This is a genomic window from Fructilactobacillus hinvesii (assembly GCF_024029435.1).
Classification (GTDB): domain Bacteria; phylum Bacillota; class Bacilli; order Lactobacillales; family Lactobacillaceae; genus Fructilactobacillus; species Fructilactobacillus hinvesii.
In genome coordinates, this window is record NZ_CP097118.1 from 343,936 (window position 1) to 459,278 (window position 115,343).

Below are 115,343 nucleotides of genomic sequence, written 5' to 3' on the forward strand. Positions count from 1 at the left end.
TTGATCTTGTTCTGCGCGGGAGACGTTAAACTGATCAGCGACCGTTTCAGCGGTGGTACCCATGGGTTGGTGGCTGTCAGCGTCGTTTAAACCATCACTTTCGATGCTGTCTTCTAGTTCGAAGCTGCCAAACGGATGACCACCGCGGACCTGTCGGTTTAGGTAGGGAGCGTTGGACATGCTTTCCGTTCCTCCAACGATGACAACGTCACAGTCACCGGTTTGAATGGCGGTTTGTCCCATTCGAACGGCTTTCATTCCAGAACCACAAACTTGATTAATGGTACAGGCCGTACTGCTGGCCGGAATGCCACTGTTAAGCTCAATTTGGCGGGCAACGTTTTGACCACCACCGGCTTGAATGACGTTTCCAAAGATGACTTGGTCAACTTGACTGGCAGTTAGTCCACTATCTTCTAACACGGCCTTAGTCACAATTGTCCCCAGTTCGACTGAAGTTAGTTGGCTGAGCTGACCGTTGATTTTACCAATCGGGGTTCGTTTGGCACTAATTACTGCAATTTTTTTCACGATCTCACTCCTTGGTGAATTAATTTGATTGTCTATTATATCGAGAGCACTTTTGATAGTATAATTGATGAGACGAAAGGATGGTAGTTATATGGATAAAATGCAACGATTTCAAGCAGTTGGTCAAGAGATTGATCATTGGTTAGAACAGATTAATCAGGAACCTGACGTGGCACAATTGAGTGACGCTAAACGAGAAGATTTAGCCACCATCATTGATAGCTTCGTAGAGATTGCGGTGGTTGGAATGGGAAAGGAACCTAGCCAATGGGACGATCAGCTGGTGGGGGATGTGATGTTTTCACGGTTTGTTGTCTTATTGGAAGAAGACGAGCAGACGCAGGCTCTCTATGACTTAATCCCGTTTGCTCTCAAAAAACTATTTGGATACCTAGGTAGTCAAAATCAGCTCCCCAATGCCAACCATTTGATTGACTGGGTAAACATTAACGCCAAGGGCTTAAAATCACTGTATAATCCCAAGTTTGATCAATTCTATCGAGATTTAATTACCGCAATGCGTCGCGAGGGCATTAACATGCAGGATCACCAGGCTGTGGATGAGTTTACGAAGCTGTATCTAAAACAGCATCCGGATGCAGGAATTGAACTGTATGTGGATCAAGATAACTAAATTGACCTTTTTGCACCAAAGGGGTTGACGCAGAGGACTGAACTTGATATATTAAATATCGCTGACGGCGAGTCAGTCATTTCATAACTAATTAATCAGATTTAGTCCTTGACTTAATCATTGAAAAGATGTTATGATAATTAAGTTGTCAAATTGATGGACAACCGAGTAGTTCTTTGAAAACTGAACAAGATTTTGATTACAAAAAGTGTAAGGAATTTTTAAACTAGCGTTTAAAAATTAAACATTTGCGAAGTCAATTCGCTTAATTAACAAATAAAGTAGAGCTAGTAAAGTTCTCATTTAAAATGAGAGTTTGATCCTGGCTCAGGACGAACGTTGGCGGCGTGCCTAATACATGCAAGTCGAACGAGGTCTCCTAAATGATATGACGTGCTTGCACTGAGTTGACTTTAGATCGGACCGAGTGGCGAACTGGTGAGTAACACGTGGGTAACCTGCCCAGAAGTAGGGGATAACACCTGGAAACAGATGCTAATACCGTATAACAACTAAAACCGCCTGGTTTTAGTTTGAAAGCTGGCCTTGGTGCTAGTGCTTTTGGATGGACCCGCGGCGTATTAGCTAGTTGGTGAGATAATAGCTCACCAAGGCGATGATACGTAGCAGACCTGAGAGGGTAATCTGCCACAATGGGACTGAGACACGGCCCATACTCCTACGGGAGGCAGCAGTAGGGAATCTTCCACAATGGACGCAAGTCTGATGGAGCAACGCCGCGTGAGTGAAGAAGGGTTTCGGCTCGTAAAACTCTGTTGTTAGAGAAGAACGACTGTGAGAGGAACTGCTCACGGCGTGACGGTATCTAACCAGAAAGTCACGGCTAACTACGTGCCAGCAGCCGCGGTAATACGTAGGTGGCAAACGTTGTCCGGATTTATTGGGCGTAAAGCGAGCGCAGGCGGTTTTTTAAGTCTGATGTGAAAGCCTTCGGCTTAACCGAAGAAGTGCATCGGAAACTGGGAAACTTGAGTGCAGGAGAGGACAGTGGAACTTCATGTGTAGCGGTGAAATGCGTAGATATATGAAGGAACACCAGTGGCGAAGGCGGCTGTCTAGTCTGCATCTGACGCTGAGGCTCGAAAGCATGGGTAGCAAACAGGATTAGATACCCTGGTAGTCCATGCCGTAAACGATGAATGCTAGGTGTTGAGAGGTTTCCGCCTCCCAGTGCCGAAGCTAACGCGTTAAGCATTCCGCCTGGGGAGTACGACCGCAAGGTTGAAACTCAAAGGAATTGACGGGGACCCGCACAAGCGGTGGAGCATGTGGTTTAATTCGATGCTACGCGAAGAACCTTACCAGGTCTTGACATCTTCTGTTAGCCTAAGAGATTAGGTGTCCCCTTCGGGGGCAGAATGACAGGTGGTGCATGGTTGTCGTCAGCTCGTGTCGTGAGATGTTGGGTTAAGTCCCGCAACGAGCGCAACCCTTGTCTTTAGTTGCCAGCATTCAGTTGGGCACTCTAGAGAGACTGCCGGTGATAAACCGGAGGAAGGTGGGGATGACGTCAAATCATCATGCCCCTTATGACCTGGGCTACACACGTGCTACAATGGACGGTACAACGAGTTGCGAAACCGCGAGGTCAAGCTAATCTCTTAAAGCCGTTCTCAGTTCGGATTGCAGGCTGCAACTCGCCTGCATGAAGTTGGAATCGCTAGTAATCGTGGATCAGCATGCCACGGTGAATACGTTCCCGGGTCTTGTACACACCGCCCGTCACACCATGAGAGTTTGTAACACCCAAAGTCGGTTGGATAACCTTTTGGAGTCCGCCGCCTAAGGTGGGACAGATGATTAGGGTGAAGTCGTAACAAGGTAGCCGTAGGAGAACCTGCGGCTGGATCACCTCCTTTCTAAGGAATAATACGGAACCTTACACCGATCAAAGTCTTGTTTAGTTTTGAGAGGATTACTCTCAAACTTGGTTCTTTGAAAACTAGATAATATTATTTTCTGTAAGAATTATATTGATTGATATAATTTTAACCGAGAAAACCATTGTGTAATTTGAGTTTTTTAATGTGTTTAATCGCTAAACTCAATAATTTATAATCCGTAGGATTATAGGTTAAGTTAGAAAGGGCGCATGGTGAATGCCTTGGTACTAGGAGCCGATGAAGGACGGAACTAACACCGATATGCTTCGGGGAGCTGTAAGTAAGCTGTGATCCGGAGATTTCCGAATGAGGAAACTCGATTAGTGTGATGACTAATCACTGCGTAGTGAATTCATAGCTACGTAGAGGTAAACGTGGGGAACTGAAACATCTAAGTACCCACAGGAAGATAAAGAAATTTCGATTCCCAAAGTAGCGGCGAGCGAACTGGGAATAGCCCAAACCGAACCTTCGTGGTTCGGGGTTGTAGGACTGAACATTTGAGTTACAAAAGAATTCGATAGCTGAAGCAGTTGGGAAGCTGCACCAAAGAGAGTGATAGTCTCGTAAGCGAAATTGAATTCCCTCAGTTCAGGATCCTGAGTACGGCGCCACACGTGAAACGGCGTCGGAATCCGGGAGGACCATCTTCCAAGGCTAAATACTCCCTAGTGACCGATAGTGAACCAGTACCGTGAGGGAAAGGTGAAAAGCACCCCGGAAGGGGAGTGAAATAGTTCCTGCAACCATGTGCCTACAAGCAGTCAGAGCCCGTTAAGGGGTGATGGCGTGCCTCTTGTAGAATGAACCGGCGAGTTACAGTTGCATGCAAGGTTAAGCCGAAAAAGCGGAGCCGTAGCGAAAGCGAGTCTTAAGAGGGCGAATTAGTATGTTGCCGTAGACCCGAAACCAGGTGATCTATCCATGTCCAGGATGAAAGTGCGGTAATACGCACCGGAGGTCCGAACCCGTGTACGTTGAAAAGTGCTGGGATGAGGTGTGGATAGCGGTGAAATTCCAAACGAACTTGGAGATAGCTGGTTCTCTCCGAAATAGCTTTAGGGCTAGCCTCTGAATTAGAATCATGGAGGTAGAGCCACTGTTTGAGCAAGGGGTCCGTCTTGGATTACTGAGTTCAGATAAACTCCGAATACCATTGATTTATGTCCGGGAGTCAGACGATGAGTGATAAGATCCATCGTCGAAAGGGGAACAGCCCAGACCGCCAGTTAAGGTCCCTAAATATATGCTAAGTGGAAAAGGAAGTGGAGTTGCTTAGACAACTAGGATGTTGGCTCAGAAGCAGCCACCATTTAAAGAGTGCGTAATAGCTCACTAGTCGAGTGATTCTGCGCCGAAAATTTACCGGGGCTAAGCATATTACCGAGACTGCGGACGCAACTACGTTGCGTGATAGGAGAGCGTTCTAAGGGCAATGAAGGCAGACCGCAAGGACTGTTGGAGCGCTTAGAAGTGAGAATGCCGGTATGAGTAGCGAAAGGCCAGTGAGAATCTGGTCCACCGAATGACTAAGGTTTCCTGGGGAAGGCTCGTCCACCCAGGGTTAGTCGGGACCTAAGCCGAGGCTGAGAAGCGTAGGCGATGGATAACAGGTTGAGATTCCTGTACTAGTTAATTATGTTTGAACGATGGAGGGACGCAGAAGGCTAAGTTGAGCATCCAGTTGGAAAGGGATGTTTAAAGCGTAAGTCAGGTCAGGAGTGAAATGCTTCTGACCGGGTTGACAAGCGCTGATGAGGATCGAAATTATAGTAGAGAAGCAACTGATGTCACGCTGCCGAGAAAAGCTTCTAGTTAGTAATTAACTACCCGTACCGCAAACCGACACAGGTAGTCGAGGAGAGGATCCTCAGGTGAGCGAGAGAACTCTCGTTAAGGAACTCGGCAAAATGACCCCGTAACTTCGGAAGAAGGGGTGCTGACCGTCAGGTCAGCCGCAGTGAAGAGACTCAAACGACTGTTTATCAAAAACACAGGTTTATGCAAAATCGTAAGATGAAGTATATGGGCTGACGCCTGCCCGGTGCTGGAAGGTTAAGTGGAAAGGTTAGCTTCGGCGACGCCTCGAAATGAAGCCCCAGTAAACGGCGGCCGTAACTATAACGGTCCTAAGGTAGCGAAATTCCTTGTCGGGTAAGTTCCGACCCGCACGAAAGGCGTAACGATTTGAGTACTGTCTCAACGAGAGACTCGGTGAAATTAAGATACCTGTGAAGAAGCAGGTTACCCGCGACAGGACGGAAAGACCCCATGGAGCTTTACTGTAGCTTGATATTGGGTGTTTACATAGCTTGTACAGGATAGGTAGGAGCCATTGAAACCGGGACGCTAGTCTCGGTGAAGGCACCCGTGGGATACTACCCTTGCTATGTGAACACTCTAACCCTGAGCACTAATCGTGCTCGGAGACAGTGTCTGGTTGGCAGTTTGACTGGGGCGGTCGCCTCCTAAATAGTAACGGAGGCGCTCAAAGGTTTGCTTAGAATGGTTGGAAATCATTCTGTAAGTGTAAAGGCAGAAGCAAGCTTGACTGTGAGACTGACTAGTCGAGCAGGGACGAAAGTCGGACTTAGTGATCCGGTGGTACCGTATGGAAGGGCCATCGCTCAACGGATAAAAGCTACCCTGGGGATAACAGGCTTATCTCCCCCAAGAGTTCACATCGACGGGGAGGTTTGGCACCTCGATGTCGGCTCATCGCATCCTGGGGCTGTAGTTGGTCCCAAGGGTTGGGCTGTTCGCCCATTAAAGCGGTACGCGAGCTGGGTTCAGAACGTCGTGAGACAGTTCGGTCCCTATCCGTCGCGGGCGCAGGAAATTTGAGAGGAGCTGTCCCTAGTACGAGAGGACCGGGATGGACATACCGCTGGTGTATCAGTTGCGCCGCCAGGCGCACTGCTGAGTAGCTATGTATGGATGAGATAAACGCTGAAAGCATCTAAGTGTGAAACTCGCCTCAAGATGAGATTTCCCATTCCTTTATGGAAGTAAGACTCCTGAAAGATGATCAGGTCGATAGGTTAGAAGTGGAAGCGTAGCGATACGTGAAGCGGACTAATACTAATCAGTCGAGGACTTAACCAAGTAAAGTGCAGTGGTAAAATCGGAAGAAAATAATATTAGCTAGTTTTGAGGGAACGAAGTTCACTCAGAGTGTGGTGGCGATAGCCTAAAGGATACACCTGTTCCCATGCCGAACACAGTAGTTAAGCTTTAGCACGCCAAAAGTAGTTGGGGGATCGCCCCCTGCGAGGATAGGACGTTGCCACGCAAACCGAAAGGCACTTTCGAAGCAATTCGAAGGTGCCTTTTTTTATCCTAATTAATTTAGCAAAACTATTATAAGAGCAATTTATTGACTAATAGTAAGTTGCTGTGGTTAAATTACAATGATTATAAATTTTTCTTAACTTTCTAAAAAAGGAGTCATTAATATGAAAAAAACATGGAAATGGATCATTGGAATTGCCGTCGTGGTAATTATCGGTGGTTTAGGTTTGTACCAATTTGGTGGTCACGGTAACCAGTCTAAGACCGTTACAATTGGATCTTATGGTCCTGATACTCAGGTCTGGGAGTACATTGCTAAGCTGCCAGAAACTAAAAAAGCCGGAATCAATTTACAGGTTAAGGATTTTTCCGATGGAGTAAGTTTAAACAAGGCTACGATTCAGGGCCAAGTAGACGTAAATGCTTTCCAAATGGAAAGTTATTTGCAGTACTTTAACCAGCACAGTAACAAAGGTAAGTTAGCTGTTTTAGGAACAACTTATCTAGAGCCAATGGGAATTTACTCACACCAGTACAAGTCAGTCAAAGAGATTCCAGATGGAGCTACGATTGCAATTTCTAATAATCCTGCTAACACATCAAGAAGTTTGAAATTGCTACAAAGTGCAGGTTTAATCACGCTTAAGGGTGAACCGAAAGCCGGTCTCTACAGTCTGCAAAACGTGGGTGAGAACCAAAAGGACCTGAAGTTCCAAGAAGTTGATGATCATACTGGTCCTCGGCTCTTACAGGATAAGAACGTTGCTGCTGTTTTGATTGGGAACACAATGGCTCTTCAAAGTCACCTGAACGTGAAAAAGGATGCTATTTATCACGAGCACCTTAATGAAGCTACGAAGGGTAACATTAATGTCATTGCCACCGCTGAAAAGAATAAGAACAACCCCGAATACAAGAAACTAGTTAAGCTTTACCACAGTAAAGCAGCTCAGCGTTACATTAACAAGAAATTTGCGGGGACCAAAATTGATGTTGACAAACCAGTCAGTTATTTTAAGTAGGGGGCGCTAGCTTGAAAGTTGGAATTGCCGCAAACGTGAATCGGCTTAAAACCGAAAATTTTAACCTAGATTACGCTAACTATACGGCGCGGGTTTTCATCGATGTTTTGCAAAAGCACGGAGTAATGCCAGTGATTATTCCAATGACAGATCTAGAGATGGTGCCTGGCTATGTTGATTTAATCGATGGGCTCATTATTCCTGGGGGCCAAGACGTTGACCCGCAATTGTTTGGGGAAACTTCGCAGCAAAAGGAAAGTGTGCACTATCTTCCTCATGACCACTTTGAAATGGCTCTGGTGCGGGAAATGCTGAAACAGCACAAACCATTGCTGGGAATTTGTCGGGGATTACAGGTTATTAATGTGACATTAGGGGGCAGTTTGCATCAGGATGTGAATACTGATTTTCCTACTTCTGCCATTGAACACGTTGAGTTTCAAAAACCACAGGCAGAAATTCATGAACTAGAAGTTGAACCAGGAAGTGCACTGGCACACGCCATGGGCACTCATCCGCAGGTTAACTCCATTCATCACCAAGCGTTAAAAGACGTAGCTGCTCCGCTGCACGTTACCGCTAAGGCTCGCGATGGTGTGATTGAAGGAGCTGAAACCAATGATGCTTCCGTTGTTGGGGTGCAATGGCATCCCGAATTAATGTGGGAGCAAGATCAACGTGATGAACAACTATTTTTGGATTTCTTCTCCCGGATTCAAGCGCAATTAAAGTAAACAAACGCAAAAAGTGGTCCTGCTTTTAACAGGAGCACTTTTTTGTCTAATTAGCTACTAATTTCCAGCATGATTTTAATTTAAGTTCCTTCTAGCACTTGTGATTGTTATAATAAAGTAAATAACGAGACGACCCAGAGAAAGGAATCATTTTTAATGGACAACAAAAAGTTAATTCCATATGAATTTAACCAAATGGACAGCACGACTAAAACCAGCTCGGAATTAATTGCCGAGGGACAACGGTTAGGATTGGATAAGGATTATGGCGACGTCGCTAATTACAAACCTCACAAGCGAAACGTTAAAAAGATTATGGATGTCCGTAATTCATTGCTGTACAAGAAACTGTTAAAGGTGAAGCGGAAACGGATGTCTGAATCGTCTTTTGCGTTTTTTCGAGGAACTGTGGACATCATGAACTATGATCTGGATCGGAGTCCAAACAGTGGTATTAAAACCCTAATTGGGGGTGATGCCCACTTGGGGAACTTTGGTTACTATGGTTCTGCCGAGGGTCAATTGTTGTTTGATATGAATGATTTTGACGAATCTCACGTTGGTTTTTGGGACTATGACGTCAAACGACTGTTAATTAGTGCAATCTTAGTTGCTAAACAACAAGGATTTAACATCAAAAAAGACGTTAATCCTTTCTTACACAAGGTGATGCGGACGTATTTACGTTCGTTAATTCACCTGAATCAGTTGCCGGCCATGGAACGATTCATTACGCCGAATACGCTGCCTAACATTGCGTCGGCTTTTGATGCCATTCATGACGACCGGGATAAGTTTGACAAGTCATTTGCCAAAATCATCAGCAAAACGGTCGAAAAGGCCGTCCGGAGTAATTCTGATTACGCGGTGCAAAAATACACGGAAGTAGTTGAAGGCAAACGTCACTTTATTGAGGACGTGCCCGTAACCAAACACGTTGGTAATAAAACTTACCAACGGCTGGTGAAGGGATACTATGATTACCGGCACCATGCCAGAAGCGACGTGCATCAGTTCCTCTCTGGTTTCCACATCGTAGACATTGTGCGTCACAGTGTGGGAGTTGGTAGCGTGGGAACCCTGTGTTACCTAATCTTGTTAGAAGATGGGGACGGCAACTACCTCGTGTTACAAATTAAACAAGCTTTACCAATCTACCAGAATGATGAAATTTACTTTAACAAACGGCATTCTTCTGGAGAAGAAATTGTTAAATGTCAACGAATTTTGCAGAGCTCTTCTGACCGCTTCTTGGGCTATTTTGATACCAAGAAATACAGTTTTTACGTTCGACAGTTCAAGGATATGAAGGGTTCCGTTAAATTGAATAAATTGGACTGGCCTGCTTACTGTGACTACGTATCCGTCTGCATGAACTTGTTAGCCCGGGCTCACAGTCGCTCTTTGACTTTTCCAATGGTGATTGGCTACTTACAAAGTCAGACCTGGATGGACCGAGCATTCGTGCACTTTGCCAACCAATACGTCAAACAAGTAGAGCTAGACTACCAAACTTTTATTAAGGGAGGGAAACATGGCAACTGAGTTTAACTACAAGGGAAAATGTTATAACCGTGATTTAAGCTGGTTACTGTTTAACCGTCGGGTGATTGAACTCGCAAACGAGACCACCACCCCATTTTTGGATCGCTTTCAATTTTTGGCGATTGCTGCTAACAATCTTGACGAATTTTATAGCGTCCGTGTTCCGAGCTTGCAAAGTCAGATGGAACTGACCAAGGATGGCATTGAGAAAAAATCAGGGCTGCATTATTCTAAGATTTTGAAACAGCTGCATAAACGAAACGAAAAAAACTTTCAGATTCAATACAGCCACTTCACGGGTTTGAGTAAGCAGTTACCCCAAGAAGGATTAGGCAAGCTCACTACGTACAAGCAGTTGGATGAACACCAGCGGGAAAAGGCTGATCAGGTGTTTGACCAACGCATTCTGCCGTTTTTGAGTTTTACTAGCTATGAAAGTAACTACAACTTAGATTATCTAAAAAACAAGCGGATGGCACTTGCTGTAAGGATGAAAACGAAGGGCAAGCATCTGATTCGGATTATTCCCGTTCCACTTGAAATTCGGCGCACGATTCGACTTAAATTTGAAGAGGGAATCATCTACCTCCGGGTGGAAGATTTAATTCGGAATAACTTGCACAATCTGTTCGATGACGGGAAGGTCGAAGACATTTTGACCTTTCGGATTATTCGGGATCTAGATGCATCTTTAGATGTGGACAAGGATGACAATAATCAGGACACTGTCAAAAATCTTCGTCACTATCTCGCCGACCGTGAGCGGGGTCGAATTACGATGTTTGCAATTGAGGATCTTCCGGATGTGCAGGCCAAGTTTATTGATGAATTTAGGAAAAAATTCAAAATTGATGAACAGGCCGTTTACCGCGTTCCGGGACCACTGGATTTAACTTTCTTATTTGCATTGTTAAAATCCTGGAAGAAAACCAAACCCCAACTGGTTTACCCAGGATTTCAGGCCCGAAAATGGCCAACCAACCGGTCCATGCTGCAGTATTTACAGGATCACGATTTATTGCTGCAGTATCCAGATGACTCGTTTGACCAGTTCTTAACTTTCCTTCGAGAAGCAATTGATAATCCGAACACGGTGGCCATTAAGCAAACCATTTATCGGGTTGCCGACAATTCAAAAGTAATTGAACTGCTTAAGGAAGCTGCCCAAAAGGGAATTGAAGTAACCGTGATGATTGAACTACGGGCCCGGTTTGATGAAGCCAATAACCTGAAGGTAACTGGGGAACTAGAAGACGCTGGTTGCAACATCATCTTTGGGAAGAAATACATGAAGGTGCACAGTAAGACCTGTTTGGTGTTGACCAAAGACGGAGTTAATCCCGAAGGATACGTCCAGATCGGAACCGGGAACTACAACGAGTCAACGGCGAAGGGGTTTGTGGATTTGAGTCTTTTCTCTAGTCGAAAGGACTACGTAAGTGATTTGGCCTCGTTCTTTAATTACCTGGAACAGCCAGGAGCTAATCCACCTAAGTACAAGGTGCTAGCCGCTTCCCCACACCGGATTGAGGATATGGTAATTCAAAACATTCAGAAGGTGAAAGAATACTACCTAAAGACGGGACAGGGTCATGTGTTCTTGAAGGTTAACTCACTGACAGATGTGGACGTGATCGCCGCGATTTATGATGCCGCTAGCGTTGGGGTGCCGTTCCGGATTATCGTGCGGGGGGCCTGCTGCTTGAAGTTAGGCGTTTGTGGTCCAAAGGAAAATATTGTGGTTTCAAGTGTGGTTGGTCAATTTTTGGAACACAGCCGGATTTATGCTTTTTACGATGAAGAGACGGCGCTGTGGATTTCATCAGCCGATTTGATGACGCGGAACATGGACAACCGGGTAGAATTAGCAGCTCCCGTACTTGACTCAGATATGCGTCGCGGCTTGGAACACATTATTGACGTTTATGCTCAAGATGACGTGGATGGGTTCTTTATGAACGTAGAAGGCAAATACTTTAAGTATGAAAGTCCTAAGGGGCATTCGGCCCAACAAACTTTTCTCCATGAACTGGCTAATCAACATGAAACAGACGGTCAGTTCCAACGTGCTTGGTCACGGATGTTAAACTGGTGGCATAAGCATAAATGAATTAGAAATTAATTGAAAAAAGATCCGCAGCTACCACCAATAGTTGCGGATCTTTTTTATTTAAAGATGTTTGGTTTTAAGTTTTGAATGGTGCGATTGTTGAGCACCCAGTATAAAATAATGGTCTGGATTGGAAATGAGATTAGATTTTTACCCAACCGAACTCCAAAGAAATACGAGAACGGAGTATGAGCAATGATTGACACCCACCACGAGTTAAGCATTAAATTAATAAAGATCGTGATGATGGCCACCGTGATGATTACTCTAATCCAACCAATTTTTGGCTGTTGGAAAAAGGCCACGCTGTAAATTAAACTGACGAGCATAGCTGATAATGCAAACCCTGGGAAATAGGGTTGTCCGCTAAAGAGGGTCGAGATGAAGTCGACAATTACAGCTACTCCAACCGACCAAAACGGACCATACCATTTGGCAATTAGGGCAATTACAATAAAAGTAAAGGAAAATTGAACGCTACTACTACCAATTACGAAGCGACCAACAACAATTTCAATCGCCATTAGAATGGCAAGGTAGGTCATTCCCTTTAAACTCAGAGGCCGAAGCCCCCACTTACGTAAAAAATTCACTTTGACATCTCCTAACTGGAGCTGCCACCAAATGGTGAGGTTAGTGGCGAATGCGGAAATAACATCGCAAGCAATTGCTTTTCGTCCGGCGTTCACATTCCGTTCCGCTGGCACTTAACGCGTTAAATCCTACTCCAAAAAAATTTAGTTGTACCCCAATGGTACTTTTTTAATATACCATACTTTAGTTAGTGAGACCGTCACAAGTTAAGGATAATTAAATTGACCTTTTTGCACCAAAGGGGGTTGACGCTGAGGACTGAACTTGATATATTAAATATTGCTGACGGCGAGTCAGTTACTTCATAACTAATTAATCAGATTTAGTCCTTGACTTAACCATTGAAAAGATGTTATGATAATTAAGTTGTCAAATTGATGGACAACCGAGTAGTTCTTTGAAAACTGAACAAGATTTTGATTACAAAAAGTGTAAGGAATTTTTAAACTAGCGTTTAAAAATTAAACATTTGCGAAGTCAATTCGCTTAATTAACAAATAAAGTAGAGCTAGTAAAGTTCTCATTTAAAATGAGAGTTTGATCCTGGCTCAGGACGAACGTTGGCGGCGTGCCTAATACATGCAAGTCGAACGAGGTCTCCTAAATGATATGACGTGCTTGCACTGAGTTGACTTTAGATCGGACCGAGTGGCGAACTGGTGAGTAACACGTGGGTAACCTGCCCAGAAGTAGGGGATAACACCTGGAAACAGATGCTAATACCGTATAACAACTAAAACCGCCTGGTTTTAGTTTGAAAGCTGGCCTTGGTGCTAGTGCTTTTGGATGGACCCGCGGCGTATTAGCTAGTTGGTGAGATAATAGCTCACCAAGGCGATGATACGTAGCAGACCTGAGAGGGTAATCTGCCACAATGGGACTGAGACACGGCCCATACTCCTACGGGAGGCAGCAGTAGGGAATCTTCCACAATGGACGCAAGTCTGATGGAGCAACGCCGCGTGAGTGAAGAAGGGTTTCGGCTCGTAAAACTCTGTTGTTAGAGAAGAACGACTGTGAGAGGAACTGCTCACGGCGTGACGGTATCTAACCAGAAAGTCACGGCTAACTACGTGCCAGCAGCCGCGGTAATACGTAGGTGGCAAACGTTGTCCGGATTTATTGGGCGTAAAGCGAGCGCAGGCGGTTTTTTAAGTCTGATGTGAAAGCCTTCGGCTTAACCGAAGAAGTGCATCGGAAACTGGGAAACTTGAGTGCAGGAGAGGACAGTGGAACTTCATGTGTAGCGGTGAAATGCGTAGATATATGAAGGAACACCAGTGGCGAAGGCGGCTGTCTAGTCTGCATCTGACGCTGAGGCTCGAAAGCATGGGTAGCAAACAGGATTAGATACCCTGGTAGTCCATGCCGTAAACGATGAATGCTAGGTGTTGAGAGGTTTCCGCCTCCCAGTGCCGAAGCTAACGCATTAAGCATTCCGCCTGGGGAGTACGACCGCAAGGTTGAAACTCAAAGGAATTGACGGGGACCCGCACAAGCGGTGGAGCATGTGGTTTAATTCGATGCTACGCGAAGAACCTTACCAGGTCTTGACATCTTCTGTTAGCCTAAGAGATTAGGTGTCCCCTTCGGGGGCAGAATGACAGGTGGTGCATGGTTGTCGTCAGCTCGTGTCGTGAGATGTTGGGTTAAGTCCCGCAACGAGCGCAACCCTTGTCTTTAGTTGCCAGCATTCAGTTGGGCACTCTAGAGAGACTGCCGGTGATAAACCGGAGGAAGGTGGGGATGACGTCAAATCATCATGCCCCTTATGACCTGGGCTACACACGTGCTACAATGGACGGTACAACGAGTTGCGAAACCGCGAGGTCAAGCTAATCTCTTAAAGCCGTTCTCAGTTCGGATTGCAGGCTGCAACTCGCCTGCATGAAGTTGGAATCGCTAGTAATCGTGGATCAGCATGCCACGGTGAATACGTTCCCGGGTCTTGTACACACCGCCCGTCACACCATGAGAGTTTGTAACACCCAAAGTCGGTTGGATAACCTTTTGGAGTCCGCCGCCTAAGGTGGGACAGATGATTAGGGTGAAGTCGTAACAAGGTAGCCGTAGGAGAACCTGCGGCTGGATCACCTCCTTTCTAAGGAATAATACGGAACCTTACACCGATCAAAGTCTTGTTTAGTTTTGAGAGGATTACTCTCAAACTTGGTTCTTTGAAAACTAGATAATATTATTTTCTGTAAGAATTATATTGATTGATATAATTTTAACCGAGAAAACCATTGTGTAATTTGAGTTTTTTAATGTGTTTAATCGCTAAACTCAATAATTTATAATCCGTAGGATTATAGGTTAAGTTAGAAAGGGCGCATGGTGAATGCCTTGGTACTAGGAGCCGATGAAGGACGGAACTAACACCGATATGCTTCGGGGAGCTGTAAGTAAGCTGTGATCCGGAGATTTCCGAATGAGGAAACTCGATTAGTGTGATGACTAATCACTGCGTAGTGAATTCATAGCTACGTAGAGGTAAACGTGGGGAACTGAAACATCTAAGTACCCACAGGAAGATAAAGAAATTTCGATTCCCAAAGTAGCGGCGAGCGAACTGGGAATAGCCCAAACCGAACCTTCGTGGTTCGGGGTTGTAGGACTGAACATTTGAGTTACAAAAGAATTCGATAGCTGAAGCAGTTGGGAAGCTGCACCAAAGAGAGTGATAGTCTCGTAAGCGAAATTGAATTCCCTCAGTTCAGGATCCTGAGTACGGCGCCACACGTGAAACGGCGTCGGAATCCGGGAGGACCATCTCCCAAGGCTAAATACTCCCTAGTGACCGATAGTGAACCAGTACCGTGAGGGAAAGGTGAAAAGCACCCCGGAAGGGGAGTGAAATAGTTCCTGCAATCATGTGCCTACAAGCAGTCAGAGCCCGTTAAGGGGTGATGGCGTGCCTCTTGTAGAATGAACCGGCGAGTTACAGTTGCATGCAAGGTTAAGCCGAAAAAGCGGAGCCGTAGCGAAAGCGAGTCTTAAGAGGGCGAATTAGTATGTTGCCGTAGACCCGAAACCAGGTGATCTATCCATGTCCAGGATGAAAGTGCGGTAATACGCACCGGAGGTCCGAACCCGTGTACGTTGAAAAGTGCTGGGATGAGGTGTGGATAGCGGTGAAATTCCAAACGAACTTGGAGATAGCTGGTTCTCTCCGAAATAGCTTTAGGGCTAGCCTCGGAATTAGAATCATGGAGGTAGAGCCACTGTTTGAGCAAGGGGTCCGTCTTGGATTACTGAGTTCAGATAAACTCCGAATACCATTGATTTATGTCCGGGAGTCAGACGATGAGTGATAAGATCCATCGTCGAAAGGGGAACAGCCCAGACCGCCAGTTAAGGTCCCTAAATATATGCTAAGTGGAAAAGGAAGTGGAGTTGCTTAGACAACTAGGATGTTGGCTCAGAAGCAGCCACCATTTAAAGAGTGCGTAATAGCTCACTAGTCGAGTGATTCTGCGCCGAAAATTTACCGGGGCTAAGCATATTACCGAGACTGCGGACGCAACTACGTTGCGTGATAGGAGAGCGTTCTAAGGGCGATGAAGGCAGACCGCAAGGACTGTTGGAGCGCTTAGAAGTGAGAATGCCGGTATGAGTAGCGAAAGGCCAGTGAGAATCTGGTCCACCGAATGACTAAGGTTTCCTGGGGAAGGCTCGTCCACCCAGGGTTAGTCGGGACCTAAGCCGAGGCTGAGAAGCGTAGGCGATGGATAACAGGTTGAGATTCCTGTACTAGTTAATTATGTTTGAACGATGGAGGGACGCAGAAGGCTAAGTTGAGCATCCGGTTGGAAAGGGATGTTTAAAGCGTAAGTCAGGTCAGGAGTGAAATGCTTCTGATCGGGTTGACAAGCGCTGATGAGGATCGAAATTATAGTAGAGAATCAACTGATGTCACGCTGCCGAGAAAAGCTTCTAGTTAGTAATTAACTACCCGTACCGCAAACCGACACAGGTAGTCGAGGAGAGAATCCTCAGGTGAGCGAGAGAACTCTCGTTAAGGAACTCGGCAAAATGACCCCGTAACTTCGGAAGAAGGGGTGCTGACCGTCAGGTCAGCCGCAGTGAAGAGACTCAAACGACTGTTTATCAAAAACACAGGTTTATGCAAAATCGTAAGATGAAGTATATGGGCTGACGCCTGCCCGGTGCTGGAAGGTTAAGTGGAAAGGTTAGCTTCGGCGACGCCTCGAAATGAAGCCCCAGTAAACGGCGGCCGTAACTATAACGGTCCTAAGGTAGCGAAATTCCTTGTCGGGTAAGTTCCGACCCGCACGAAAGGCGTAACGATTTGAGTACTGTCTCAACGAGAGACTCGGTGAAATTAAGATACCTGTGAAGAAGCAGGTTACCCGCGACAGGACGGAAAGACCCCATGGAGCTTTACTGTAGCTTGATATTGGGTGTTTACATAGCTTGTACAGGATAGGTAGGAGCCATTGAAACCGGGACGCTAGTCTCGGTGGAGGCACCCGTGGGATACTACCCTTGCTATGTGAACACTCTAACCCTGAGCACTAATCGTGCTCGGAGACAGTGTCTGGTTGGCAGTTTGACTGGGGCGGTCGCCTCCTAAATAGTAACGGAGGCGCTCAAAGGTTTGCTTAGAATGGTTGGAAATCATTCTGTAAGTGTAAAGGCAGAAGCAAGCTTGACTGTGAGACTGACTAGTCGAGCAGGGACGAAAGTCGGACTTAGTGATCCGGTGGTACCGTATGGAAGGGCCATCGCTCAACGGATAAAAGCTACCCTGGGGATAACAGGCTTATCTCCCCCAAGAGTTCACATCGACGGGGAGGTTTGGCACCTCGATGTCGGCTCATCGCATCCTGGGGCTGTAGTTGGTCCCAAGGGTTGGGCTGTTCGCCCATTAAAGCGGTACGCGAGCTGGGTTCAGAACGTCGTGAGACAGTTCGGTCCCTATCCGTCGCGGGCGCAGGAAATTTGAGAGGAGCTGTCCCTAGTACGAGAGGACCGGGATGGACATACCGCTGGTGTATCAGTTGCGCCGCCAGGCGCACTGCTGAGTAGCTATGTATGGATGAGATAAACGCTGAAAGCATCTAAGTGTGAAACTCGCCTCAAGATGAGATTTCCCATTCCTTTATGGAAGTAAGACTCCTGAAAGATGATCAGGTCGATAGGTTAGAAGTGGAAGCGTAGCGATACGTGAAGCGGACTAATACTAATCAGTCGAGGACTTAACCAAGTAAAGAGCAGTGGTAAAATCGGAAGAAAATAATATTAGCTAGTTTTGAGGGAACGAAGTTCACTCAGAGTGTGGTGGCGATAGCCTAAAGGATACACCTGTTCCCATGCCGAACACAGTAGTTAAGCTTTAGTACGCCAAAAGTAGTTGGGGGATCGCCCCCTGCGAGGATAGGACGTTGCCACGCAAACCGAAAGGCACTTTCGAAGCAATTCGAAGGTGCCTTTTTTGTTGCTTTCATTTTGGCTTGCTAAAAATACTTACTCAAATTATCAGTATAATAAAAAGGAGGAAAATTTTTAAGTTGATTCTAATTAATTGTTGTAAATCAAATTTACATTAACTGCCAAACCAGTATAATTATGGAAAACATTTGCCCCAATCGTTTAATCCCCAGCTTTTTAAATTATAGAGGAGCCAAGCTGATGATCTTTCACAGACATCCTAATTTATTTAAGTTGGTCGTCGGCCAAGCCTTATTATTGGAAGCGTTTAGTGTTTATACAACGGTGCTCATGTACTTGTTGGTTCAACAATATCGCGACCACACCTGCCCTAGCTGTTTTTGGGGTTCTAGCCGCCTTTCCATCGGCATTGATGGTATTCTTAGCCCCGTGGTTAGCGCACTTGCATAATAATAAACAACTGTTAATTAGTTTGCAAATGATTGCTACACTCATCCTTGTGCTGGGCGGAACTTTATTATTGAGTCGGGCCAAGCTAGTTTTAATCGGTTTGCTTTACTTGGTCCTCAGTAGTGTCAATGTAATTTCGGCATCCGTGGAAGTAGGCTTTATTCAGGTGGTTTTTCAAGAAAATGAGGCAGCGATTGAGCAGTCAGTTGACTTTCAGTACTTTGTAAGTACGGGGCTTACCATTGAAATTAGCGTACTTAGTTCAGCGATTTTGTTACTACCCGGGAGAAGCACGGGACTTCTTATTGTTAGTTGGTTCAGTGCCCCATTGGGAATTATTTTTTATTGGTTGATTAGCTATGATGCAACAATGCAACCAACTGATTCTGAAATAAATCAGGGACCCACCACTGAACAATCTTACTTAAGACAGATGAGAAGCGCACTGTACCAATTCACTCACACCATGCCCGCCTTTTTAATTATTCTTTTTGAAGCAATTTTAGGGGGCATGACCGGTCTATTACTCGAATTACTTCCGTTGACGATGAAAGAAATTGGATTAGCGGTGGCACTCTTTTCAACCGTGGGCGCCATTCAAAGAGTGGGAGATTTAATTGGTGGCGCAGTGGCTCCCTTGGTAAAATGGCCGGCGCCAACCTTCTTTGTCGTTGACTATATCATCTCAGGGGGATGTTTCATTGATTTTACTTTACCCATTCCCAACGTGGCCCGGCTTATTTTACTATTGGTAGCTGGAATTGGGATGGGAATGTCTGGCAATGTGTTTGAAAAGTTAATGTATCGTTCTTATAACGTGGGTGACATTTCGGCCATGCACGCTTTAGCAACTTCTACCTTTGTCTTCTTTTCCGTAACCAGCTATATAGCAGCGTGGATTAAGGTTTCCACCCTGATTTTATGGTAGGCCGTAAAAGGGGGATTGACCATCGTCTTTGGGCTCATTATCGTGGGCTTAATCATTAAAGAAAAGCATTAAAAAAGACCGTAATTCGTATGAATTGCGGTCTTTTGGCTTAAACAAAGGGAATGGAGTGACCAGTTTGCAATTGGTTAACGGCATCCCAGTTAATACTAACCCCGATTCCGGCACCAGTTGGTACTGGCAGTAAGCCGGTATCGACGGTTAACGGTTCATTGATTAATTCTTGTTCAAAGTAGTGATTGCTATCGGCAATGTCAGCCGGAAAAATTGGTTCTGGTAGTTGGGCTGCAAGTGCTAAGTCAACCGCACGACCGAGACCACTGCCAAGCATCCCTCCAATCCAAGGAAGGTAAGGAGTATTAGTAATGTACTGGATTGCCTGCATCGTTGGCGTGATCCCACCTAGTTTACTAGGTTTCAAAGTGAACGCTGCCGCGCTTTGCGCCCGGACCGCACTTTGGATGTCTTGCAGTGAGTTTAAACTCTCGTCCAGACTGATCTTTAGATGGGGGAGTTGGGCCTGCGCGGTGGCTAATTCTGTCCAACTGGGTTTATGAAACGGTTCTTCAATCAAACTTAAACCCGCTACATCTAACTGACGTAGAGTGGAAATGGTTTGATTATTAACTGGCCAGGCCCTATTGGCATCCAACGAGATTAGTTGGTCGGGAAAAGCAATCTTTAACTTTTGCATGAGGCGGAGTGCCACGTCGAGCTTGTTCGTTTTAATTTTTAACCGCCGGTAACCAGCCGCAAGTTCTTGGTCAGCTAAACGAATCGTACGTTGATCCCGGGATTGAATTCCTAAGGCAACGCTGACCGGCACAAAATTAGTGGTTGGACCACCGAGTAATTGGGCAAGGGGCTGATGTTCCAATTTGCCGTAAGCGTCCCACAAGGCCATTTCAACTCCAGCCCGCGCAAAGGCAGTAAAGCGGGTCAGTTGCCGTTGTAAATCAGCAGGAGTTTGCCAGCTGCGCTTAACGAGGGCGGGGAGACCTTGCTTTAGTTCCCCTAAGGCATCCTCCTGGTTTTGGGACGCGTAAGCACGGTCAGCCAGGGCCTGGACCTCTCCGTAACCGGTGATTCCGTTTGTCATCTTCATTTCAATCAGTAACAGGGGACGACTAGTTGTTTCTCCGTGATTAGTCACAAAGGGTTCTTTGAGACGGAGGGTCACGGGAATAATGGTAATTTGGTTAATTTTCATGGAGCTCCTCCTCAGCTAAGTGATTTAGTGTAGCCAGGTATAACAGGGGGCGTTCAAAATGAACGTTATGCCCCGTTTGCTGAAAAAGATGGTGGTGCGCCACCGGGATTTGGGGATGCATTTTTGCACCAATCGTTGTAAATTTATGATCTAGTTCACCCGTAATGATAGTAGTTTTGGGTTGTAATTGCGAAAGATTAGGCCAGTGATTGGGCATCGTTCCGGTGCCAAAATAACGAAGGGAGTTGGCCATGTTCTGCGGTTGATGGGCACAACGCATCGCGTGCATGTGTCGCTGTTGGTCTAACGTAACAGTGCGTTGGCTCTGAAATAACGGTAATTGTTCCCAGTGAGTGACAAATGGAGCCAACCCACTTGTCTCAATTTGGTGGGCCTTGCGTGCATCAGCCCGTTGGCGCGCTTGTCGTGCTGATTGCTGTGCTAACCCCGGGGTTCCACTTTCAAGCACCAGCTGATTAATCAAATGGGGAGCTGCTAACGCCAAACAAAGTGCCAATCGTGCTCCCATCGAGTATCCTACCAGGTTGACTGGCTGGAAATGCAAGTGGGTGATTACGCTTGCTAAGGCTTGCACCTGCTGGTCAGCTGTAAATCCTGCAACGGGAACTACCGGATCGTGGGGAGCAAAGCCATAGAGCGTGATGTACGCCTCAGTTCCACGGGGCTGAATTGCTTGAAAATCAGTTTGATTGCCTAAAAACCCGTGGAGAAAAAGCCAGTGGGGCTGACCACTGCCGGTAATATTAACGTGATAGTCGTAGTCCCTTACACGAATTAATTTTTTCATTAACTGAGGCCCTCCGGATATTCTTGGGCTAGTTCGGTACGATTCGTTTGCACCTCGATGATTCGAAGGCCCGTCCATGGAGTGGTTGTAAGGTGGTTTAATTCTGCAACCGTGGTGATTCGTTGATAGTGAGCTGCAAACAAGGTCGCTACGGCGGCAACGTTTAATTCCTGGGGTGTTCCAAAAAGGTGTTCAAAATGGGGGGCTTGCGCCTGGGGGAGGAGTGAAAAAATACCACCCCCATCGTTATTAACCACCACAACAGTTAACGAAACGTGGGTTTGGCGGGCTAACTGCAATCCATTAAGATCGTGAAAGAAGGCCAAATCGCCAATCACCAGCCAGGTGGGCACGTGATTCAATGCCATGCCGACAGCACTAGAAGTAGTTCCATCAATCCCATTGGCACCCCGATTTCCCGCAACTTGCACCGGATGATGGGGGACAAAGGCCTGATCGAAATTACGGACGGTTAAAGAATTAGCGAGAAACAGTTGTTGTACCTGAGGAGCTTGGGCCAAAAGTACGGGCAGGGTTTGAGCAGTCAGCGTAGTTGGGACAGGATGCTGCTGGTTAAAATGGTGTTGCCACCGTTGTTGGTAATTAGGCTGGCCGGAGACATTGGTGGCGGCTAACTGGGTTAAAAAATCCTGGGCAGACAGGTTATAGCTGACGTGGGCCCAGCGGCTGTGATCCTGACCGAGATAAGCGTCCCCCACTTGCATCACCGGGATGTGATGGTTTTTCAACCAGGGTAGGAGTTTCCCAGAGACGGGGGTGCCTCCAAAACGCAGGACGATGTCTGGTTCTAATTCCGGGGGAATGGTCAGTAACTGATGCGGGGTAAAGGTGGAAAGCTCACCACGGACGGAACTTAAGACGTCGGCTACGATGGGAGCCTGTAATTGGTTAGCCACGGTACGCAGTTGTGGCATTGGATATGCTTGGTTAGTGGGACCTAGAACCAGTAGGACTTTTCGATGGATCAGCCGGTTGATCAAAGCAGCTAACGACTCAGCAGCAAGGCGACTACTTATACGTCCAAACGTTTGGAGAGCAATTGAGGGCCAGCTGGTTCCTAAAGTTGGCAACAATGGTTTTCGCAACGGTAAATTAATCTGGACGGGACCACTGGGGGCCAGTTGACTCAAGTGAACCAACTGTTGCACTTGGTATTCGATGTATTCAGTCACGTCTGGATGAGGCTCCTGCACGTTAATTTCGAGAAACTGCTTGACGTTCGTCGTGTACATTCCACGTTGGGGAATGGTTTGTGGCGCCCCAATCTCCTGCAGTTCTTGGGGACGATCCGTGGTGATGACCACCAATGGAACGTGGAAGCTGTGGGCCTCGGCAATCGCTGGCGCATAGTTAGCAGTAGCAGTTCCCGAAGTGGCCACTAGTGCAACGGGTTGCTTAGTTTGCTTGGCAATTCCTAACGCAAAAAAGGCCGCAGACCGCTCGTCAACAGCAACGGTGAGGTCAACTTTTTGTTCTGCTAGGAGCAGGGCTAGCGGGGTGTTGCGGGATCCCGGTGACAGAACAAAATGGGTCACACCCTGATTTTGACAGGCCAGAATTAAGTGTTTGAGGTTAGTGGTCATGTTGTTACTCATCGATTTGCTCCTTGATAATCTTGTGCATGGTGGTGGTTTTGAGGTGAATTTCTTGGGCTTCGGCATTTAAATCTGAAGCAGCTAAGATGCCAGCTCCGGCAAAGAAGGTAACCGTGCTGTTCTGATTCCATAACGAGCGGATGCCGATGATGAATTCTCCGCTTCCATCGGGCAGAACGTATCCGACCGGGGCCGCAAAGAGACCGCGGGGACGTTGTTCAAAATTTCTAATCGTTGCTAACGCCCAGTCCAATGGCACTCCCCCTAATGCCGGGGTGGGATGCAGAGCCTGGACGAGCTGTCCAATGGTGGTTGCCTGGTTCAAGGTTCCGGTAATGGGAGTGTATAAATGTTGGAGTTGAGGCGTCGTTAGGATGGTAGGAGGTCGGGTAGAATCCAAATTAATTAACGAATTCAAACGTTGCTTAATTTCGGTGACCACCAGTTGGTGCTCGCGCTGGTTCTTTGAATCCGCTTGTAATTTTTGGGTGAGTTGCTTGTCTTCAGTCGGCGTGGAACCGCGCCGAATTGAACCCGCTACGGCTGCCGTTTCTAAGTGACTCTGGTTTAATTTCACCAGCCGTTCTGGAGTGGCCGATAAAAAGAGTTCGTTTTGGTGTTTGAGACAAAAGTGGTATGTATGGGGTTGTTGTGCGAATAAGGTTTTTAGTAATTGACTGACCGATAATGTTCCGTCCAGTTGCCACTGTTCTTGCATTCCCAAGACGACCTTTTGCTTGCTGGGATCGGTTTTTAGGGTCTCAAGCACGGGTTGCATGCGAGCCTGCCAATCTGTTTCAGTTTGCTGGGCGAGCAGCTGACGGGTTCCACTTTCCTGGTGAGAAACCGCATCTGGAGCGGGACGAGTGCCCCATTCGGTGCCCGTTTTGAGATCAATGACGTAGGCAGGCGCGAGCATCCAGCCGTTCATTAGTTGACTGTCCGGAGTGGGCTGTTGGTCAAAGGGAAAGCCACCGAACACCGGGACGGTTTGCTTTTCCTGCCAAGCCTGGAGTGTTGCTGCATTAAAGTGGCTGAGCGTACTAGTTTGTCCCAGTCCAACTAGTTCTACGTGGTGGTCTGGGTCAGAAAAATAGACTGCATCGTGATAATCATCAAACGCAGTTAAGAATGCGTCAATTTGTGAGTTCATCGGGGCTCCTTCCATTATTAGTCCAGAGAGTGAAACCATAATTTAAGCTTACCAAAAAGTGCTGTGAGAAACAGTAGCCGTGCTCTGGCGGGGGCACCAGAAATTTTTAAGAAAAAGTTAATTTAATGGTTGACTTTTAGGAAAACGTCACTTAAGATTAGAGACAATTAAATAAACGAAATTGAGGAACTGAGTATTTGCTGAAATTTCCCAGAGAGTCCCTGGTTGGTGCGAAGGGATGAAAGGCAGGCAAAGAAGATGGGTTCTGAATCAATCACTAGTGAGCAGCAATTGTTAGCTAGTGGCGGGGTTGCGACCGATATCTCGGCAAAGTTGTTCTAATTCAGACGCGTCAATTAGAGCAGTTTCTGAGGCAAGGCCGGGATAACTGGCTTTGTAAATTAAGGTGGTACCACGAAAGCATTCGTCCTTTGGTTAGGATGAGTGCTTTTTTTGTTTATTTAAACTAGATGGAAATTCAAAACTATGAGGTGAGCTAAGATGAAAAAATCAACAAAATGGATCATTGGAATCGTTGTAATTGTAGTCATTGGGGTGATTGGCTGGTTTAGTTTTGCCCCCCAGTCGTCCACGCAAAATGAAAAAGTGGTCAAGGTGGGATTGATGAGTGGTTCCAAAGCCGATGATGAAATTTGGAAATCCGTGGCTAAAACTGCTAAAGATAAATACAAGATTAAGTTGAAATTCGTGCACTTTACCGACTACACGCAACCTAATACGGCGTTAAGTCAACACGAAGTGGACATCAATTCCTTCCAACACTACGCCTTCTTGAATAACTGGAATACCCAGCACAAATCAAACATCGTTTCAATCGGAAACACGGTAATTACGCCCATTCGTCTTTACTCAACACAGTACAAAAACGTAAATGACATTCCGGACGGAGCAACGATTGCAATTCCAAACGATGCTACGAACGAAAGTCGGTCCTTATTAGTTCTGAAGGAAGCCGGGTTGATTAAGTTAGGTGGAGACACGAACAAGTTACTGACGGTTAAAGACATCAAGGATAATCCGAAGAATCTGAACATCAAGGAAGTGGATGCTTCCCAAACGGCTCGGACGTTGAACGATGCGGCGGCTGCAGTGGTTAACACGAACTACGCCCAAACGGCCCACTTAAGCCCAGACAAGACGATTTTTAAAGAACCATTGAACAAGCAATCCAAACCATGGATTAACTTAATCGCCGCTAATAAGGACCAAAAGAACAACAAAGATTACCAAAAGGTCGTAAAAGCCTTTCAATCGAAAGCAACGGAAAAGGTCATTGAAAAGAACTACAACGGTCTAGAAGTTCCTGCTTGGAATTTAAAATTTAAGTAAACGACCTGAGAGGGGAGAATGAAAATGCATTTTTCAGAGTCAGAGGCAGTTAAGCGCCTGCCCCAGCAGTTTTTTGATACGTTAGTACAAAAGGTGAATGCCAAGATTGCCACGGGTGCGGATGTGATTAATCTCGGGCAGGGGAATCCAGACCAACCCACTCCCGCAAACATTGTGCAAGCGATGCAGGCAGCGGTCGCTAAACCTGAAAATCACAAGTATTCTCCCTTTGCTGGACTTCCAGCCCTAAAGCAAGCGGTAGCTGATTATTACCAAACACACTATCAGGTGACGGTTGATCCAGAAACGGAAGTGTCCGTTCTCGGCGGTTCTAAAACAGGGCTGGTGGAACTCCCGTTGGCAGTCTTAAATCCGGGGGAGAAACTACTCCTGCCCAACCCTGGCTATCCAGACTATTTATCGGGAACTAGACTGGCGGATGTCGACGTGGAACTAGTTCCGTTGCGTGCTAGTAACCATTTTCTGCCGGATTATGATACGATTAGTACAAAAAGTAAGCAACAAGCGCGCCTGTTGTATTTAAATTATCCCAACAATCCAACGGGAGCGGTGGCCACGGCTGACTTTTTTGCCCAGACGGTGCAATTTGCCCGGGACAATCAAATTGGAATTGTCCACGACTTTGCTTACGGAGCGTTAGGTGATCACCAGCAACCGCTGAGTTTCTTGCAAACGCCGGGAGCTAAAGAGGTTGGAATTGAATTTTCCACGCTCTCTAAGACTTACAACATGGCCGGCTGGCGCATCGGCTTTGCAGTCGGGAATCCCGATTTAGTGGCCGCCATTAATGCCATTCAGGCGCACTTATTCGTGAGCGTTTTCCCAGCAATTCAAGAGGCAGCAATTGCGGCTTTAACGGGACCCCAGGATTCGGTAGCCGAATTAGCCCACCTATATGAAACCCGGCGGCATGCGTTTGAAACGGCGGCCGCGGAAATTGGGTGGCATGCTACTCCAGCTGGGGGTTCCTTTTACTCCTGGATGCCCGTTCCAAAGGGATACACCTCGGAATCGTTTACCGATTTACTGCTCGACAAAGTGGCCGTGGCGGTGGCCCCCGGAAAAGGGTTTGGCTCCGAGGGTGATCAGTACGTTCGGATTGGCTTATTAACTAGCCCGGAACGCTTAGTAGAAGCCTGCCACCGAATTGGGCAATTACAACTATTTAAACCGCACGCATAAGGAGGAATTTCCGATGACGGAAACCAGCGTTAAATTTGAAAATGTTTCAGTTGATTTCACGCAAGATAAACAAACAATTCACGCCGTTTCAAACGTGAGTTTTGACATTCCCGCCGGTCAAATCTTTGGGATTGCCGGATATTCTGGGGCCGGAAAATCAACCCTGGTTCGGACGATTAATTTGTTACAACAACCCACCAGTGGGAAGATTTCGGTCTTGGGGCACCATTTTTTTGCGAAGGACGATCACGGAGAAAGCATCATTGGTACCAGTGAACTGCGAAAGGAACGCCGGAAAATCGGAATGATTTTTCAACACTACAACCTGTTGAACCAAAAGACGGTGCTGGAAAACGTAGCCTTTGCGCTCAAACACAGTGGTCTCAAGGATAAAGAGGTGCAAACCAAAGCCAAACAACTGTTATCAGACGTGGGACTGGCTGATTATGCTAAACACTATCCAGAACAACTATCTGGGGGGCAACAACAACGGGTTGCCATTGCCCGGGCTCTTGCCAATGATCCCGAAATTCTAATCTCTGACGAAGCAACGTCGGCGTTGGACCCCGAAAACACCAACCAAATTTTGGATTTACTGCAAGAATTAAACCAAAAGCGGGGATTGACTGTGATCTTGATTACCCATGAAATGGACGCTATTAAACGGATTTGTGACCAAGTGGTGATCATGGACCAGGGAAAAGTGATTGAAAAGGGAAGCCTCATCGATGTCTTTGTGGAATCGACCAACCCGGTCGCCCGCAAGATCGTTGGAAACGACTTCGATGCTTTATCGATTCTGCAATCCATGAAGATCGATACGCAAAAGCGGAACTTGGTAAAATTGGTGTACTTCTCTCAGGAAATTTCACAACCAATCATCGTGGACCTGTATGCAAAGTACCAAGTGTCGGCTAGCATCGTGTACGCTGACATTGAAAAATTTAAGGGTCAACCGGTCGGCATCATGATCGTGGATCTGAACGGGACTGATGACAACGTTCAGGCCGCCCTTGAGTACCTGAAGAATTTAGACGTGCAAGTGACTGAATTGAGAGGTGTAACACAATGAAAGAATGGTTTATTACAAACTTCCCCAACGTAGTCCAACAAGGATGGACCGGAGAAACCGGTTGGTGGACGTCAATTGTCCAGACCCTGTACATGACGTTTTGGTCCGCCATTTTTGGTGGAATTGCCGGGTTAATCTTTGGAATCGCTCTGGTGCTCTTTGATTCAGATGGAATCATGCCCAATAAGATCATTTTTAACATCGTCGATAAGATTGTGTCATTGTTCCGGGCCATTCCGTTCATTATCTTGCTGGCCTTCATTGCGCCGGTGACCCAAAAGATCGTGGGAACCCAAATTGGGACCACGGCAGCCTTGGTACCATTGTCCGTGGGAGTCTTTCCCTTCTACGCCCGGCAGGTGCAAGTGGCCTTACAAAGTGTGAACCAAGGAACGATTGAATCCGCCCAGTCATTGGGTTCTAGTAACTGGGACATCATTTCTGGAGTTTACCTCAGCGAAGCCTTTCCCGAATTAATTCGGGTGTCCACGGTGACCCTGATTAGTCTGGTTGGTTTGACCGCCATGGCTGGTGCCATCGGAGCCGGTGGTTTAGGTAACATGGCCATTTCCTACGGGTACAACCGCTTTGCTAACGATACGACCCTGGTGGCTACGATTCTCGTGGTAATCATGGTGCTAATCATCCAAGTGGTCGGAGATGTCTGGGCCCGGTGGATTGACCATAGTTCTAAAGCATAATTAAATTAACTAAAATAACTTCATCAAAATCTGATGAAGTTATTTTTATTAAATTTTAAATTATCAATAAATTTAACGTATTTTATTTATGTGTAAGCTTTAAAGGTCGAATATTATTTTCAAGTTAATTTTTAAATGATATAATTTAACGACATGAAAGGGGTGTTGATTAAAAATGGCTAATTCATTTAGTGTTTCAGATCATATTATTACCCAAGCAGAAAAAATTGGTAAACCAGTTTCTAATTTAAAGTTACAAAAAATTATGTATTTTTTAAATGTTATTTATTTATTGAATTATAATAAATCATTAATTGATGATCATAAATTTGAAAAATGGGCATATGGACCGGTAATACATGATGTTTATTCTGATTATTCAATTAACGGTTCAAAAGAAATATTAGAACCTACTAAACATATAAAAAGTAGATCGTTTAATGATGGTAAATATAAAAATAAATATTATAGTGAAAATGAATTAAAGTTAGGACTAGATGATTCTCAATTTATTGATAATAATTTAGAAAAATTTGTATCATTAAATCCATTCTTTCTAGTTGAAAAATCACATGAAGAACCGCAATGGAAAGATAAAACTAAACCATATTATGATGATAAAAAAACAATATTATTTTATAAAGACCCTAAAAATAAATTTTGGGAGCATGATTAATTTAAATGAGCGATAATAATGCAGAATTAAATGAATCTTTTTGTAATTTGTTATTTAGTAATGAAGCTCTTAATGAGAAAGAGACTAAAACTTTTACTAATATATTAAAAACGATGAATGATGATAATATACATGTTCCTTATGAAATGATTACCCAAAGAGTTTTTGAATGTGATGAGAATCAACTTGATGTAGTAATAAAAACAGCAAATGAATCTCTTACCGTTGTAGAAAATGATGAAAATAAAAATATAATTGATTCTACAAGACGACATTTAGAGCTTTCTAAAATTCAAGATAGATTTATAAATGAAAAAACTAAAAAAGCTGATGAAAAACTTAATGAAATAAATGAAAATTCAGAAAAATTATCTGAAATTAAGAATAGTATATATAGTGATTTAATATCTGTTTTAGGTGTTTTTACTGCAATTTCTTTTGCAGCTTTTGGGGGTATAACCGCAGTAAGTAATATGTTTCATGGTTTAGATAATAATAAGTCACATGTTGGTTTTTTACTGATTTGTGCTAGCATTTCATTTTTACTTATTTACGGTGTTTCAGTTACACTTTTTGTTGGGATAAATAAACTTATAAAATCTGAAGAATCTGAGAAACCTTATAGATTCAGTGGTTTGTTTACATGTATGTTAATATTTATTCCCATTTTAATTTTAATTTTTGGATTGATTATTTTATATAAATTTTAATATCTATCATATGATACAATAATGGTTTTTAAAGTAGCTTCAACGCTTATCGTTGAAGCTACTTTTTGTTTTCTGATCCGTTGACAGGCTCTAAATAAATGCTATTATTTTCATATGAAAGGATGATGATATGAATTTGGGACTGTTAACGTTAACCTTTATCGCCGTTAATTTAGATTTTTGGGTGTTGCTACTCTTCTTTTTAAATAGGTTTTCCGTCTGGGCTGTGTTAAGTGGATATCTGACTGGGCTGATTCTGCTGCTCTGTTTGAGCTATGGAGTGGGACAAACCTTAGCCTACTGGTTACCGGAATGGGTGCTGGGCGGACTAGGTTTCTTACCGTTGTATCTGGCCGTCCGGGGAGATAACGATGATGACGAAACTCCCAAGCGCCAGGTGACTCCGGTCGTCACGGTCTTTCTAACTTATCTAACCGTCTGTGCGGGCTGTAACCTTGCGATTTTTGTGCCGGTATTACTGGGCCAATCTATTTCCGTTTTTCTAGTGACTGTAGCTTATCTAGTCGGGTTGACCGTTCTGGTGGTCTTAGGATTACAGCAACTTAGTCACTGGCAGGTCCTGCAACGGACTTTAGCCCGATGGGGAACACCCTTAATGCGGCTTTGCTACCTGGCGATTGGACTGTACGTTCTCTTTGATAGTGGTTTTATCAGGCATATAATGGGGTTACTAACCAGAATCTAACCGGGAGGTGCGAGACGATTAACGAACAAGATCTGACCGAAGCCAGCCAAATTTTTAGGTTATTGGGAAACGTGATCCGGCTGCGTATTTTACTATTATTGGCCAATCATCCGCTCGATGTTTCGACACTTGTGACCCAGCTGGAACTGCCCCAGTCAAACGTGTCTCACCAACTGGCACTGTTAAAACGCCATCAGCTGGTGAGTGCCAAACGAACGGGGAAACGGGTGCTTTACAGTCTAACGGATCCACACGTCCTTACGATGGTAGAAATGGCATACCAACACAGTGATCACGTGGTGAAACATCAAGGACATCCGTATTTACGGAATCAAAAAAACTTCTAACCAAGCGGTTAGAAGTTTTTTTTTTAACGGCGAAACGACTTCGGATTGTTGAAGTCGCCCACCTTGACCTTGGCAGTTCCAATTGCCAGGATGGCCAGTAAATTACCACTGATGAAGCCGAACAGAAAATTGAGCCAGCTCAGTGGTGCGGCATTTAACACCAACAACAGAATTGTTACGAAAATGATCACGGCCACGACCACGTTGGCCACTTTTCGAACTTTGGAAATGACGGGGATCGAGTTGGTTAATTGACTCATCTGGGGGTTAGTATCATTAATCACGTTGTTGGGCCCAGCCTTGAGAAAATTGAGCATCGTCTTCACGTCGTTAAAGGCGTAGTTGAAAACCGAAAGAAAACCAACGATTAGGCCCAGTAACAAGCCGAGCAAAAGGATGAAGAAGCTGGAAAAGGCGTTAAAGTAAATGGCCAGACCAAGCCCGAGCACAATCAAAATGATGGCCGGAGCAAGAAACATCCACTTGAGTCGTTGAATGCTCCGCCGAATCGTGGTCCACTTTTGCAGATAACTTTGTAATTTAAACATTAATTCTGGATTCATTTGATAACCTCACTTTGTAGTGTCATACCGGTAATTTACCACAAAAAGGAGTGAGAAACAAAAGGGAATGGTCGGATGTATCTTAAATTTGATTAAGTAAGTGCCTTAATGTATTTTCATCTATAAAACGGATTTTAATATTTTTAATAGGGTGTTGTCTTACACATATTTTTAAGCTCCATTTATTTAATATTTTCTCGTAAAAACTTTGCTGGATATAAATTCTTTCAATATCTTTTGCTTTTGTAATATAGTGTTTTCTAATGAAAAATCCATATCGTATATTTAATATTTTATTATTTGAATTTATGTTTGTGAAAATATAATTAATTAAAGTATTGCCAATATATATAATAGATATAAAGAGGAAAACATAGCTTATTCTTCTATTTATACTAAATAATATAATGAATATAATAAATGGAAATGTTGAATATAATAACAATATTTTTGATGCATCTACTTTATTTTTTTTCAATCCAAGATCTATATGTTTTAATCCCTTAAATTCTTTATTTATTATTGATATTCCTCTTTTTATCGGAATAAATGGAATAAGAGGATCTTTTGTAATATTTTCATTTTGAGATGAAGAAATAGTAAAGGCATCTACTTTCATAAGATTAAAAAGGTTCATTGCTATAGAAGAATATTCCAATAGTGTATAAACATTATCTTTATAGATAGAGGTAGTAGTTGTGTTAAAAAAACCAGAGGTAGTATAAAAATTTTCTTTATCAGAAAATAAATTAAAATTACCATAATTTATATATTGTCTAATAAATCCCAAAAAAATCAAAATAGTGATTATTGTTATAATTATAGATATTTTTATACACAAACTCACATCATTGCTTGTGAGCAATGAGTCACTAATATTACTTATATTAATATTGAAGCGGTCAGTTAGGTTATCTATAAAAATAACGACAAAAATTATTTGAAATGAGGAAATAGATGAGATGAATATGTTTTTTATTGTAGGACGATATACATAATATGGTTTATATTCTTTAGTATCATTAGCTGTATTTTTATTATTTGTAACTTTATATTTAAGTTTACTAGCTTCTAGTGTACTCAAAGAATTTAATCTTATTGTTCCATCATTAGATTCAAATCCTATGTTTAGACTTAAATTAGTTATTTTGAATATTCTGTCCCAAAGAGATGCATGTTCATTGATTTGTTTTATTTCTTTATACTTTATATCTATATAAGATATATTTATAATTCCTTTTCTTATTGTAATTGAGTTATCGTTTAATTTATAGCCAAAAATTATCCATTCTATAAAATGTTTTAATATTAAAAAAAATTGAATAATTATAAAAATGTAACTGAATATAATTGCCTTTGATGAAAAATGGGTAGTAAATAAAGTAGTTAATAGCAATAAAAAAGTTGCAAAACAGTCTTTAACAAAAAATAGCATAAATCCAATAATGGAGGTTCGTAAATATGAATCATTTTTCATTTATTACCTCCATCAATATATTACTTAATTTTTGAGCATCTTTATTTGATAATGTTGGAGATTCTATTTCGGCTGCAATAGTTATCATACTAATTATTTTTACGCCCATCATTGATTGAATTGGTCCTTTAAAATCCTTTAAAAAATAAATCTTAGAAGTAGGGATAATTGTTTTCTTTTTAACAAAAAATCCTTTTGTTATTATTATTTCCATATTGTCAATAATTAACTTGGTTGTAACTAAATTTAGTGGTGTAATAATTAATAAATGATAAACTAATAAAAATATTAGACAAAAAGAAATGATTTTCAATATTGAAATATATGTTGGTTTAGTTATGAAAAACATAAGACAATAATATATTAAGATAATAAATATAATTGATATTATATCTTGAAAAAAATTAACTGCTAGTACTTTTTTGGAAGGTTTAAATTCTAATTTCATAATTACATACCTAATATTAATAGTATCAATAATTCAGGAAAAAATACGTACTTATTAAGTTCTTGTTTTTTTCTTTTAGACTTATAATATTTATAACTAATTGTTCCAATAATAAATAATGAAATAAAGATAGTTAATATATGGGAAAATTTAGCAAAGATACATAATGCTTTAATTAAAAAAATAATTCCTAAAATTAGTGTAATGTTCTCATTATCATTAACTTTATTTTTCTTCATGTTTCTATAGCTTTTTTTATAGATTATTTTATATAGTATCGTTACAATAAATTTTATTAATAATAAACTACAAATTCCAGCAAACAAAGCCATAAATATATTTTCGTTTTTATTTTCTATAAGTTTGGTGCTTTTTGATATAACATTATCAAAAAGGTAATATGATGCAAAAGAAATAATATAAAATAAGCTTATAATAAATTGATTGATAATTTTTTTCATATTTTCTCCTATAGAATGTCAATTAAATTTTTTCTTGCTGCTGTATTGGCAGGAATAATTCCAAAAATAATCCCAATTGAAACAGAAACTCCCACAGAAATTAAGATTGCTTGAAGACTTGTGATGGGCTTAAATGGTGCAAATAATCCAATAATATAACAAAATCCTTCACCCAACATTATTCCTCCTAATCCTCCTGTAAGAGTTAACATTGAGCTTTCAAGTAAAAATTGAAATCTAATGTCATTTTTAGTGGCACCAAAGGCACGTCTAATTCCGATTTCTTGACTACGTTCGGATATAGTCATGTACATTGTATTCATAACACCGATACCAGCAATAAATAGAGAAATACTAGCAACGAAGATTATGAAATAGGTAATATAATCAATAATTTTACCAAGAAATTTCATACCAGCATTTTTGTTCACTATTTTAAAATCAGACGTTGACCGATTAATCGACTTAGTTTTTAAAGTTTTAACTACTCTTTTTAATGTTGAGTCTTTATTAAATCCTTCATTAATATATAAATTTATAGTATCTTGATTTGGATTGTTTCCGTAGTTTTTTATATATGTCTTTTGGGGAATTAGAACATCTGCTTCAGAATTTGAAGAAAAAACACCATCAATAGTATAGCCTTTTTGATTGATAAAAATAATTTTTTGACCATGGCTATATTTTTTGAGTTTTTTATTTAATTTATTTGAAATCAAAATATGATTTGATCCAATGTCGAATGAACTTCTGTTAATTTCAGAACCTTTTATAACTTCAAATCCTTCATTATTATTCCTAATCGTTGCATTTTGATCAGTATATTTATTTCCAATTTTAACCTTGATGGATACTGGCATATCACTATTAATTTTTTTGACTTTTCTTATTCCAGGTAAAGACTTAATTAAATTTAGATCTGAATTAGTAAAATAGCTTGAACCATTAATATCATTATTTCTATCTTGAACCAGAACTTGTCCGTCTGCATTCCCAGATGAACCAAAACTATTAGCTTTCTCTTTTAATCCATTACCTACTGACATTATTGTAATAACGGCACCTATTCCAATAATAATTCCTATAATAGTTAAAAAATTTCTACCTTTATTATTGAAGAGGGCCTTAAATGATGTTAAGGAAATGGATTTTATTTTTTTAATCCTCATATAATACTCCATCATTTACTTTAAAAAGTCGATTTCCAACGGTTGCCAACGTATTGTCATGTGTAACCATAATGATAGTTACTTTATCATTATTATTTAAATTTTTAAATAATTCTATTACGTCTTTAGTATTTTGTGAATCTAATGCGCCAGTTGGTTCATCAGCAATAATCATTGAAGGTTTGTTTATCAACGCTCTAGCAATAGCAACTCTTTGTTGTTGACCGCCAGATAGTTCATCGGGATAATTATTTTTTTTATCATTAATGCCTAATTTAGTTAGTAAAATATTTAATTCTTGCTCTTGATCTTTATCATCGTTCTTGATGGAATAAGTAGTTGGAATTTCAATGTTCTCTTTTACGGTTAAGTTTTTAATTAATTTAAAATTTTGAAAAATAAAACCGATATTTTGATTTCTTAATTCAGAGACTACATTGTCATTTTTTTGCTGATAATTTTTACCGTGAAACTTATATGTTCCATCATATTTTTGATCTAAAAATCCCAAAATATTTATTAAAGTACTTTTTCCTGATCCAGAGTGTCCCATTATTACTGCAAAATCTTCTTTATTAATCTTTAGTGAGATATTCTTTAATATCTGAATTTTTTGTTTGCCTGCTAAATAATATTTAGAAATACCTTTTAAACTAATAAGATTATCGTTCATTTTTAGGTAACTCCTTATAATTTAAAAGAATTTTATCTCCAACCTTCACATTACTTTCATTTTTAAGAACCCAATCGTTGTTCTGCTTTTCTATTTCATTTTTGACTTTACGATATTTTCCGTTTTTCTTGATATAAATGACATCTTTATTAACAGCAGTATCTGGGATTATGATTTTATCAACGGGAATTTTAATTTCAATTGAATTATCATAATTAAATTTACGTGCTGATTTAATTAATATTGAATAACTCTTTGTGTTAGAATCCGTTAGCAAAGAAATATAATCTATTTTTCCAGTAGCTTTTTTCCCGGTAGATTCTTCTAGTAAATTGACATCTTTATTTTGACAAATTGTTTGTAAATCATATTGACCGATGCTAGTGTTGATAAATTGCGATGATGAAATAAACCGGGCGTTTTTTTTATCCATTGGATCAAGTTGAATATATCCATTAAACGGAGCTAAATAATCATGAATATATAATTTTTGTGATAAATCATTTATTTGTTTATTTATTTCATTTATTTTAATTTGATCATCAACTGATTGATTTGAATTTAAATTATTTTTTTCAGATGTTAACTGTTTGATTTTTAAACTTGTATTATCATCAGTATTTTTATAGCTATAACTCCCAATTGGCTCTCCCTTACGAACAAATCGTCCATTATTTAATGTTCCGTATAATAAGTGTGTACTATTAGGAATGTTATTAGATATTTTAATTTCTTTTGCGGGTTTAACAACACCATTTAAAATGAGATCATCAGATTTTTCAATTTTAAAATCAGTATATTTAGTTTTTTTTGTAGAATTTTCAATTAGAGTTACTGATATAAAAAAGACAATGATAGATATTATTAACAGTGTTAAAGATATTATTTTTTTCATAGATACTCCTTTATAGATTAGTTATTAAAAGCTATGTTCATGTTATAATTACAAATAAGGGAGGGGATTATATGTGGTTCTTTTTAGTATTATTAATATTAGTAGTACAAGTTATTCTATCTAAACAATCAAAGTTATTTTTTATAGGATTTATAGTACCTGTATTATATTTACTATATTTAGTCTATATTTTAATAACAAAAGATATTAGTATATGGATTTGGTTAGTCATATTAATAATTGGAGAAGCCGTTTTATTAGAAATTCAATATACTGAATATAATAAGCATAAAAAATAGATTCAATAAATTTTTAATAAAAAAGATTGCCAATTTTAGCAATTGGCAATCTCCTTAAAACTCTTTACCACCAACCACGTTGATGACCAAAGTCATAAATAGACGAAGCTGTTACTCCACGTTCAATCCATCTCCAGATTGTTCCGGAATGTCTATAGATAACTGGTCCAATCCATTTAAGAAGCTTCAAAAAAGTAGCCATATAGAATACCCTCCTTTTCACAAATATTTTTCTGTTAAAATTTTTTATTCCCTTAAAATAAAAAATTTAACAGTAATACATAAAGAATTTAATAATTCAATTACAAAAGATTAACCCTTCTTAATTGAATTATTGTCAATAATGTAATATATATTCATGATTCTATCTAGCTAAGTTTAGTTAATAGCATTGCTTTTATGGGTTACAAATTGGTGACAAACTTTGTATTGTAGGCTTTTAACGTGTCTACAAATTTTACCATCCCTGAAGGAACTTTCTTATAGGACTTAGCTTTTTGTATAAGAATAAGAACATTATAGTCACCTCCAATTTAGTTATTTTTTAAAAGAAGGGTTATTATGAATTTATCAAAAAAGATAAAAAAAGCAAGAACAGATTTAAATTTAACTCAAAGTGAAGTTGCAAAAAAGTTAAATATATCTAGAAAAACATTATCTAGTTGGGAAAATGAAAGAAGTAATCCTGATCCAGATTCTTTAAAACAATTATCATCTATTTTAAAAATAGATATTAATGAGTTATTAAATATAGAAAAGCAAGATCATAAATCTCAAAAATCCAGTAAAAAATTTCACTTTGGACAAGTTTTATTTGGATTAAATGCCTTAACTTTATTAATTAATTGCTTAGTTTCATTATTTACTTCTAGTAATTATTTTGGATTGACTTTAATGGAGCTGATTTTAGTTATATTCACACTACATTATTTTAAAATTAAAAATATAAAATTAACCATTCCTTATGAAGGTTTATCAATACTAGTTACATTTATTGTATCTATAATAATTTCTTGGTATCATTTAGATTCATTAAACAATGGACTAAATGTTTTTAATATTACAGGAATGCTTACAAAATCAATTATTTTAACGATATGTTTTTATTTTATTCTGGTATATTTGTATAATGACTGAATTAAGTTGTAAACAAAGTGAATAATACTGTTAATATAACAAAAAGGTTCCAATCAATATTTTTATCGATTGGAACCTTTTTAACTATTATGATAATTAGGCAATTAATTACCGTAAATTCGTATCAATTGCTTCATATTCGTCGTCAGTCAGGTCAATTTGTAAAGCCTTGGCATTGCTTAAAACCTGTTCGGGGTGTTTAGCACCAGGAATTACGACTGAAACGTAAGGGTTCTTAATGTACCAAGCTAAAACCAGTTGAGCCACCGTGGCGTCGTGTTCCTTGGCCATTGGTTTCAAACTGTCGACCGCTTTGATAATTTGCGAGAACCGTGGTTCTTGGAAGTTCGGATCCTCGTGGCGGATGTCATCTTTTTCAAACTTCGTTTCTTCGCTGTACTTACCGGTTAACAGACCGGAAGCAAGTGGGAAGAAGGGCACAAATGAAATCTGGTTTTCTTGTAAGTAACCAAACCGTTCCTGTTCCGCATCGCGAGCAAACGGGTTATATTGTTCTTCATCCACGTCCACGTAACCATCGCGGTTGGCTTCGCGCAGTTGATCCATTGAGAGGTTGGAAACTCCAATGGCTTTAATCTTACCAGCTTCTTTGAGTTCTTGTAGAGCAGCTACTGCATCGTAAAGGGGCGTTTTGCCGTCCGGAAAGTGAATGTAGAAAATATCTAGGTAATCGGTTTGCAGCCGTTTCAAACTATCTTCCACGCACTGTTTCAAGTGTTCTGGAGAGTCGTCAACGACTACATCACCACTTTCCGTCACCTTTTGACCACCCTTCGTCGCAATTTGAATTTTGCTGCGGTCGTAGTCCTGGATGGCTTGCCCGATTAATTCTTCGGAACGACCCAGTCCGTAAGCAAAGGCCGTGTCGAGCAGTGAAATGCCGTTATCAAGGGCGGTTTTCACAATTTTAATTCCGGTTTCATCGTGGAGATGCGGGAAGAGGTTGTGACCTCCAACCGCGTTCGTTCCTAATCCCAAGGGGGTGGTAGTTACGTCTGATTTTCCAATTTTAACTGTTTGCATAAACTTACTCCTTTCGTAACAGTGCTTGAATGGCAGGTTGCCGTTGGAGGTATTGCAGGAGCACCACTGCTTGATTGTGTTCCTGGTCTTTGGCTCCATACAGTAAAATAACGTTCGTAGTCTGCAGTTGCTTAGCTACCTCCGTTACAAAGGCCGGCGTTTCCGGATTCTGCTCCAATTCCTGGAGATAACGAGTCTGAAACTCGGGAAACCGGTCCTTGATGTGGTTAAACCACTGGCGGAGTTCCGTCGTGGGCGCAATCGCTTTGGCCCAGTCGTCTAAAGCGGCGTTCACCTTGGAAATCCCCCGCGGCCAGTGTCGGTCCACCAGAATCCGATAGCCGTCGTGATCTACTGTTTTAGTGTAAATGCGTTCGATGGTTAGCTGCATGACTGCTTCCTCTCTACCGTTTTTTAGAGGTGGTGTTTTGTTTCTGATTCAATGGTTGGGAATAACGTGATGAAGTCATTCATCTTTTCTGGATCAATGTGGTATTCGATGAATGGCAGGACGCTGCCGATGGAGTTATCCGCTTCGGAACTAATTTCAGTCATTCCCACGAGGTAACCTTCCTTGTCAAAGACCGTGATTGTCTTACCGTGGTTGGCCCGCATTGCTAATCGGAACCAGTCTTCACTCAAGTCAACTTCTTTGACGTCGTATTGATCTGGGTGAGCTTGAGCTTCGTCTGGAGTTACTCCAACTTGGGCGATCCGTGGGGAGGAGAAGACGGCACTTGGAACGGCTGGGTAGTGGATAGCATCAGTTGTTTTACCAGTGAAGAGCTTCGTGAGGTAGAGTCCTTCGTAAATGGCAGTTGGAGTTAAACGACCGACTTCCTTATCAACCACGTCTCCAGAGGCGTAGATGTTGTTAACGGAAGTTTGTAAGTGATCGTTAACTGCAATTCCCTTATGTGGATCGTATTCAACGCCCACTTCGTCTAAACCAATGTTTTCAACGTTTGGTAAGCGACCCGTGGCATCTAAGATCCAGTCACTCGTAACGTTGCCTTGGTTGGTTTCTACTTGGAAACCGTCTGCTTGCTTCGTAACCGCACTTGGAGTGACGTTCTTCATGATCGTAACGCCCTTGGCTTCTAAGTCTGCCAACAGGTCAGCCACAAATGGTTGGTAGAATTGCTTCAAGGCGTGGTCGTGGTGCAGCATCAAGGTAACCTTAGTCCCAGCAGTGGCTGCGATGGTAGCAAACTCAATCGCAATGTAACCACCCCCGATAATCGTCAACCGGTCGGGTTGGTCAGCAAGGTTCAAGAAGTCGGTTCCGTTGTGCAAGTATTCTTTACCTGGAATATCTAACTGGTGGTAGTGGGCCCCAGTGGCAATCACAATTTTGTCGGCAGTGTAGTTCTTACCATCTACCGCAATCGTGTGTTCGTCAACGAGCGTTCCCTTGCCATGGATTAATTCGATTCCGAGGCTTTCAAGACCGGAACCAATGGCGTTCGGAAGGGCATCAATCACTTTGTGTTCGTGTTCGTAATTGGCCTTCCAGTCGATGGTCGTGGTTCCCGTTAACCCATTGCCTTGCATTTGATCCACCGTTTCTTTCACCTTGACCGGCATGTCGAGGGAAATCTTAGCGTTACAACCCCGGTTCGGGCAGGTTCCACCAATTTTGTCGGCTTCAATCATTCCGAGCTTAAAGCCAGCTTGAGCCAGTGGCATAGCACCGTTAAAGGCCCCGTGTCCACTTCCTAAGTATAATACATCAAATTGATATTTTTGTTCTGCCATTGTGATACTCCTTTTTTATCAGTAAACTGAACTTGTGATACTAACCTTAAAATAGCAAAAAAACCGTAGTATCGCAATTAAACCGCCTTTATAAAAGGTATTTAGAAATTAAATTGTTCTAAAGAGAGAAGGACGAAAAATGGAACGTTATCGCACCAAGTCAGCCGTCTTTGCCATCATTGAGCAACAAGGCCAACTCCTCCTCCAACAACGGTTTCAAACCGGGATTGGGGACGGACACTATGATTTAGCTGCAGGTGGTCACGTGGAAGCGCAGGAATCCATGAAGCAAGCGCTGGTTCGTGAACTGCACGAGGAGCTCGAGCTGACCGTCAATCCAGCGGACTTGGAATTTGCCACCTTAATGCACGTGAACTACGGGAATGACACAGTTTATTACTGTGGTTACTTCGTGGTGAAAAACTATCAAGGGACGCCTAAGATCGCAGAGCCAGATCAGGCTTCGCAGTTGAGCTGGTATACCATTGCTGCTTTACCAGACGAGTTACTGTGGGACCGGCGCCGCGCCTTAGCCAATTACCAACGCGGAATTAGCTACGATGAAGTGGGCTGGGACTAAATGTTTAAGAAAGCAAAAAGCCATTCGTGTTATGACACGGATGGCTTTTTGACTGAATTTAGGTAGTGGAAAGGCTACTTAGCCGTTAAAACTTCTGCACTGCGAGCCACCATGTCGGCGTAAATGCGGTGAACGTCCCGGTCGGTACCACGGAGTTCAAAGTCCGCCAGAAACGGGACGTGAAACATCCGCGAGTAACGTTTCGCCGTCAAGCAGTATTGAGCGTTGAAGTTTTTGTTACCACTGCCAAAGATCCCCAGACAGAGGCGAGCGTTGTTTTTGTAACCAATGTATTCGCCGAGGGTGTTGGTTAACAATTCTGTGACCCCACTGCCAATTCCGTCACCACCGTCTAGGTAAGTCGGAACGGTCACGAAGTAGGGTTTGGTTTCTACAGCAAAATCGGTTTGATCACTGATTTCGGTTCCCTCCACGAGGGGATTAGCGGGATCTTGCTCGTGTTGCTGGTGGGCGTAGGCCGTGAGATTATCCACAAAGTTACGGGTGTTTCCTTCGATTGAGATATACAAGATGCGCATTGGTTCCATGATAAGCCTCCATTAAGAATGTTTCCGTTTAAAAATGAGCCACGTAATCAGACTAATTCCGAGGACTAGGATACCACTAATTCCAGTGATGATGCTGCCGACGAACAGTCCTGGAGTGCGGTATTGTAGGGCAACGTGGTGTTTACCTGCCGGAATGATTCCGCCGACAAAGCCGTCGTTAACCTGTTTGGTCGGAACGGTTTTGCCATCGACTTTTAATTGCCAACCGGTAGAGTAGGGAATCGAAGTTGTGAGGACGGAAGCCCGTGGTTGGTCACTAATCCCGGTGACCTGGTTTTTGGCAATTTGGATGTGACGTAACCGTTGGTTTTGTAACTGGCGAATCTGCTGGGTATAGGCTTTTTTCATTGGGACAGCAATTAGACGGGCGCGCTTAAATTTAATTTGGCTTACGCCTTCATAGTTCAGGGTAACTTCCGAACGAGACTTGGAGGAATAACCCAAGTTTAAGAGGGCGTTGTGCTTGGGCACGTAGTTAGAAAGTTCGTCCGTGCCCAGTTGCGTTACGGCGTTACTCATGCCCTTGGTTTTAGCCACCAGCTTAAAGCTCCCGTTGTTATCGGTTTGCAGGTTTTGCCGCCATGCGGTTAACCGATCCATCCCGGTCAGAGGTTGGTTTTTCACGATGGCGAGGCGGTGTGCGATGTTTTGCTGTTCGGTTGCACTTGGAGCACTTGCCTTAATCCCGTCTAATTCTAAGTAGAGCTCTGCGTGTTTAGTTAGCTGAGGTTGTTTTAACTTCAGGGTCACGGGATGGTGTTTGCCCCAGACGTCCGTATTTAATTCATATAACCCAGTTCGATTTTGTTGCTGTAAGTCCAACTGACGATGCTGATTATCGGTCAGCACCTGATTGAGTTGTTGTTGGCTAGGATAACGCGTGTTAAAGGAGGGAGCTGTTTTTCCGAGCGAAGATGTTGCTAGCTGGTCCGGGGTAGTAATCCAGTCTTCCTTTTCCAGCTTCGTGGCATAGGTCACAGACCGTTGCTGTGATTGCGGTTGGACCTGCCGGATGCCCGGCGTTGCTCCAGGAACCACGGCTCCGGTTAATAAGGATTGTTCTTTATCAAGGGGGTTCAGCTGGTTCCAAGTTTTAGGAGTGATTACCTGAGTTTGACTGTACATCAATGGTAGCGCGTTTCTGTTCTCCGCTAAAATGGTTCCTTCTGCCTGATTGGGTGGGAGCAGGGGATTTTGATTGGGGAACAATAACGGCTGGTGGTCACGCTTTTCCAGTAACTTGAATCCCGCTGGGAGACTGTGGTGTTGTTTTTGAGAGCGGACAAAGAGGTACTTAACCCCCATCAAAGCGGAAAGAGTGGACCGGTAGTCGTTTTGGGCCACGGGATCGTTGGGGGTGAATTGATTGTTGTGGACGTCCCGTTCGAGCTTACCGACGGCCCCATTTTCCACGGTGAGGTACGAAGCGATGTCATGGGTGCCCAGGTTCATGGGGACGTTAGAACTAGCGTTAAAGTAATCGGTGTTTAGGGATCGTTGCCGATCATCAGGAAAGTAGTGGTAACGGGGTCCAATGCTGGTTCGGTAGTTCCCCAGCCGTTTTTTCACGTACGTTTCCGCACCATCATAATAGTTGTGGGTGTAGCCAGCAGCACTGCCTTTTGGTAACATTCCCCGGGCAAAGCCACTGTTATTAGGGCTGTAGTAACCTAATCCTAAGGCAATTAGGTTAACGGTCACTAACGCCAGCACGCTAGCGTAAATTACTTTCGGACGCCAGTGGTAATCCCTAGCGAGCCACAGGAGCGTTAACAGGGCAAACAGCAACAGATATTCAACCACGTCGTGGCGCTGTAGCCGAAGTAAGAAGCCCTTGCTGCCCCACAGTAAGACGAGCAGGACTACGGTACTGATGCCCATGATTAAAATATCCTTGCGGGTCAGGTGGCTGACGTGATCGGTGAAGATCGCAGTTGCTAAGCCCAGTGGTAATAGAGCGAGGGCTAGCCACCGGTTGGAGGGGGAAGCCAAGGCGTTAAAGGTGGCACTAACGGCCGGAAGGCAAATTCCAATGGCAATGAGAATAAACGCCACGTTTAGGTAGCGGTACCGTTTAAAGTGGGAGAAAACGTAGATGAGGGCGTAAAAGCTAATCCCGCTCATTCCAATGATGAGCCAGAAGGAGAAGGGTCCTCCGAGTCCCAAAATTTTACTGGGCAAGTTGAAGTAGTAGTTAGCGGGGTAGAACCAGTAACCGTTGGCAAAGGCTCCGGTTAGCCTCGTTGATTGGAGGGCATATAAAATGGTGGGGATGAACAGGATGGCAGAAGCCAAAATACCCAGTAGCACCGTGCCAGTTAGTTTAGCGAGCGACCGCCACCAGTGAAAATGAGGCTGTCCACGTAACATTAAACCGCGTAGCCCCACGTAGACTAAGCACCCGAGTCCCAGCATGTAGGCAAAGTAAAAGTTACTTAAAAAGGTAATTAAAACCGCCAAGAAAAGGGGGAACCACGAGCGGTTCTTAAAGACTCGTTCTACTCCGGCTGCAAGCAACGGAAAGAAGATTAACGGTAGCAAGAAGAAGGCGTGATGCATCCCCGCGTAAAGTGCAAAGCTCGAGAAGGTGTAGGTTAGGGCACTAATTAGCCGGCTGATCTTTCGAAACCGGAAGGAGTTGAGGTAAAACAGAAAGGCCAACCCGGCACAGTAAAGTCGTAGTAGAACCAACACACCGTAGCCAAGTTCAATTTGAGACTTCGGAAAGAAAACGATTAGGTAGTTAAAAAGATCTCCGACCACGTAGTAGGAGAAGCTGGTGAGCTGGTCGGCACCGAGCCCGAGGTCAAAGGACCAGTTGGTCAGTCCCTGAGTCGGATGCGTTAGAAAATGGGTTAATAAGGCTCTGAAGTTCACCAGAATGGGATAGTGCTGGGCAATTCCATCCAGACCCCAAATTAACGAGCGGTTGGTGAGGTGAAACGTCCACCAATAAGCGGCAATAATTACCGCAAAAATGACCGTATAGCTCACCCACACGGGGGTTTTGCGCAGCTTTTCCATCTAATTCAACTCCTTATGCTTATGGCTAATAAAAAAACGAGGTTCCCCTCGTTTAGTGGCAGTATTAATCAACGTCTTTTTGGTCTAACCCGGGAACCGGAACTTCAGTGACTTCAAACCAGTTAATGAACGAGTTTTCGTAATCGATAACCTTAAAGTTAAAGTGGCCGATTTGGACCACATCTCCGACCTTAATGTGAGGATAATGGTCGATAACAAAGCCAGAAATCGTAACGATATCGGACTCGTTAAAGTCTTTAATTTGGGTATCAAAGTACTTTTCAAAGTCATACGTATTGAGTTTCCCGCTGATCTTGTAAGAACCAGTGGCCTGTTTGAAGATGTAGGTGTGGCTAGACGGATCAATTTCGTCGCGGACCGTTCCAAACAATTCTTCGTAGATATCTTTATCGGTGATAATTCCGGAGGTTCCCCCGTACTCATCAATCACGACCACGATTGGTTGGTGATTCTTGATCATTTGTTGCAAGACGATTGAAATCGTGGTGGTTTCTGAGGTGGTATCAATTTTGCGAATTAAATTCGTAATTGGCTTTTCAGGATTGATTTGGGATTGCTTAATCAAATCATAGATGTAAACGTACCCGAGAATGTCATCCTTGTCGTTATCCTTCACAACTGGAAGCCGACTAAATTTAGTGCTGAGGTAGGCCTCAATGGCATCGTTAACGGTGTCATTGACGTCAATTGTTTTTAACTGGGTCCGGTCAATCATGATGTCACGCGCGGTCTTATCGTTTAACTCAAAGGCTCGGCGCATGTACAGATAATCGTTTTGTTCCAAGTCCCCGTTTTGGACGGCCGCCTTGGAAACGCTGAGAATTTCTGATTGAGAAAGGGCTTCGTCGTTTTCGTTGGCTACAGGTAAACCGAGCATCTTAACTACGCCAGAAGCGGACACGTTTAGTAACCAGACAAAGGGATAGAAGATGACGTGGCAGTAATGGAGGGGCGTGCTAACGACGTTTAAAACCTTAAGGGGCATGTCAATACTGAGGTTTTTGGGTAAAATTTCGGTGAAGACCACTTCGAGGTAGGTCAACACGATAATTCCCAAAATAGCTCCAATTCCGTGGGCTGTGGCACTAGGAGCGCCAACCCCCCCGTGACCGAGTACCTTGACAAAGACGTCGATGGCAAAGGTTTCACCAATCCACCCGAGAATAATTCCGGCTAACGAAACTCCCACCTGAGTGGTAGAAAGGTATTCGTTCAGGTTTTTCACCATGTGAAGTTCTCGGTCAAGTTTGCGTTTCCGCTTGGCGGACGTTTTTTCGTCGTCAAGTTCTTCTTGGAGGGCCGTGGTCCGGGTTTGTACGAGGGCAAACTCACAGGCCACGAAGAAGCCGGCACAAAAGAACGTGACTAAAATAATAACTAAGTCGATAAATATCGATCCAGTAACCAAAGTAGCATTCCTCTTTTCGTTGAATGTAAATAAGTACAAGTATTAGGCTTACGTACTGCTTATTTTAAACAGTTATCTCTTATTTTACCATAATATTGTAGAAACTACTTTGAAATTTCGGGCTAATTATTTGCCTCGCCACCATGATGGACCTACAATATAAACGTCAGGAAACTGATAGATTAATTGGTAAAGGGGTTTTTCAAAATGGCACGGAATGAAATTCAAAACAATGGTTACAATCCGTTAGATGATTTCTTTGGGAACTTTGGCAAGAGCTTGTTAAGTTCAGTTGCTGGAGACAACCGAATGAAGACGGATATCATTGAACACCAGAATGATTATGAAGTTGTCGTTGAATTGCCAGGCTTTAAGAAGCAAGATATTCATCTGAGTTATGATGATGGAACCCTTAGCATTCACGCCACCCACGATTTAAACGCCGAAATTCAAAATGACGATGGACGTGTTTTGAATCAAGAACGGCGCTCCATGGACGTTACCCGTTCGTTTTACTTGCCAGACGTTGACGACAAGTCCATTTCCGCTAGTTACGATGGTGGACTGTTGAAGGTGACTTTACCAAAGGCACCAAAAGACGAAGGCGACAACAACCAAATTGAAATTAACTAATTAGCTTGATTCAAACATTCGTTTCCTACGGGATTCGAATGTTTTTTATTTTTGCTTAAATTTGCGAGAAGACAGGAGTTTGCGCGCCCGTCCGGCTTTAGAATTCTGTATACTAGAGGATAGTAAATGAACGAAAGTGGGGATTTAGTATGCAAGCAGAAACTGGATTAACTAGCGCAGAAGTGCAAGAACGGGTGCGCCAGGGACGCAAAAATACGGAACCCAAACCCCTTACTAAATCAACCGGCCGAATTATTGCTGAAAACGTGTTTACCCTCTTTAACTTGGTTAACGTGGTGTTGGCAGTGCTGGTCTTTACGACCGGCAGTTATAAAAACATGCTCTTCTTGCTGATTGCAACGGTTAACACCCTAATCGGAATTTTCCAGGAGCTTCGTTCCAAACGACAGGTGGATAAGATGGCGTTATTATCGCATTCACCGATCACTGTGATTCGCAATGGCCAAGCAGTCCAGCTTGCGCCCGCGGACATTGTGCAGGACGATACTTTAAAAATCACGCTGGGAGACCAACTTCCGGTTGACGGGAAAATCATTGCCACCCAAGAACTGGAGGTTGATGAATCACAGATTACGGGGGAAGCGGATCCAATTACTAAGCAGGTAGGTGATCCAGTTACCTCCGGTAGCTTTGTAGTGAGTGGGAACGCCTTAGTTAAGGTCACAAAGGTGGGAGACGCTACCTTTGTTAACTCTTTAACGGCTAAGATTAAACCGACGAAACAAAATAACAGTCGTTTACTGCGGCTGATTAATCGAATTATTCGGATTCTGACGATTATCATCGTGCCGTTGGGAACGATTTTATTAGTGTCACGCTTTTTACACGGAGTGGGATACAGTCAAGCAATTTTAGGAACCGTGGCGGCCATGATGGGGATGATTCCCGAAGGACTAGTGTTACTGTCATCTGTAACCCTCGCGGTTTCGGCTTACAACTTAGCGCGCCAACACGTGCTGGTGCGGGATTTAGCCTCGATTGAAACCCTCGCGCGGGTGGATACCATTTGTCTGGACAAGACGGGAACCATTACGAGTGGAGATTTACAGTTTCGAGCCTTGCAGCTGGAAACGAACCGGTATTCAGAGGCAGAAGTTACTAAGATTCTGGGGTCGTTGGTGAACGGAATTGGCGATACCAACGAAACCGCGGCCACCTTGCAGCAACACTTTACCCAGCAACCGTACGCAGTGGAACACGTAATTCCGTTCTCGTCGGCGCGAAAATGGAGTGGAGCTACGCTTGCTGCAACGGGACAGTTTGCGTTGGGAGCCCCGCAGTTTGTATTAGATCTAACGGATACTCAACGTGAACAGGTAGCAAAATTGGCGCAGGCCGGAAACCGGGTTTTAGCCTTAGTTCAGGCTAACCAAATGACGCAAACGGAATTAACGGGAACGCAGTTGCTGGCATTTGTTTTAATTACGGATGTGATTCGTCCGGATGCCGCTTCGACGTTAGAATACCTGCGTAATCAAGGGGTTAACGTTAAGGTCATTTCTGGAGATGATCCAGTAACTGTCGCCCAAATTGCCCGAGCTACCAACATTTCGGGCTGGGACCAGCTGGTTGATATGAGTCGGTTATCAGAAGATGCCGATTATCAGCAGCTAACCGAAGGCTACACCATTTTTGGCCGGGTTAAACCGGCGCAAAAGGAGCGGTTGATTAAAGCCCTGCAACAAAACGGGCACACGGTGGCCATGACGGGAGATGGGGTCAACGACATCCTAGCTCTGCGTCAGTCTAACTGTGGAATCGCGATGGCCAGTGGAAATGAAAGTACCAAGAGTATCGCCGATTTCGTTCTCATGAATTCGAACTTCTCGGCGTTAATCAACGTGCTTAAAGAGGGTCGCCGGGTCATTAACAACATCGATAGCATTGCGTCCCTCTATCTGATTAAAACGATGTTCTCGGTCATGTTGAGTGTCATTTTTCTGTTTTTGGCCAAGGACTATCCCTTCCAACCAATTCAGCTAACTCCGATTAACAGTCTGATGGTTGGGATTCCGTCCTTCTTGTTAGCCTTAGCCCCAGCCTTTCACCCAATTAAAGATCGGTTTGTGGCTGGAATTACGGGAATTTCGTTACCGTCAGCGCTAACGGTGGTAATTAACATCCTGATTATTAACGGAATTGGAGTCTTCTTGCATTGGAACCAGTTACAGCTATCGACGCTCAGTGTGCTGATCACGGGATTTGTGTGCTGGCAGGCCCTGATTCTGGTTAGTCGACCACTTAATCCCTATAAGCTGACGGTCGTTTTCACCAGTATTACGCTGTTTTTGTTAACGTTTGTCTTTTTCCGACACTTCTTTGGATTTGCCATGATTTTCAGCTGGCCCCTAGGAGCCGTCGGACTAGGATTAATTCTGTTAATTAATCCCCTTTTCATCGGGTTACAACGATTCGTAAACTGGCTGATTCCACTGATTCAGATACTCAATCCCCACCGATTAATTAGCCATCAATAGGTTTTAAACTTATTTATTAATAAAACTAAAAAAGAGTGCTCATCAGTTTATGATGAACACTCTTTTATGTTAGCGTCATTTTTAGTTTTGGTGTAACCAATCGGTGACTTGCTTTTGGACGGTTTGCTGGTAAGTACCTTCAATCGCAAACGGCTGACCATCACTCTCGTTACCACCCTTAACAACGAGGCCTGCTTCCACCGTGGCTCCCTTAGTCAGAGCTTTGATCTGGTCAAAAACGGTTCCAGTTCCAAAGCCAGAGTTCGTGGCAAAGGGAAGGACCGTTTTACCGCTAAAGTCATAACTGGATAAGAAACTAGCGACCGGTTGGGGTAAAGCCATGTCCCAGGTTGGTGTTCCAAGGTAAATATGATCGTATTGTTTAAAATTAGGGACTCGGTTAGCCAGTTCAGGATTACGATGAGCTGCTTGATCAGCTTGGGCCTCAGTTAATTGGTCTTGAAAGTTCTGCGGTAACGGTTGTTTGGTTTGAATGGCAAACAAATCACCGCCGACTTGGGCCTGAATCATTTCAGCAATGGCCTTGGTGTTGTTGGTCCGTGAGAAATAAGCGATTAAATTTTTAGTTTGTGGCATCTAGAAGAATCCCTTCTGCTTCATTAATTATTTTACGATTTAATGATAGCACAATGATGAAGCAGGATGGAGTGCTAAAGCCTATTTTAATCGGGTTTGACGGCTTATCGATTGACCCCTTAGGAACCAGTTTCATAATCGGTAAAATTAATCGTTTGAAATTTTTTTGCTAAAAATGAGCTTTTTTAATAGACAGCTGAAATTCATCGTGATATATTTAATTGCGTGCGATACACAAGTGGGCAACTGCTTAACGTGCGGCATGAAAACTATTGGGAAGTAGCTAATGTGAGTTAGCTACGCGAAAGAACAGAAAGGATGTTTCTTATGTTTAAACACACACGCAAACTACAGTACAACGCCAAACCAGATCGTCCAGATCCATTAATGGCTCGTCGGCTTCAAGAATCATTGGGTGGCCAATGGGGAGAAGTTACTGGAATGATGTCATACCTTTCACAAGGTTGGTCTTCAACCGGTGACGAAAAGTACAAGGATCTTTTATTAGACACTGGTACTGAAGAAATTGCCCACGTAGAAATGATTTCTACGATGATTGCCTACTTGTTAGAAGGCGCTCCATTTAGTGAAAAAGACGCTGCTTACGAAAAGGACCCTGCTTTAGCTTCTGTTATGGCTGGTATGGACCCAGAACACGCCTTAGTTCACGGAATGACTGCTAGCTTAAACAACCCGAATGGTTTTGGTTGGAACGCTGGCTACGCTACTTCAAGTGGTAACTTAGTTGCTGATATGCGTTTCAACGTTACGCGTGAATCAGAAGCTCGTTTGCAAGTTAGTCGTTTGTACTACATGACTGAAGACGAAGGTGTTCGTGACATGCTGAAATTCTTGTTGGCACGTGAAACTCAACACCAACTTCAATTCATGAAGGCTCAAGAAGAATTAGAAGAAAAATACGGTGTAATCGTACCTGGTGACATGAAAGAAATTGAACACAAACAATTCTCTCACGTATTGATGAACTTCTCCGATGGTGAAGGTTCCAAGGCCTTTGAAGGACAAGTTGCTAAAGATGGTGAGAAATTCACTTACCAAGAAAACCCAGAAGCAATGGGTGGTATTCCTAAGACGAAGCCAGCTGACAAGCGGCTTCACAACGACCAAGGCTAATTTTTATCCTTTGGTTCAAACGAAAGACCGGGTCTGCATGAATGCAGACCCGGTCTTTTTTGTTTATTTTTTTGTAAATACCCGTGCCACGATGGTGATAATGGTTAATAATAAGGCAATACATAAGGACCAGCCCAAGGGTCCTTGGGGTGAATTATAGGCGAAAATGGGAATTAAACTATTAAATGCGTGCGTTTTAACAATATAAATGGGCACGATCCAACTAACCAATGTGATCACTAAGAGTATGTAAAAGTATCTTTTTTTCACGAAAGATTACCTCCGATTTTTAATTTTGTTATTAAATTAACAAATTTAATGAAGCAAAACAACACAATCGTGATAAACTAAGAGCGAATCTAAATACTTAGTGGGTTGCCATCCGTAAGTCGATTGTTTCTTCGACACGCCACTTAAAAAACAAAAGGAGATTAGATTATGCCATTATCCCAAAAACACAGACAACGAGTCATTAACTGGGCCTACCGAACGGCTGGTTCCAACTGGTTCGATTTACTGGGAGTTGCCATCGTATTGGTGGCAACGATTTCAGCTGGTTATTACGCGACCACACTCGCACAATCGCCGATTCCGTGGCTCCATGATAGTGCCTGGAAATGTTTTCCGTTAGGGATTGTATCCACGTTTTCAGCCGTATTGTCGGTACTATCAACGCGGTACGTGGGTAAGATTAACAACCTCGGGAATCTGATTGGTTTCATTAACATCGTGATTGCCGGTTTTGTCGACTATGCGTTGGGAAACTTTGGAGCGATTTATACCTATCCAATTTCGTTTATCCTGAATATGCTGGCTTGGTTTACTTGGAGGACGATTTTTAAAAACCGGAAAGGGAATGTTCCCCATGCTAAGATTGTCATGCCGTTAATCGCGGTTTTGGCCGTTTTAGTTAGCTTTGGAATTAACTACTTCGCGTTTCGCCAGGTTAATTTTCTGTTTATCATGACGTCGCTGGTATTCTCGTTCTCATTGATGGCTGATACTCTGAACGTCTTTAAGGTGAAATCGCAGTGGACCGCTTGGGGTGTTTATAACGTGTTACAGTTAATTCGAAACATCACGATGGGTAACTGGGCCAATGTCGGCAAGTACATTTACTACGTGCTTAACTCGATGATTTCCTTTGTGTACTGGAAGTTGACGGGGAAGACGCTTGCGCAAGTTAAGGAGTCTCAATGAAAATAATTGACCTCGGAAAAGCAACTTTCGTTCTTTTTTTAATCATTTTTGGAACGTCGCTACTAGCAATACTCTTAATGAAAATGAGGCCAATCTGGAACGAGCAGGCGCTTAAAATAACTCGTGATGGAATTATTGTAGGACTAATCCTTTGGTATGTGATGAAAAATCACTTAGTTAAAATACAGCCGTTGAATTTTAAATTAGATGGTATGGCACTGGTTGCCGGTTTGATTGTAGTAACTGGAGCAACGCTGCTAGCGCCTGATGAAGAAATGCAATTGTTGCCCTATCAATTTTTACAGATAGTGGTTTTTGCTCCAATTATGGAAGAAGTTATTTGCCGTGGCGTTATCTTTGGTAATTATGCTGCAAATCATCTCATGCTTGCTACCATTGTTTCGACCGTTATTTTTGTGGGGTTACATTTTTCAAGGAATCCCGTTGATTTACTAGAATTTACATTAGTTTCATTAATTCTTTGCTGCGTTCAATTTACCACTGGAAATGTTTTTAATTGCATCATGATTCATTCCTTGCTAAATATTTATTTACTAGTTGGAAACCAAATTCTAAAAGGATTTACGTAAGTAAGTATAAATTCAATCACGACCCCTGAAATCAAATTTTCAGGGGTCGCTTTTTGTTAACAATCATTTTCAAGCAGGAACAGATTGTGGATTAATTAGTTTTCCAAGCGGGAAATCCCGAGAAAAACGAAAATTTTCTTTCTTGGATAATCATCGTTAATTAAACGCATAAAAGGGGCAATGGAAGCGAATTCAAACTTAGGAAAAATTAAAGAAGTTCGGTAATTTCTTATAAAAAATTAAAAATTTGCCTTGTAAGTTAAGAAAATTCGTCCTACAATGAGTAAAATTTAAATTAAAGTTAAGTTATTGGTTTGGAGACGATTTTATGACAGCACCGACAACAAAACGGCAAACGCTACTAACGGTTAATAATTTAACCACCGCGTTCAAGATTGACGGCAAGTTTTATCCAGCGATTTCTGAAATTAACATGAAGATTAAACAGGATGAAATTTTAGCAATTGTGGGTGAATCTGGTTGTGGAAAGAGTACCCTAGTTAATTCGATCGTGGGGTTACAGGATCCCAAAGAAACTAAGATTAGCGGCGAAATCGACTTTGAAGGACAAGATTTAACCAAAATCGATGAGAATACATATAACCAAATTCGAGGCGCTAAGATTGGCATGATTTTCCAAGACCCACTGTCAGCCTTAGATCCGTTAAAACGAATCGAGGAACAGATTCAAGAAACCTTGATCTATCACACGGATTTGAACGCCAAGGAACGTCACGATCGGGTCTTAGAACTTTTGGATCAAGTTGGAATCGTTGATCCGAAACGAATTGCTCATCAATTTCCTCACCAATTATCAGGAGGGATGCGCCAGCGGGTCGTGATTGCAATTGCAATCGCATGTAAACCGGACTTCATCATTGCTGATGAACCAACTACAGCGCTTGACGTTACGATTCAAGCCCAGATCTTGGATCTCTTGCGGAGCATCCAAACCGAAAACCACGCCAGCATCATCCTAATTACCCACGACCTGGGAGTGGTTGCTGAAACGGCCGATTACGTTCACGTTATGTACGCCGGTAAGATTGTAGAAAAGGGAACGGTGGAACAGGTCTTTAACGATCCAAAGCATCCATATACCCGTTCGTTATTAAAATCAATTCCCCAAGCTGACAGTGAAAATGATGATCTCTACGTAATTCAGGGTTCTGTCCCATCGCTGCAAAAGATGCCAAAAACGGGAGATGCCTTTGCACCTCGGATTCCGTGGATTCCAGCGAGTGCCCATGAAGAACATCCAACGATGCACCGCTTAGAGGATGGACACGAAGTTCGGTGCACCTGTTACAAAGACTTTTACTTTAAGGAGGAAAGTGAAGCATGAGCTTGTTAACGGTTAACAATTTAAAAGTTCACTTTCCGATTCGGGGCGGATTCTTCAACCGCGTGGTCGACAAGGTTTACGCCGTTGATGGAGTGAGTTTCTCCATTGAACCCGGAGAATCGTTTGGCCTAGTTGGAGAATCTGGTTCCGGAAAGTCCACTACCGGCCGCACGATTATTGGATTAGAGAAAGCCACTGCCGGAAAAATCGAATTTGAAGGCCACCCAGTTGACACCAAACACGAACGTGAAAAGTTGAAATATGATCAAGCGGTTCAAATGATTTTCCAGGATTCCTTCTCGAGTTTGAATCCCCGGAAGCGGGTCGAAAGTATCATTGCCGAACCATTGAAAAACTTTGAAAAGTTAACGCCTGAACAGGAGAAAATTCGGGTGTTGCAACTGATGAAAATCGTGGGACTTGCTCCTGAAATGCTTTACAAGTATCCACACCAATTCTCTGGTGGACAACGACAACGGATTGGAATTGCCCGCGCCGTAGCCACGAACCCCAAGCTCATCATTGCTGATGAACCAGTTTCCGCTTTGGATTTATCGGTTCAAGCCCAGGTGTTGAACTTCATGAAGAAGATTCAACGAGAAATTGGGGTTTCTTACCTCTTCATCTCCCATGATTTGGGGGTAGTTCGGCACATGTGTGACCGGATCGCAATTATGAATCGGGGACAAATCGTAGAGATTGGGACTCGAAATGACATTTATCGCGATGCCCGTCATATTTACACCCAACGGTTATTGGCGGCCATTCCAAGCACGAACTTAGAAAAACGACAAAGTAACTTAAAACACCGGCAAGCGGTGGAACAAGAGTATCAAGCTCACAAAGATGATTATTACGATGAAAACGGACGTGCTTACCCTATGGTAGAGGTTAGTCCCGGACATCTCGTTTCATTACCACCCAAGGAAGCACTGCAATACAAGCAATTAAAGGAGGAAGACTAATCATGTGGAAAACAATTTTACGCCGAATCTTGATTATGATTCCTGAATTGATTGTCTTGAGTATTCTGGTGTTCTTACTAGCTAAGGCGATGCCGGGGGATCCATTTACGGGATCGATTAACCCCAAGAGTAATCCCGCTGAAATTCACCGATTAATGAAAGCCAACGGATTGTTCGACCCATGGTATGTACAGTACTGGCACTGGGTGGTTAACCTCTTCCACGGGAACTTAGGAATGAGTTATGAATACCAGATGCCAGTGGTTGACTTAATCAAACAACGGGGAATGAATACCCTTTGGTTAGCTGCCTTCACGATGATTTTAACCTATGCGATTGGGTTACCACTGGGAATTTACGCCGGGAAAAAGGAAGGCAAATGGCCGGACACTTTGATTCGGATTTACACCTACGTCACGATGTCAATTCCATTCTTCGTTGTTTTAGTGATTGGAATCTGGATTTTCGGGTACGCCCTCGGGTGGTTCCCAACCTCTGGTTCCGTTTCTCCAAGCGTTTCTGGCTTAGGCCCAACGCTGTTATCCCGTTTAGGCCACATTATCCTGCCAGGACTTTTAGGAGCCCTGTTTGGAACCGTAAATATCATTCAATACTTACGGTCTCAGGTAATTGACTCTAAGCACTCTGCTTTTGTGAAAACAGAAATTGCCAAAGGGGTACCCACTAAGGCAATCTACCGGCACCACATCTTTAGAAATTCCGTCTTGCCAATTGCCGCCTTTGCGGGTTACTCAATTACTGGGTTATTAACTGGTTCCATCTTTACCGAAATGATTTTCTCGTATCCAGGGATGGGTCAACTATTCTTGAATGCAGTGAACTTCCGGGATTACACGGTTATCACCACCCTGGTGTTGTTATACGGATTCTTGAACCTCTTAGGAACATTAATTTCAGACATTGTCTTGAGTATCGTGGATCCACGGATTCGGATCGAGTAGGAAGGAGGAACCAAGATGGCATACGAATTTAGTGGGCGTGACGAGTTATCGGACGCCGAATTGTTAGAACTTTCACAGGAAGCGGAAAATGAAGCCACTCCTAGCACCATTCGAGTGATGCTGAATGAATTTAAAGCAGATAAGACCGCCATGGCCTCTGCAATCTTCATCGTGGCCTTTATCCTGTTAGTGGTAATTGGGTCCTTCTTCGTGAACGTCCCCCAGATTATGCAAACTGATTTGATGGGATATTACGCGAAACCCTTTACGAACTACATTTTAGGGGGAGACTCCTCCGGTAGACCAATTCTGTCTCAACTGGTTGTAGGATCACGAAACTCAATCTTAATTGCGATTGGTTTAACCGCCATTTCTTCCACCTTTGGGGTGGTATATGGATTAGTCTCTGGTTACTATGGTGGCTACATTGATTTAACCATGCAACGGGTTTACGACTTCATGATGATTATTCCAATGCTGATGACAATTATCGTGTTGGTAACGATTATCCCGCACTACAACGCGATTACGTTGACCCTGTTACTTTCCATCTTCTATTGGATGGGAACTTCCCGACTGATTCGGTCGAGTTCTTTGGCAGAGTCACAAAAAGACTACGTGGCGGCCTCTAAAGTGGCCGGAACCAGTAACTTCAAGATTATGTTCCGAGAAATTTTACCGAACATTTCATCTTTAATCATCGTTGATACCACGTTATCCTTCGCGGAAAACATCGGGGTTGAAACGGGACTTTCCTACTTAGGTTTTGGATTACCAGACGGAACCCCATCACTGGGGACGTTAATTGCGAATGCCAATGATCCAAACAACATTACCCAATACTGGTGGACCTGGTTACCAGCCGCATTAGAAATTATTCTCTTGTGTTTAGCCATCAGTTACGTGGGTCAAGTATTACGGCGAACCGCTAATGCCTCGCAACGACGCGGCAATTAATTAACTAATGAACCATTGAGGGAGGTGGTTGCGAATTCCACATCAGTTACGCAGTTTACAGTTCTTAGGATTAAAGGAGGAAAAGCAGAAAATGAAGAAACGATACAAACTTGCCATGTGGGGAAGCGCAGCCTTGGTTGCCCTTTCACTGGCCGCCTGTTCTAACGGGGGCGACAGTGCCACGGCGAAAACGCCAAAATTGCCACAAACCTTTAGTGCTTCTGGAAAAGCAAGCCAGGAAGCTAATAATGGAACTTTGAAGATTGGGGAAGTTTCTCCATCACCATTTACGGGGATTTCTGATCCGTTGTTAATTAGTGCAAAAACAGATAGCGATGTTTTTGCACCTGGTGGAGCAAATAACTTATTTGCTACCGATAATAACTATAAAATTAAAGATGGTGGACTCGCAAACCTTCGACTAGACCGGAAAAACAACACTGCTACAATTACACTGCGTAACAATGCTAAGTGGTCGAACGGAATGCCTGTTACTGCCAAGGATGTAGAGTATGCCTATGAAGTGTTGGCCAACCCGGAAACGAAATCCCAACAGTATTCCGAGGACTTTGAACACATCCAAGGAATGAAGGACTACCACGAAGGAAAAGCGGAAGGAATTTCTGGAATCACCTTCCCAGACGGTGAAAACGGGAAGAAGACGGTGATCCACTATGACCGAATTACGCCTGCTATGCAGTACGCTGGGAACAACTTTATGTGGAGTACAGTTGAACCATACGAATACCTGAAGGACGTTAAGATTCCTGACCTAGTTGCTTCTGATAAGATTCGGAAGACTCCAATCTTTACCGGTGCTTACAAGCTCGACAAGGTGGTTGAAGGGGAATCCACGAGTTGGAGCCCTAACAAGTACTACTGGGGTAAGAAGGCTCACATCAAGCACATTAATATCCAAATTGTTTCTCCAAGTAACGTTACATCTGCGTTGAAAGCCAAGAAGTATGACTTTACTCAAGGAGTTCAATCAGCGGCTGACTATCCAAAGATTTCGAAGATGAGTAACTATCAAGTCGTTGGAGCACCTGATCTTGGTTACTACTACTTTGGATTTAACTTGGGTCACTTAGACACTAAGACAAACAAACAGGTTACTGACAAGAACAAGAAGATGAGCAACAAGAACCTGCGGCAAGCTATGATGTATGCGATTGACCAAGACGAAGTTACCAAGAAGTTCGGGAACGGAGTTTCATGGCGAGCTAACACCTTGATTCCACCAGTATTTAAGAAGTACTACGACAAGAATGCCAGAGGATTCACTTACAACCAGTCTAAGGCTGAAAAGCTGTTAGACCAAGCTGGTTACAAGAAGAAGGGCAAGTGGCGGACCCAACCAAACGGGAAACCATTGGAAATTAATTTTGCTGCACCAAACAGTTCTGATTCTGCAAATGCCACTAGTAAGTACTATGTTCAACAATGGCGGAAGTTAGGTTTGAACGTTAAATTTACCACTGGTAAATTAATGGAAACAAATAGTTACTTTGCTGCATTGCAAAAGCCAGATAACAATAACATTGATGTTTGGAGAGGTGGATTTAGTGTCAGTTCTGAACCAACTCCAACTGGATTGTACGGTCAAAGCGCACCATTCAACATGGGTCACTTTGTATCCAAGGAAAACACACAGCTGATGAATAACATGAACAACGACAAGGCTTGGAACGAAAAATACCGGGCTAAACAGTTCAAGGACTGGCAAGAATACATGAACAAGGAAACGGCTTATGCTCCAGCTTCCTTCTCATTGGATTGGCAACCAGTTAACAAGCGGGTTCAAGGTTACAGCGTTAAACCAGCTGATGGTGACAATTCATTTAGTAACTTGCAACTCACACAAACTAACACAAAATAATTTCTAATCTTTTGGACCCATAACGATGTTTCGTTATGGGTTTTTTGTATCAAGGGGGCGATTTGATGAAACAAAAACAGTCCAGGTGGCAGCATTTCACCGAATATCTGCGCCAGTTGGAGAAAACATATCGTCTGTTCGGGGCTGCCGCGCCTCAAGCGGCTGGTTGGTTAATGGTTTTACTGCCTCTGCAAGCCGTTTTACCGTTAGTAGCTGTTCAGGCGGGACAGCAAATCATTAATCAGTTGGTCCAACGGCATCCCATTTGGGCTTCTTTTGCGATTTGGCTAGTGGCAATGGCAGTAACGCAAATTTTGCCGACCATTACGTTGTTTGTGCAGGGAATTTTAACCGATAAACTAACTGGATTTTTGAATCTAAAGTTGATGGGGAAGTCGAAAGAGTTAAAATCATTGAATCTTTTTGATAATTCTAAGTATTTTGATGATCTGCAAATGTTGAAAAGTGATGATTCCTGGCGACCGGTTAATTTGATTGTGTTTGGGCTATCGATTGTGCAACAAAGCATCATGTTAGTTGTAATGTTCGTCATGTTAGCGCGGTACAACTGGTGGTTGACGTTGGCCTTGATTGCGGTGTTAGTCCCTCAAAGTATTTCTTACTACCGAATTCAGCAGGACGCGTTTGAAACGATGGTAACGCGGAGTAAAAACGCGCGGAAATTAAATTACTATAGTTCATTGTTACTGGATCGTTTGGATGCCAAAGAAGTCCGATTGTTTAACATGTTTACGCCCATCATTACTAAGTACCGGCGTCTTTTTAACCAAACTCAGTCCCAAGTTAATCAAGTTCGGCGGAAACAGGCGCTGGTTGGGACCAGCTATTTGATTTTAGTGGTGGCAGTCACTGGGTATGGTTTTTACTGGTTCATTACGGCGGTTCAAACCGGAACCTATCAAATGGGGGTGTTATTGCTTTACATTACCTTGATGGGCTACATTTCCAGTAGTATGGCGAAATTGGTCGAAGATAGTAGCTTGTTGTACGATTCCTTGCTATGGATTGAAAAGTTCTACCATTTTATTGATTTTCAGGATGACTTACACGATGGAAGGCAGCCGTTTCCAATTGATTTTCAAACCGTATCTGTTCAAAATGTCAGTTTCCACTATCCTTTTTCTGATCAATTAGTGCTGAAGCACGTGAACTTTACGGTGCAGCGAGGCGAAAAAATTGCGATTGTCGGTGAAAATGGCTCTGGAAAATCAACCCTAGTTAAACTATTGTTGCGATTTTATGATCCGAGTGCGGGACAAATTCAATTAGATCAGCAGAACGTGCAGACGATTGAGATTAATGCCTATCGCCAGGCTTTTTCAGCGACCTTTCAAGATTTCTCCAAGTTCAAACTGTCGTTAGGAGAAAACGTTGCGGCCGCCCATGCTTATGATCCGACCTACGTGAAAAATTTACTGGCCCAGGTAGGTTTAGCTAGTTATTTGCAGCAGAAAAACGTTCAACTAACCACGATGATGAGCAAGGAATTTGCGCACGGAACGGATGCTTCGGGGGGACAATGGCAGCGAATTGCTTTAGCACGCGATTTGTATGCCGATGGGCAGATTGAATTTTTAGACGAGCCGACGGCCGCATTGGATCCGCGCAGCGAACAAGAAATTTATCAGACCTTTTTACAACAAAATCGACACAAAACTGTCTTTTTTGTAACCCACCGATTGTCAGCGGTCCAATATGCGGACCGGGTTTTGATGTTACAAAATGGGAGAGTGACGGGTTTTGCCTCCCACGCCGAATTGTTACAAACAAATCCAGAATATGCGGAGCTTTATAATTTGCAAAAGGCAGCTTATCAATAGGAAAAACTGGTGTAAATTCAAGCCGTTTTTCCTTTAGAGCTAGAAATGAACTAGAAGTAAGAAAAGAAAGTAGTCTAGATGAATTGATCATTAAGATACTGAAAAGTAGTAAAATAATGGAAAAGACCAAGTTATTTTGCTGACCATTTTTGTGATTGCTTTAGTTACTTTAGCCATTTCACTGTATGATTTCTTGCGAGAATTAACGAACTTTGAAGATTAATTTTCTGCATAACAAAAGAGCCGCAACCGACCTTCGTCAGTTACGACTCTTTTTAGTTTGCGTTTAAATTAACACATGTCCATGCCCATCTTTTTGTAGGATTCCAAACTCTTGATTTTCAAGTCTTCTGGACGACAGTGCCGTTCTTCAGCCAGGGCATCCATCAAGGTCTTCATGTCCATTAACTTGTACTTCTTGTATGGATCATCCTTGGTGTAAACCTGCAATTGCGCCATCATTCCACCATCTTCGTGTTCGATGATGTGGCAGTGGTACATGAAGATTCCGGGGTGGTTAAACTTCATCTTAACCCGAACCGTTTCACCGGCGTTAACCCCGATGGTATCTTTGTAACCACGTTCGTTTGGATATGGTGCTTCACCGTTTCGAGAAACTACCATGAATTGACCACCGTGAGAGTGGTATGGGTGAATCATTCCCCCACAACAATCGTTGGTGTTCGTGATGTCCCAGTATTCGGATTTGCCGAGTTCTTGTCGGTCATCAATCCGCATCATGCCGAATTTCTTTCCGTTGAATTCGACTTCTTCGTCAGTTCCAGACATCACTACTTGGTGAACCAACGAATCTTTGTCAGGATCAGGGTAGTCCATGTCAGCGAGGTGGTCAGGAATTTCCGTGTCAGCCTTGGCGAATTCGTGAATCTTGAACTTCAGGATCGGCGTGTCGTCAGAGTACAAGGTTACTTCGTCGCCTGGTTTGTACTTACCAAAGTCTAAGACAACTTCCGTCCGTTCGGCACAAGTCATCATTAACTTGGTTAAGTAAACTGGTTCTGGCAGTAAACCACCATCTGAAGCGATTTGGGTCATTACCATGTCATCGCTCAGGTGTAAGCGCCATTCACGCCGGTTCGAACCGTCTAGGAACCGTAACCGGAGCTTTTGCGTGGTAACGTCAAAGTATGGGTTTACCGTTCCGTTAATTAAAGCAGTTGGTCCTTCAGTTCCATCTGGATCGTAATCATCATCGTAGTTCCATTGGTTGTGTTCGTCGAAACGACGGTCTTGTAAGATTACCGGAATGTCATCGACACCGTAGTTGCGTGGCAATGGCAACGTTGCTTCGTGCTGGTCCTTTACGACTACGGCACAAGCTAAACCGTGCCAAACGTCCCAACCAGTTAATGGACATGGGTGCGCATGTAACCAGGTCGTTGCAGCTGGTTGGTGGACTGGAAATTCGATTTCCTTAGCTTCCCCAGGGTAAACGGGAGCGTGGCAACCACCGTCAATGTAAGGACCAGGAACGTCCAAACCATGCCAGTGGTAGGTAGTTAATTCGGGAAGACTATTTTTTAAGGTGACGTGGTAGTTTTTACCATCTTCATAAATAATCGTTTTCCCCAATAAACTTTGGTTATAACCCCAGGTCTTCGTTTTTTCACCTGGTAAAATTTGGGTTTCTCCCGTTTGGGCTTCCACCGTGTACCAAACGTCGTTGCCATCCACCTTATCTGGTTTTAAGATTTCAGGGATGTTCAGCTTGCTTTCGGGAGCATCGTGTTTTTCCAACGGAACGTAGCCACCATCATGGTAGTCATAAGCGGATTCGTTGAAAAAATAGTCAGTATAAACGTGATGTTTTTCTTGTTCTGCCATTGTTTTCCACCCTTTCTTTTGGTTCGTCTTTATTTTACTACAATTCCAATTTGGATAAAGCTTTTTCCGTGAATCTTAGGAAAAAAGCAATTTACAATTTTGCCCTGTGCAATTAAGTGGCTTGAATGTGCTTTGTTAAGACCTTAATCAGGTTCTTTTCTTTGGGGGTTAAAACGTGACTCTTACGGTAGGCCACGGAAACGTAAAAGGGGGGAAGATCTTCATCCTGGATGGAAAGGGGCACCACGTTGTCTGCAGGTCGAATCGCTTCGTCCGTTAGTAAAGCGACGCCCACTCCGCGACTGACTAACTGTTTTAACAATTCGATGTCACTAGTGGTGTAGCTGGTATGGATGTGTAGGCTGTGTTCTTTGATTAACTGATTCAAGATTTGTTGGTGAATAAATCCGTCTGAAAAGGCAATCACGTCCTGGCGGTCTAAGTCGCGCACGCGGATGGTTGTTTGCTGAGCTAACGGTGAGTCAGGGGGTACAATCAGCTTGAAATCACTTTGAGCCACCACTTTTGATTCAATTGTGGGGCTTTCTAAAGGCGTAGCTGAACCCAGCAAGGCTACGTCAACGCTCCCTTGTTTGAGTTGTTCTAGCAGGGTGGCCGACCCACCTTCTACGTTGGCTAAACTGTCGAGAATCCCATCTTGTCTAAGGGTAATGGCGAGTTCTGGAAAATAGTAGTTAGCAATGATGGGAGGCATGCCAAAGTTAATGTGGTCGGCTCCGTTGCTGTTTAAATCACGCTGGATTTCTTCGACCTGGGTCGCAATTTTTTGGGTGTGACTGTAGAGGAGTTGACCTGCTTGGTTGATTTTAACGTGGTGGTGAGCCTGATTACGGTTAATTAGTTCGACGTTAAACTCTGTTTCCAGGCGATGGATCGCGATGGAAATGGTTGGTTGACTAACGCCGAAGTATTCGGAGACCGCCGTGTAGCTTTTTAGTTCCACCAACTTATTAAAGTAGAGTAAGTCTTGTAGTTTGATAGGGGCACCTCATATAAATTCTATTTATGGAAAATCTAGGTTTGACTATCATTTTCTGCCTCTTTTAAGATAGACGTGTTCAATGAATAATCTGTGCAGGAAATGTTACTTAATTATACTACGAAAAAAGGAGTTTTAGCTGATGACTAAGAGTCAAGAAATCGTAAACAATCCTTTCTTAAACAAAGGAACGGCTTTTACGGAAGCCGAACGAAAGGCTTTAAACCTTGAAGGGATGCTCCCACCACGGGTGCAAACTCTCGATCAACAAGTAGAACGGGTTTACGCTGAATACCAACAAAAGAGTAACGACTTAGAAAAGCGCGTGTACTTAATGAGTATTTTCAACGAAAACCGGGTGTTATTCTACGCCACTTTTGCTAAGCACGTGAGCGAATTCATGCCAGTAGTTTACGACCCAACGATTGCCGATTCAATTGAAAACTACAGTCGGATGTACGTGAACCCACAAAACGCTGCGTTCTTATCCATTAATGATGACAGCCGCGAAACGATTCGGCAAAGTTTATTGAACGCTGCTGAAGGTAGAGACATTGAGTTGTTAGTAGTTACCGATGGAGAAGGGATTCTCGGAATTGGGGACTGGGCAACCCAAGGAATTGACATTCCAGTTGGGAAGTTGATGGTTTACACGGCTGCGGCTGGAATTGACCCATCTAAAGTTCTGCCAGTGGTCTTAGATGCCGGAACTACTCGTGACGAATTACGGAAAGATCCATTGTACGTTGGTTTAGACCAAGAACGGGACTACTCCGACAAATACTACAACTTTGTCGATAACTTTGTGCAAGAAGCCGAAGACTTATTCCCAAACTTGTACTTGCACTTTGAAGACTTTGGTCGTTCTAATGCTGCTAACATTTTGGATAAGTACAAAGACCAATTCTTGGTCTTTAACGATGATATCCAGGGAACGGGAATCATTGTCTTAGCCGGAGTGCTGGGGGCTTTGAACATTTCTGGTGAAAAGATGACGGATCAAACTTACCTGTGCTACGGAGCTGGAACTGCCGGAGCCGGAATTGCACAACGAGTTTGTGAAGAAATGGTTCAAGCAGGACTCTCTGAAGCAGAAGCAAAGAAGCACTTCTACATGGTTGATAAGCAAGGACTCTTGTTTGATGACATGCCTGATTTGACTCCTGCTCAAAAAGAATTTGCCCGGAGTCGGTCAGAATTTGAGAACAGTGAAGATTTAACTGATTTACTTTCAATCGTAAAAGCGGTCCACCCAACCATCATGGTCGGAACTTCTACTAACCCAGGAGCCTTCACCGAAGACGTTGTCAAAGAAATGGCTGCTCACACTGATCGGCCAATTATTCTGCCAATTTCTAACCCAACTAAGTTATGTGAAGCAAAGGCTTCTGACTTGATTAAGTGGACTGACGGACGGGCCTTAGTGGCTACCGGAGTTCCAAGTGCTCCCGTGGAATACAACGGAGTTACTTACGAAATTGGTCAAGCTAACAACGCGTTGGTTTACCCAGGAATTGGATTAGGAGCCATTGCTGCTACTGCTACGACTTTAAATGATGCCATGATCAGTGCAGCAGCCCACTCCTTAGGTGGAATTGTGGATCCTAAACAACCAGGAGCTGCCATCTTACCACCGGTTGATCGTTTGACGGAATTCTCCCAAACGGTTGCTAACGCCGTGGCTCAGAGTGCCGTTGATCAAGGGGTTACTCGGGAACAAATTAGTGATGTCAAGGGAGCAGTTGAAAACGAAAAATGGTATCCAGTTTACTCTGACCTCACTGATTTAGCAGATTAATAAATTTAATTTCAAATTTAGGAGGATTGAGCGTCAATGACAGCGTTTTTGACATCATTGTCAAGTGTCGGTGAAATCGTCCTCGTCATTGCCTTAGGTTATTGGTTACGAAAATCAGGCCGATTAGGCGACACTTTCAAAGGCAACATTTCGTTCATTATTATGAACATCGCTTTGCCAGTTTCAATTTTTATGTCCGTGGTTACTAACTTAAACCGGGATAAACTGATTAGCCTTTCGAGTGGGTTATTGTATGTGTTTATCAGTTTCTTACTGGGTTATATAGTTGCCATCGCGATGGTCTATCTATTCAAGATCCGCAAGGGACGGCGGGGAACATTCATTAACATGTTCGTGAACGCCAACACCATTTTCATTGGGATGCCGTTAAACATGGCCCTGTTCGGGGATAAAGGCCTACCGTACTTCTTGCTATACTACTTGATGAACACCATTTCGACGTGGGCAATTGGGATCTTCTTCATTTCTGCGGATGATCCAACTAAGTCTAAGGATGACCGTGGTTCAGCCAAGTTTAACTGGAAGAAGCTATTGCCAGCTCCGTTAATTGGATTCTTAGTGGCTTTGATTTGGTTAGTGCTTGGATTGCCAATCACGTTCATCGTTGAACCACCAGCTTTCCCAATGCTTGGGAAGACCTTTACGATGATTGGTGGCTTGGTAACGCCATTGTCATTAATCTACATTGGAATTATCCTGGCGGATGCCGGCTTAAACTCCATCCACTTTGACCGGGATTCAATCCTGGCGCTTGTGGGACGGTTCGTAATCTCACCAGCCATTATGATTGCCGTTTTGATGGCCTTCACAGGCATGGGAGCTACAGTTCCTGGACCAGAACTAAGTACCTTTGTGATCCAGGCAGCTGCTCCAGGATTAGCGGTATTGCCAATCTTGGTTGGAAACGCTCATGGAGACGTCGACTACGCTACCAACGTGGTAGTTACTAGTACGGTGCTCTTCGTGGTAGTGGTGCCAATTTTGATGGAAATCATTACTTTCCTATAAAATAATGAGTTTAACTTTAAAAGAGGTTCTGCAAGTGCAGACCTCTTTTTGTGTTTAGAATCTGATTGTGGCAGAATAAAACGATATATGGAGAAAGGCGGATGGAATAAATGACGGAAAGACTAACGAAGGTGGCGGAGTTTGCCCAGCAAATGATGACAGGGGATCATTCGGGACATGGGTTTGACCACATTGAACGCGTTGTGAATCTCACGCGTCAGTTACTGGCCGAAAATCCCGCGAACGGGGAATTGGCACTGACAGCAGCCTATTTACACGATTGTTTTGATGATAAGTTAACTGCTGATCCGGCTACCCGCCGGAACGAAGTGATTACTTATCTCACCGAGGTGGGCTATCAGACTGCTGAAGTAGATCAGGTTCTAGACATCATTGATCACATGTCATTTGCTGCTAACTTAGAGCAGCACCAGAAGCTGAGTCCCGAAGGCCAACTAGTTCAAGATGCGGATCGACTAGATGCCATTGGCGCAATTGGAATTGCCCGGGCTTTTTCGTATGGAGCCGTGCACGGTTATGCCATGTATGACCCAAAGGTTCAACCCCGCGAGCGGTTGACCAAGGAGAATTATCGGCAACCAGAAACGACCATTAATCATTTTTATGAAAAACTCTTTAAATTACCAGAACAGATGAACACGGCGACTGCTAGACGAATTGGGAACGGACGCAAGCGCTACATGCAGGAATTTGTGATGGAATTTAAGCAGGAGTGGGAGCTATAGCTCAAGGAGGAGGAAATGGATGCACGGTTGCAACGAGTTAGTTATTACGTCCAGCAACAGTTAGCAAGTGATCATACGGGGCATGACTTTGCTCACGTCCAACGAGTGGTTAAGTTAACGCAAAAACTATTGCAAACTGAGCCGGCGGATGCCACGTTGGCCCTCACGATTGCTTACTTACATGATGTTCCAGACGAAAAGCTCACGACTGATCCTGAACAAAAGCGCCACGCTATTGCCCAAAAACTGGCAGAGTGGCAGTATCAACCAAATGAGATTCATTTAATTATGGAAGACATTGAGCACCTGTCATTTTCAAAAAATCTGGAACAGCACTATCAACTAGATCCGGCTGGCCAAGTGGCCCAGGATGCCGATCGGTTAGATGCCATTGGGCCGGTGGCGATTGCCCGAACGTTTGCCTACGGGGCTGTGCATGGCATTCCAATGTACGAACCGCACGTTAGTGAGCAGACATTGACCAGCAAACGGGCCTATCGTCATCCGACTGACACTTACCATCATTATCGGGCGCGGACCAAACGGGTGGTGCAACTGCTTAATACCGCAACGGCCCAACGAATGGCGGGGCCCCGGATGCAGGCAACTGAACGCTTTTTAACTCGATTTGTGGCGGAGCGGCAGGGAAAAAGGTAGAAAAGTTTTAAAATATCATTATTTTTGTACGTTTAATCTTCAAGCGTTATTAAAATTAAAATGCGTTTATATTTATAAAAATATTTATCAAATTAGATGATATAATTACAACACTAAACATGTAATTATATTTTTGAGATAAAATGAATTGATTGTCGAAGTGTTATTTAGTAGAATAGTGGTAGGAAGAGCCACAGATCCTGCGGGATTTGTCGCGATTAATACTCCTATCTGCTTTTTACAGATAGGAGTATTTTTTTTTCTAAATTTGATTTTATTGATTTCGGTACTTTGCGTTTTTTGATAAAAGATTCTACGGATAAGGTTAGGCTTAATATCGCACATGATTTAAAATATTTTATTAAAGCCAATAATTATGCTACCTCTGCGAATATTAATCCTAAAATTATGGATTCTTTTATTAAAAATATTCATGAAACTAGAAATATTTGTGCTCATAATAATAGATTAATTGCCTTTAAATGTCATTCTAGCTCTAAATATTTTAGTTTGATTCATGATAAATATGACTTAATTGATCGTGATAGTCGTAAATCTGTATATTCAACTTTTGCAAGTTTAGAATGTTTTCTCAGCGAAACAGAATTTAAAATGCTAAACAACACTTTTAGAAAAAGATTCCGTTGGTTAGATAGACATCTTGTTATGATTGATGCTAACCAAATTGGAGGGCTAATTGGCTTTCCAATTGATTGGTTTAAAAAACCTAAATTGGTCCAAGGTTAATTAAAAGTGACAAAGTGTTACAATGGACGTGAACCAAGTAAATTCGGCATTCCGTTGGATTTAGAATATGGTAAGATTAAGTGGGTAAAAAAGATTGCTAGTTAGATAACTAGCCAGTAGAAGGAGGCAAGTCAAATGAAAAAAGTATTAGTGGTTGGAGCTGGATTTGCCGGACTCCGGGCCTGTAAACGCTTGGCAAAAAGTAAACAAGACCTAGAGATTACCTTAGTTGATCGGACTCCGTATCATTATGATGCGACGCAATTATATCGGGTAGCTGCTGGAAGCATTGCCCCAGAAAAAATTATGTTCCGGATTGAAGACATCATTAGTCCCAAGATCAAGTTTATTCAAGATGAAGTTCAATTGATTAATGGGGACAAAAACACGGTAATGTTGGCGCAACACGGAGAAATAAGTTATGATTACCTGTTTAACGCGCTCGGCTTTGAACCGGAAACGTTTAACACTCCAGGAGCTGATACGGATGGACTCCAAATCAGTAACATTGAAAACTCAAGCAGAGACGCCAAGGCCCTCCAGGATTCATTGGCAAAGTATGCTGAAACCAAGGATACTAAGTATCTTAGTATTTTGACGGTTGGTGGTGGTTTTACCAGCATTGAACTGTTAGGTGAATTAGTACATATGGTTCCAACTTGGGCCAAAAAATACGGCTTTCGGCCGGCTGATTTAAAAATCACCTGTGTGGCTCCAGCCTTTTTAGGCATGTTTAATGAAAAGCAATCTACATATGCAAAACGGTACCTGGAAAAGAAAGGGGTCAACTTTATTCTGGGATCGAATGTGAATAAAGTGACTGATGATGGAGTTTATTACGGTCAGGAGAACCAATTCCTACCGGCTGCTAACATTTTTTGGACTGCCGGAGTGAAGGGGAGCGATGTAATTGCTGCTTCTGGATATGATCAACACCGTAATCGGGTGGCCGTTAACGATGATATGAGTCTACAGTCCTACCCTAACCAATACTTAATTGGTGACGTTTCGGCCGTTAAGGATCCTGCTTCTGGCCGGATGTATCCGACGACGGCGCAAATTTCGATTTACGAAGCTAGTAACGCCGTGGCCAACTTTGAAAATAAGTTAGCCGGGAAAAAGGAAGCGCCGTTTAATTACCATTCGTTAGGAACGGTATGTTCGTTAGGACCTCACAACGCAGTTGCTGACGTTGCAATGCTAGGCATGCACGTTAAAATTAACGGATTTATTGCTGCTGTCATTAAAAACGTCATTTTTAAGCGGAGTAGTTACGAACTTTCCGGGCTGAAAATGATGTTGCAGAGTTAATTGAGGAGAGATGAAAGATGTTCAACATTGGCATGAGCGTGGTTTCATTGGCACGGTTCCAGTTTGCCATGACCACGATTTTTCACTTTTTCTTCGTACCGATGTCCATTGGATTAGGGTTGTTAGTCGCAATCATGGAAACAATGTATGTCATTAAGAAGAAGCCGGTTTATCTCACGATGACGAAGTTTTGGGGAAAGATTTTCCTTCTGAGTTTCGCCGTTGGAGTGGTGACCGGGATTATTCAAGAATTCCAGTTTGGAATGAACTGGTCTAACTACTCTCGGTTTATGGGAGATATTTTTGGGGCTCCACTCGCAATCGAAGCTTTATTGGCCTTCTTTTTGGAATCAACCTTCCTAGGGGTCTGGATGTTTACCTGGGATAAAATGAAGCCCGTTTGGCATTCATTAATGATCTGGCTGGTAGTTATTGGATCGACCTTGTCGGCCCTCTGGATTTTAGCGGCCAACAGTTTTATGCAGAACCCCGTTGGGTACAAAATTGACCCTAAAACGGGACACGCCGTGATGACGGACTTCTTTGCCATCATTAGAAACCAGCAACTCTGGTACGAATTCCCCCACGTAATCTTTGGGGCCTTCGTCACAGGAAGCTTCATTGTGGCTGGAGCATCAGCTTGGATGCTGTTTCGGCAGAAATCACCAGCCTTCTTTAGAAAATCAATGCGGCTGGGGTTAATCGTTGGCTTGTTCGGCTTGCTCGGAGGCTTTGTTTCTGGGGACGGTCAGATGCTGTACTTAACCAAAGACCAACCAATGAAATTTGCGGCTGCCGAAGGGGAGTACAAGAACGTGAAGAGCCCTGCAGCTTGGAGTGTTGTGCAAATTTCCAATACCAAAGAAAAAACCGCTACATATCGGATTGAAATTCCTTACATGTTGGACTTATTGACTTACCACAAACCAAGTGGAAACATCACGGGGATGGATCAGGTCAACAAGGACTTGCACAAGAAATACGATAAAAAGTTTGGCAAGAACATGAACTACTACCCACCAGTTAATACCTTGTTCTACTCCTTTAGAATCATGGTTGCTGGGGCTGGAGCCCTTGGAATGCTATCCTTGTTAGGGTTGTGGTTCTCGCGGAAACGGAAAAACACGATTGTTAAACAGAAGTGGTTATTGCTCTTATTAACGCTTGCAACCTTCGGACCGTTCTTGATTAACAGTTGTGGTTGGATTGTTACCGAATTAGGGCGGAACCCATGGGTTGTGTACGGCTTGCTACCAATTGCGGATGCCGTTTCGCCAAGTACCAGTGCCGGAGCCGTGCTCTTTACGATTATTGTCTACTTCTGCCTCTTTTCTTTCTTAGGAGCGTTCATGTTTATTTACGCTAAGAAGAACCTGGAAAAGGGACCAGAAGCCATCGACGATACAATTGAATACGATACGGAAGATCCGTTCTCAAAGGAGGCTTTTAGCAAATGAGTTTCTTACAATTACTCTGGTATGCCGTAATTGGGCTACTATTTGCCTTGTTTCTTGTGCTAGATGGAGCCGACTTAGGAATTGGAATGGCAACCCGCTTTTTAGCGTATACCTACGACGAACGCCAACAGTTGTTACGGACAATTGGACCCCACTGGGATGGGAACGAAGTGTTCTTAATTGCCGCCGGAGGATCGATGTTTGCTTCGATGCCGTTGTGGTATGCGAGCCTCTTTTCCGGCTTTTATATCTTGTTATTCTTGGTGTTAATCGCCTTGATTTTTCGGGGGGTTTCCTTTGAATTTTCGGAAAATGCCGAAACCAAGAAGGGACGCAACGCTTGGATGTGGACCAACTTTTTTGGGAGTTTTTTCACTCCTTTCTTGTTTGGAATGCTCTTTACAGCGATGATTCAAGCCGTTCCAATGGATGCTCAGGGGAACATCTTTGCTAGTTTCTTTGACGTTGTAAATCCGTTATCCCTGCTTGGTGGAGTGGCCTTAACGGCTTTGTGTCTCTACCAGGGATTGCACTACGCAACGTTACGGACATCCGGGTTAATGCGTTATCACGCCGCAACGCTCTGCGGTAATTTGTACTGGGCCGCTTACCCAGTTGAAATCCTCTTTGCGATTGCCCTCTATTTTCAAACGAACTTTTATGAAAACCACCTCATTGCAACCTTAGTCTTCCTAGTGGTCATTGTTGCAACTACGGTTTGGGGTCACATTGCGACGATTCGGGACCGAGAATGGTCTGCTTACATTGCCAACACGCTTACTATCTTCGCCTTGGTTGCGCTGTTGTTTGTGGGCTTGTTCCCGAACGTTTTGATTGCTACCAATCCAGCACACACGATTAGTATCGTGTCTGCCTCAGCTAGTCCCTACACCCTAGGGGTAATGACGATTGTCCTGTGTGTCCTCCTGCCAATTGTGCTGATTTACTTTGCATGGAGTTACATCTCGCAGTGGCACCGGGTTTCGTTGCAGGAAGTGCAAGAAGACGAAGCCGGTTATTAAACCGCAGTAAGGATTGATAAAATGTTTGATCAACAATTACTATCAATTCCGGGAATTAAAAAATTGATTGGTAAGCTCAGCGGACTCGCAATTTTGCAGGCGCTAACGATTGTGTTAGAAGCCGTGTTTTTAGCGCGAGCACTCGTGGTAGTTTGGCAGCGAGAAAAGATAGCGGCCCTAGTGGTGCCGGTGCTATCTTTTTTTGTTTTTTTCGCCCTTCGGTATTTAATTACCCGAATTGAGAGTCAAATTACAGATAATTTTGCAGATCACGCCGTGGATCAGTTGAAGGGTCAGCTTCTGCAACAAGAATTTCGCCTTGGCCCCCGCATGGTAGCGGATGTCGGCTCGGGTCACGTGGTTACGTTGGCCTTAGAAGGACTCGACCAGGTACAAAACTACCTGGATTTAATCGTGTTAAAAACGATTAACATGGCGATTATCCCGTGGATTATCGTGGCTTACATCTTTTTCGTTGACTGGCTGTCTGGCTTGATTTTGCTGTTGATGTTTCCAGTGATTATCATGTTTATGATTATTTTGGGATTGTCGGCTAAATCCAAGTCAGATCAGCAATATGCCGAATTCAAACAGATGGCCAACGTCTTTGTCGACAGTATTCGGGGGTTGAAAACCCTGAAGTTGTTTGGCTTAAGTAAAAAATACGGGGATAACATTTACCGGGTGAGTGAAAATTACCGTAAGAGTACGATGAGCGTGCTAAAAGTAGCCTTGCTGTCGACGTTTGCGCTGGATTTCTTCACCACGATTTCCATTGCCATTGTTGCCGTATTACTGGGGCAGGCATTGATTGTGGGTTCCATTAATTTATTGCCGGCGCTGATTATCCTGATCCTGTGTCCAGACTACTTTTTCCCGGTCAGAGACTATGGAGATGACTACCACGCTACTTTGGACGGGAAAAACGCGCTGACAGAAATTAACCGTATCCTAGCGCTCCCGGCTCCCCACGGTAATCAGCCACTGACGGACTTCTTAAACTGGACGGCAACGAGTCAATTAAGGGTTCATGAGCTGAACTTTACCTATCCCCAGGCGGAGCAGCCAGCACTGACGGACCTTAATTTCACGCTCCGAGGTAACCTGAACGTGGGGATTATCGGAAAGTCTGGAGCCGGGAAGTCAACTTTGCTGAACGTACTTGGCGGGTGGATTCAACCAGATGATGCCGATCAAGCACGACCAATTACGGTTGATGGCCAAGCAGTTGATAGTTTGGCCCAACCGGCCTGGCAAAAGCACATTAGTTACATTCCCCAGCACCCGTACATCTTTTCCGGAACGATTGCGGCTAACGTAGCCTTTTATCAACCAGATGCTAGTTTGGGAGCAATTCAACGAGCCGTAAAGCAAGCTGGCCTGGATGATTTCATTGCTGAACTACCGGCTGGTTTGGAGACGGTAATTGGAGAAGGTGGTCGGGGGATTAGTGGGGGGCAGGCGCAACGAATTGCGCTAGCCCGAGCCCTGCTCGATACAGAACGAACGATTTTACTGTTTGACGAACCGACCGCCCATCTGGACTTGGAAACGGAATATGAACTGAAACAAACAATGACCAAGATCTTTCAAAATCACCTGGTCCTCTTTTCGACTCACCGGTTGCACTGGGTCAGTTCGATGGACTACCTTTTGGTGATGGACCAGGGTCAGGTTGTGGAACAAGGGACTCCGGCTGAATTGAAGCGAAAGCACGGAGTTTATCAAGAACTGGTCAACGAGATTCGAGGTGAAAAGCATGCCGAATAAGTGGAAACAGGATCAATGGGTCCGGCCGAACCTCCGTCAGTACCGGAAGTTACTCTTTTTGGTCTTCTTTTTGGGGGTCATTACGATTCTGTGTGGGGTTGGCCTAATGTTTGTGGCCGGTTACTTAATTAGTCGGACTGCCACTCATCCGTATAACATTCTGTTGGTATACGTGCCGGTGCTTTTAACCAGAGCCTTTGGGATTGGCCGGCCGGTATTTAAATACTTGGAACGAATTAATAGTCATAATTGGGTTTTAAAGATTACCTCAAGTTTACGAAAACGACTGTACGAAACCCTGGAAATTTCGGCACTTTTTTTGAGCGAACAGTTTCAGTCCGGAAAATTGCTTGGCTTTTTGGCCGATGACATTGATCACCTAGAAAACTTTTATCTGCGAACCATTTTCCCCATTGTGGTTGCTTACCTAACTGGGATTGTGCTTTTAATCGGGCTTGGAATCGTAAGCTGGCCGTATGCACTGGTTATGTTGGTCCTCTTTGCGATCATTCTCGTGGTAGTTCCCTTGCTTTCTCAAGCAGTACAGGGAGCAACCCGGGTTCGGCAACGTGAACTCGTCCATGATTCTTACCAACGCTTGACTGATGCAACCTTTGGAATTGCAGACTGGATGATTTCTGGACGTGAACGAGAATTTGTGCAAACCGTTCGTAAACAGGATGAACCAGCGGGGCAGTTAAATCGCAAGGCCAATTTGTTTGAATGGAATCGAGATTTTGTGGTGAAGCTCTTATTTGGTCTGATGATTATGGTTACAATTGGTTGGGCAGCTTTGACCCTGACGGGACACCAGGAAAGTGCTAACTACGCTGCCGCCTTTACGTTGGGAATTTTTCCGTTAATGGATTCGTTTGGGGCGGTGCCGCAAGCAGCCGAAGAAGGACCAATGTATGAAGAGTCGTTAAAGCGGTTAAATGAACTTTCAAAACAGGTGAAACCAGAACCGACCGCCCCAGAGGATTTACCGACGCCCCAGTCATTACAATTAATTCGGTTTGCTGATGTGAGTTTTCATTATGCTAAAACCGAAAAGGACATCATCCAACGGGTGTCGTTTACCGTGCCGGTGGGGGAATCCCTTGCCATCATCGGTCCGAGTGGGGTAGGTAAGACGACCCTGTTAGAATTATTGACGGGAAGTTTGGTGCCAACTGCGGGACAAGTTTGGTTCGATCAGACGCCAGCGCATGAGTTGCAGGCAGTCGCAGATCGCTGGTTTAGCGTGCTGGACCAACAGCCGTTCCTGTTTAACACTACCATCATGAACAACGTCCGGATTGGAAATGAAAATGCAACGGATGAAGCCGTCAAAAAAGCCATCGCGGAAGTCGGGCTCTCTGACTTGGTCAAAGAACTTCCAGATGGCTTGGAAACGGATGTTAGTGAGAATGGGGTGCGTCTGTCAGGTGGGCAACGGCAACGATTAGCGTTGGCCCGAATTCTTCTACAGGATAATCCGGTCGTGGTGCTAGATGAACCAACCGTGGGACTCGATCCGATCACGGAACAGCAACTAATTACCACGATTAATCGGGTTTTAGCTGGGAAAACCATGATTTGGGTCACCCACCACTTGCAAGGACTCAGTCACGTGAACCAAATTATCTTTTTGGAAAACGGGGTCTTACAAATGCAGGGAACGCCTACAGAACTGTACGAAAGTAACGAACGGTACCGGAACCTTTACAAAATGGATATGGGCGAAGAATAGTTAGAGTGTGGCAAACACACGGTGGAGCAGTTTGCGGAGCAACTTAGTGCTGTTATTTTGTGGTAACTGGTTTAATAACTGTAAGGCCGAGTGCACGTAGCCTTCCCCAATTGTTTTGGTTGCTGCTAACCCACCACTCTCCTTCACTAATTGAACAATTACATTAAGATCACCGACTTTAAGGTGATCTTTTTTTAGTATAGTCGCTAATTCTGGTCCTTGGTCACTTTGCAACGTTTTGATGATGGGCAGGGTGTAAGTGCCTTCCTGAACGTCATTAAGTCTTGGTAATCCGGTTTGGGGATTGATCTGAAAGTCGGTTAAATCGTTTAGAATTTGAAAAGCAAAGCCAATCTGATTGCCGAGTTCTTCTGCGGTTTGACAAACAACTGGGTCGGCTTCTGCTAAGCGAACCCCTTGGCTAAAGCTAATGCGAAAGAGTTCGTTCGTTTTGCCCTGAACGGATTTGAGGTAATCCTGTTCCGTTCGGTGGAGGTTGAAGTTTAATTCGGTTTGTTCAATTTCACCGGTTAAGACAGCCTTCATGGCCTGCACACAGTAATCTAGATTGGCAAAATCAGTTGAGTAACTAAGGAGCAGTTCAAAGTATTTGGTAAATAAGTAGTCCCCAAGATAAATGGCGGTTTGTTCTCCAAACTGCGAGTTTAAAGTGGGTTGACCCCGCCGGCGGGTGGCATTGTCAATCACATCATCGTGCACGAGAGAGGCTAAGTGAATGACCTCCACGGCGGCCGCAGCGTTCAAGACCCGGTCTCGGTTGGGCGTGATTGGTCCCCAGGTGCTAGCGAGGAGGACAAAAGTGGCCCGCAGCATTTTTCCGCTCCCCGTGATTAGTTTTTGGAGGGCGGATTTTTGGACCGGATTTTCTACGTTAAGTTGGAGGAGACGCCGTTCCACCGCATGCAAATCGGATTGCAGTTGGGAGGGCAAAGCAAGTGTTAGTTTATCCATTGGTTTGTTTTTCCTTCTAAAAATATGCAAGCAAGCAGGATTACGTTATTCGGTGAGGTCAGCGAAATGACCGTGAACTAGTCGGGCCACTTGGTCGGCGTTTACCAAAACGGAACGACCAATTTGGCCGGATGAGACAATGATTTCTTCTTGTTCTTTAGCACTGGTATCGAGATAAATGGGATAACCCTTTTTTTCGTAAATTCCAATTGGAGTATTAGCCCCATGTTCATATGTGGTCGTTTTTTCGAGTTCTTTGAGGGGAATCATTCCCACTTTTTTGTTACCAGAGGCCTTCGCCAGTTTTTTATAGCTTAGTCGAGCATCCAGGGGCACCACGCCAACAATTGGCCCCGTTTGCTTGCCCGTGAGCGCGAGCGTTTTGTAAATTTGGTGTTTGGGATAGTCGGAACCGTTCGTGTCTAGTTGGGTGACGTCGCCATCCTGATAGGTAGGGAAGATTATTTGCTGGTATGGAATTTTGTGTTGACTTAAAATTTGTTCAACGAGTGTTTTGTGAATCTTATTTTTCTTGTGCGCCATTGTAGTTCACCTCCGTTTTATTTTAGCATAATTCATTAGTTAGAAATTTTTAATGACAAGTGCTAGGTTCTAATGTACAATGAGGTTGAATTTAATATATAAAGGAGAGATTGCGGATGGCAGAAGAACATAAGAAGCATCGTTTAGTTGAATATGCGAATGGCAAATCGCTAGACGAAATTAACGGTTCCGTTGAGGTGCCAAAAAACATTGGATTTTGGAAGACATTATTTATGTACTCCGGACCAGGAGCACTAGTTGCAGTGGGGTACATGGATCCCGGAAACTGGGCGACGTCTATTACTGGGGGACAAAACTTCCAATTCATGCTGATGTCCATCATCTTGATTTCAAGTTTGATTGCGATGTTATTACAATACATGGCAGCTAAACTTGGGATCGTGACCCAAATGGACTTAGCCCAAGCAATTCGGGCCCGGACCAGTAAGGGACTCGGAATTGTCCTCTGGATTATGACTGAGTTAGCAATCATGGCGACTGATATCGCAGAAGTGATTGGGGGTGCAATTGCCCTCTACCTGTTGTTTGGGATTCCAATCGTCTGGGCGGTTTTGATTACCGTTCTTGACGTTTTGGTACTGTTGTTGTTGACTTCGATCGGGTTTAGAAAAGTGGAAGCCCTAGTGGTGGCTTTGATTTTAGTCATTTTCTTCGTCTTCGCTTACGAAGTAGCACTTTCACAACCAGACTGGCTGGGAGTCCTGAAAGGACTGGTTCCTAGTTTAGACACGATTAAAGAAAAACCAGTGGTACACGGGATGACACCCTTAACTGGAACTCTAGGAATTATCGGAGCAACGGTTATGCCACATAACTTGTACCTGCACTCTGCAATCGCCCAAACGCGAAAAGTGGATCACAACGACGAAGAAGACGTAGCTCGTGGAGTGAAATTCTCCGCCTTTGACTCTAACATTCAGTTAACGATGGCTTTCTTTGTGAACGCCCTCCTCTTGATCATGGGGGTGGCCGTCTTCAAATCTGGAGTGGTGGAAGATACTTCGTTCTTCGGACTCTACGATGCTTTAAAGAACCCGGCCTTCATGACCAACGGTTTGTTAGCTGGAGTAGCTAAGACTGGCTTGCTGTCGACCCTGTTTGCGGTGGCCTTGTTAGCTTCCGGACAAAACTCCACGATTACTGGTACTTTAACGGGACAAGTTATCATGGAAGGTTTCGTGCACATGCGGATGCCACTCTGGGCCCGGCGGTTAGTAACGCGGTTACTTTCCATCGTTCCCGTGTTGCTGTGTGTGCTGATGTCTGCTGGAAAACCAGAATTAGCTCAACATGCTGATATTAATGATTTGATGGAAAACTCACAGGTCTTTTTAGCGATTGCGTTGCCATTCTCGATGCTACCAGTGTTACTATTTACTAATAGTGAAGTTGAAATGCACGGGAAACGGTTTGCAAATTCACTCTGGATTAAAGTCTGTGGTTGGGTTTCTGTAATTACCTTAGTCTTCTTGAACATTTACAACATGCCAAGCGCGGTCCAAGGATTCTTTGGGGAAAACCCATCAGCAAGCCAAATTTCCTTGGCTAATGCCATTGCTTGGGGAGTTAACATCTTAATCTTGGCCTTACTGGCTTGGGTTCTGTACGACATTATTCGTTCAGACAAGGAATTTGCAAAGAAAAAAGCAGCCAAAGCTGAAGCTGAATAAAACAGTTCAATTAACGTCTCTCTCCGGTTCGGAGGGAGACGTTTTTGGTTGCATTCCAGCTATAAGGATAATTCTGCTATACTTGAACTATTCAAAGGAAAAATGAGGTAGGTTGTTTGTGGCTGATTTAGTGTATCAAAAAGTAATGAAAAAACTGAAAGAGCAGATTCGGTCCGGCCAATTTGCCGATAACCGATTGCCTGACGAACGAACGCTGAGTGAGACGTTTCGCGTGAGCCGGAGTTCCATTAAACGGGCGCTTAGCATTTTAGCCCAACAGGGAGTCATTTTTAAAAAGCGCGGCTCCGGGACCTTTGTTAATCCGCTCTACTTAAAGAACAAATCCATCTTTCGTTACGAGGGTTCCAACCTCGGGATTACTAATAACCTGCGAACGGAGGGTTATGAACCCAGCATTCGGGTGTTAGATTTTCAAGTGATTCCAGCACCAGCGGAGGTGAAAGAGAGTCTCTTCTTACAGGAAGAAGAATTCGTCTATAAGATTAAACGGCTCCGGTTGTTAAACGACCAGGCCATTATCATTGAAACGAGCTACATTCCGATTAAAATTGCGCCCGCTCTGACAAAGGAGATTGTGGCGGGCTCTTTATTTGCGTACTTTGCAAAGGAACTGCATCATACTGGGACCAAGGCCGTGATGTCGTTGAAGGTTGAACCCAGTAACGTTGATGACCAGGATTTACTGCAACTCACCGCTACGGAACCGGTGGGAATTATGGAAGGAATCTTTTTCTTGGATAATGGAACCCCATTTGAGCTTTCCAAGATGCGGGTGCACTACCGCTACTTTAGTTACAACACCTTTGTGGATTTGCCGAATTAAGGCGGGCTTTAGTTGGTTAAACTTCTCTTAAATTGATACGTACCAATTGCTGAATTGTTTGACTTTTCAATAAAAGTTGTTAAGATAGATGTTGTAGTTGAGTGCGTATGAGAGCGCATTCAGACTGTTTCTTCAGCCGGAAGGTTGATAATATTAAAAAGGAGTGTTATTGCATGTCAGTAGATTATGATTCAAAAGAATACTTTGACAAAATGAAGCAATACTGGAACACTGCCAACTACTTATCAGTTGGCCAACTGTTCTTACGTGCCAATCCTTTACTTAAGGAACCCTTAACTGCAGATGACGTTAAGGTTAAGCCAATTGGACATTGGGGTACGATTTCATCACAAAACTTTATTTACACCCATTTAAACCGTGTAATTAACAAGTACGACCTCAACATGTTCTACATTGAAGGTTCAGGTCACGGTGGCCAAGTAATGGTTTCTAACTCATACATTGATGGAAGCTATTCTGACATTTACCCAGAAATTACCCAAGACGAAAAGGGGATGGCTAAGTTATTCAAACAATTCTCCTTCCCAGGTGGAATTGCTTCTCACGCTGCCCCTGAAACTCCAGGTTCAATTCACGAAGGTGGAGAATTAGGTTACTCACTTTCACATGGGGTTGGTGCCATTCTTGATAACCCAGATGTAATTGCTGCGGTTGAAATTGGTGACGGTGAATCAGAAACTGGTCCTTTAGCTGGTTCATGGTTCTCAAGTAGCTTTATTAACCCTGTAACTGACGGTGCTGCACTTCCAATTATCAACTTAAACGGTTTCAAGATTGCTAACCCAACGATCTTCAACCGGACTTCTGACGAAGACTTACAAAAGTACTTTGAAGGTTTAGGTTGGAAGCCATACTTCGTTGAAACGAATGAACCTCACGGTACTGACGTTGACGAAGCTAACGAAAAATTAGCTAAGGCAATGGATGCCGCTATTGAAGACATCAAAGCCATTCAAAAGAACGCTCGTGAAAACGAAACTGCTGAAACGGCAACTCGTCCACAATGGCCAATGATTATCTTCCGTTCACCAAAGGGTTGGACTGGTCCAGAAAAGAACCCAGAAGGCTTACCAATCGAAGGTTCCTTCCGTGCTCACCAAGTTCCCCTTTCATTAAGTGCTGACAACATGGAAACTGCTGACGAATTCGTTAAATGGATGGAAAGCTACAAGCCAGAAGAATCATTTAACGAAGACGGTTCCATCAAGGATTACTTGAAGGAATTAGCACCTAAGGGTGACAAACGGATGTCCGTTAACCCAATCACGAACGGTGGAATTGATCCACAACCATTAGACTTACCTGACTACAAAGACTACGCCGTTGACGTTAAAACTCCAGGTGCTACTGAAGCAATGGATATGGTAGTTTGGTCTGACTGGGTTCGGGACACGATGAAGAAGAACCCGAACAACTTCCGGGCCTTTGGACCTGATGAAGCTTGGTCAAACCGACTTTGGGGTGTCTTTGACACTACGAACCGTCAATGGGAACGTGACATTGACGAACCATACGACGAACACATGGCTCACTATGGTCGGATCATTGATTCACAATTATCCGAACACGATGACGAAGGTTGGTTAGAAGGTTACGTCTTAACTGGTCGTCATGGTTTCTTCGCTACTTACGAAGCCTTTGGTCGAGTAGTTGACTCAATGTTAACGCAACACTTCAAGTGGTTACGGAAAGCTTCAGAAATGAAGTGGAGAAAACAATACCCATCATTGAACTTCATTGATTCGTCAACTGTTTTCCAACAAGACCACAATGGTTACACTCACCAAGACCCAGGTATGATTACCCACTTGGCTGAAAAGAAACCAGAATTCATCCGTGAATACTTCCCAGCTGATGCTAACACGTTATTAGCCACTGCTGATGTAGCATTCTCAGATTACGAAAAGATTAACTTGATTACGACTTCCAAGCACCCACGTCCACAATGGTTCAACATTGATGAAGCTACTGACTTAGTTCACAACGGACTTGGAAAAGTGGAATGGGCTTCTACTGACAACGGTGAAAAGCCTGACATCGTAATCGCTTCTGCTGGGGTTGAACCAACTCTGGAAGCATTGGCTGCTATTTCAATGCTCCACAAGAGCTTCCCTGACTTGAAGATTCGGTTTATCAACGTCGTTGACTTACTGAAATTACGGAGTCCTAAGTTTGACCCTCGTGGTTTGAGTGACGCTGAATTTAACAGTTACTTTACGACTGATACTCCTGTTCTGTTCGCCTTCCACGGTTTTGAAGACATTATCAGAACGATCTTCTTCGACCGTGACAACCACAACGTTGATGTTCACGGTTACCGTGAAAATGGTGATATCACTACTCCATTCGACATGCGGGTCTTGAACCAATTAGACCGGTTTGACCTTGCTAAGGATGTTGTTGAAAACGTGCCTGGCTTAGCTGAAAAGCACCCTGAATTCATCCAAAAGATGAACGCTATGGTTGACAAGCACAACCGTTACATCCGCGAAGTTGGTACTGATTTACCAGAAGTAACGAACTGGAAATGGGAACCATTAAACAAATAAGCACTGAGTAAGTGTGTGAAAAAGATCCTCGTTAGAGGGTCTTTTTTATTATGGCAATTATTACGAATGATTTGATTATACTAGCGGTCAGGAATGAAGAAAAAATCTAAAAAAAGAGTTTGACAGTTTGGGACTTTCGTGTTTTAATTAAAACATCATTTTGAAGAAAGGAATTAAACCAATGCCAGTTCAGAATTTAACGATGACAACCATTTGGGTCAACTTTGATAACTTCGCTTATTTTCAGTAGCCGTTCGCAGGAACTTAGATGCGAACGGAACCGTTCGTATCTAAGCGGAGGATGTTTAAGTTACTCAGTTAGATGCGCTAACCATAGTTAATCTAACTGGGATTCATCGTTAAATTGCCTGGAAAAGTAGCTTTAATTCCATGAATGCAATTTTAAAACCAGTCAGACTAACTTAGGTTAGCCGGGCTGGTTTTTTGTTTTAAGAAGGGGAGTCGTTCATGGAAATTCACAAACAGCGTTTAAGTTGGAGTTTATACTTTAATTATTTCATTCATGGATTTTCGTTAATTATTCTGGCGCAGAACATGACTAGTTTGGCCACGAGTTGGCAAACCACGATTGCGGTAGTGTCCTACGTCATGTCTGGAGTGGGAATTGGCCGGTTGATCGCCTACCCACTGACGGGGATGTTAGCTGATCGCTTGAGTCGCAGGATCTTTGTCTTTATCGGGATGGGGTGTTATCTAATCTTTGCGTTAGGGATGGTACTGACGCATAACCTCGTGTTTGCCTATGGATTAGCCATTATCGCTGGGATTGCTAATTCTGCTCTTGATGCCGGCACCTACACCACTTTGGTGGAACTGAACGAAGGAAACGGCGCGGGGACGGTCCTAATCAAGGCCTTCATGTCGGCGGGAGAATTCTCACTCCCACTGATTGTGGTTGCTTTACACGACCACCAGCTCTGGTTTGGCTGGTCATTTGTTCTGATGGCAGTTTTACTGCTGTTGAACTTTATCAACTTAATTTCCTTACGGTTTCCACCAGTGCAGCAGGTAAATGAAACGATGAACCAGGCGGTGGGAGCCCGAATTGCTAAAGGACGCAGGGTCATAGCGACCATTTTGTTATTAGCATACGGATTTACATCGATGGCTGTTATGATTTGGTTCACCCAGTGGATTACCCTCTTTGCGCAACAAGGACTCCACTTTTCAGCGGGACTCTCCCATTTGTTATTATCGCTTTACAGCATTGGCTCAATCACCGGGGTGTTAGTCTTGTACTGCTTGTTGAAACGTCAGGTCGCAGAAAAACTGTTACTGGTGTTACTTAATCTGGGAGCCTTAGGAGCTCTATTTTTAGTGAGTTGGGGACACCAACCGTTACTCGTTTCCCTGGGCAGCATCATCTTTGGTTTTTGCGCTGCTGGAGGCGTGATGCAAACCGGACTGACACTCTTTATGAAGTTGTACCCGCGCCATCGAGGTCTGGTTACTGGCTTTTTCTATTTCTGCGGAAGTCTCGCTTCGTTACTGGTTCCGCTCATTAGTGGTCGGATTTCCCAAACTAGCATTCAGCAGGCCTTTACCGCAGATGTAGTGGTAGCTCTGGGTGGGTTATTTTTAACTGGAGCGATTTTCTGCCTGCTCCGTCAAGCAAAGGAGGGTAACAACAAATGAACCAATTAGACCAATACCGCCACCAAATTAATCAGCTGGACGCACAGATTATTCCACTCCTTGAACAACGATTTGCCACAGCTGATGCCATTGCTAACTATAAAGCAGTTCATGATCAGCCCATTTACGATCCACAACGAGAAGAAGCGGTTTACACGCGGCTTAAAGAGGTGGCCACGCATCAAGATCTGCTCCCATACCTGAGTACGATTTATCAAACGATTATGCAAACGACGAAAAATAGAGAACAGCAAAAACAGGAGGATCTAAATCATGATTAATTACGTCACCGCCGGAGAATCACATGGACCCCAACTGACCGGAATCATTACCGGCGTGCCCGCAGGCCTTGAACTAGATATTGAGGCCATTAACGCTGCCCTGGCTGCTCGGCAGGGTGGTTATGGACGAGGAAACCGCCAAAAAATTGAACATGATCAGGTTCAGATTGTGGGGGGTGTTCGGCACCGGGTAACCTTGGGTAGTCCCATTGCCCTGGTGATTCAAAACCGGGACCACGCTCATTGGAGTCAGATTATGGACCCGACGGCGCCCGCCACCCAACAAAATACGCTCCGGAAAGTAGAACGACCCCGGCCTGGGCATGCTGATTTAGTGGGAGGCATGAAATATCGACACCGTGACCTGCGCAACGTGCTGGAACGCTCATCAGCTCGTGAAACCGCGATGCGGGTGGCCATTGGTAACATTTGTAAGCAGTTGCTCCACCAGTTAGGAATTGATTTGGTGGGCTTTGTCACCCAAGTTGGACCAATTGGGGGAAAAGAGGTTCCAACTCATGATGTGGCCCGGATTAACGCTGCCATTCAGCATAACGACCTGCGGATGGTCGATCAGGATGAAGTAGATGCCGTGCATGAATTGATTGATCAAACGAAGCGGGATGGAGATACCGTAGGAGGCATCATTCGCGTGATTGCAGAAAACGTGCCCGCGGGGCTTGGTAGTTACGTTAACTGGGATACTAAGTTAGACGCTAAATTGGCGGCTGCCGTGATGGGAGTGAACGCGATGAAAGGCGTTAGCATCGGGGACGGCTTTGCGGCTGCTCAGAATTTTGGCAGTCAGGTTATGGATCCGATTAACTGGGATGAAACCCACCACTGGGAGCGGATGAGTGACCACCTTGGCGGTTTCGAAGGGGGAATGACCAACGGAATGCCCATCATTGTAAATGCGGCCATGAAACCAATTCCGACCCTGTATAAGCCCCTGCAAACGGCAGATGTGAACACCAAGGAAACCAAAAAAGCGAACGTGGAACGTTCCGATACGACCGCGATTGTGCCGGCGTCACTGGTGATTGAAAGCGTGGTGGCGATTGAACTAGCGAAAGCAATTACCGCTACCTTTGACGGTAGTACGCTGGGGCGGTTACAAGAACAGTTCACCAACTACCGGCAAGAACTGGCGGATTATTAGGATGAAAAATTCTAGGATGCTTCACACGTTAGGCCCCGCCACCACGGACTGTTACCGTGCGGCGCTTGTTTATGAAAAGCAACGTTCAGACGTTACGTGGCAACTTCAACTCCATTCGAAGTTTGCGGTGGTACTTCAGGCGGCCAATCAACGGCCGGGGGACTATTTGTTACTTCCCACGGCTTTAAAATTACCAGATGGAACCAGCTGGGGGGACTTACACTATCGTTATCTGAATCGGTGGCGACTTGTCGATGTCTTTACGTATCCATTAGATCCCCTTGTCTTGGTCCAAAGTTCCCAGCAGACGAACATCGTTGATCTGCACCCAGCCACGTTAGAGTTAGCCCGTGAGCAGTTAGGGGACGAGGTCCAGTTTCGCTTGGCTTCCAGTAAGTGGGCGGCGTATCAGGCCTATCGGCGAGATGGCGAATATTGCATTACCAACCAGGCGAATCTTTTAGAGCATGAACAAATTGTGAAACGTTGGAATGTTGACATGGTTTGGACCGTTTATCAAGTACAGGAGGAGAACTAGAGATGCGAAAACTAACAGCAGCCCCCCACGGACTCCACGGTGAGTTAGCGGTTCCAGGGGATAAGAGTATTTCCCACCGCGCTTTAATGCTTGGAGCCATCGCCGCGGGGGCGACCACGATTGAACATTGGTTAGCAGGAGAAGATTGCCTGCACACCCTCCAAGCGCTCCGTGCCGTGGGGGTTACCATTGAACGCCACGGAACGACTGTGACCGTACAGGGTCAGCAAGGAGCAGCTCGTTTTAATGCCCCGCACGCACCCTTGGAAATGGGAAATTCGGGGACGACGACCCGGTTATTGATGGGGTTACTGAGTGGGACAACCTTTACTAGTACCCTAATGGGAGATGATTCGTTACAACGCCGTCCCATGGAACGGGTGACGCACCCGCTAGCTGAATTGGGAGTTCAAATTGAGCTTAGTTCGGCTGGAACGCTACCAGCTCAGGTTCACGGAGGCCCAGTTCATGGGGGGACGGTGCAATTGGAAGTGGCTAGTGCCCAGGTGAAGAGTGCGGTTTTACTAGCGGCTTTGAACGCCCAGACGCCCACGGTAGTGGTGGAAAAACTGCCCACCCGGGATCATACCGAAATTATGCTCCGGCAGTTTGGGGCTGATCTCACTACGGCAGCTGATCAACGCACGATTACTTTACAACCGCAACCGCATTTAACCGGACAAACCGTGGTGGTTCCAGGGGACTTATCTTCGGCGGCCTTTTTCTTAGTGGCGGCCACGATTGTGCCACATTCCGAGGTGCGGTTGATTAACGTGAACTTGAATCCAACCCGGACCGGGATTTTACGGGTTTTGGAGCAAATGGGGGCGGATATAACCATTACCCCGCTTCCAACTACCGGGGAACCCCGTGGTGACGTATTGGTCCGGAGCCATTCCTTACGGCCGATTCAGCTTACTGCTCCAGCTATTCCCGCTGTGATTGATGAACTGCCATTGGTAGCGCTATTAGCTGCCACGGCCCAGGGAACCAGCACGATTCGGGGAGCCGCTGAATTACGGGTAAAAGAGACCGATCGGATTGCGGTGCTTAAAACGGAATTAACCAAGTTGGGGGTTACTGTGACCGAGTATCCAGATGGCTTAGCCATCACTGGTCGTCCCGAATGGCAGCCCCAGACCACCACGCTGGATAGTCATGGTGATCATCGAATTGGGATGATGCTAGCGGTAGCTGCATTACGAAGTTCAACCCCGTTGAGCTTGGAAAATGATGCCGCGGTGGCCGTCTCTTATCCGCAGTTCTTTACCGATTTAGAGCACCTGCGAGGAGGCCGAGCATGACAACGGTTTTCATTCATGGATTTGGCTTACTGGGCAGCTCATTGGCCCGGGCGCTCCGGCAGGGACCAGAGCCAGTGACAATCATTGGAAGTGACCAAGATTCAAATCAGCTTGACTATGCTCAAGCAGAACACTTACTTGATCGAGTCAGCGCAGGATTGAAGTTGGCAGCCCATGCGGAAGTCATCATTTTAGCAACTCCGGTTGACCAGATTAAACGGACGTTGCGAGAACTAGCTCAGTTACCACTTCAAGCTAATGTAATTGTGACTGACGTCGGGAGCACCAAACAAAGCGTGGTGGATGCCAGTCGGTGCTTAGAAGCCTCCCCTGCGGTTTTTGTTGGGGGTCATCCAATGGCGGGATCGCATAAGACCGGAGCCCGGGCGGGACGAGCTGATTTGTTCGAAAATGCTTTTTACTTTCAAACTCCGCAAACCGAAGCAGAACGAGCTGCGGCTGTTCGACTCAAACATTTGTTGGCTGGAACCAAAGCCAAGTTTGTGCAAGTAACGCCAAAACGGCATGATTATCTTGTCGGTCAGGTTAGTCATGTGCCCCACGTATTAGCCGCGGGGTTAGTCAACGAGAGTAACCAGGCGTTGCAGTCTGATTCGTTAGGACTACGAGTGGCAGCCGGGGGCTTTAAATCGATGACCCGGATTGCGGCAGCTGATCCAACGATGTGGCAGTCGATTTTACTAAATAACGGTGAAATTGTAAGTGAACAGTTAACGGCCTACATGAAAACGTTGCAGGAGATTCAAGCAGCTATTGATCAGCAGGATGGTCCGGCTTTGTTTTCATTCTTTGATCGTGCCCAGCACAGTCGCCGGCAGCTAGAACAACAAACTGATAATCAGGGAGCCGGTTTTTACGACCTCTTTTTAGACATTCCGGATCAGCCGGGAACGTTGGCACAGGTGACGAAGTTAGTGGCCCAAGCCAACTTAAACCTGGTGAACCTGCAGATTTTGGAGGTGCGCGAAGACGTGAACGGAATTCTGCAATTGACCTTTAGTACCGCGGCGGATGCCCAGCAGGCGGCCAAACGGTTATCACCCCATTATCACATTGTGAGGAGGGATTAGCGTGGATTTGATTTTAATTGGTTTTATGGGGAGCGGGAAGAGTACGATTAGCCAGTTGCTGGGGCAACGGCTTGCTTTACCCGTGACCGATTTAGATCAAGTAATTGTCGACACAGCCGCTCAGTCAATTGAACAAATTTTTGCCGAGCAAGGTGAAGTAGGCTTTCGGCAGCTTGAAGCGCAGGCATTGGCGCAGCAATTAGATCGTCCGGGGATTCTAGCAACGGGCGGTGGGGTTCCCACCCAAGCCCCCAATCGGGAACTTTTAAAACGGCATCCAGCACCAGTGGTCCTTTTAGAAATTGATCCGGAGACGGCTTATGATCGGGTGAAAGCGGATGAACATCGTCCGATTGCCAAAAACTTGGACTTGGCTGAGTTAGCAGCGTTGAAATTGGAACGACAGGCCCACTACCAAAATTGCGCAGACTTAATTATTAACGCTAATCAGACGCCAACGGCGATTGTGGCGGAGATTCTAGCGCATTATCATTAGCTAAATTAAAGTTAGAAGGAAAGCTGAAACTCAAAATGGTCATCAGTCCCAAAAGACTGATGACCATTTTATTATGAATAATTAAAGTTATGAATTAGTAACCAAAAATTTCAACGTCCCTAACCGGGAGGCTCCGTTACTAACAAATTGGTTATCATCGTTAATTTGCCACAGATAATCAGTGGTGACTAAGTGTTGGTGGTGGCAAAATTGTTGGAGAGTGGTTAAGCCCTGCTGAATTCCATCCAGACTATTTTCCACCCGAATGGCGACGTAACGGCCGGCTGGTTTTTGAATGACGGGAAGCAGGAGGTCATGTGGTTGCTGCGTAATCTCTCGAATAATTCGAAAGGAAGCAGTGGCATAGCCAGCGGGATGATCGACCCCCAAGTTAGTTAAGAAGCCGGACTGATTAGTAGCCAGCACCGCTAATTGATTAAACTGCTGGTAAAATTCGGAGAAGAGTTGGGCGACTTCTTCTTCAGTACAAGTTACGGATTGGCGTGAGCACCAGAAGGTTTGGGGCCCCTCATCATGTAAAAATGGTTGGTAGAGGGAAGGTTTTTCGATCTGATGGTGTTGAAGCTGCTGATTAACCACGCTTTGAATTTCAGTTAATTCGTGTATTTTCTGTTTAAGCTGGGTTTGAATCTCAATTAATTTGGCCTGGGAAAGTTCCTGCTGGTCTTGCTTCCTCATTTTTTGGATGTCATCTAATGAAATTCCCAACTTGCGTAACCCGAGAATAAAAGTTAAGTCATACAGTTGGTTGTAATCATAGTAGCGGTAACCGTTGTGATCACGTGTTTTCGGTCGAAAGATTCCCTTTTCGTCATAAAAAATTAAAGTCCGCCGGGTGGTGTGAGCTAACCGGGCCATTTCACTAATTTTGAGCATGAAGATTCCTTTTTGACTGTCACGTTGCGTGACACTATATAATGGAGTTAAGTCTAATTATCAAGTTTCAAGCGCCATTTAGCAAGGAAAGAAAGGTGGCAAATCCATTGCGTCAAGCATCACTTTTTGCAAATGAGGAAGCAAATCAGCCGTTGGCCAGTCGCGTCCGCCCACAAACATTAGAGCAGTTCGTGGGTCAGCAGCATTTGTTAGGGCCGGGAAAAATTTTACGAGAGCTCATTGAAAACGATCAGGTTTCGTCAATGATTTTTTGGGGACCACCAGGAACCGGGAAAACGACGTTGGCAGAAATCATTGCTAGGCAGACCAAGGCTCACTTTCTTAGCTTTAGTGCGGTGGATAGTAGCATCAGTAAGATTAAGAAAATTATGCAACAAGCAGAGGAAGAGCGCGAAGTTGGCCAAAAGACAATTGTTTTTGTTGATGAAATTCATCGCTTTAATAAAGCCCAGCAGGATGCCTTTTTACCCTATGTAGAACAAGGCAGTATTACCCTAATTGGAGCCACCACTGAAAATCCGTCGTTTGAAATTAACTCCGCCCTATTATCCCGCTGCAAGGTGTTTGTATTAAAGCAACTGCAAGTTAAAGACATCGTAAAGCTATTACAACAAGCGTTACACCATCCGGAGGGTTTTTCTAAGCAAACCATCAAAATTAGTGATGCAGATTTACAGGCGATTGCCACTTTTGCTAATGGGGATGCCCGGGTTGCGCTGAATACGCTCGAAATGGCAGTTTTAAACGGGAAGCGCACGAATAATGTGGTTACAATTACTGCTGCTGATTTACAACAATTAATTAGTCAAAAATCCGTGTTTTACGATAAAAATGGCGAAGAACACTATAACATTATTTCGGCTCTGCATAAGTCCATGCGGAACAGTGACGTTGACGCAGCCATTTACTGGCTATCCCGGATGCTGGAAGGGGGAGAAGATCCCCTCTACATTGCCAGACGATTGGTTCGTTTTGCCAGTGAGGACGTGGGGATGGCGGATACCAACGCTTTAAACGTGGCCATCAACGTGTTTCAAGCTTGCCAGTTTCTCGGCATGCCTGAATGTGACGTTCATCTAGTGGAAGCCGTGACTTATTTATCCCTAGCGCCCAAATCCAATGCTTTGTACAAGGCCCGACTGGCTGCTAAAAAGGACGTGAAGCAGACCATTAATGAACCGGTTCCGTTGCAGATTCGTAATGCTCCAACGAAGCTCATGAAAGAGTTGGATTACGGCAAGGACTACCAGCTGGCTCATTCTTATCAAGATAAGCTAACCACGATGAAAACCATGCCGCCTTCGTTAGAGGGAAAAGAGTATTATTTGCCAACCGCCTCCGGGAACGAGCGGCGCTTTAAAGCGCGGTTAGAGCAAATCAAAGCCTGGCATGAACAGCATGATAAATAAGCACTAAGAAATTAGGTTAATGGAGAGCAATTAATGGATCATAAGCAAAATGAAGTTACTCAAATCGAAGTCCGGGGTGGGAACGTCCACAACCTCAAAAACATCAATGTGGATATTCCCTTGCACCAGTTTGTGGCGATTTCGGGGCGGTCTGGTTCCGGGAAAAGCTCATTAGCAATGGGGATTCTGTACGCAGAAGGGTCACGGCGCTACTTAGAAGCCCTTTCGACTTACACCCGGCGGCGGATTAGTCAAAGTAAGGGGGCACAGGTTCGGGAAGTCAAGCACATTCCGTCTGCGTTAGCACTGCGGCAACGACCGGATGTTCCGTCCGAACGCTCGACGGTCGGCTCCATCACAGAGGTATTTAACGTGGTACGCCTGATTTTTTCTCGGTTAGGATCACCGGTTTGTCCGAATGGGCACCGGATCAAACCGAGTTTAAAGATTGCTCAGGCCATGGATCTACCGGCCGATGCGGTTGGGATGGGGATGTTAACTTGTCCCATTTGTGGAGTTCAGTTTATGGCCAAGTCGGCCGAGGATTTTTCCTTTAACTCCAGCGGTCGTTGTCCGAAATGTAACGGGACGGGCCAGGTGCGTGAACTAGACGAAAATAAGCTAATTGGAGACGAAAATCTGACCCTAGATGAGGGAGCGGTTGCGTCCTGGCACCTGCCGGGCCGCAATTTCATGCCCACGGTGGCAGCAACGCTGGGAGTTCGCACCGACGTTCCGTACAAGGACCTCACAAAGCATGAACAAGAGATTGTTTTACACGGAGCCAAACAGCAGTATCCGGTTGACTTTCGAACTTCGACGGGTCGGGTCTTTCACACTGATAATACTTTGTACGAAAATGCTTACGAAGCGGTTTATGATTCGCTAAAAACGGTCAAGAGTGAACGCTCCATGCAAAAGGTGAACCAGTTTTTCCACTTTTCGGTGTGTCCGGTCTGTCACGGGAGTCGCCTGAATCCGGACTTATTAAGCCAAATTGTGGGGAAAAAGAATATTGCTGAAGTAGCAGAGCTCGCCCTCGGGGATTTATCGGAGTGGGAACGGGTGACGAAATCTGAGTTACCCGCCAACATGCAACAGATGGCTAACGCGTTGTTTCAAAATCTACAGGATACCCTCGCTCCCTTGTTAGAATTGGGCTTAGATTATTTGACCCTAGCGCGGAATAGTAATACCCTGTCGACCGGAGAATTACAACGGATTCAACTGGCGAAGACCCTGCGGACCGAAACGACTGGGGTGTTGTACGTCTTGGATGAGCCCTCAATTGGCCTGCATCCAGATAACGTCAAGGGTTTATTACACGTTTTTCGGACCTTGATTGAGCAAGGGAATTCCTTAGTGGTGGTAGATCACGACATTGATATCGTCGGCGTCGCTGATTGGATTATTGAGATTGGTCCCGGATCCGGAACTCAGGGAGGGCAAATCATTGCAACAGGAACGCCCGCGCAGTTACAGACAGATTCGCATTCTTTAATTGGTCCGTTTTTAGCTGGAAAAGCACCGGTGATGCACGCCAAGGTGGCGAGCCAACCACATGCTAATCAACTCCAGACCACGTTTCAGGTAGGAGATTATTATAACCTGCACGATGTCACGGCCACGATTCCGGGGAATCAGATTACGACGGTGACTGGTTTTTCGGGAGCTGGAAAGACTAGTCTGATTTTGGCTAGTTTGGTGCCAGCCATTAAAGCTCACGCCCAAGGACGCCCATTGCCACCGCAAGTGACCAAGCTTCAAACCAATTTGCAGCACGTGGTGAGCGTGGACGCTAAACCGGTTGGGAAAAACACGCGATCCAGTTTGGCCACCTACACCAACATCATGGATCACCTGCGTAAATTATTTGCTTCCTTAGCGGCCGCTAAAGAACAGCACTATGGAGTTTCGGCTTTCTCGTATAACAATAAAAAAGGGGCCTGTCCGCACTGTGGTGGGCTAGGTGTCATTTCTTTAGACATTCAATATCTGCCAGACATTGAACAAACCTGTCCGGTGTGTCACGGGAAACGTTACAACGATGAAATTCAGGCGATTAAGTGGCACGGCTATTCGATCGTGGACTTACTGGATCTATCGGTGCGGGATGCTCTCCCGGTCTTTCAATCCGTTGCGCCAATTCAACGTACGCTCCAGATGTTGACAGAGATTGGACTCGATTATCTGCACTTAGGAGAAAGTACGCCGAGTTTGTCTGGAGGAGAAGCACAACGGCTTAAACTGATTAACCACCTTGGCAAGCACCAGGAAAAGACTCTGTTTGTGTTTGACGAACCCTCAATTGGATTGCACCCGCTCGATGTGCAAACGTTGTTGGGAGTGATGAACCAGCTCAAGCAACGCGGAGCAACGATTGTGATCATTACGCATGATCTGGAACTGATTGCTAATGCAGACTACATCATTGATCTGGGCCCTAAAGGCGGAGCTGCCGGTGGAAAGTTAATGGCAACTGGAACTCCACAAGCATTGGTTCAGCAACCGACGAGTCTGACCACCCGTTACCTAGCTCAATATTTTCAGAAATTCGGGCTTGCCCAATAAAATTAAAAAAACCAAGGAGGCCCTAGTTTGCCAATCCAAAAGCCAACTTTAAATCGTTATTTACTGGTGTATTTGACTTCATTTTTTCTCTACAATTTTGCCCGGGTGTTGCCCCACGCGGTTTTAACCGTGATTTTACTGGACAAGGGAATGAGCATCGGCGAGATTGCCATCATTCAGAGTTTCTTCATGGTGGCGGTTCTGTTATTTGAATTTCCGTCGGGCGTTTTGACGGATGCCTGGTCGGAAAAGAAAATTTATCTACTGGCGCTAGCCTTATTAGCGGGATCTTACTTCCTGATTATGGTCTCGCATTCTTTGGCAGTCCTGTGTTTATCTTGGTTTATCTACGGAATTAGTAGTGCTTCAATTAGTAGTTCATTGGAAACCTTTTTTCTGCGTCAGTATCGTAACGATGAAACGTTAATTAAACGGTTTAACGTGCGGTTTAACAATACGAACTTGATTAGTGGGTTAGTTGGTGGGGGACTTGGTTCCTTTATTTACGCCTACTTAGAAAATGCTCTCTACCTGATTTCAATTACGCTGATTGTGGTATCCGCGGCTTTAATCATCCTGTTTTTTCGGGGAGATGAACGAACTAATCCTCGAGCTCGGACTAATTTCTACCAGATTGTGACGGAATTACGTAACATCAAATCCCGCAGTCTCTACCTCAGCATTTTTTTACTAGCGGTCTTTCAAATTATCATGCAGCTCTTCTTTCAGTTTTGGCAGGTGCTTTTTTTGGATGCGGGAATTAACAAAAAACAATTCGGGTTGTTTTACGTTATTTTTCAACTCTTAGCGTTACTGAGTAACTGGATCTTTAGTCGGATTAGTTTTCAACGTCATCAGGCCGGGTTAATGGTGCTAATCGCAGTGTTATTGGTGGCGGGAATCGTCTGGAACCATTCCACCGTGCTTTTTACGGGACTAATCTGTGCCTTTTTGCTTCCGTTTAACTTGTACAGTAACCAGCTCCAGTTAGACATTCAACGTGAGTCACCGACCACTGCGGTGGCATCGGTAGTTTCGTTTGCTGGTACCTGTGGAAGTGTGGTTTCGATGCTGTTTTTGTGGGTGGTGGGAATTTTAGACCACCTGCAGACTTTCAATGTGATTGCCATTGAGGCGACCGTCGTGTTCCTAGTTGTTTCGTTGGGAGCGTACTATGGGAGTCGGTTAATTGCTAGATAAGATTCTAGTGTAAAAGTCCTTTGTTTAGTTAGTGGAAAGCTAAACAAAGGACTTTTTGCATCTAAACTAGAATTTAGTCGTTGACTTAGAGCATCCTCTAAGGAATAAGATTAGTTTGAAATATTGGGAATTTTCATGATGGTGGTGTTTAAAATGGCTTGCCATTCTTCTTAACTTCTTGGCGTTTGCTACCATTTCTGCTTTTAAAGAGCATTGGCTAATTAAAATGGTTGCACTTTTGGTTGACAAAAGAAATAGCAGGTCTTATTATGAGTGAGTACTCATTCATGAAAAGGAGTGATTAGTGTGAAATCAATGAATTTAGTTCCAGCAATTGAAGTTGATGGACTCGAACAAGGATACGGAAAAACGATTGTGCTGAAAAAGATTGACTTAACCGTCAAACGAGGTCAAATTTTAGCGTTAATTGGACCGAGTGGTTCGGGGAAGTCAACTTTAATTAAGTCAATCATGGGAATGCTATTACCAAGGAAAGGCTCCGTTAAAGTTTTAGATACCAACATGCCTAACCGTTTAGTGTTAGGGAAAATTGGTTTCATGGCGCAAAATGATGCTCTTTACCAAGAATTAACTGGCAAAGAAAACTTGCAATTTTTTGGTTCACTTTTAGATCTGAGTAAATCGGAAGTTCAGGATCAAATGGACTATGTCGCCAGCATCGTCAATTTAGGACCGCAGCTGAATAAGTTTGTTAAAGATTATTCGGGAGGAATGAAACGAAGATTATCCTTAGCCATTTCCTTGCTGGGGAATCCTGATCTTTTAATTTTAGATGAACCGACGGTGGGAATTGACCCAGAATTACGAGATCACATTTGGGACGAACTGCACAAATTGGCGAACGGGGGCTGTTCCATTTTACTGACTACTCACGTCATGGAAGATGCAGAGCAAGCTGATCAACTGCTGATGATTCGGCGTGGGGAAACAATCGCTCAAGGTGCTCCACAGCAACTATTAGAGCAATACAAAGTTGATGAAATTGAAGATGTATTTATTGCAGCAGGGAGGGATCAAGATGCGCGGCTTGGCAGTGACTAAACGAATTATTTTAGAAATGTTACGAGATAAGCGGACGCTTGTAATGATGTTTATTGCGCCATTATTTATTTTGACATTGATGAATTTTTTATTTACCTCAAGTAATAATCAAAAGGCGACCTTAGCCGTTCATAATGTTGATAGTACGCTTGTTAAAAATTTACCAAGTAAGCATTTGAAAATTAAGAAAATTGATAATCAAAAAAGTGCTGCAACTAATATTCGCGAACATGATTATGCTGGAGTTTTGACCCAATCTGGTTCCAAATTAAAGTTAACCTTGCAAAATAGTGATCAAGGTAAAAGTAATTTAATTTTGCAAGGATTAAAAACGACCCAAGTGAAACTGAAGATGAAAGCAGCCGGGACTACCATTAAGCAACAAGCACAACTGCTGCAACAACTTCAAGGACAATTAGGAACAGCGGTTAATCAAGTTAAACCAGAAATGCAACCAGCTCAGCAGCCTAATTACAATTTGCACACGAGCTATTTATACGGAAGCAGTAAGTCAACGTTTTTTGATACATTGCTACCAATTATGATTGGATTTTTGGTCTTCTTCTTCGTCTTCTTAATTTCTGGAGTGGCATTCTTGGGAGAACGAACTTCAGGAACACTTAGTCGCGTTTTGGCTACCCCGATTCGGAAACAAGAAATTATTGTCGGCTACATCGGCGGATACGGATTGTTTGCCTTATTACAAGCCTTATTAATTGTATTCTTTAGTATTTATGCATTTAAGATCCAAATGCTTGGAAGTATAGCCAATGTTATTTTGATTTCTGGATTAACCGCGCTTGTAGCATTAACCTTAGGATTGTTAATTTCTACGTTTGCCGATTCTGCATTCCAAATGGTCCAATTTATTCCATTAGTGGTAATTCCCCAAATTTTCTTCTCGGGAATTATTCCGATTAATCAAATGGCCGGTTGGTTACAGCCCTTTGCTAAAATCATGCCTTTATACTATACGGCTAAATCGATTACTGATGTAATTCAAAAAGGGACTGGTTTTATGCAGATTTTACCAACCATTGGAATTTTGTTACTGTTTTCAATTGTCTTTTATACTTTAAATGTATTAACCTTACGTAAGTACCGGAGAGTTTGAATCTAAGATAAAGGAATTTGAAGATGGCTAATAACATTCAAAATATTTTTAATGAAAGTCTGCAAGACACCAATTTATCAGATAAACAAAAGACAGTATTAAAGGCCAGTTTGGACTTGTTTTCAACCAAGGGATTTGATTCGACTAGTACCAAAGATATTGCTAATTCTGCCGGTGTTGCTGAAGGAACGGTTTATCAACAATTTAAAAATAAACGTGGAATTTTAGATGCCATTCTGAACCCATTTATTGATTCGGTGCTTCCAAAAATCGTGCTTGATTTTACTGATGCAGTTAAAGGTAATCAATTTGATAATGTTCATGATTTTTTAACCTACGTGATTAAAAATAGAATGAAATTTGCGTTAACAAATCAAAATCAAGTTCGGATATTTGCCCAAGAAATTTTTAAATCTAATAAATTACTAAACCAGATGAAAAAACAACTAGGTAATTTGTTAGATGGTCCAGTGGCACAACAATTACAAAAGTTTCAAGAGCGAGGGGAAATTGCTCCCATCCCAATCCCTAGATTGATTCAATTTTTATTTAGTACAACTGTCAGTTTTGTACTCCCCGCTATTTTGAATCAGCAAGGAAATGTTACAAACGAACAAATTGACGGCTGGACAGAACAATCGGTAGACTTTATCCTACATGGAATTACTCTTTGAATCCTCGAGTTTTGAAGTAAATAAGCTTACTTTCTAATCATAGTTTGCGATTCATATTCAATTGAAAATGCCCTTTAATTTAACGATTAAAGGGCATTTTTTAATTTTACAATTAGCCAAAAATTAAGAGGGAAACGTACAAAGCAAGTAAAGTAACGAATAAAACCGGAATGGTGAAAATGAAACCAATTTTACAATATTCCCACCAACTGATTTTAATGCCTCGCTTTGCTAATACCTGTAACCAAACGAGGGTTGCTAAGGAACCAATCGGGGTTAATTTAGGGCCTAAATCAGAACCAATTACGTTTGCGTAGATTTGCATTTGCTGGGTAATGCTGGTCTGATTAGTCGCTTTAATGGTTAAAACGTTAATCATTGTCGCCGGTAAGTTATTCATAAGTGATGATAAAAAGGCCGCTAAATAACCAATTCCCAGTGTATTAATAATCCCGCCGAATTTAGTGATTTTTACAAAAAACGCACTTAGGTAATTAATTAAGCCGATGTTTTGGAGCCCGTAAACGACCACATACATTCCAATTGAGAATACGACAATGTTCCAAGGAGCACCTTTGATGATTGTCACGACACTAGTCTGGGCTTGAAAATAATAGGCAACTAGAAATAACAGTGCGATTGACAGTACAATGAAGGAAACGGGAATGTTTAGTGGGCCGCTGATAAAATAACCTACTAATAACAACGCTAAAATCAACCAACTTAATTTAAATAACGATTGATTGGGGATGGCAGTAGTGGGATCTTCAATTAAGTTGAGCTGATAGCTACGCGGGATTTGTTTTCTAAAGTAATAAAACAAGATGAGTAAACTGCTAGTCAATGCCACTAGGTTGGGAACCAGCATAATTAGGGCGTAGTGACTAAATGAAATCTGAAAAAAGTTAGCTGAAATGATGTTAATGAGGTTACTGATGATTAATGGTAAGGAAGTGGCATCAGCGATAAAACCGCAGGCAATGATAAACGGGAAGGTCGCTTTTTGATCAAAATTTAAGGCAGTGGTAATTTCAATCACAATCGGAGTGAGCATTAAAGCAGAGCCATCGTTTGCAAATAACGCTGCTACTAGAGCCCCAAAGACAATAATGAGAATAAACAAGAATCTACCATCACCATGGGCTAGTTTTGCTAACGATAAAGCAGCCCATTTAAAAAAGCCGATTCGATCCAAAAGCAATGAAATGATGATGATCCCAACGAAGGTCAGGGTTGCATTCCAGACAATCCCGACTACTTTCACTAAATCAGAGATGCTAACAATCCCTAACAGTAAAACTAAAAGGGCCCCAATGGTAGTTGGCCAGCCAATTGATAGACCCTTAGGTTGCCAAATTACGAATACTAACGTTAGTAAAAAAATGATAATGGTTAAACTGATTTTAAGCGTTTTAATCACACCTTTTTCGTTTTGCTTTTAATTGCGTTTGAATTCCATGTTAATCATTATACATTTACCAGGATAATTTATTGATGAAAATTAAAAAATCCCCGTTAGCAATTTAATGAGGATGATAGTGCATTACTATATTAAGTAATAAAATCTAATCAACGGAACATTACGGCTTTGTTCTATGAGGGCACTGGGGTCTGATCAATCTCTGTTGGCGTTTGCTGCAACGCATTGTGGCCAAGGGCATACATTCCATCGTTTACAATCATTTCATGGACGTTATCTGTGGTGGGTTCAAAGTGAAATTGGAGCCCAATGATGTTATCGCCAATCAGGAAACTCTGGTTCTGGACTAAATCAGAACGAAACAGTAACTCAGCCTGATTGGGGAGGTCACAACAATCTTCGTGCCAATGTAAGGCGGTTAGTTGCTGGAGCAAAGCTGTGATTTTGTCACTTTGTAAGGAAACGGGAGCCCAGCTGACTTCCTTGGCGGGGGATTTAATCACCTGCTTGCTAAAGACCTCTGTAATTTGTTACTCCCTAAAGCAAGCACCAAAAATTGGTTTGTGAGCAGTAACGAGTTGTTGAATCAGCGTTTGCTCCTGCTTAATCCATGGAATTTCATCGGTGGGACTCATCGGCCCACCGAGAATTACCAACAGATTTGTTGTTGGAGCAGTGGGTAAAGTTCCAAACTGATCGGGATGGTAGACGTACAGATTTTAACCATGTTCGTCCGCCTAGTCCTTGATGGTACCAGGTCCCTTGTCTGAAGTGTGTTGTAAGACATTAATGCTCATTGTGATTCCCTCTTTTTACGTCAATCTTTAGGGGTTATCATGCCAGCTTATGCCAAAAAGAAAAGCATTCAGAACCAGGGACGGGGCTGGGGCGGCTTATAATTAAGCAGGTTGGATAACGAACAATCGGTTTGATTAATAAAGTGAGTGATGACAATGATTTTCTTAGTTAGTTATAGTTGGGTGATTATTTTTAAAAAGGTAGTGTATCTCTTACAGCACGGGTTAACTGGGGGTCGTAGTCTGGTAGTCTTGGCAACGCTCCTGGTCACGGTACTCGTGGTCGGGGTGTATTTTTGGGCCCGGCACAGTCAACAAGAAAATAGTCAGACGCTTGCCCGGATTGTGGGACGGACCGGGTCAATTATCAAACGGATGATGGAGTGGTTACCGTTTAAGTAGCTGTCCATGGTGCAAACTAAAACCCGCTGGGTAATCATAATCCAGCGGGTTTTAGTTTAGCGCTGGGCTAACCACGCCCAGAGCAATTGAATAACTAACAAAACAAAGAAAAAAGCGGTTAGGATTCCCCAAGTAATTACCTTTAAAGTAGGTGATTGATAAACCCCAGCTCCGTCAGTTTTTCGCAGGAAAATGAGAATGGTTAGTCCGACGTAGGCAAGTAATTCAATCATGGAAACGATTTTCCAGCTGCGTGATTGCTTTTTCATGTTTAACTCCTATCTGAAAAAAATTATTAATGGATTAATAATATCAAATAAATCATTAGTTTTCAATTGGAGTTTTCATCTCCGGCGGCAACGGGGCTGTTACGGTTAGTGGCTGGTTAAAAAAGGGAGTCCGCATTTGCACCCGCCACGAATGGAGTTTCATTGCAGCCCCAACTTCGACCTGGGGATCATACAGGGGATCATTTTGGACGGGGTGACCTAGTAATGAAAAATGAACCCGAATCTGGTGGGTCCGACCGGTTTCCAGTCGAACTGCTAGTAAGCTAGCCTTCGTCGTCGTTTGTAACGTGCGATAATGAGTTACGGCGGGTTGAGCGTCCGGTCCATTGACCTGACGTTTCCGTTGATCATGGGGGTTACGACCAATTGGAGCCCTAATGATTCCACTGGCGGCGGGGAGCCGACCACGAACCCAGACGAGGTATTCGCGCCGAATTTGTTTTTCCCGAATCATTTTGGTGAGGATGGGAACCGCGGCCGGACTTTTGCCCAATAAGAGTGCTCCGCTGGTTTCTTGATCGAGGCGATGAATCATGTAGATGGGTTGTGGGGCAAATTGTGCCGCCACTCCGTTTAAAACGGCCCCGGTTTCGCCCAGTTGGTTGGCGTGGGTCTTCAGTCCCCGCGGTTTATTGACAACGATAAAATCAGCATTTTCAAACAAAATGGGAATGTGGAGGTGAGGGTCTAACAAAGTGTTAGGAAACGGATTACGAAAGTCGGTGGGAAGAAAGGTTAAACTGACGTGGTCCTTTGCTTGCAACCAGGTGTTCATGGGGTGATACCGCTCGTTAATGAGAACTCGTCGATTTCTGCGGAGGTCGCCAATTAGGCGCTTCGGGAGCTGCAACTGGTGTTGTAAAAAGGCACGAAGTGGTTGGTCTACTGCGGCTGAAGTGACGGATAAATCGTAATGCCACTGCATAAAATTACTCCTTGTGGTTACGAAAAACCGACCACAAAACTGTGGTCGGTTTTTTAAAAGCTGTGATTATTTAACGATTAAAACGTCTGGTTTAGCACTTCGGATGACATAACTCGTAACTGATCCCACCACCAGTTGTTCTACAGCAGATAAACCAGTGGCACCCATCACGATTAAATCGTCTTGGTGGTCTTTGGGGAATTCATGCGCAATAATCCGTTTAGGATTACCAAACCGCATGTGAATGGAAACATCAGTTAAACCATTTTTCACGGCTGTTTGCTTGAGTGTTTCCAAAATTTCCTTGGTTTGATCAGTTAGTTTGTACACTGTATCAGCAGAGACTGCATTCCCGTAGTTTCGGTTAAATTGCGTCACTTGAATGACGTTTAAAATGTCCAAATGACTGTTGTTTTGTTTTGCTAACTCAATGGCTCGGTTTAAAACCGGCATCGTGTCTTCGCCGCCGTCTACAGGAGCTAGGATCCGTTTGTAATTTTCTGTCATTACGATCACCCCATCATTCTATTTACTCAACTATACCATTTTTTCGCCCACTTGACACGCTATGTGGGGGTCAATTCGTCCAGAAAAGATTTAAAAAAGGGTTTGACAATTATGAGCGACCGTGCTTAAATGAGAACAACTCAAAAGAGAGGAATTTACTAATGAAGAACCAAGCTTACAAAACAAATCGTCGTTCCATTTTAGTCATTGCGTTTGTCTCCTAATCGGGAATCTACGCAGGGACGATTTGTTAGTGCTCAGCTAGATTCACCAAGTGACTGTAGCTGAGCGGTTCTTCTACAATAATTAATTTCAGAAGAAACGATGAAAAGCTCGCTACCAGTTCACGTTGGTAGTGAGCTTTTTGTTTAGGTTGGTAATTCGTGTTAGCTAGAGGAGGAATTTTAGATGCGCTATGGAGTTATTGGTGCTGGTGCGATGGGATACCGGTATGGAGTTTTACTACAGGAAAAGGCGGGGATTCCAGTCGATTTTATCGAAACTTGGGATCCCAACCGCGAACAAGTCCAAAAGCAGGGTGGAGTGTACGTCTCGCGGGATCACGAAAATCGACATCTAGTTCCAATTAACATTTATGCTCCAGAAGATTACCACGGTCATCCAGACGTTTGGATTGTCTTTAAAAAGCAAATGCAACTAGCCGATGAATTAGAACGGGATGCAGCTGCGGGACTTTTCCACCCTGATCAGTACGTCTTTTCGGCCATGAACGGTTTAGGCCATTTTGAAAAGTTAGCTCAGTATTTTAATCCGGATCAGATGTTGGCGGGAACGGCCATGATTGCGACCGTATTAAACGGCCCCGGTGATGTGGATTTTATGGGACCAGAAAACGGTGAAGCCATGCACATGGCTCCCTATAATGACCAGGCACCTGACGAAACCATGGAAGAGATTTACGCCGACTTTCAACGGGCTACCCTAGGCCCAGAAATGTGTGGCAATTGGTTGGGAATGTGTTTAACCAAGGTGGCGTTTAACGCCGTCTGCAATACGTTATGTACGATGTTTGAGATTAACATGGGGCAATTTGGCTCCTATCCTGGGGCCGCTGAGATGGCAGAACAGCTCTTCAACGAGGCCCATGATGCAGCGGCACGGGCGGGAATTAAAATGATTGAAGACCGCGGGCAACAGGTGCAAAGCGTGTTAGATTCCTGCGTCAAGCTGAAGTACCACTATCCATCCATGTACCAAGACTTTTCCAAGGGCCGCCCGACGGAGGTCGATTACATCAACGGTTACATCGCCCGGTTGGGCCGGAAAAATGATTATCCGTGTCGAACCCATGAATTTGTAACTCACGAAGTCCATCTGGCTGAACAAATGCGCCAATACCGAAACTAAAAAGAGAGGTTAAAATTATGTCATTCCATTATTCAAACTGTGTTCCCAAAGGTGATAGTAACGCTACCGAAGATATCTTAAAAGCTGCTGCTAATCCGAAGGTGATTTCCTTTGCCGGCGGATTACCGGCTCCAGAATTATTTCCAGTGGCAGCCGTAAAAAAGGCCACCGATAAGGTATTTGACCAATTTGGACAGCAAGTGCTCCAGTATGCCGGAGCGCTGGGCTATTCCAAACTCCGCGAGCAAATTGCTGCAATCATGAAAACCCGACAGGTGAACACGACGGCCGATCACATTGCGATTGCGACTGGTTCACAGCAAGCAATTGACCTAGTTGCCAAAATGTTAATTAACCCCGGAGACGTAGTCTTAGTGGAAGATCCTACTTACCTTGCGGCCTTAGATGTTTTCCGTTCTTACGGAGCCCATCTAATTGGAGTTGAAATGGACGATGACGGAATGCGAATGGATGATCTGCAGCAGAAGTTAGCAGATTATCCGGAGGCTAAGTTTATCTACACGGTGCCAAACTTCCAAAACCCGACCGGGCGAACGATGACGGCGGCACGACGCCAGGAAATGGTGAAATTAACCCATGCTGCGGGAGTTCCCATTGTTGAAGATGATCCTTATGGAGCCATCCGTTACGCCGGAGAGACCGTTCCCCCCATCAAACACTTCGATCACCACGGAGAAGTGGTTTCCATTAGTTCGTTTTCGAAGATGCTAGCCCCTGGCCTGCGGATTGGGTGGTTAACGGCTGATCCCGCTTTCTTACAGAAGTACACGTTATTGAAACAAAATGCCGACCTGCATACCGATAACTTGACGCAGTACATCATTTCGCAATTCTTGATGGACGAGGACCTTCCTGCCCACATTAAGAAGATTACGGATGTGTACGAACACCGGGCCAAGTTAATGCTGGCTGAAATTGACCACGAATTTCCGGCAGACGTGTACCACAGTCAACCTGAAGGTGGGATGTTTATTTGGGTGCAAGTTCCTGGGGGCATTGACAGTGATGAATTAGCCAAACGGTGTTTGGAAGCCAACGTGGCCGTTGTTCCTGGCTCTGCCTTCTATTCTGGTAAAGCTGAACCTGGGACATTCCGCTTGAACTTCTCTAACATGAACGACGACCAAATCAAGGTCGGCATCAAACGGATTGCTAAGGTAATCAACGAGTTAGGCACGAACTAACTGCTTTTCCAACTGTTCTTTTTAAGGCCGACAATAGTCAGGATCACTGAAATTCGGTATACTGAAAGAACAAAGGATGGGATGGCAATGAAATTTAAACGGCTCAACGGGTGGACCTTGTTAACGTTAGGCTTATTTTTGGGTGGAAACGCCTTATTAAGTTTGGCAGTTTTTCATAGTGACATGGCAACCTTTTGGCGTTCTGAAATCGCAGCGGTTGTGATGGTGCTGGTTCCATTAGCGGTTTCTTGGTTTGGGATTCGCATCGGACTCTACGTGCTAGCGCTCGTTCAAGCTCTGTACGTGGTCGGCTACTGTAATGCGATTTACCGCCTATTCCAGCTTCCCCATCTGACTTGGCCATTGCGAATTGGGAGTTTAGTCTTCGTGGTGGTCGCATTAGGAGCATTGTTGTACTGGTTCCGGTTAGCTTGGCAAGCCCGTCAAGCTCTGACCCAGGAACGGGTGCAACGGTACCTAAAATTCAGAAAATAGCGAGGAATTCCATGAAAATTGATGAAAATGAATTTGTAACGGAAGCGGAAGCCGTCACGTACGCCCAAAAGACGATCACTGTCTCCCTGGCAGAGCTAAGTGAGCAGACGGAACCCACGATTCAACCATTGGTCCAGTTTCTAGAAGCGGCGATTAATTCGGATAAACTAGCGAGTGCCAACCTGCAGGTCAACGATGCTGAGGTGTTGATCCAGTTACAAACGTCGATCATTAACCTGCCGTTGACTTACGGGAAGAACATTCACAAGATTATGGTAGACGATGGTGAAGTGGATGTGAATGTCTACATGATCATCACGGCGCCAGAAATTAATCGTTCTAAACTTTGGATTGATGAATTGATGGCGGCGGACCAGCTGGTTGCTAATCCAGAACAAGCCTTGCGACAGTTTACGGACTGGGTGGAAGCGCAACTGACAACGTTAGCGGAAAACCAGGCGGAAGCTGCGGAAGCAGACTAGCTAATTTGCGATCAAGCTGTTATAATAAAGATATGCGACGAGCCGCATAAGCATAGCTTATGATGGGAACCACGTTAACTGCCGAATTGCAGGTGGTTTGACTAGGCGGTGATGTGAACACCGACCTAGTCCGCTTGGGAAACTAAGTGCCGAACTGAAAAACGCCTCTGATGATAAAATCAGAGGCGTTTTTTTGTGCTGTTATTATTGTTAATTTTTGAGGTAGTCGGCCTGAGTTAAGCCCATGTAGTGAACATCCCGATAGGCTCCCGCCGCAAAGAATTGCTCCTTAATCGTGCCTTCGATTTGAAACCCAAATTTTTGGTAGATGTGTAGTGCCGGAGCGTTCTCCACGTCTACGTAGAGATAGAGTTTGTGCAGGTTCAACTGGGTGAAGGATAACCGCAATAGTTGCTGCATGGCAGCTTGCGCGTAGCCGTGCCCGTTTTCGTTATCTAACAGGGTAATTTCAAATTCACCGACCCGGGCTACGGGGTCCAAGTCGATGATTTCGACCAAGCCCACCCCGTGCTGAGGTAGCTGAGTCGTTTGAATGGTTTGACTGACAATTTGTTTATCAGTGGTGTGCTGTTTTAAAAAGTCAGTGACGTCATTGGCACCCAGTAACGGGGGCTGGAACCAGAACCGTTGGGTACTAGTCTGTTGAAATAATTTTTGGATCAAAGCGTAATCAGCGGAATCAGTTGTCAGTGGTTGTAAAAAGATGGAAGCTGAGTGGGTCATGGCAGTTCTCCTATTTAACTAAGTAGACGCGGTCGTCAATCAAATCAAAGTGGGGTAAATACTGGTTGAGTTTTTTAATTCCAGGATCATCCACAAACTCGGCATGTTGCCAAAAGGCCGGGGAATTCGTCGCCCCGTCTTTTTCGCCAATCACAATCAGCTGGACCAGATTCCCGTCATTGCGGATGGCAGTGAGCAACTCATCATCAACGGGGACGCCATCGGGGGACCAACTCATGATGATGTAGTCCACCTGATCTTTGTATTTTTCGTAAGCATCTAGGGCACTCAGTTTTTCAATCGGGGTCACTTGGTGCTTGCCGGTTTCATTTTCCCTTTGCCATTCGAGGCTATCAGTGCCAATTACATTGGCCTTTTGGTCACGCAGTCCCTTGGTGATGTAGCCGTTGCCGGCCATCACTTCTAAGGCGGGTTTTCCGTCTAGATATTTAGCTAGCTGCTGGGTGAAAGATGACGAAATGTAGGCCCACATGCCGTAGTGGTCTTCTAGATAATCCCGAAACGAGCGCAGGTCTTTGTCAACTTGGGGGAGCAGGTTAGAAATCCGGTCCCACTCTTGGTCCCCGTTCGGATCACCCATAGCAAACCGCTCATTAACCCGTTGGTAGAGACGGTCTTGAATGTCCTCTGGTAACGTGAGGTTTGGAATGTCTTGCGGAAGGTGTCCCGCCTGTAGGAGTTGATCGGCCATGAGGGCGTGGTTCAACAGAAATTTAACCTCTGGATAGTGGTTAAAGGCCGCTCGATCCGCCTGCAAGCGTTGGATGTAGGCTGGAGTCTGATTCTGGTGGGGATGATTTTTTTGAAAGTTCTTTAAAAGTTGTTTGCGTTTCATAAAATTAGTTGTCCTGTTGGTTTAGTAGTTAAGATCGAGTTCTTCTTGGGTATCGTGGCCATCGTCGTGACGTCCCTTTTTCCCGTGGAGAAACCCATCGATCAGTTGATAAATTTCGTACCGGTCGTTGCCGGTTAACAGCTGCTCGTTAAAGTAAAGTTCCGTGCCGGAAATAAACAGTTTCGATAAATCCGTTTTTTCGCTGTCAACTCGACCACTGAGGTAGTCCATGGAGATTCCAAAGTAGGTAGCGAGCTTTTTAACTTCTATGTAAGACGGATTGCGGATGCCGCGTTCCCAGTTGCCAATTTGGGATGCGGTATTTTCGTGCCGTTTGTCGCTCGGAAACATATCATTGAGTTCGTGAGCAAGCTCAGCGAGGGTAATGTGCTTCCCGGTTCGTAATGCTTTGAGTCTTTCTGGGAACATATAACGACCTCCTTTTTCTTAATATTATACTTCATCCGGGGTTAAATGACAGGGGGCCTCGTTTTAAATTAGCCGGTTAAATGGTATGATTAAAGTACGAAAATTACTAGAGAGGGGAGGGATTTGATGCTTTATGTGGTGATTGCCCTCGTGATGTTAGTTCTCGGGCTGGTGGTTGGCTACGGACGGGAGAACCATCAGCTGAATCACCGGCTCTCGCAAGCTACTGCGAAGGTAGAGCAGTTGGAACAGGAGAACCAACGTCAGATTAAAGCAACCGTGGCGGCCATTCAGAAAAAAGTCGAGGATGAAGTGTTAGAACACCAAGCAGAAGTCAATGAAGAGATTGATGCTCAGGTTGCCGAAAATCAGCTACGCCAGGAGCGGATTGATTTTCAGTCTAAAAGTTTGCAAAGTTTTGCTAATCGGTTGGATAAGAGTGAACAGAATCTGCAACGAAGCCAAGCAGATTTGCACGAACTAAAACAGACCATCACGACCACTCGTGAACAGGCCGAACAGTTGCAACAGCAACGAACCGACTTGTTACATGAGAAGAGTGGGTTACTCCCAGAACAGGCCCAAGAAACCGTGTTGAACACGACCAAAACGGCTTTACAACAGGACTACGATCAATCAGTCCGAGATGAACACGAAGAAAACGTTCTGAACGCGACTAAGGAAGCCCGTCAGTTGATGGTTGAAGCAATTCAAAATGGCCCGATTGACGTTCCCCGTGACCACATTGATCGCAACGTGATTATTCCAGATGAGGGAATGCGGAATAAGATTATCGGAAAGAATGAGCAACGGCTCCGGTTGTTAGAAACGTTGATTGGCGTTGATCTAATTTTTAATCCCGATAGTCCTGAAACGTTGATTATTAGTACCAATGACCCGATTCGTCGTGAGATTGCCCGGGGAGTGATCAACGAATTAATTACGGCTCGGCAACTTAACAATGCGGTAATTGAGAACGTGGTTCGGAGTACCGAACGGCAAATTATTTCCCAATTGCGGTTAATTGGAGAAGAAACCTGTGCCAACCTGCACCTAGGTTGGGTTCATCCGGACTTGATGAAACTGATTGGGCGGTTGCAATACCGTACTAGTTATGGACAAAATGTTTTGCAACACTCAGTGGAAGTCGCAGAAATCTGCGGGATGATGGCCACTGAGCTTGGAACCAACGTGCGGTTAGCCAAACGCGCCGGATTACTGCATGACATTGGTAAGGCAGTTGACCGCGAAGTCAACGGAACCCACGTGGAGCTGGGCGTTCAGATTGCCAAAGCTTATGGAGAAGATGAAACCGTGGTGGAAGCCATTGCTGCTTCTCACGGTGACGTTGATTCAGAGACTACCATTTCCGTATTAGTTCGGGTGGCAGACTCCATGTCTGGTGCTCGTCCGGGCGCTCGAAGTGAGTCAGTGGAAGAATATCTAAATCGGCTCAAGGGGCTCGAACGAATTGCTAATGCTCATCCAGAGGTCAAAGATAGTTATGCCATTCAGGCTGGCCGAGAAATCCGGATGATGGTTGATCCAAAGGCTAGTGATGATCAGCAAACGGCTCAGTTAGCCCAACAGGTTTGTGCGCAAATTGAAAATGAACTGACCTATCCTGGTAAGATTAAGGTCACGGCGATTCGTCGTTCCAATGCCGTCCAGTACGTAGGTGGGAAACAGCCACCGCGCAAAAAACACGCTAGTTAAAATCCGTTCCGATGAGGACGGATTTTTTAGTTATTGTGACATTTCTACTAAGAATGTTTGGGGCAAACCGGCTTTGCCACAGCAAACTTAGACCAGTAGTTGAGTTTTAGAGAACGTTCTCGCTATAATAGATGTTAATTTATAAAAGTGCGAAGGAGCATGAACATGATTAGACAAACGAAGGCGTTTCACCTCGCCATTTTGGCGTTGTTAATTGCAATCATCATTTTACAAAGTTTTGTTCCATTTTTAGGCTACATTCCAGTTGGTCCAGTTAACATCACCATCGTTCAAATCACCGTGATCATTGCGGCCGTTCTTCTAGGTCCGAAAGATGGAGCCCTCCTCGGGCTCGTGTGGGGAGGTTTGTCCTGGATTAGAGCCTTTGCAGCCCCGACCAGTCCAGTTAGTACGCTGGTGTTTACAAACCCACTGATTTCGGTAGTTCCACGGGTATTAGTCGGTTTTCTGGCTGGTTATGTTTTTCTGTGGTTAACGAAGGCGCATTGGCACCAACTATGGGCACTCGTTGTCACTGGTGGTGTCGGAGCGGCTTTAAATACCATTTTGGTGGTAGGTTTGATTGCCCTGTTGTATCGCACCCCAGCAGTAGCCCATGCCTATGGGGTTGCTAATCCGAGTTTGTTGACAAAGGTTTTGATGGGGCTGGTCGGTACCAATGGGATTCCGGAATTAATCTTGTCAGCGATTGTGGTTCCCATCATTGCGACCCCCTTGTTAAAATTATGGCGTCGGTAGTCAAAGGAGTAACGAATGGAAAAAGAAACGGGCATCGCCTTTGAACACGTCCATTTTCGGTACCCATATCAGCCGGACCCCACCTTTCAGGACGTTAATTTTCAAATTTCAGCGGGGCAGTGGGTGTCGCTGTTAGGGGGGAATGGTAGTGGTAAATCAACCCTGTTAAAACTATTAGTAGGGTTAGAGCTCCCTGCCAGCGGGACCATTCGAATTAACGGGCAAGTGGTTCAGCCCATCAATCAGGCGGTAAACCAGACGGTAGGAATGGTCTTTCAGGATCCAGATAATCAATTTGTGGGGGCCACCGTGGCTGACGACGTGGCGTTTGGGTTAGCAAATCAAAATTTAACCCACACGGAGTTACAAAACCGCGTACAAGCAGCGCTACAGTTGGTTGATATGGAAACGACGTTAGCACAAGCTCCGGAACAATTATCAGGAGGCCAAAAGCAACGGGTGGCCGTTGCCAGTGTGATTGCCCGCCGGCCCCAGGTGTTGTTACTGGATGAGGTGACCAGCATGCTGGATCCGCAGGGACGACAGGAGTTAGTGGCCCGGTTGCACCAGTTACACCAGCAATTCGGCATAACTGTCCTGGAAGTAACCCATAACCCCAACGAAGCGGCTTTAGCTGACAACGTGGTGGTTTTACACGCCGGTCAAATTGCAATGCAAGGAGCACCAACCACGGTCTTTGCTCACTGTGAGCAACTAGAAAAATGGGGCTTGCAAGCGCCATTGCGGTATCGATTACAAAACTGGTTGAAAAACCATAATTATCCAATTTCAGCTGAGCAAGCAGCGAGCAACGAGAGTTTGAGGAATGCGATATGGCAATTGAAATCAAAAATTTAACTCATGTTTACCAAGAACATTCCCACGCGCGCACGGCCTTACAGTCAATTAATTTAACCATTCCCACCCAGCAAATTACTGCAATCGTTGGAAAAACCGGCAGTGGTAAATCAACCTTGATTAAGCATTTAAACGGACTGTTACAGCCGACCACTGGAAGCGTCTGGCTGGACCACCTGCAATTAACTGCTCGAAGTTCGGCTCGTGATTTACAGCAGGTTCGGCGCAAGGTAGGAATGGTATTTCAGAATCCAGGCCGCCAGTTGTTTGCTAAGACGGTGTTAGCGGATGTGATGTCGGGGCCGCTCGCTTTAGGAATGGAGCGCACGACTGCTCAGCGCCAGGCGCAACGGGCGTTAGAACTTGTTCATTTTCCGGTAGCGCTCAAAGACCAGGATCCGGTGTTACTATCTGGAGGTCAACAACGGCGCGCTGCCATGGCGGGAGTGTTAGTCCTTAATCCTCAGGTGGTGATTTTTGATGAACCGACGGCGGGATTAGACGGACAGGGGCAACGCGAATTAGAAGAATTGTTGCAAACCCTGCACGCGGAAGGGCGCACGTTGATTGTGGTGACTCATGAAATGGAACTCGTGGCTCGCTTGGCCAGTCAAGTGATCGTCTTAGCCGCGGGAGAATTAGCGTTTACTGGTACGCCCCAAAGCTTGTTTACCGAACACCAAGAGCTCATGACGGCTACAAATCTATTGCTTCCAGAGCCACTTCGGTTGGCCCAACAGCTAGCACCCCAGGCCGCTTCCACTGCATTGCCGTTGACGGAAGCAGAACTTCAGAGGTGGCTGTTACGGCAACTAGGAAAGGATGAACGCCATGGCACAGCGACAAAATAATTGGATCTGGCAGCTAACGCCCGGCACGCAGCTTTTTAGTTTCCTGGTGGTGCTGGTGACCGTTTTTGTGAACTACCGATTAGGAATAGCGGGAGGGTTATTGCTCGTGAGCGTGCTTCTCGTTATGCTTGCGGGATTTAACTTTCGCCATTTTTTTCACCGTATCTGGGTGTTTGGCTTTTTTTTGGTGCTGACGGCGTTATTACAACTCTGTTTGGTTCAGCAAGGAACGGTGCTCTGGCGGTGGGGCATTTTCCAAGTGACGAGTGGAAGTTTGATCGCTGCGTTACTAATGTTAGCTAAGTTTGGTACGGCACTAATTCTGGTGAATTTATTGACGTTATTGGCTAATCCGGTGGCAATGACCGCTGCGTGTGAGCGGGCTCTTGCTCCCCTGCAAAAAATTGGGATTCCGGTCGGAGACGTTGCCTTAACTTTAAGCATTGCGTTTCGGTTTTTGCCGACTTTAACAGCTGAGTTTCAAATGGTGACAGCGGCCCAACAAGCCCGCGGAATTACGTACCGGACGGGACTACTACGACGCCGCGTTCAAGCCTTATTGGCCGTTTTTTTGCCGGTCTTAGTCAATAGTTTTAGGCGAGCTGAGGATTTGGCCACAGCCATGTTGTTACGCGGTTACGATGGCAAACATTCCTTGCCCCAGTACCTAGTACCCCACCGCACGGTTAGTGACTGGCTGACCAGTGGGATTAGCATTGGAACTTTAATCTTAATTATTTTTTTAAACTACATGTAAAAAAGCAGTTATTTCCTAGGAAATAACTGCTTTTTGGCTTATTTGATAACTTTAAAGTTGCGACTGTGATCAGCTTGGATGTGGGGATGTTTTTGGAGGTACTTGGCAATCAAATTACTCATCGTAATCGTGTTGTACCGTAATACTTTATCCTCGTTATACATCGGATAGTGGCCTCCGCCAACCGCGCGGTAGGTGTTTAAAGCAATCTTAAGTTTCATTTTGTTGGTAATTGGTTTTCCGTGGTAGGTCGGATTTAAAACTCGTTTTCCAATGGGGTTTGACACCTTGATGGTGTATTTAATGCCACCGTACATATCGTAATTGTAGTCCCGGATCTTCGGGTGGTGATACTTAGGATCAACGATGATTTGGTCGTTTTTAATCGTAAAGTACTCGGCCGTTTTTTCAAGGGCGGCCTTTAAATCCGCTCCGCTAATCTCTAACAATGAGAGGGTGTTCGGATAAACATAGTTGGTGATAATGTTACGCATCGTGATGGGATTTTCGAACCCGCGCGCTTCGTTGGAGAAAAGTGCCGTTGCCGAAATGTCGCATCCCATCGTTTCCATCTGGACCTTTTGAATGAAGTTTACGAAGGCTGAGCCGTGCAGGCGGACCTGGAAAGGGTCGTCGTAGGTCATGCTACCATCAATATCTGCGAGAGGTAATGACAGCCACTTCTCCACGTTAGCTTCCGTTGTTTTAAAACTCGTAGCCGTTTCCGGGTCTGGTTTAGCGTCCCCCGTTTTAATCAACTTTTGGTGACTCTTTTGAATCTGATAGTGACCGTTCCCCCGCTCTAAATCAAGTTGGATGCGGCCAACGTAGCTCCCCCGGTGGCCCGGTTGCACGTAGGGAATACCAAAGAGTTTCCCGGCCAATGCCCGGTGCTGGTGTCCCGTTGCCATTACATCAATCCCTGGCACATCCTTCATAATTGCATATGCTTCGTTTTCACCGTCAATTTTGTCGTTCGGTTTCCCGTCACTAAGATCGCGTTCAAAGCCACCGTGGTATAAAACCACGACCACATCTGCTTTTTGCCGCATTTCTGGCACGTACTTTTGGGCGGCTTCTAGTGCGGAGATGAACTTCAGACCGTGAATGCTCGCCTGGTTTTCCCAGGCATCCACGGATTGGGTGGTTAGGCCGAGCACGGCGACTTTTAAGTCTCCAAAGCTTTTAATTGCGTAGGGAGCACCAAACGCTGGGGTTCCGTCCGCGTTTAAAATGTTAGCTGAGATGAACTGTCGCTGACTACCCTGAATCGCGTGTTTAAGGTAGTCTTGACCGTAGTTAAACTCATGATTGCCAATCGTACCAAAGTCGTAAGCAACGCTATTGAAGGCGGCATTGATGGCAGTCGGGGCGGAAGCTTTTTCGACCTCTGCTTGGTAGTAGGCGAGGGGCGACCCCTCTAAAAAGTCACCGTCATCAAGGGTTAAGTGGTACTCACTTTTTTCCTGTTCCCGCTTTAAAATGGTGGCTGCCTTTTCCAGCCCAAAGGGAAGATTGGCGTGGGGCTTAACGTAGTTTGTGGGTGCCAAAAACCCATGCGTGTCGCTGGTGGTTAAGATTGTCAATTTCATGTGCAGCCCTCCATCGGATTGTAGAATGTTTAAATTATAATATTAAAAAGCACCTGTGTAAATTAAGTAAAGTAATTATTAAGTTTTATAAAGGGACGTTGAACTCTGGGTTTTATATGATAAGATAGAGTTGTCTAATAAATAGTCAATATTTGTCAGACGTACTTTAGGTCACATGCTTTGCATGAGGAGGTAGGCTGATAATGTTAAACTTATATGTTGCACCAAGCAGCGCATCTAGTCGGAAAGCTCGGGCTTGGTTAAAAGATCACGATATTCCCTTTAAAGAAAGAAACATTAACTCGAAACCATTAAATGCTGCCGAAGTAAAACACATTTTACGGTTAACTGAAAATGGGAGTGAAGACATCATCTCCACTCGTTCTAACATTTTCAAGAAGCTGCACTTAAACTTAGATGACTTATCATTAACTGAATTAGTGGACTTACTGGTTAAGTACCCTGATTTAATTAAACGTCCCATTATCTTCGATGACAAGCGGTTGGAAGTGGGTTATAACGAAGAAGAAATTCGGCGCTTCTTACCACGCAGCATTCGGAAGGCAGAACTTAAAGAATTAGAAGCAAAATTAAGTTAAATTACGAAGGGCGCCTGATTTAGGGCGTCTTTTTTGATTGGAGTAAAAGCATGATTAAAATGATCGCACTGGATTTAGACAATACCCTGCTAAATTCGCAAAAACAAATCAGTCCTGCTAACGAACAGGCTTTGTGCCAATTACACGCCGCAGGGACTAAGATTGTACTGTGTACAGGGCGACCTATCAACGCCATCCGGAATTACATTGAACAACTAGGTTTGAC

The 115,343-nt window shown here is 44.1% G+C and carries 98 protein-coding genes, 6 rRNA genes, 1 pseudogene, 1 riboswitch and 1 other annotated feature (2 of these 107 only partly in view); of the genes and pseudogenes, 71 read left to right on the forward strand and 34 right to left on the reverse strand.

Annotated features, from left to right (window positions below; translation table 11 throughout):
- Positions 1-531: the start of a thiolase family protein gene (locus tag M3M39_RS01645; RefSeq protein WP_252797498.1), read on the reverse strand. It extends 651 nt beyond the left edge of the window; only the first 531 of its 1,182 coding nucleotides appear in the window; its start codon is at positions 529-531; its stop codon lies off the left edge, out of view.
- Positions 532-622: 91 nt separating this feature from the next.
- On the opposite strand from M3M39_RS01645, the gene M3M39_RS01650 reads away from it, so the two are divergent.
- From M3M39_RS01650 to ppk1, 8 genes are all read left to right on the forward strand, one after another.
- Positions 623-1,165, forward strand: a complete 543-nt coding sequence (locus M3M39_RS01650) for a hypothetical protein (protein WP_252797499.1) — start codon at positions 623-625, stop codon at positions 1,163-1,165.
- Positions 1,166-1,469: 304 nt separating this feature from the next.
- A 16S ribosomal RNA gene (locus M3M39_RS01655) occupies positions 1,470-3,045 on the forward strand.
- Positions 3,046-3,258: 213 nt separating this feature from the next.
- Positions 3,259-6,174: ribosomal RNA gene (locus M3M39_RS01660) — 23S ribosomal RNA — on the forward strand.
- A gap of 70 nt (positions 6,175-6,244) precedes the next feature.
- Positions 6,245-6,361 (forward strand): 5S ribosomal RNA (gene rrf / locus M3M39_RS01665).
- Together the 16S, 23S and 5S rRNA genes form the textbook arrangement of a ribosomal RNA operon.
- Before the next feature lie 163 nt (positions 6,362-6,524).
- Positions 6,525-7,382 carry a MetQ/NlpA family ABC transporter substrate-binding protein gene (locus M3M39_RS01670; protein ID WP_252797500.1) on the forward strand — a complete coding sequence of 286 codons (858 nt, stop codon included), beginning with the start codon at positions 6,525-6,527 and terminating at the stop codon, positions 7,380-7,382.
- An 11-nt stretch (positions 7,383-7,393) separates the two neighbouring features.
- Positions 7,394-8,116, forward strand: coding sequence for a gamma-glutamyl-gamma-aminobutyrate hydrolase family protein (locus M3M39_RS01675; protein WP_252797501.1), 723 nt, complete (start codon positions 7,394-7,396; stop codon positions 8,114-8,116).
- A 156-nt stretch (positions 8,117-8,272) separates the two neighbouring features.
- The gene (locus tag M3M39_RS01680; RefSeq protein WP_252797502.1) at positions 8,273-9,661 is read left to right on the forward strand and encodes a DUF2252 domain-containing protein; all 1,389 of its coding nucleotides are present in this window, start codon (positions 8,273-8,275) and stop codon (positions 9,659-9,661) included.
- Positions 9,651-11,771, forward strand: coding sequence for a polyphosphate kinase 1 (gene ppk1, locus M3M39_RS01685; protein ID WP_252797503.1), 2,121 nt, complete (start codon positions 9,651-9,653; stop codon positions 11,769-11,771). The genes M3M39_RS01680 and ppk1 overlap by 11 nt, the downstream gene beginning before the upstream one ends.
- Before the next feature lie 56 nt (positions 11,772-11,827).
- Here ppk1 and M3M39_RS01690 read toward each other — a convergent pair whose 3' ends face one another.
- A complete protein-coding gene (locus M3M39_RS01690; RefSeq protein ID WP_252797504.1) occupies positions 11,828-12,364 on the reverse strand; it encodes a folate family ECF transporter S component in 537 nt (178 codons plus the stop codon).
- Positions 12,365-12,406: 42 nt separating this feature from the next.
- A riboswitch (THF riboswitch) is annotated at positions 12,407-12,503 on the reverse strand.
- 387 nt (positions 12,504-12,890) lie between these two features.
- Between M3M39_RS01690 and M3M39_RS01695 the strand changes: the two genes are divergently transcribed.
- The 4 genes from M3M39_RS01695 to M3M39_RS01710 all read left to right on the forward strand — a co-directional run bounded on the left by M3M39_RS01695 (position 12,891) and on the right by M3M39_RS01710 (position 19,158).
- Positions 12,891-14,466 (forward strand): 16S ribosomal RNA (locus M3M39_RS01695).
- Between the two features lie 213 nt (positions 14,467-14,679).
- Positions 14,680-17,595, forward strand: a 23S ribosomal RNA gene (locus M3M39_RS01700).
- A gap of 70 nt (positions 17,596-17,665) precedes the next feature.
- A 5S ribosomal RNA gene (gene rrf, locus M3M39_RS01705) occupies positions 17,666-17,782 on the forward strand.
- A 410-nt stretch (positions 17,783-18,192) separates the two neighbouring features.
- On the forward strand, positions 18,193-19,158 hold the full coding sequence (locus M3M39_RS01710) for a hypothetical protein (RefSeq protein WP_252797505.1): 966 nt from the start codon (positions 18,193-18,195) through the stop codon (positions 19,156-19,158).
- Between the two features lie 109 nt (positions 19,159-19,267).
- Here the strand turns inward: M3M39_RS01710 and M3M39_RS01715 are convergent, their stop codons facing one another.
- The 4 genes from M3M39_RS01715 to M3M39_RS01730 are packed head-to-tail and all read right to left on the reverse strand — an operon-like array spanning position 19,268 to position 23,963.
- Positions 19,268-20,386 (reverse strand): enolase C-terminal domain-like protein, encoded by a 1,119-nt coding sequence (locus M3M39_RS01715; protein WP_252797506.1) that lies wholly within the window; start codon positions 20,384-20,386, stop codon positions 19,268-19,270.
- The gene (gene menH, locus M3M39_RS01720) at positions 20,376-21,194 is read right to left on the reverse strand and encodes a 2-succinyl-6-hydroxy-2,4-cyclohexadiene-1-carboxylate synthase (protein ID WP_252797507.1); all 819 of its coding nucleotides are present in this window, start codon (positions 21,192-21,194) and stop codon (positions 20,376-20,378) included. The genes M3M39_RS01715 and menH overlap by 11 nt, the downstream gene beginning before the upstream one ends.
- Positions 21,194-22,810 carry a 2-succinyl-5-enolpyruvyl-6-hydroxy-3-cyclohexene-1-carboxylic-acid synthase gene (gene menD / locus M3M39_RS01725; protein ID WP_252797508.1) on the reverse strand — a complete coding sequence of 539 codons (1,617 nt, stop codon included), beginning with the start codon at positions 22,808-22,810 and terminating at the stop codon, positions 21,194-21,196. Before menD ends, menH begins: the two co-directional genes overlap by 1 nt.
- A complete protein-coding gene (locus M3M39_RS01730; RefSeq protein WP_252797509.1) occupies positions 22,803-23,963 on the reverse strand; it encodes an isochorismate synthase in 1,161 nt (386 codons plus the stop codon). Before M3M39_RS01730 ends, menD begins: the two co-directional genes overlap by 8 nt.
- Before the next feature lie 171 nt (positions 23,964-24,134).
- Positions 24,135-24,398: a binding site (T-box leader), on the forward strand.
- Positions 24,399-24,464: 66 nt separating this feature from the next.
- Here M3M39_RS01730 and M3M39_RS01735 point away from each other — a divergent pair.
- The 8 genes from M3M39_RS01735 to M3M39_RS01770 all read left to right on the forward strand — a co-directional run bounded on the left by M3M39_RS01735 (position 24,465) and on the right by M3M39_RS01770 (position 30,728).
- Positions 24,465-25,313, forward strand: a complete 849-nt coding sequence (locus tag M3M39_RS01735) for a MetQ/NlpA family ABC transporter substrate-binding protein (RefSeq protein ID WP_252797510.1) — start codon at positions 24,465-24,467, stop codon at positions 25,311-25,313.
- 24 nt (positions 25,314-25,337) lie between these two features.
- Entirely contained in the window at positions 25,338-26,516 is a 1,179-nt protein-coding gene (locus M3M39_RS01740) for a pyridoxal phosphate-dependent aminotransferase (RefSeq protein WP_252797935.1), read from the forward strand.
- Between the two features lie 13 nt (positions 26,517-26,529).
- A complete protein-coding gene (locus M3M39_RS01745) occupies positions 26,530-27,588 on the forward strand; it encodes a methionine ABC transporter ATP-binding protein (RefSeq protein ID WP_252797511.1) in 1,059 nt (352 codons plus the stop codon).
- Positions 27,585-28,289 (forward strand): methionine ABC transporter permease, encoded by a 705-nt coding sequence (locus tag M3M39_RS01750; RefSeq protein ID WP_252797512.1) that lies wholly within the window; start codon positions 27,585-27,587, stop codon positions 28,287-28,289. The genes M3M39_RS01745 and M3M39_RS01750 overlap by 4 nt, the downstream gene beginning before the upstream one ends.
- A gap of 175 nt (positions 28,290-28,464) precedes the next feature.
- The gene (locus M3M39_RS01755; protein ID WP_252797513.1) at positions 28,465-28,965 is read left to right on the forward strand and encodes a Panacea domain-containing protein; all 501 of its coding nucleotides are present in this window, start codon (positions 28,465-28,467) and stop codon (positions 28,963-28,965) included.
- Between the two features lie 5 nt (positions 28,966-28,970).
- Positions 28,971-29,675 (forward strand): hypothetical protein, encoded by a 705-nt coding sequence (locus M3M39_RS01760; protein ID WP_252797514.1) that lies wholly within the window; start codon positions 28,971-28,973, stop codon positions 29,673-29,675.
- Between the two features lie 130 nt (positions 29,676-29,805).
- Positions 29,806-30,381, forward strand: a complete 576-nt coding sequence (locus M3M39_RS01765) for a cadmium resistance transporter (RefSeq protein ID WP_252797515.1) — start codon at positions 29,806-29,808, stop codon at positions 30,379-30,381.
- Between the two features lie 50 nt (positions 30,382-30,431).
- Entirely contained in the window at positions 30,432-30,728 is a 297-nt protein-coding gene (locus M3M39_RS01770; RefSeq protein ID WP_420843005.1) for an ArsR/SmtB family transcription factor, read from the forward strand.
- A gap of 23 nt (positions 30,729-30,751) precedes the next feature.
- Here the strand turns inward: M3M39_RS01770 and M3M39_RS01775 are convergent, their stop codons facing one another.
- The 7 genes from M3M39_RS01775 to M3M39_RS01805 all read right to left on the reverse strand — a co-directional run bounded on the left by M3M39_RS01775 (position 30,752) and on the right by M3M39_RS01805 (position 36,414).
- Positions 30,752-31,291 (reverse strand): hypothetical protein, encoded by a 540-nt coding sequence (locus M3M39_RS01775; protein ID WP_252797517.1) that lies wholly within the window; start codon positions 31,289-31,291, stop codon positions 30,752-30,754.
- Positions 31,292-31,373: 82 nt separating this feature from the next.
- A complete protein-coding gene (locus tag M3M39_RS01780) occupies positions 31,374-32,768 on the reverse strand; it encodes a PH domain-containing protein (RefSeq protein ID WP_252797518.1) in 1,395 nt (464 codons plus the stop codon).
- A complete protein-coding gene (locus M3M39_RS01785) occupies positions 32,758-33,216 on the reverse strand; it encodes a PH domain-containing protein (RefSeq protein ID WP_252797519.1) in 459 nt (152 codons plus the stop codon). Before M3M39_RS01785 ends, M3M39_RS01780 begins: the two co-directional genes overlap by 11 nt.
- 2 nt (positions 33,217-33,218) lie before the next feature.
- On the reverse strand, positions 33,219-33,677 hold the full coding sequence (locus tag M3M39_RS01790) for a hypothetical protein (protein WP_252797520.1): 459 nt from the start codon (positions 33,675-33,677) through the stop codon (positions 33,219-33,221).
- Positions 33,678-33,685: 8 nt separating this feature from the next.
- The gene (locus M3M39_RS01795; RefSeq protein ID WP_252797521.1) at positions 33,686-34,846 is read right to left on the reverse strand and encodes an ABC transporter permease; all 1,161 of its coding nucleotides are present in this window, start codon (positions 34,844-34,846) and stop codon (positions 33,686-33,688) included.
- Positions 34,836-35,519, reverse strand: coding sequence for an ABC transporter ATP-binding protein (locus M3M39_RS01800; RefSeq protein WP_252797522.1), 684 nt, complete (start codon positions 35,517-35,519; stop codon positions 34,836-34,838). The genes M3M39_RS01795 and M3M39_RS01800 overlap by 11 nt, the downstream gene beginning before the upstream one ends.
- Positions 35,509-36,414, reverse strand: a complete 906-nt coding sequence (locus tag M3M39_RS01805) for a hypothetical protein (RefSeq protein WP_252797523.1) — start codon at positions 36,412-36,414, stop codon at positions 35,509-35,511. The genes M3M39_RS01800 and M3M39_RS01805 overlap by 11 nt, the downstream gene beginning before the upstream one ends.
- 860 nt (positions 36,415-37,274) lie before the next feature.
- Here M3M39_RS01805 and M3M39_RS01810 point away from each other — a divergent pair.
- Complete coding sequence (locus tag M3M39_RS01810; protein WP_252797524.1) at positions 37,275-37,850, forward strand: helix-turn-helix domain-containing protein; 576 nt, start codon at positions 37,275-37,277, stop codon at positions 37,848-37,850.
- A gap of 108 nt (positions 37,851-37,958) precedes the next feature.
- On the opposite strand, the gene M3M39_RS01815 is transcribed toward M3M39_RS01810, so the two are convergent.
- From M3M39_RS01815 to M3M39_RS01825, 3 genes are read right to left on the reverse strand one after another with little or no spacing between them, the layout of a single operon-like run.
- Complete coding sequence (locus tag M3M39_RS01815) at positions 37,959-38,894, reverse strand: aldo/keto reductase (protein WP_252797525.1); 936 nt, start codon at positions 38,892-38,894, stop codon at positions 37,959-37,961.
- Positions 38,895-38,898: 4 nt separating this feature from the next.
- Positions 38,899-39,285, reverse strand: a complete 387-nt coding sequence (locus M3M39_RS01820) for a DUF488 domain-containing protein (RefSeq protein ID WP_252797526.1) — start codon at positions 39,283-39,285, stop codon at positions 38,899-38,901.
- A gap of 23 nt (positions 39,286-39,308) precedes the next feature.
- Positions 39,309-40,652: a dihydrolipoyl dehydrogenase family protein gene (locus M3M39_RS01825; protein ID WP_252797527.1), complete on the reverse strand. Its 1,344-nt coding sequence runs from the start codon at positions 40,650-40,652 to the stop codon at positions 39,309-39,311.
- Positions 40,653-40,791: 139 nt separating this feature from the next.
- Between M3M39_RS01825 and M3M39_RS01830 the strand changes: the two genes are divergently transcribed.
- Positions 40,792-41,232 carry an NUDIX domain-containing protein gene (locus M3M39_RS01830; RefSeq protein ID WP_252797528.1) on the forward strand — a complete coding sequence of 147 codons (441 nt, stop codon included), beginning with the start codon at positions 40,792-40,794 and terminating at the stop codon, positions 41,230-41,232.
- Between the two features lie 74 nt (positions 41,233-41,306).
- Here the strand turns inward: M3M39_RS01830 and nrdI are convergent, their stop codons facing one another.
- The 3 genes from nrdI to M3M39_RS01845 form a co-directional block, all read right to left on the reverse strand.
- Entirely contained in the window at positions 41,307-41,780 is a 474-nt protein-coding gene (nrdI, locus tag M3M39_RS01835) for a class Ib ribonucleoside-diphosphate reductase assembly flavoprotein NrdI (protein ID WP_252797529.1), read from the reverse strand.
- Between the two features lie 12 nt (positions 41,781-41,792).
- A complete protein-coding gene (locus tag M3M39_RS01840; RefSeq protein WP_252797530.1) occupies positions 41,793-44,825 on the reverse strand; it encodes a YfhO family protein in 3,033 nt (1,010 codons plus the stop codon).
- A 64-nt stretch (positions 44,826-44,889) separates the two neighbouring features.
- Positions 44,890-46,254, reverse strand: a complete 1,365-nt coding sequence (locus tag M3M39_RS01845; RefSeq protein WP_252797531.1) for a hemolysin family protein — start codon at positions 46,252-46,254, stop codon at positions 44,890-44,892.
- A gap of 207 nt (positions 46,255-46,461) precedes the next feature.
- Here M3M39_RS01845 and M3M39_RS01850 point away from each other — a divergent pair, with 207 nt between their 5' ends.
- Both M3M39_RS01850 and M3M39_RS01855 read left to right on the forward strand, forming a co-directional pair.
- Positions 46,462-46,887, forward strand: coding sequence for an Hsp20/alpha crystallin family protein (locus M3M39_RS01850; RefSeq protein ID WP_252797532.1), 426 nt, complete (start codon positions 46,462-46,464; stop codon positions 46,885-46,887).
- Between the two features lie 149 nt (positions 46,888-47,036).
- Positions 47,037-49,385 (forward strand): HAD-IC family P-type ATPase, encoded by a 2,349-nt coding sequence (locus tag M3M39_RS01855; RefSeq protein WP_252797533.1) that lies wholly within the window; start codon positions 47,037-47,039, stop codon positions 49,383-49,385.
- A gap of 81 nt (positions 49,386-49,466) precedes the next feature.
- Here the strand turns inward: M3M39_RS01855 and M3M39_RS01860 are convergent, their stop codons facing one another.
- Positions 49,467-49,982 (reverse strand): flavodoxin, encoded by a 516-nt coding sequence (locus tag M3M39_RS01860; RefSeq protein ID WP_252797534.1) that lies wholly within the window; start codon positions 49,980-49,982, stop codon positions 49,467-49,469.
- A gap of 327 nt (positions 49,983-50,309) precedes the next feature.
- Between M3M39_RS01860 and M3M39_RS01865 the strand changes: the two genes are divergently transcribed.
- The 9 genes from M3M39_RS01865 to M3M39_RS01905 all read left to right on the forward strand — a co-directional run bounded on the left by M3M39_RS01865 (position 50,310) and on the right by M3M39_RS01905 (position 60,855).
- A complete protein-coding gene (locus M3M39_RS01865) occupies positions 50,310-51,116 on the forward strand; it encodes a manganese catalase (protein WP_252797535.1) in 807 nt (268 codons plus the stop codon).
- A gap of 438 nt (positions 51,117-51,554) precedes the next feature.
- Entirely contained in the window at positions 51,555-52,316 is a 762-nt protein-coding gene (locus tag M3M39_RS01870; protein WP_252797536.1) for a nicotinamide mononucleotide transporter family protein, read from the forward strand.
- Positions 52,313-52,906: a CPBP family intramembrane glutamic endopeptidase gene (locus tag M3M39_RS01875; protein ID WP_252797537.1), complete on the forward strand. Its 594-nt coding sequence runs from the start codon at positions 52,313-52,315 to the stop codon at positions 52,904-52,906. The genes M3M39_RS01870 and M3M39_RS01875 overlap by 4 nt, the downstream gene beginning before the upstream one ends.
- 328 nt (positions 52,907-53,234) lie before the next feature.
- Positions 53,235-54,251: an ABC transporter ATP-binding protein gene (locus M3M39_RS01880; RefSeq protein WP_252797538.1), complete on the forward strand. Its 1,017-nt coding sequence runs from the start codon at positions 53,235-53,237 to the stop codon at positions 54,249-54,251.
- On the forward strand, positions 54,248-55,216 hold the full coding sequence (locus M3M39_RS01885) for an ABC transporter ATP-binding protein (protein ID WP_252797539.1): 969 nt from the start codon (positions 54,248-54,250) through the stop codon (positions 55,214-55,216). Before M3M39_RS01880 ends, M3M39_RS01885 begins: the two co-directional genes overlap by 4 nt.
- Before the next feature lie 2 nt (positions 55,217-55,218).
- Complete coding sequence (locus M3M39_RS01890; protein ID WP_252797540.1) at positions 55,219-56,178, forward strand: ABC transporter permease; 960 nt, start codon at positions 55,219-55,221, stop codon at positions 56,176-56,178.
- Between the two features lie 15 nt (positions 56,179-56,193).
- Complete coding sequence (locus M3M39_RS01895) at positions 56,194-57,135, forward strand: ABC transporter permease (RefSeq protein ID WP_252797541.1); 942 nt, start codon at positions 56,194-56,196, stop codon at positions 57,133-57,135.
- Positions 57,136-57,226: 91 nt separating this feature from the next.
- Positions 57,227-59,014, forward strand: a complete 1,788-nt coding sequence (locus M3M39_RS01900; RefSeq protein WP_252797542.1) for an oligopeptide ABC transporter substrate-binding protein — start codon at positions 57,227-57,229, stop codon at positions 59,012-59,014.
- 65 nt (positions 59,015-59,079) lie between these two features.
- Positions 59,080-60,855 carry an ABC transporter ATP-binding protein gene (locus M3M39_RS01905; RefSeq protein WP_252797543.1) on the forward strand — a complete coding sequence of 592 codons (1,776 nt, stop codon included), beginning with the start codon at positions 59,080-59,082 and terminating at the stop codon, positions 60,853-60,855.
- 291 nt (positions 60,856-61,146) lie between these two features.
- Here the strand turns inward: M3M39_RS01905 and M3M39_RS01910 are convergent, their stop codons facing one another.
- Both M3M39_RS01910 and M3M39_RS01915 read right to left on the reverse strand, forming a co-directional pair.
- The gene (locus tag M3M39_RS01910) at positions 61,147-62,700 is read right to left on the reverse strand and encodes a multicopper oxidase family protein (RefSeq protein WP_252797544.1); all 1,554 of its coding nucleotides are present in this window, start codon (positions 62,698-62,700) and stop codon (positions 61,147-61,149) included.
- 112 nt (positions 62,701-62,812) lie between these two features.
- Positions 62,813-63,700: a LysR family transcriptional regulator gene (locus M3M39_RS01915; protein WP_274705495.1), complete on the reverse strand. Its 888-nt coding sequence runs from the start codon at positions 63,698-63,700 to the stop codon at positions 62,813-62,815.
- A 142-nt stretch (positions 63,701-63,842) separates the two neighbouring features.
- Here M3M39_RS01915 and M3M39_RS01920 point away from each other — a divergent pair, with 142 nt between their 5' ends.
- From M3M39_RS01920 to cydC, 10 genes are all read left to right on the forward strand, one after another.
- Positions 63,843-65,498, forward strand: coding sequence for a malolactic enzyme (locus M3M39_RS01920; RefSeq protein WP_252797546.1), 1,656 nt, complete (start codon positions 63,843-63,845; stop codon positions 65,496-65,498).
- A gap of 36 nt (positions 65,499-65,534) precedes the next feature.
- Positions 65,535-66,527: an AEC family transporter gene (locus M3M39_RS01925; RefSeq protein ID WP_252797547.1), complete on the forward strand. Its 993-nt coding sequence runs from the start codon at positions 65,535-65,537 to the stop codon at positions 66,525-66,527.
- A gap of 110 nt (positions 66,528-66,637) precedes the next feature.
- Positions 66,638-67,273: an HD domain-containing protein gene (locus M3M39_RS01930; protein WP_252797548.1), complete on the forward strand. Its 636-nt coding sequence runs from the start codon at positions 66,638-66,640 to the stop codon at positions 67,271-67,273.
- A 15-nt stretch (positions 67,274-67,288) separates the two neighbouring features.
- A complete protein-coding gene (locus tag M3M39_RS01935; protein WP_252797549.1) occupies positions 67,289-67,930 on the forward strand; it encodes an HD domain-containing protein in 642 nt (213 codons plus the stop codon).
- Positions 67,931-68,206: 276 nt separating this feature from the next.
- On the forward strand, positions 68,207-68,677 hold the full coding sequence (locus M3M39_RS01940; RefSeq protein WP_274705496.1) for an Abi family protein: 471 nt from the start codon (positions 68,207-68,209) through the stop codon (positions 68,675-68,677).
- A 135-nt stretch (positions 68,678-68,812) separates the two neighbouring features.
- Positions 68,813-69,988, forward strand: coding sequence for an NAD(P)/FAD-dependent oxidoreductase (locus M3M39_RS01945; protein ID WP_252797551.1), 1,176 nt, complete (start codon positions 68,813-68,815; stop codon positions 69,986-69,988).
- 17 nt (positions 69,989-70,005) lie between these two features.
- Positions 70,006-71,445, forward strand: a complete 1,440-nt coding sequence (locus M3M39_RS01950) for a cytochrome ubiquinol oxidase subunit I (RefSeq protein ID WP_252797552.1) — start codon at positions 70,006-70,008, stop codon at positions 71,443-71,445.
- Complete coding sequence (gene cydB, locus M3M39_RS01955; protein ID WP_252797553.1) at positions 71,442-72,467, forward strand: cytochrome d ubiquinol oxidase subunit II; 1,026 nt, start codon at positions 71,442-71,444, stop codon at positions 72,465-72,467. Before M3M39_RS01950 ends, cydB begins: the two co-directional genes overlap by 4 nt.
- 21 nt (positions 72,468-72,488) lie before the next feature.
- Positions 72,489-74,237, forward strand: a complete 1,749-nt coding sequence (cydD, locus tag M3M39_RS01960) for a thiol reductant ABC exporter subunit CydD (protein WP_252797554.1) — start codon at positions 72,489-72,491, stop codon at positions 74,235-74,237.
- On the forward strand, positions 74,227-75,969 hold the full coding sequence (gene cydC / locus M3M39_RS01965; protein WP_252797555.1) for a thiol reductant ABC exporter subunit CydC: 1,743 nt from the start codon (positions 74,227-74,229) through the stop codon (positions 75,967-75,969). Before cydD ends, cydC begins: the two co-directional genes overlap by 11 nt.
- On the opposite strand, the gene M3M39_RS01970 is transcribed toward cydC, so the two are convergent.
- Together M3M39_RS01970 and M3M39_RS01975 are read right to left on the reverse strand one after the other, a co-directional pair.
- Positions 75,970-76,941 carry a polyprenyl synthetase family protein gene (locus tag M3M39_RS01970; protein ID WP_252797556.1) on the reverse strand — a complete coding sequence of 324 codons (972 nt, stop codon included), beginning with the start codon at positions 76,939-76,941 and terminating at the stop codon, positions 75,970-75,972.
- Between the two features lie 45 nt (positions 76,942-76,986).
- A complete protein-coding gene (locus M3M39_RS01975; protein ID WP_252797557.1) occupies positions 76,987-77,484 on the reverse strand; it encodes an aminoacyl-tRNA deacylase in 498 nt (165 codons plus the stop codon).
- 116 nt (positions 77,485-77,600) lie between these two features.
- Here M3M39_RS01975 and M3M39_RS01980 point away from each other — a divergent pair, with 116 nt between their 5' ends.
- From M3M39_RS01980 to M3M39_RS02025, 10 genes are all read left to right on the forward strand, one after another.
- Positions 77,601-79,175 carry an Nramp family divalent metal transporter gene (locus M3M39_RS01980; protein ID WP_252797558.1) on the forward strand — a complete coding sequence of 525 codons (1,575 nt, stop codon included), beginning with the start codon at positions 77,601-77,603 and terminating at the stop codon, positions 79,173-79,175.
- 118 nt (positions 79,176-79,293) lie between these two features.
- Positions 79,294-80,019, forward strand: a complete 726-nt coding sequence (locus tag M3M39_RS01985) for a GntR family transcriptional regulator (protein ID WP_252797559.1) — start codon at positions 79,294-79,296, stop codon at positions 80,017-80,019.
- A gap of 173 nt (positions 80,020-80,192) precedes the next feature.
- Entirely contained in the window at positions 80,193-82,589 is a 2,397-nt protein-coding gene (locus tag M3M39_RS01990; protein WP_252797560.1) for a phosphoketolase family protein, read from the forward strand.
- A 468-nt stretch (positions 82,590-83,057) separates the two neighbouring features.
- Positions 83,058-84,245, forward strand: coding sequence for an MFS transporter (locus M3M39_RS01995; protein WP_252797561.1), 1,188 nt, complete (start codon positions 83,058-83,060; stop codon positions 84,243-84,245).
- Positions 84,242-84,526 carry a chorismate mutase gene (locus M3M39_RS02000; RefSeq protein ID WP_252797562.1) on the forward strand — a complete coding sequence of 95 codons (285 nt, stop codon included), beginning with the start codon at positions 84,242-84,244 and terminating at the stop codon, positions 84,524-84,526. Before M3M39_RS01995 ends, M3M39_RS02000 begins: the two co-directional genes overlap by 4 nt.
- Complete coding sequence (gene aroC, locus M3M39_RS02005) at positions 84,519-85,688, forward strand: chorismate synthase (protein ID WP_252797563.1); 1,170 nt, start codon at positions 84,519-84,521, stop codon at positions 85,686-85,688. The genes M3M39_RS02000 and aroC overlap by 8 nt, the downstream gene beginning before the upstream one ends.
- 1 nt (position 85,689) lies before the next feature.
- On the forward strand, positions 85,690-86,226 hold the full coding sequence (locus M3M39_RS02010) for a hypothetical protein (protein ID WP_252797564.1): 537 nt from the start codon (positions 85,690-85,692) through the stop codon (positions 86,224-86,226).
- A gap of 2 nt (positions 86,227-86,228) precedes the next feature.
- Positions 86,229-87,530, forward strand: coding sequence for a 3-phosphoshikimate 1-carboxyvinyltransferase (gene aroA / locus M3M39_RS02015; RefSeq protein ID WP_252797565.1), 1,302 nt, complete (start codon positions 86,229-86,231; stop codon positions 87,528-87,530).
- On the forward strand, positions 87,527-88,621 hold the full coding sequence (locus M3M39_RS02020) for a prephenate dehydrogenase (RefSeq protein WP_252797566.1): 1,095 nt from the start codon (positions 87,527-87,529) through the stop codon (positions 88,619-88,621). Before aroA ends, M3M39_RS02020 begins: the two co-directional genes overlap by 4 nt.
- A gap of 1 nt (position 88,622) precedes the next feature.
- Positions 88,623-89,117, forward strand: a complete 495-nt coding sequence (locus M3M39_RS02025) for a shikimate kinase (RefSeq protein ID WP_252797567.1) — start codon at positions 88,623-88,625, stop codon at positions 89,115-89,117.
- Positions 89,118-89,204: 87 nt separating this feature from the next.
- On the opposite strand, the gene M3M39_RS02030 is transcribed toward M3M39_RS02025, so the two are convergent.
- Positions 89,205-90,014: a MerR family transcriptional regulator gene (locus M3M39_RS02030; RefSeq protein WP_252797568.1), complete on the reverse strand. Its 810-nt coding sequence runs from the start codon at positions 90,012-90,014 to the stop codon at positions 89,205-89,207.
- Between the two features lie 107 nt (positions 90,015-90,121).
- Between M3M39_RS02030 and M3M39_RS02035 the strand changes: the two genes are divergently transcribed.
- The 6 genes from M3M39_RS02035 (at position 90,122) to M3M39_RS02060 (ending at position 98,065) form a co-directional block, all read left to right on the forward strand.
- Positions 90,122-91,444 carry a replication-associated recombination protein A gene (locus M3M39_RS02035; RefSeq protein WP_252797569.1) on the forward strand — a complete coding sequence of 441 codons (1,323 nt, stop codon included), beginning with the start codon at positions 90,122-90,124 and terminating at the stop codon, positions 91,442-91,444.
- A 33-nt stretch (positions 91,445-91,477) separates the two neighbouring features.
- A complete protein-coding gene (locus M3M39_RS02040; RefSeq protein ID WP_252797570.1) occupies positions 91,478-94,015 on the forward strand; it encodes an ATP-binding cassette domain-containing protein in 2,538 nt (845 codons plus the stop codon).
- A gap of 27 nt (positions 94,016-94,042) precedes the next feature.
- The gene (locus M3M39_RS02045) at positions 94,043-95,215 is read left to right on the forward strand and encodes an MFS transporter (protein ID WP_252797571.1); all 1,173 of its coding nucleotides are present in this window, start codon (positions 94,043-94,045) and stop codon (positions 95,213-95,215) included.
- A 315-nt stretch (positions 95,216-95,530) separates the two neighbouring features.
- Positions 95,531-96,277: an ABC transporter ATP-binding protein gene (locus M3M39_RS02050; RefSeq protein WP_252797937.1), complete on the forward strand. Its 747-nt coding sequence runs from the start codon at positions 95,531-95,533 to the stop codon at positions 96,275-96,277.
- Entirely contained in the window at positions 96,255-97,391 is a 1,137-nt protein-coding gene (locus tag M3M39_RS02055) for an ABC transporter permease (protein WP_252797572.1), read from the forward strand. Before M3M39_RS02050 ends, M3M39_RS02055 begins: the two co-directional genes overlap by 23 nt.
- Before the next feature lie 23 nt (positions 97,392-97,414).
- Positions 97,415-98,065, forward strand: a complete 651-nt coding sequence (locus M3M39_RS02060; protein WP_252797573.1) for a TetR/AcrR family transcriptional regulator — start codon at positions 97,415-97,417, stop codon at positions 98,063-98,065.
- Positions 98,066-98,177: 112 nt separating this feature from the next.
- Here the strand turns inward: M3M39_RS02060 and M3M39_RS02065 are convergent, their stop codons facing one another.
- On the reverse strand, positions 98,178-99,485 hold the full coding sequence (locus M3M39_RS02065) for an arsenic transporter (RefSeq protein WP_274705489.1): 1,308 nt from the start codon (positions 99,483-99,485) through the stop codon (positions 98,178-98,180).
- Between the two features lie 173 nt (positions 99,486-99,658).
- Positions 99,659-100,282, reverse strand: a pseudogene (locus M3M39_RS02070) (type 1 glutamine amidotransferase).
- 156 nt (positions 100,283-100,438) lie between these two features.
- Here M3M39_RS02070 and M3M39_RS02075 point away from each other — a divergent pair.
- Positions 100,439-100,684, forward strand: a complete 246-nt coding sequence (locus M3M39_RS02075) for a hypothetical protein (RefSeq protein WP_252797574.1) — start codon at positions 100,439-100,441, stop codon at positions 100,682-100,684.
- Between the two features lie 56 nt (positions 100,685-100,740).
- On the opposite strand, the gene M3M39_RS02080 is transcribed toward M3M39_RS02075, so the two are convergent.
- From M3M39_RS02080 to M3M39_RS02090, 3 genes are all read right to left on the reverse strand, one after another.
- Positions 100,741-100,953: a DUF3923 family protein gene (locus tag M3M39_RS02080; protein WP_252797575.1), complete on the reverse strand. Its 213-nt coding sequence runs from the start codon at positions 100,951-100,953 to the stop codon at positions 100,741-100,743.
- A 55-nt stretch (positions 100,954-101,008) separates the two neighbouring features.
- Complete coding sequence (locus M3M39_RS02085; protein WP_252797576.1) at positions 101,009-101,899, reverse strand: RluA family pseudouridine synthase; 891 nt, start codon at positions 101,897-101,899, stop codon at positions 101,009-101,011.
- 66 nt (positions 101,900-101,965) lie between these two features.
- Positions 101,966-102,406 (reverse strand): universal stress protein, encoded by a 441-nt coding sequence (locus M3M39_RS02090; protein ID WP_252797577.1) that lies wholly within the window; start codon positions 102,404-102,406, stop codon positions 101,966-101,968.
- Between the two features lie 408 nt (positions 102,407-102,814).
- On the opposite strand from M3M39_RS02090, the gene M3M39_RS02095 reads away from it, so the two are divergent.
- The 4 genes from M3M39_RS02095 (at position 102,815) to M3M39_RS02110 (ending at position 105,956) form a co-directional block, all read left to right on the forward strand.
- The gene (locus M3M39_RS02095; protein ID WP_252797578.1) at positions 102,815-103,774 is read left to right on the forward strand and encodes a ketopantoate reductase family protein; all 960 of its coding nucleotides are present in this window, start codon (positions 102,815-102,817) and stop codon (positions 103,772-103,774) included.
- A 17-nt stretch (positions 103,775-103,791) separates the two neighbouring features.
- Positions 103,792-104,979, forward strand: a complete 1,188-nt coding sequence (locus M3M39_RS02100) for an aminotransferase-like domain-containing protein (RefSeq protein ID WP_252797579.1) — start codon at positions 103,792-103,794, stop codon at positions 104,977-104,979.
- An 87-nt stretch (positions 104,980-105,066) separates the two neighbouring features.
- Entirely contained in the window at positions 105,067-105,474 is a 408-nt protein-coding gene (locus tag M3M39_RS02105; protein WP_252797580.1) for a hypothetical protein, read from the forward strand.
- A gap of 11 nt (positions 105,475-105,485) precedes the next feature.
- Positions 105,486-105,956 carry a hypothetical protein gene (locus M3M39_RS02110; RefSeq protein ID WP_252797581.1) on the forward strand — a complete coding sequence of 157 codons (471 nt, stop codon included), beginning with the start codon at positions 105,486-105,488 and terminating at the stop codon, positions 105,954-105,956.
- A gap of 210 nt (positions 105,957-106,166) precedes the next feature.
- On the opposite strand, the gene M3M39_RS02115 is transcribed toward M3M39_RS02110, so the two are convergent.
- The 3 genes from M3M39_RS02115 to M3M39_RS02125 are packed head-to-tail and all read right to left on the reverse strand — an operon-like array spanning position 106,167 to position 107,985.
- Positions 106,167-106,700 (reverse strand): GNAT family N-acetyltransferase, encoded by a 534-nt coding sequence (locus M3M39_RS02115; RefSeq protein WP_252797582.1) that lies wholly within the window; start codon positions 106,698-106,700, stop codon positions 106,167-106,169.
- Between the two features lie 10 nt (positions 106,701-106,710).
- On the reverse strand, positions 106,711-107,556 hold the full coding sequence (locus M3M39_RS02120) for an SAM-dependent methyltransferase (protein WP_252797583.1): 846 nt from the start codon (positions 107,554-107,556) through the stop codon (positions 106,711-106,713).
- Positions 107,557-107,577: 21 nt separating this feature from the next.
- Positions 107,578-107,985, reverse strand: a complete 408-nt coding sequence (locus M3M39_RS02125; protein ID WP_252797584.1) for a helix-turn-helix domain-containing protein — start codon at positions 107,983-107,985, stop codon at positions 107,578-107,580.
- Between the two features lie 126 nt (positions 107,986-108,111).
- On the opposite strand from M3M39_RS02125, the gene rny reads away from it, so the two are divergent.
- From rny to M3M39_RS02150, 5 genes are all read left to right on the forward strand, one after another.
- Complete coding sequence (gene rny, locus M3M39_RS02130; RefSeq protein WP_252797585.1) at positions 108,112-109,701, forward strand: ribonuclease Y; 1,590 nt, start codon at positions 108,112-108,114, stop codon at positions 109,699-109,701.
- 165 nt (positions 109,702-109,866) lie between these two features.
- Complete coding sequence (locus M3M39_RS02135; protein ID WP_252797586.1) at positions 109,867-110,460, forward strand: ECF transporter S component; 594 nt, start codon at positions 109,867-109,869, stop codon at positions 110,458-110,460.
- Between the two features lie 15 nt (positions 110,461-110,475).
- Positions 110,476-111,318, forward strand: a complete 843-nt coding sequence (locus M3M39_RS02140; RefSeq protein ID WP_252797587.1) for an energy-coupling factor transporter ATPase — start codon at positions 110,476-110,478, stop codon at positions 111,316-111,318.
- Entirely contained in the window at positions 111,294-112,169 is an 876-nt protein-coding gene (locus M3M39_RS02145) for an ATP-binding cassette domain-containing protein (RefSeq protein ID WP_252797588.1), read from the forward strand. Before M3M39_RS02140 ends, M3M39_RS02145 begins: the two co-directional genes overlap by 25 nt.
- Positions 112,150-112,926, forward strand: a complete 777-nt coding sequence (locus M3M39_RS02150) for an energy-coupling factor transporter transmembrane component T family protein (RefSeq protein WP_252797589.1) — start codon at positions 112,150-112,152, stop codon at positions 112,924-112,926. The genes M3M39_RS02145 and M3M39_RS02150 overlap by 20 nt, the downstream gene beginning before the upstream one ends.
- Before the next feature lie 38 nt (positions 112,927-112,964).
- Here the strand turns inward: M3M39_RS02150 and M3M39_RS02155 are convergent, their stop codons facing one another.
- Complete coding sequence (locus M3M39_RS02155) at positions 112,965-114,518, reverse strand: bifunctional metallophosphatase/5'-nucleotidase (RefSeq protein ID WP_252797590.1); 1,554 nt, start codon at positions 114,516-114,518, stop codon at positions 112,965-112,967.
- A gap of 203 nt (positions 114,519-114,721) precedes the next feature.
- On the opposite strand from M3M39_RS02155, the gene spx reads away from it, so the two are divergent.
- Both spx and M3M39_RS02165 read left to right on the forward strand, forming a co-directional pair.
- Positions 114,722-115,117, forward strand: coding sequence for a transcriptional regulator Spx (gene spx, locus M3M39_RS02160; RefSeq protein ID WP_252797591.1), 396 nt, complete (start codon positions 114,722-114,724; stop codon positions 115,115-115,117).
- 50 nt (positions 115,118-115,167) lie between these two features.
- Positions 115,168-115,343, forward strand: partial view of a Cof-type HAD-IIB family hydrolase gene (locus tag M3M39_RS02165; RefSeq protein WP_252797592.1) — the 5' portion only. It continues 628 nt past the right edge of the window; only the first 176 of its 804 coding nucleotides appear in the window; the start codon lies at positions 115,168-115,170; its stop codon lies beyond the right edge, outside the window.

Coding starts and splice junctions, on each gene's coding strand:
- M3M39_RS01650 (WP_252797499.1), top strand. CDS start 623: ATGGATAAAATGCAACGATTTCAAGCAGTTGGTCAAGAGATTGATCAT.
- M3M39_RS01670 (WP_252797500.1), top strand. CDS start 6,525: ATGAAAAAAACATGGAAATGGATCATTGGAATTGCCGTCGTGGTAATT.
- M3M39_RS01680 (WP_252797502.1), top strand. CDS start 8,273: ATGGACAACAAAAAGTTAATTCCATATGAATTTAACCAAATGGACAGC.
- ppk1 (WP_252797503.1), top strand. CDS start 9,651: ATGGCAACTGAGTTTAACTACAAGGGAAAATGTTATAACCGTGATTTA.
- M3M39_RS01710 (WP_252797505.1), top strand. CDS start 18,193: ATGGTATTCTTAGCCCCGTGGTTAGCGCACTTGCATAATAATAAACAA.
- M3M39_RS01715 (WP_252797506.1), bottom strand. CDS start 20,386: ATGAAAATTAACCAAATTACCATTATTCCCGTGACCCTCCGTCTCAAA.
- menH (WP_252797507.1), bottom strand. CDS start 21,194: ATGAAAAAATTAATTCGTGTAAGGGACTACGACTATCACGTTAATATT.
- menD (WP_252797508.1), bottom strand. CDS start 22,810: ATGAGTAACAACATGACCACTAACCTCAAACACTTAATTCTGGCCTGT.
- M3M39_RS01730 (WP_252797509.1), bottom strand. CDS start 23,963: ATGAACTCACAAATTGACGCATTCTTAACTGCGTTTGATGATTATCAC.
- M3M39_RS01735 (WP_252797510.1), top strand. CDS start 24,465: ATGAAAAAATCAACAAAATGGATCATTGGAATCGTTGTAATTGTAGTC.
- M3M39_RS01740 (WP_252797935.1), top strand. CDS start 25,338: ATGCATTTTTCAGAGTCAGAGGCAGTTAAGCGCCTGCCCCAGCAGTTT.
- M3M39_RS01745 (WP_252797511.1), top strand. CDS start 26,530: ATGACGGAAACCAGCGTTAAATTTGAAAATGTTTCAGTTGATTTCACG.
- M3M39_RS01750 (WP_252797512.1), top strand. CDS start 27,585: ATGAAAGAATGGTTTATTACAAACTTCCCCAACGTAGTCCAACAAGGA.
- M3M39_RS01755 (WP_252797513.1), top strand. CDS start 28,465: ATGGCTAATTCATTTAGTGTTTCAGATCATATTATTACCCAAGCAGAA.
- M3M39_RS01760 (WP_252797514.1), top strand. CDS start 28,971: ATGAGCGATAATAATGCAGAATTAAATGAATCTTTTTGTAATTTGTTA.
- M3M39_RS01765 (WP_252797515.1), top strand. CDS start 29,806: ATGAATTTGGGACTGTTAACGTTAACCTTTATCGCCGTTAATTTAGAT.
- M3M39_RS01775 (WP_252797517.1), bottom strand. CDS start 31,291: ATGAATCCAGAATTAATGTTTAAATTACAAAGTTATCTGCAAAAGTGG.
- M3M39_RS01780 (WP_252797518.1), bottom strand. CDS start 32,768: ATGAAAAATGATTCATATTTACGAACCTCCATTATTGGATTTATGCTA.
- M3M39_RS01785 (WP_252797519.1), bottom strand. CDS start 33,216: ATGAAATTAGAATTTAAACCTTCCAAAAAAGTACTAGCAGTTAATTTT.
- M3M39_RS01790 (WP_252797520.1), bottom strand. CDS start 33,677: ATGAAAAAAATTATCAATCAATTTATTATAAGCTTATTTTATATTATT.
- M3M39_RS01795 (WP_252797521.1), bottom strand. CDS start 34,846: ATGAGGATTAAAAAAATAAAATCCATTTCCTTAACATCATTTAAGGCC.
- M3M39_RS01800 (WP_252797522.1), bottom strand. CDS start 35,519: ATGAACGATAATCTTATTAGTTTAAAAGGTATTTCTAAATATTATTTA.
- M3M39_RS01805 (WP_252797523.1), bottom strand. CDS start 36,414: ATGAAAAAAATAATATCTTTAACACTGTTAATAATATCTATCATTGTC.
- M3M39_RS01810 (WP_252797524.1), top strand. CDS start 37,275: ATGAATTTATCAAAAAAGATAAAAAAAGCAAGAACAGATTTAAATTTA.
- M3M39_RS01815 (WP_252797525.1), bottom strand. CDS start 38,894: ATGCAAACAGTTAAAATTGGAAAATCAGACGTAACTACCACCCCCTTG.
- M3M39_RS01820 (WP_252797526.1), bottom strand. CDS start 39,285: ATGCAGCTAACCATCGAACGCATTTACACTAAAACAGTAGATCACGAC.
- M3M39_RS01825 (WP_252797527.1), bottom strand. CDS start 40,652: ATGGCAGAACAAAAATATCAATTTGATGTATTATACTTAGGAAGTGGA.
- M3M39_RS01830 (WP_252797528.1), top strand. CDS start 40,792: ATGGAACGTTATCGCACCAAGTCAGCCGTCTTTGCCATCATTGAGCAA.
- nrdI (WP_252797529.1), bottom strand. CDS start 41,780: ATGGAACCAATGCGCATCTTGTATATCTCAATCGAAGGAAACACCCGT.
- M3M39_RS01840 (WP_252797530.1), bottom strand. CDS start 44,825: ATGGAAAAGCTGCGCAAAACCCCCGTGTGGGTGAGCTATACGGTCATT.
- M3M39_RS01850 (WP_252797532.1), top strand. CDS start 46,462: ATGGCACGGAATGAAATTCAAAACAATGGTTACAATCCGTTAGATGAT.
- M3M39_RS01855 (WP_252797533.1), top strand. CDS start 47,037: ATGCAAGCAGAAACTGGATTAACTAGCGCAGAAGTGCAAGAACGGGTG.
- M3M39_RS01860 (WP_252797534.1), bottom strand. CDS start 49,982: ATGCCACAAACTAAAAATTTAATCGCTTATTTCTCACGGACCAACAAC.
- M3M39_RS01865 (WP_252797535.1), top strand. CDS start 50,310: ATGTTTAAACACACACGCAAACTACAGTACAACGCCAAACCAGATCGT.
- M3M39_RS01870 (WP_252797536.1), top strand. CDS start 51,555: ATGCCATTATCCCAAAAACACAGACAACGAGTCATTAACTGGGCCTAC.
- M3M39_RS01875 (WP_252797537.1), top strand. CDS start 52,313: ATGAAAATAATTGACCTCGGAAAAGCAACTTTCGTTCTTTTTTTAATC.
- M3M39_RS01880 (WP_252797538.1), top strand. CDS start 53,235: ATGACAGCACCGACAACAAAACGGCAAACGCTACTAACGGTTAATAAT.
- M3M39_RS01885 (WP_252797539.1), top strand. CDS start 54,248: ATGAGCTTGTTAACGGTTAACAATTTAAAAGTTCACTTTCCGATTCGG.
- M3M39_RS01890 (WP_252797540.1), top strand. CDS start 55,219: ATGTGGAAAACAATTTTACGCCGAATCTTGATTATGATTCCTGAATTG.
- M3M39_RS01895 (WP_252797541.1), top strand. CDS start 56,194: ATGGCATACGAATTTAGTGGGCGTGACGAGTTATCGGACGCCGAATTG.
- M3M39_RS01900 (WP_252797542.1), top strand. CDS start 57,227: ATGAAGAAACGATACAAACTTGCCATGTGGGGAAGCGCAGCCTTGGTT.
- M3M39_RS01905 (WP_252797543.1), top strand. CDS start 59,080: ATGAAACAAAAACAGTCCAGGTGGCAGCATTTCACCGAATATCTGCGC.
- M3M39_RS01910 (WP_252797544.1), bottom strand. CDS start 62,700: ATGGCAGAACAAGAAAAACATCACGTTTATACTGACTATTTTTTCAAC.
- M3M39_RS01920 (WP_252797546.1), top strand. CDS start 63,843: ATGACTAAGAGTCAAGAAATCGTAAACAATCCTTTCTTAAACAAAGGA.
- M3M39_RS01925 (WP_252797547.1), top strand. CDS start 65,535: ATGACAGCGTTTTTGACATCATTGTCAAGTGTCGGTGAAATCGTCCTC.
- M3M39_RS01930 (WP_252797548.1), top strand. CDS start 66,638: ATGACGGAAAGACTAACGAAGGTGGCGGAGTTTGCCCAGCAAATGATG.
- M3M39_RS01935 (WP_252797549.1), top strand. CDS start 67,289: ATGGATGCACGGTTGCAACGAGTTAGTTATTACGTCCAGCAACAGTTA.
- M3M39_RS01945 (WP_252797551.1), top strand. CDS start 68,813: ATGAAAAAAGTATTAGTGGTTGGAGCTGGATTTGCCGGACTCCGGGCC.
- M3M39_RS01950 (WP_252797552.1), top strand. CDS start 70,006: ATGTTCAACATTGGCATGAGCGTGGTTTCATTGGCACGGTTCCAGTTT.
- cydB (WP_252797553.1), top strand. CDS start 71,442: ATGAGTTTCTTACAATTACTCTGGTATGCCGTAATTGGGCTACTATTT.
- cydD (WP_252797554.1), top strand. CDS start 72,489: ATGTTTGATCAACAATTACTATCAATTCCGGGAATTAAAAAATTGATT.
- cydC (WP_252797555.1), top strand. CDS start 74,227: ATGCCGAATAAGTGGAAACAGGATCAATGGGTCCGGCCGAACCTCCGT.
- M3M39_RS01970 (WP_252797556.1), bottom strand. CDS start 76,941: ATGGATAAACTAACACTTGCTTTGCCCTCCCAACTGCAATCCGATTTG.
- M3M39_RS01975 (WP_252797557.1), bottom strand. CDS start 77,484: ATGGCGCACAAGAAAAATAAGATTCACAAAACACTCGTTGAACAAATT.
- M3M39_RS01980 (WP_252797558.1), top strand. CDS start 77,601: ATGGCAGAAGAACATAAGAAGCATCGTTTAGTTGAATATGCGAATGGC.
- M3M39_RS01990 (WP_252797560.1), top strand. CDS start 80,193: ATGTCAGTAGATTATGATTCAAAAGAATACTTTGACAAAATGAAGCAA.
- M3M39_RS01995 (WP_252797561.1), top strand. CDS start 83,058: ATGGAAATTCACAAACAGCGTTTAAGTTGGAGTTTATACTTTAATTAT.
- M3M39_RS02000 (WP_252797562.1), top strand. CDS start 84,242: ATGAACCAATTAGACCAATACCGCCACCAAATTAATCAGCTGGACGCA.
- aroC (WP_252797563.1), top strand. CDS start 84,519: ATGATTAATTACGTCACCGCCGGAGAATCACATGGACCCCAACTGACC.
- M3M39_RS02010 (WP_252797564.1), top strand. CDS start 85,690: ATGAAAAATTCTAGGATGCTTCACACGTTAGGCCCCGCCACCACGGAC.
- aroA (WP_252797565.1), top strand. CDS start 86,229: ATGCGAAAACTAACAGCAGCCCCCCACGGACTCCACGGTGAGTTAGCG.
- M3M39_RS02020 (WP_252797566.1), top strand. CDS start 87,527: ATGACAACGGTTTTCATTCATGGATTTGGCTTACTGGGCAGCTCATTG.
- M3M39_RS02030 (WP_252797568.1), bottom strand. CDS start 90,014: ATGCTCAAAATTAGTGAAATGGCCCGGTTAGCTCACACCACCCGGCGG.
- M3M39_RS02040 (WP_252797570.1), top strand. CDS start 91,478: ATGGATCATAAGCAAAATGAAGTTACTCAAATCGAAGTCCGGGGTGGG.
- M3M39_RS02050 (WP_252797937.1), top strand. CDS start 95,531: ATGAATTTAGTTCCAGCAATTGAAGTTGATGGACTCGAACAAGGATAC.
- M3M39_RS02055 (WP_252797572.1), top strand. CDS start 96,255: ATGCGCGGCTTGGCAGTGACTAAACGAATTATTTTAGAAATGTTACGA.
- M3M39_RS02060 (WP_252797573.1), top strand. CDS start 97,415: ATGGCTAATAACATTCAAAATATTTTTAATGAAAGTCTGCAAGACACC.
- M3M39_RS02075 (WP_252797574.1), top strand. CDS start 100,439: ATGATTTTCTTAGTTAGTTATAGTTGGGTGATTATTTTTAAAAAGGTA.
- M3M39_RS02080 (WP_252797575.1), bottom strand. CDS start 100,953: ATGAAAAAGCAATCACGCAGCTGGAAAATCGTTTCCATGATTGAATTA.
- M3M39_RS02085 (WP_252797576.1), bottom strand. CDS start 101,899: ATGCAGTGGCATTACGATTTATCCGTCACTTCAGCCGCAGTAGACCAA.
- M3M39_RS02090 (WP_252797577.1), bottom strand. CDS start 102,406: ATGACAGAAAATTACAAACGGATCCTAGCTCCTGTAGACGGCGGCGAA.
- M3M39_RS02095 (WP_252797578.1), top strand. CDS start 102,815: ATGCGCTATGGAGTTATTGGTGCTGGTGCGATGGGATACCGGTATGGA.
- M3M39_RS02100 (WP_252797579.1), top strand. CDS start 103,792: ATGTCATTCCATTATTCAAACTGTGTTCCCAAAGGTGATAGTAACGCT.
- M3M39_RS02105 (WP_252797580.1), top strand. CDS start 105,067: ATGAAATTTAAACGGCTCAACGGGTGGACCTTGTTAACGTTAGGCTTA.
- M3M39_RS02110 (WP_252797581.1), top strand. CDS start 105,486: ATGAAAATTGATGAAAATGAATTTGTAACGGAAGCGGAAGCCGTCACG.
- M3M39_RS02115 (WP_252797582.1), bottom strand. CDS start 106,700: ATGACCCACTCAGCTTCCATCTTTTTACAACCACTGACAACTGATTCC.
- M3M39_RS02120 (WP_252797583.1), bottom strand. CDS start 107,556: ATGAAACGCAAACAACTTTTAAAGAACTTTCAAAAAAATCATCCCCAC.
- M3M39_RS02125 (WP_252797584.1), bottom strand. CDS start 107,985: ATGTTCCCAGAAAGACTCAAAGCATTACGAACCGGGAAGCACATTACC.
- rny (WP_252797585.1), top strand. CDS start 108,112: ATGCTTTATGTGGTGATTGCCCTCGTGATGTTAGTTCTCGGGCTGGTG.
- M3M39_RS02135 (WP_252797586.1), top strand. CDS start 109,867: ATGATTAGACAAACGAAGGCGTTTCACCTCGCCATTTTGGCGTTGTTA.
- M3M39_RS02140 (WP_252797587.1), top strand. CDS start 110,476: ATGGAAAAAGAAACGGGCATCGCCTTTGAACACGTCCATTTTCGGTAC.
- M3M39_RS02145 (WP_252797588.1), top strand. CDS start 111,294: ATGGCAATTGAAATCAAAAATTTAACTCATGTTTACCAAGAACATTCC.
- M3M39_RS02150 (WP_252797589.1), top strand. CDS start 112,150: ATGGCACAGCGACAAAATAATTGGATCTGGCAGCTAACGCCCGGCACG.
- M3M39_RS02155 (WP_252797590.1), bottom strand. CDS start 114,518: ATGAAATTGACAATCTTAACCACCAGCGACACGCATGGGTTTTTGGCA.
- spx (WP_252797591.1), top strand. CDS start 114,722: ATGTTAAACTTATATGTTGCACCAAGCAGCGCATCTAGTCGGAAAGCT.